This is a genomic window from Vibrio caribbeanicus ATCC BAA-2122 (assembly GCF_000165125.1).
Classification (GTDB): Bacteria; Pseudomonadota; Gammaproteobacteria; order Enterobacterales; family Vibrionaceae; genus Vibrio; species Vibrio caribbeanicus.
Window position 1 is genome coordinate 113,334 of sequence record NZ_AEIU01000083.1, and the last position, 96,150, is coordinate 209,483.

The window sequence follows — 96,150 nt, forward strand, 5'->3', positions numbered from 1 at the left end:
GTATTTTGGCTTCTCGGATTAAAGAAAAGTTTCACCGTCCCGTGATTGCTTTTGCCGATGGTGGAGGGGGAACGATAAAAGGTTCATGTCGTTCTATTCCAGGGTTACATATGCGAGATGCTCTTGATCGTATCGATAAACAAAACCCTGGCCTTATTTTAAAATTTGGTGGGCACGCTATGGCTGCAGGTCTTAGTATTGCTGAAAAGGACTTTGAGTGCTTTTCTTCGTTGTTTGATCAAGCGGTTAAACAAGATTTGGATGAGGCAGCATTAAAAGGTGTTATTTTGTCTGATGGAGAGTTAATTCCTGAAGACTTTTCACTCCATACAGCAGAGGCTCTAAGATCGGGTGGCCCTTGGGGGCAAGCTTTTCCAGAACCTATTTTTGATGGTGAATTTAAAGTACTGCATCAAAAGCTAGTCGGAGAAAAACACTTAAAATTAATGCTTGAGCCTTTGTTTCGAGGCCAACCAACCAATTTAATGCTGGACGGTATCGCATTTAATATCGATTTACGCCGTTGGCCAGATGCATCGACGAAGACGGTACGATTAGCTTATAAATTGGATATTAATGAGTTTAGAGGTAATCAATCCCTTCAACTATTGATTGATCATATTGAAGCTCATTAAGCTCTCCTAAAAGCCGCCAACGATTAGGAGCCCGTAATTTCGGGCTCCACTCCGTACCTTCTGCTGCGTTGTTTTTTATTCGTACTAAACTTACCTCCGTGTTCAGCGACAAGTTCATTACTTTGGGTATAAGGCCCATAACCATATGTAAAAAATGGAGCTTTTTTGAGTAAATAAATTGGTCTGACCAATTTGGTTGTTGTTTTAGTTAATGATGTAACTTCAATACTCGATACAAGTTCTGTTCTATACTTTGACACGATTTTTGTCTGGCACTTGTGTTTGATTTGTGTTAGTTTTCTGGTCAATCTAAAATTGGTAATACCAATTGACTGTAAGAAGAAGAATGACAATTATGGCTTATCAAAGGATTCGTCAGCCAAAACTCTCTGATGTGATTGAACAAGAATTGGAAAGGTTGATTGTGGAGGGAACATTGTCTCCTGGTCAGCAACTGCCTCCAGAGCGTGAGTTAGCAAAGCAATTTGATGTATCTCGCCCTTCGGTCAGGGAAGCGATTCAGCGTTTAGAAGCGAAAAAACTTCTCAATCGTCGTCAGGGGGGAGGAACCTTTGTTAGTGAAAATATTTGGACGAGTTTTTCTGATCCTCTCCTCAATTTGTTGTCTAGTCATTCTGAAACGCAGCTTGATTTACTTGAAACGCGTCATGCGATGGAAGGTATAGCAGCGTACTTTGCAGCAGTTCGTGGTACCAAAGAGGATTTTGCTCGCATTGAGGCTTGTTTGGCAAATATTAGTCGAGAACAAACCAAAAAAAATGTAGAGGCTGAAGCTGCATCAGTAATGCAGTTCCTCGTTGCGCTCACAGAGGCTGCGCACAATGTTGTATTACTCCATATTGTGCGAAGCCTTGCGCCATTACTTGAGCAAAATGTCTTACAGAATTTAAAGCTCTTACATCGCCGCGACGAAGTTGTGGAGAAAGTAAGTAAACACAGAGCTAATATCGTGGATGCGATTGTTTCAGGTCAACCTGAAAAAGCACGTGAGATGTCTCATTCACATTTAGCCTATATCGAAGAAACATTGTTGGATTTGACTCGTGAAGAATCTCGTCGAGAGCGTTCTTTACGCCGAATTCAACAGGGTAGTGACTCGGAATAAATGACGACGTCATTACTTTAAAATAAGTAGATCCAACCAATAGAAGGATAGATCGCCATGTCTGATATGAAGCATGACGTAGATGCACTGGAAACTCAAGAATGGTTACAAGCACTTGAGTCAGTTGTTCGTGAAGAAGGTGTAGAACGTGCTCAGTTCTTATTAGAGCAAGTTCTAGACAAAGCACGTTTAGACGGTGTTGATATGCCAACGGGTATTACAACCAACTACATCAACACGATCCCTGCAGATCAAGAACCTGCTTACCCAGGTGACACGACACTTGAGCGCCGCATCCGCTCAATCATTCGCTGGAACGCGATTATGATCGTTCTGCGCGCGTCGAAAAAAGATCTGGACTTAGGCGGTCATATGGCGTCTTATCAGTCATCAGCATCCTTTTATGAGACCTGTTTTAACCACTTCTTCCGTGCGCCAAATGAGCAGGACGGTGGTGACTTGGTTTATTATCAGGGACACATCTCTCCTGGTATTTATGCGCGTGCTTTTGTTGAAGGCCGCCTCACTGAAGACCAACTGGATAATTTCCGTCAAGAAGTCGATGGTAAAGGTCTTCCCTCATACCCTCACCCTAAATTGATGCCTGAATTCTGGCAATTCCCAACGGTATCAATGGGTCTTGGTCCAATCTCTGCGATCTATCAAGCTCGTTTCTTGAAGTATTTAGATGGACGTGGCCTGAAAGATACTTCTCAACAACGAGTATATGCGTTCCTCGGTGATGGTGAGATGGACGAACCTGAATCACGTGGTGCTATCTCTTTTGCTGCTCGAGAGAAGCTAGACAACTTGTGCTTCCTAATTAACTGTAACTTACAGCGCCTAGACGGCCCAGTTATGGGTAATGGTAAGATCATCCAAGAGTTGGAAGGTCTATTCAAAGGCGCTGGCTGGAACGTTGTTAAGGTTATCTGGGGCAACAACTGGGATTCTCTGTTGGCGAAAGATACAACAGGCAAGCTTCTTCAGCTAATGAATGAAACTATCGATGGCGATTATCAGACATTCAAAGCAAAAGACGGTGCGTATGTGCGTGAGCACTTCTTTGGTAAATACCCTGAAACAGCAGCACTTGTTGCAGATATGACAGATGCTGAGATTTTTGCACTGAAACGTGGTGGTCACGAGTCGTCGAAACTTTATGCTGCATACAAAAATGCAGAAGAGACGAAAGGCCGTCCAACCGTCATCCTAGCGAAAACCGTAAAAGGTTACGGCATGGGTGAAGCTGCTGAAGGTAAAAATATCGCGCACCAAGTGAAGAAGATGGATATGACCCACGTTCTTCAATTACGTGATCGTCTTGGCTTGCAGGAACTTCTTACTGATGATGCAGTGAAAGAACTTCGCTATCTGAAATTAGAAGAAGGTTCAGCAGAGTTTGAGTACCTTCACGCGCGTAGAAAAGCGCTTAAAGGTTACACACCACAACGCACACCTAAATTTAGCCAAGATCTCGCAGTCCCAGAGCTAGAGGAATTTACACCGCTACTGAATGAACAAAAGCGTGAAATTTCTACCACGATGGCATACGTTCGTACTTTGAATATTCTTCTTAAGAATAAAGGTATAGGTAAAAATGTAGTGCCAATTATTTGTGATGAAGCACGTACATTTGGTATGGAAGGCCTATTCCGTCAAATTGGTATCTATAACCCGCACGGCCAGGAATACACTCCTGAGGATCGCGGTGTTGTTTCGTACTACAAAGAAGATACGTCTGGACAAGTACTTCAAGAGGGTATCAATGAGCTTGGCTCAATGGCATCTTGGGTTGCAGCTGCAACATCGTACTCGACCAACGATTTGCCTATGATCCCATTCTACATTTATTACTCCATGTTTGGTTTCCAACGTGTTGGTGATATGGCTTGGATGGCGGGGGATCAACAAGCTCGTGGCTTCTTACTGGGTGCAACCGCAGGCCGTACGACACTAAACGGTGAAGGACTCCAGCATGAAGACGGTCACTCACACATCATGGCTGGTACTATTCCTAACTGTATTTCGTATGACCCAACATTTGCTTACGAAGTGGCGGTAATAATGCAAGATGGTATTCGTCGGATGTACGGTGAGAATCAAGAAAATGTATTCTACTACCTGACACTGATGAATGAAAACTATGCGATGCCATCTATGCCTGAAGGTGCAGAAGAAGGTATTCGTAAAGGTATTTATAAACTTGAGAGCCATTCTGGAAAACGTGGTAAAGGCAAAGTTCAATTGATGAGCTCTGGAACCATCATGAATGAAGTTCGTAAAGCGGCACAAATCTTAAGTGAAGAATACGGCATCGCTTCTGATGTCTACTCTGTTACTTCATTTAATGAAATCACTCGCGATGGACAGGCAGCAGAGCGCTTTAATATGCTACATCCAGAGGCTAAGGCTCAAGTTCCTTATATTACGAAGTTGATGGGTAAAGAACCCGCGATTGCAGCGACAGACTACATGAAGAATTATGCAGATCAGGTTCGTGCATTTATGCCATCTGAGTCTTATAAAGTTCTTGGTACTGACGGCTTTGGTCGTTCAGATAGTCGTGAGAATTTGCGTCGTCACTTCGAAGTTAATGCAGGCTACGTTGTTGTTGCAGCACTAACAGAACTTGAGAAGCTTGGAAAGGTTGATAAATCAGTGATTTCTGAAGCTATCAAAAAGTTCGACATTGACACTGAGAAAACTAACCCGCTGTACGCTTAATAAATAAGGTAGAAAAGAAATGGCAATCGAAATTAATGTACCAGATATTGGTGCGGATGAGGTTGAAGTTACTGAAATTCTTGTAAGCGTTGGCGACAAGGTTGAGGAAGAACAGTCTTTAATTACTGTTGAGGGCGATAAAGCTTCTATGGAAGTACCCGCATCGACAGCAGGTATCGTAAAAGAGATCAAGATTACAGAAGGGGATCAGGTTTCAACTGGGTCTCTAATCATGATTTTCGAAGCTGAGGGTGCAGCCGCTGCAGCACCTGCTCCAGCTGAAGCGACAATTGCTCCAGCTGCAACGGCATCAGAACTTAAAGAAATACATGTGCCAGACATCGGTGGCGATGAAGTTGAAGTGACTGAAATCATGGTTGCGATCGGTGATAGTATCGATGAAGAGCAATCATTGATCACCGTTGAAGGTGACAAAGCTTCAATGGAAGTACCTGCTCCTTTTGCTGGAACACTGAAAGAAATTAAAGTTGCCGCAGGCGATAAAGTTTCCACGGGTTCTCTGATTATGGTTTTTGAAACAGCAGGTTCTGGTGAAGCTGTTGCTTCAACTGCAGAGACGGTTGCTACTGCACCTGCAGCGGCTTCTCAACCTGCGGTAGCTTCTGAAAAAGAAGTTAATGTTCCAGATATCGGTGGAGACGAAGTTGAAGTCACTGAAATCATGGTTGCAGTGGGCGATACTGTTGATGAAGAGCAGTCGTTAATCACTGTCGAAGGTGACAAAGCATCGATGGAAGTACCAGCACCATTCGCTGGTACTGTTAAGGAAATTAAGATCGCTACAGGCGATAAAGTTTCAACTGGCTCTCTTATTATGGTGTTCGAAGTTGCTGGTGCTGCACCTGCACCTGTCGCGGCACCAAAACAAGCGTCTGCTGAAGCTCCTGCTCCTAAGCCAGCTCCTGTGGCTCCATCTGCGGCAGCGCCAGCAGCGACGGGTGACTTCCAAGAAAACAGTGAGTACTCCCACGCTTCACCAGTTGTACGTCGCTTGGCTCGTGAGTTCGGTGTCAATCTTGCTAAAGTCAAAGGTACTGGCCGTAAGAGTCGTATCCTAAAAGAAGATGTTCAAGCTTATGTGAAAGAAGCGCTTAAGCGTCTTGAATCTGGCACGGCAGCTTCTGGTAGCGGAGACGGCTCAGCGTTAGGGCTCTTACCTTGGCCAAAAGTAGACTTCAGTAAATTTGGTGAAACTGAGGTTCAAGCTCTATCACGCATTAAGAAAATCTCTGGCGCGAATCTACATCGAAACTGGGTGATGATTCCGCATGTGACTCAGTGGGACAATGCTGACATCACAGAGCTAGAGGCTTTCCGTAAAGAGCAAAACGCTATCGAGGCGAAGAAAGACTCTGGAATGAAGATAACACCATTGGTGTTTATTATGAAAGCCGCGGCTAAAGCACTTGAAGCCTTCCCTGCTTTCAACTCTTCTTTGTCTGATGACGGAGAGAGCCTCATCCTGAAAAAATATGTCAATATTGGTATCGCTGTTGATACACCTAATGGTTTAGTCGTACCAGTATTTAAGGATGTCAATAAGAAAGGTATTTACGAGCTTTCTGAAGAACTTATGGTTGTTTCGAAAAAAGCGCGTGCAGGAAAACTGACAGCTGCAGATATGCAAGGTGGCTGCTTTACCATTTCAAGCTTGGGTGGCATTGGTGGCACTGCATTCACTCCAATCGTGAATGCACCAGAGGTTGGTATTCTTGGCGTATCTAAGTCTGAAATGAAACCAGTATGGAACGGTAAAGAATTTGAGCCTCGTTTACAGTTGCCTCTTTCTTTATCGTACGATCACCGCGTGATTGATGGTGCAGAAGGCGCACGCTTCATTACTTATTTAAATGCGGCACTATCTGATATCCGTCGTCTAGTTCTTTAATTAATGGTTAGGGGAGGGAACCCCTCCCCTAAGTTGAATAATTGGTCGATGAGTCGCTGACAGAAAATATACTGAACAGGGTTCTGTCAATGAATTGTCGGTTAGCTCACAGGTCAAATGGATTTACTTTTCACACCATTTACATCTCTGTAAACTGGATGTGGTCTGAAAATAAATGTTTAGAAAAAACGGACTGATTTTTAAAAAATCAACCCCACTCAGCCTGTTAGGGATAATGACTACAAGAGGTCGAAATGAGCAAAGAAATTAAAGCCCAAGTAGTAGTACTTGGTTCGGGGCCTGCTGGTTACTCCGCCGCCTTCCGTTGTGCAGACTTAGGTCTAGAAACTGTTATTGTTGAACGTTATACCACATTGGGCGGTGTATGTTTAAATGTGGGTTGTATCCCATCAAAAGCTTTATTGCACGTATCTAAAGTTATCGAAGAAGCGAAGGCGCTTTCAGCACACGGTATCGAGTTTGGTACGCCGAAGATGGACCTTGATAAGGTACGTAGCTGGAAAGAGAAAGTGGTTAGTCAACTTACAGGTGGACTTGGCGGCATGTCGAAAATGCGTAAAGTCACGGTAGTTAATGGCTATGGTAAATTTACCAGCCCTAATTCGATGGAAGTTGAAGGTGATGACGGTAAAACGGTTGTTAACTTTGACAACGCGATTGTGGCTGCAGGTTCACGTCCAATTCAATTACCATTTATTCCACATGAAGACCCACGTATTTGGGATTCAACAGATGCATTGGAACTTAAAGAAGTTCCAGGAAAGCTTCTTATCATGGGTGGCGGCATTATCGGCTTGGAGATGGGAACAGTATACCATTCATTGGGTTCACAAATTGATGTTGTTGAAATGTTTGATCAGGTAATCCCTGCTGCAGATAAAGACATTGTCAAAGTTTTCACAAAGCACATTAAGAACAAGTTCAACTTAATGCTTGAAACTAAGGTGACAGCCGTTGAAGCGAAAGATGATGGCATCTATGTTTCAATGGAAGGCAAGAAAGCACCTGCGGAACCTGAACGCTATGATGCAGTTTTAGTTGCCATTGGTCGTGTACCAAACGGACTAAACTTAGACGCAGCCAAAGCGGGTTTGGAAGTTGATGAGCGTGGTTTCATCAATGTTGATAAGCAAATGCGCACCAATGTTCCTCATATTTTCGCAGTCGGTGATATTGTAGGTCAACCTATGCTTGCACACAAAGGTGTGCACGAAGCTCATGTGGCTGCTGAGGTTATTGCGGGTAAGAAGCATTACTTTGATCCTAAAGTTATTCCTTCAATCGCTTATACTGAACCTGAAGTTGCTTGGGTTGGTAAGACTGAGAAAGAAGCGAAGGCTGAAGGGATCAATTACGAGACAGCAACCTTCCCGTGGGCAGCATCGGGGCGTGCAATTGCATCTGACTGCTCTGATGGTTTGACAAAGCTCATCTTTGATAAAGACACGCATCGTATCATTGGTGGAGCGATCGTTGGTACCAATGGTGGTGAGCTGTTAGGTGAGATTGGTCTTGCTATTGAAATGGGTTGTGATGCAGAAGATGTTGCCTTAACCATTCATGCTCATCCAACATTACACGAATCAGTGGGTCTTGCTGCAGAAGTCTTTGAGGGCACGATCACAGACTTACCAAACCCGAAAGCGAAGAAAAAGAAATAATCTTTTTGATTTAAAACCGCAGATATCTGCGGTTTTTTTACATAATAAAAAAGCCTGCTCAATGAGCAGGCTTTTATTAGTTCTAATCGAGCTTAGCTATGATTATAGATACAAAGCATATTTAGGTAGCTTTCTGTAAGCTTCTTCATCTCTGCTTCGTTTTGAGTACGATTAGTTTGAATGAATAACGAGTAGAAAATACCGTGGAACAAGGTTGCTAGTTGCTCTGGATCGTGCTCTTTACAAACTTCTTCACGTTCTATTGCTTTAATAAACATGTTTTGTACCAATAACTGGTTGGTACGATTCGTTGTCACAAATAGAGGCCAAACTTCGTCACGCGTTGATGCGCTCCATTCAAACCATACTTTTAGCCAGTGACAATCTTTAATTACTAGTTCTATCATTGCAGATGTTAGATTAGTTAGATTGTCTTTAGCATGTAGATCTAAATCTATGTTGTCAGAGAGAAAGTTAGAAAATTGACGAACAACATAATTTAGAACATCGTCAACCAAGTCTTCACGAGTTGGGAAGTAGTTGAACACAGTGGCGACTGAGACCTGCGCTATTTCAGCGATATCAGCATGACCCCCACGTCCAATGCCGCGACGAGCGAACACTTCCAACGCGATTTCCATTAGCTGTTGCTTTCTTTTTTGAGGAGATAGACGCGTACGCGTTCTTTTAGTTATAGAATCCATAGTAAATTTCCTTGCCAAATGAGTTGTTTATAATTAGTAAGAGGTGTGCCATATTTTTGGCTTTTACCTCGTTTTTGGGTTTTTACCCTATTTATTTTTTTATAATTTGCTGACTCACCATGAGTGTAATGGTGCATATGAAGAAGGTCAATGCTTTCAGCTTATTTTATAATCACTTTTATTAATATCGTGCGAGGGATCAATAAGATGAAAGCTGTTATTTGGCAATTATGTTAAGCAGGTGTTTTTTCTTGAGCAAAATACAGTGCTAAACTAGCCAAACAGAAGAAAACTGACCCATCCTTTTCAGTGCTAACGCGAGAAAAAAATGAAACATAGAGTAGAAGTGATGATTTCTGAACAAGAAGTCTCAGACCGAGTGAATGAATTAGGCAAACAAATCGAAGAGTACTATCAAGGTAGTGATAACTTAGTATTGGTTGGCTTATTACGTGGTTCATTTGTTTTCATGGCGGATCTCGCTAGAAAGATCAATTTGACTCATCAAGTTGATTTTATGACAGCTTCTAGTTACGGAAACGCAATGGAAAGTTCAAGAGATGTTCGTATCCTCAAAGATCTTGATGATGATATTAAAGGTAAAGATGTGTTGCTGGTTGAAGACATCATTGACACCGGAAATACATTGAATAAAGTTAAAGAAATTCTGAGTTTACGAGAGCCAAATTCCATTCAAATTTGTACCTTACTTGATAAGCCATCTCGCAGGGAAGTGGATGTAGATGTTAAATGGATCGGATTTGAAATCCCCGATGAGTTTGTGGTTGGTGTTGGTATAGATTATGCCCAAAAATACCGCCACTTACCTTTTATTGGTAAGGTCATACCCGAGTAGTGTAGTTAAACCTCACTCTTTTTATCAAAGACGTGAGGTTTACTTTCATGTATTACTTACAAAGCAGCTTATGTTCTGAATTTAAAACAGTACTTAAGGCTTTTTGATATGAGCTTTCCACACTTTCTTTCGAACTCGACCTGACACCGAGATCTTGTAGTTTGCCATCACCTATACCATAAATAACACCGTGAATTTCAATATCTTGTCCACGTTCCCAAGCTCCCTGCATTATGGTCGAATTTGCAAGGTTGTAGACTTGTTCAACAACGTTTAACTCTCCAAGCTTATCGGCTCGTGTATTCTCTGGAAGCTTATCCAGATAATCTTTATGTTTCAAATACAGGTCGCGTATGTGAAGTAGCCAGTTATTTATGAGGCCTAGTTGCGGATTATCTATCGATGCTTTAACGCCGCCACAACCGTAGTGCCCACAAATAATGACATGTTTTACCTTGAGAACATCCACCGCATATTGGACAACAGATAGGCAATTCAAATCCGTATGTATTACTTGGTTAGCAACATTTCGATGAACAAATAGTTCTCCGGAATAGAGCCCTGTCAATCGTTCAGCAGGCACTCGGCTATCGGAGCAGCCTATCCATAAAAAGTCAGGACTTTGTCCTTCGGCAAGCTTAGCGAAGTATTCCGGGTTGTCATCTTTTATAGACTTCGACCATTGTGAGTTGTTCTCAAATAATTTCTTAATCTCTGGCATCTTAATCTAACCCTTAGAAGTGCTTTGAAACTGCTCATAATGCTACCATTATATCGACAAGATTTTGAGCCTAGTTGTACTCATCTGACGTGTCACACTGAGATATACCCAAGTAAAGGTTGTTTTCATTCACCGTCATTGAGAATGTCGCCACTCAGAGATAGACTGTGAAGCTATAAATTAATTTAGTTAGCGATGTACTCAGCATGAATGCATTAGAGATTGAACATTTGCGCAAGACTTACTCTGGAGGCTTTGAAGCTCTAAAAGGAGTGAGTTTAAAGGTTATGGAAGGCGATTTTTATGCTTTGCTTGGGCCTAATGGTGCAGGTAAATCGACCACAATCGGTGTGATTTCCTCGCTCGTCAATAAAACATCTGGAAAGGTTCGTGTTTTTGGTTTTGATATCGATACCGATCTTGAACTAGCAAAGCAAAATTTAGGTCTAGTACCCCAAGAATTTAACTTCAATCCTTTTGAGACAGTAGAACAAATTGTTATGCAGCAGGCGGGCTATTACGGAGTAAAGAGACATATTGCTCGTGAGAGAGCAAAAAAGTACCTTACCAAGCTTGAACTGTGGGATAAAAGATCAGAGCGCTCACGCCACTTGTCGGGTGGAATGAAGCGTCGGCTTATGATTGCGCGAGCTCTGATGCATGAACCTAAGCTACTTATCTTAGATGAGCCAACGGCGGGAGTTGATATTGAGCTTAGACGCTCGATGTGGCAGTTTCTTAGAGAGATAAATGAGGTAGAGGGAATAACGATTATTTTGACAACGCATTACCTCGAGGAAGCAGAGATGCTTTGCCGACATATTGGTATTATAAACAAAGGTGAATTGATCGAAGACACGACAATGAAGAATTTACTTGCTCAACTGGATGTTGAAACATTTATTTTAGATGTAGAGTGTCAGCGTCTTGATAAGCCACTTGAGGGAGTAAAACGTCAAGTATTTAACAATGGTTCTCTTGAAATTGAAATGGATAAGAGCCAAGGCTTAAATGGCGTCTTTCATCAACTCACGCAACAGGGAATCACGGTACTTTCAATGCGCAATAAAGCGAATCGATTGGAAGAACTATTTGTCAAAATTGTTCAAGATGAGGCTTTATAGAAAACAATGCATCAACTTTATTGGACAGCATTCACAAGCTTACTAACCAAGGAAATTTCTCGTTTCAGTCGAATTTGGGTTCAAACCTTGGTTCCTCCTGCAATTACAATGACTCTCTATTTTGTCATATTTGGGCACTTGATTGGCTCTCGAATCGGTGAAATGGGTGGTTTTAGCTATATGGAGTATATTGTTCCTGGTCTGATTATGATGTCCGTGATCACCAATTCATATTCAAACGTTGCTTCTTCCTTTTTTAGCTCAAAATTTCAGAAAAGTATCGAGGAAGTTTTGGTCGCTCCTATTCCCAATTACATTATTATTTTAGGGTTCGTAATGGGAGGTGTGGTGCGAGGGCTTCTGGTCGGTATTATTGTTACAGGGGTGTCGCTGTTTTTTGTTGATTTGAGTATTTATCATTGGGGAATATTGCTGATTACAGTGCTCATGACGTCGATTGTGTTTGCTCTGGGCGGTTTAATTAATGCCGTATATGCGCGAACGTTTGATGATATTTCAATTATTCCTACTTTCGTCCTCACACCTTTGACTTATTTGGGTGGGGTTTTTTATTCGGTAAGTCTGTTATCAGAGTTCTGGCAAAGTGTGTCTAAGATCAACCCGATCATCTATATGGTCAATGCTTTTCGCTATGGTTTTCTTGGTGTTTCAGATGTCAGTATTGGCGTATCGTTTACTGTTTTGGGCGGTTTCGTTGTGGTTCTCTACGCAATTGCACATTACTTGATTAAAGCAGGTATTGGTTTGCGTTCGTGATATCCCCAAATAACCTCAAGATGATAAGTGTAGGAAAATAGCTTGATTTACAGGCAAGACAACTTGCTCTTTGGGAGTATTCCACAGCATTGATCTCATCGCCAAACCACTTGGTAAGAGCCAACCATTCCGCTGCGTTATTTTCCTTTTCAAGTCGCGTGGGTTTAAAGGGGAGATGTTCCCCCCTTTATGAGTTATTCGACGTCAGAATTTTCTTCGTCTAATTTTGGTTCTGGGCTGAGATCTACGACCTGATTATCAATCAATCTCACCTTGCCAAGAAATGCAGACATTAATATGACAATTTGCGTTGTATTCTCATCAATAGCCATGAGTGTACGTGCGTCTCTGATAAATATTTCATCCGATTGCAAACCTGCTGCTCGCAATTGGTCAGTGGCGTCTTCAATGACAGAGGCATAGTCATGTCTTCCTCCTCTTACAGCACTGCTAACCCATCGCATAGTGCGTGCCAGAACAGGAGCTCTTTGACGTTCATCAATCGTTAGCAAACCATTCCGAGAGCTCATAGCCAAGCCATCCATTTCTCGAACAGTCGGTACACCAATGACTTCGATGTTCAAAGCCATATCGTGAGTCATTTTCCTAATCACAGCTAACTGTTGAAAGTCTTTTTCACCGAAAAACGCTATATCAGGCTGTACGATATTAAAGAGCTTTGATACCACAGTTGCAACACCACGAAAATGTCCAGGTCGAGAAGCGCCTTCTAATATGCTGGATAAAACCGGTACCTCAACCATAGTGTGAGAGTCGACGCCCTCAGGGTAAATGGTATCAGGGGTTGGAGTAAAGACAGCATTGACGCCCTCTGCGGCTAACTTTTCTAAGTCTTCATCCAAGGTTCTCGGGTAGCTGTTTAGATCGTCGCTACGTTCAAATTGCATAGGGTTGACGAAGATGCTTACCACAACGAAGTCTGCTTGCTCTCTGGCTTTTTTTACCAGAGTCAGGTGACCTTCGTGCAAGTTTCCCATCGTTGGGACGAATGCGATTTTTTGGCCTTCCTTTTTGCTTTTTATGATAAGGTCTCTAATTGGAGTGACTTCAGCGAAAATTTGCATTATATGTTTCCTTAAGCAATTGTATGCGCTTCATCAGGGAAGAGCTGTTTTTCAACCTCTTCCTTATAGAGGGATACGGCTTTTCTCATGTCTCCCGTTTCTGAAAGAAAGTTCTTTGAAAATTTTGGCATGTAGTTGGCCGATATACCGAACATGTCGTGCATTACAAGGATCTGGCCATCCGTCACGTTACCTGCTCCAATTCCGATGACAGGGATATCACACACTTCGGTGATCCTTGCTGCTAGTTCTTTCGGAATACACTCTAAGACAATCATTTGAGCTCCTGCTTCTTGCAAAGCCAGTGCATCTCGAACCATGCGGTCTGCTTTATCTTGCTCTTTGCCTTGGATTTTAAAACCACCAAAGATATTGACTGATTGAGGAGTTAGCCCGAGATGAGCGCAGACAGGAATCGCCCGTTCCGTGAGCATTTTTACTGTATCAATTAGCCAGTCTCCACCTTCGATTTTCACCATGTTGGCACCAGAACGCATCAATTGTGCTGCATTGTGACAAGCTTGCTCAGGTGTAGCAAAGCTCATAAAGGGCATATCTGCTAGCAGTAGGCAGTTGGGGCTTCCTGCTCGAACACAGCGAGTATGGTAAGCAACATCTTCTACGGTAACGGGCAGGGTACTTGTTGCTCCGTGTAGCACCATTCCAAGGGAGTCTCCGACCAAAAGAACGGGAATTTCTTGGCTTTCAAAAAGTTGAGCAAAACTGGCATCGTAAGCGGTTAACGTGGCAAATTTTCTGCCTTCTTGCTTCCATTTTACGAGATCATTGATAGAAATTTTAGTCATCATTGTTCCTTTAAGAAGGTTGGCTAAGCTTGCCAAATATGTAGACCATTGAGGGGGACTGCTTTAGTCAGTTCTTTTAGTTTGGTCCCACATGGGAGATATAAGTTAGGCGCTATTTCTAAAAGCGGATAGATCACAAACTCTCTCTCTTTCATTCCATAATGTGGAACCGTCAGGCGTTCTGATTCTATCACTTCTTGAGCGTAAAGTAAGATATCTAGATCTAGGGTTCTTGCTCCCCAGCGTTCCTCTTTACGAACTCGTCCTTGACCAAGCTCAATGGCTTGAGTTTGATTAAGCAATTCTATTGGAGTAAGAGAAGTTTCTATTTCAATGACAGCATTGATGTAGTCAGGTTGATCCTGTGGACCCATAGGGCTGCTTGAATACAAGGAAGAGGCTCGGATGAATTGAGATTGAGGTAAAGATTTCAAGCTCTCGATGGCGTCGAGAGCTTGTGAAATGGGATCATTAAGATTGCTGCCCACAGCAATAAAAACGGTATTCATTAACTAGCCTTGTTCTTTTTTTTGCGGTAGTTCCTTTTTCGACGATTGTTATGTCCTTCATTACTAGAATCTAAATCTGACACCATCGCTTGACGGACATTACGTCCCGAGTTTTGGAATGTTTCCCACCATTTGGCAAGTTCAAGAGTTTCACCTTGTTCGATTTCTCCCCGCATTTCGAGAAAGTCAAAACCAGCGCGGAATTTATTCAGTTCCATCAGTCGGAAAGCTCGCTTTCCGTGGCGACGGGATAAACGTATTTGTAGTTGCCAGATTTCTCGTATTGTTGCGGTGTGGCGCCTTGGTATCGCAATACTGCGAACTTGCTCATCAAGTACGTGATTACTTGCTTCCATTATTGCGTCATACATGGATATTTGTCGTTGTTCGCTGATATGTTTTGCTTTTTCTTGTAATGGATACCAAAGCATAGCGGCAAACATAAATGCTGGGTTAATTCTTTTCCCGTCCTCTAGACGCTGATCGGTCGAATCTAGGACGAGATCAAGCATTTGCTCTGTCATAGAGGAGTAGTCATCAGTGAAGTATTCGGCAATGGTAGGAAACAACTGCTGGAATAGGCCATACTCTCTCATCAAATGATAAGTTTCGAGGCCGTATCCAGATTGGAGCATTTTAAGCGACTCTTCGTAAAGACGTGCTGCAGGGATGTCTTGGAGCAGAAGTGCTAGCCGCTCGATCGGTTCTGCGGTGTCTTCTTCAATATCAAAGTCAAGTTTCACAGCGAAGCGAATGGCTCGGAGCATTCGCACAGGGTCTTCACGGTAACGTGTTTCAGGGTCGCCAATTAAGCGAACTAGTTTGTCTTCTAAGTCCTCTACACCAGACGCGTAGTCATGGATAGAGTAATCGCCAATGTTATAGTACATTGCGTTGACAGTGAAGTCTCGGCGCTCAGCGTCTTCATCGATGCTACCATAAACGTTATCACGCAGTAGCATTCCGTCTTTAGACTGCTGGGAGACGTTTTTACTTGGTTCTTGGTGATGTCCCCTAAAAGTCGCGACTTCTATAATATCACGACCGAACATAATGTGCGCGAGGCGAAATCGACGGCCAATTAAACGGCAGTTTTTAAATAACTGACGTATTTGTTCTGGCGTCGCATTGGTGGCAATATCAAAATCTTTTGGATTTTGCCCCAGCAATAAGTCCCTTACTCCGCCACCGACCAGGAAAGCATCAAAGCCTGCACCATGAAGTCGATATAGTACTTTCAATGCATTATCACTGATCTTTTTGCGCGAGATGCTGTGCTCTTGGCGAGTAATAATATTTAGGGCGATATCAGAAGCGGCTGATGACGCGCCGGACGTATATTCATTTTTATTCATGTGCTTGTGGCTATGATTGGTATTCAATCTTACTTGAGTCCAGTTTTCAAAACCCGTATCGGGGCGAATTTGCGGCTAATAATAGCCTACAGTGAGCGGTTTGAGAATAAGGGGATACTGCCCGTTGACTTTGGAAGCATAGAAATACTCCAATTTTTCACTCCCCAGGATATAATCTCATCCATTCTAGCATTGTACATGTCTGGTTCGATGTGAAAACCCAGAAATTTCATAGCATCAATCAGCAAAACTTTTTTATTATCATTTTGGATACCTTTTGCATGATTTTGCTTAGAGAGTTTTTGGCCGTCATTTCCAAGAGCTAAAGGGAGGTGGAGATAGGAAACTGGTGTCTTTTTTAACAGCTTGTATAAACTGATCTGTCTTCCTGTTGGCTCTATCAAGTCTGCTCCCCTGACTACTTCGGTTATCCCTTGCTCCAAATCATCCAAAACAACGGCTAAGTTATAGGCAAAGAGGCCATCACGTCGTTTGATAATGAAGTCTTCTTTGGCTAAAGCAGGATTAATGGTCAGCTCCCCGTGCTTAATATCGTTGAATTGATAGACAGGTTCTGGAGTATGAAGGCGTACAGCGCATCCCTGACTATTGGTCAATTTTTTATCACGACAAATTCCTTTATAAAAACCACCTTGGGCTTTAATTTGTTTTCTCGTGCACTCGCAATAGTAGGCTTGACCTGAATTAAGCCAAGAATCAATCTTTTCTTGGTAGATATCGTGGCGCTTACTTTGATAGAGAATATCACCATCCCACTCTAAGTGGTACTCTTCAAGTGTCTTTAGGATAAGTTTGGCACATCCGGGCATTTCTCTTGGAGGGTCTAAATCTTCAATTCTCACAAGCCATTGACCTAGTTGGGATTTAGCTTGGAAATAGCTTCCCAGTGCCGCAATTAAGGATCCAAAGTGCAATGGGCCAGAAGGGGATGGAGCGAAACGTCCTTTGTAGGTCATAGCATAATCATCTTAACAATCAAAAAGGGAGCAAGCGCTCCCTTAATGAATTTAGGCACAATGTGCTGGTGTTAACCTTGCATCTGTTTTTCTTTGATTTCTGCGAGTGTTTTACAATCGATACAGAGATCTGCGGTTGGTCGTGCTTCAAGGCGTCGAATACCAATTTCGATTCCGCATGATTCACAGAAGCCGAAATCGTCTTCTTCAATCTTATTCAGTGTTTTTTCGATTTTTTTTATCAGGCGTCGTTCTCTATCACGATTACGCAGCTCTAAGCTAAACTCTTCTTCTTGAGAAGCTCGGTCGACTGGGTCGGGGAAATTGGCCGCTTCATCTTGCATATGATGCACCGTACGATCGACCTCTTCTCTCAGTTGGTTACGCCAAGCTGAAAGAATTTTCGTGAAATGAGCCAGTTGTTCAGATGACATATACTCTTCACCTGCTTTCTCTTGATATGGCTCTACCCCTGCAATGGCTAGAATGCCTAGCGCTTTTTTCTTTGATTCTGGCATGCAGCATCTCCTACTAACACCTAGTCAACTGCGCTCGCAGTTAGTTTAAGGCGGGTATCTATAGCAAAAAGAACCTTTAGTGGCAACTAATGACAGTCAAACTTGTTGTCAATGTGCAGCCCATATCATCTTTATTGCGCAGCATTAAATTTGATCGGCCTAACAAGCTCTATTTCATTAGTTGAATACTCTGCTTTGTAGCACAGTACTTCCACACCATGTTCTATGGCATAATTCAATAATTGTGAATATTTGGCATCTATATGGTGTGCAGGGGCGACTTTTTCAATCCCTGAATGTAAAACAGTGAAGAAAAGTACCGCTCTGCTTCCAGATTGTGCCATTTCTGTTAATTCTCTAAGGTGCTTTTGGCCCCTTGTCGTTACTGAGTCAGGAAAGTATCCTTGACCGTCTTCGCTCAATAAGGTGACGCTTTTGACTTCTATATAGCAGTTTGGTTCATTTTCTGATTTGAGCAAGATATCAATCCGACTATTTTCAATACCATAATTGACTTCAGTCTGAATTTCTTGGTATCCAAGCAGTTCTTTGACTCTGTTGGACTTAATCGCTTCAATTACTAATTGATTGGCTCTGGCCGTATTAACACAAATTTTATGCCCCTCAGAGCTTTGAGTTATTTCCCAGCTGTTGGGATATTTGCGTTTTGGGTTGCTGGATGTGGAATACCAAATTGTGTCTCCTTTACTACCGCAGCCAGTCATAGCTCCTGTATTGGCACAGTGTATTGTTTTTTCTTTGCCACACGGCAGTTTAATGTCAGCAAGGAAGCGTTTGTAGCGCTGTATTAATGTAGCTTGTTTCAGTGGAGGTAAGAACTTCATTTGGGAGAAAATGCGCTTTTATGTACAATTACATTGTATTAAAACATAAGGTTTTTCCATTGTCACAGTTGCCCATAGAGAAAGTTATCTCACCCATAATTTCAGAGCTAAAGTCAAACCAAACATTGATTTTGAAAGCGCCACCTGGGGCAGGAAAGTCTACCTACCTTCCTCTTCAATTAATTTTACAGAATGCGATTCAAGGCAAAATTATCATGCTTGAACCTCGTCGTTTGGCTGCCAAAAGCATTGCTTACTACTTGGCTGAGCAACTTGGGGAGAAGATAGGAAAACGTATTGGCTATCGTATTCGGGGAGAGACAAATGTTGGCCAAAATACGAAGTTAGAGGTGGTCACGGAGGGAATCCTCTCACGTATGATCCATGCTGATGCAGAACTTGAAGGTATAGGGCTGATAGTATTTGATGAATTTCATGAAAGAAGTTTGCATGCAGATACTGCATTGGCTTTTTGTCTAGATATTCAAGAAGTGTTGCGTGATGATTTGAAATTGCTAGTAATGTCGGCAACGCTCGATCACGCAGCACTAAAAGAATTGTTGCCTGATGCTCGATATATTGAATCTCACGGAAGAAGTTTTCCGGTTGAATACCGTTACTCACCAATACCTAAGAATCAAAACCTAGAAGATCATGTGGCAAAGCAAGTTCGTTGGTTATTGAACAACGATCAAGGCTCTATATTGGTATTTTTGCCGGGCATATCTTCGATTAAGGTTGTAGAACAAAAGCTTCAATATTTGGATGAAAGTATTCAAGTATGTCCTTTGCACGGTGGGCTTGATTTTCATCAACAGCAGATGGCCATTACTCCAAGCAAAGAAGGGCAGCGAAAAGTGGTTCTTGCAACCAATATAGCCGAAACATCTCTGACTATTGAAGGGATTCGCTTAGTTGTTGATAGTGGCTATGAGCGTGTCGCTAAGTTTGATTTAAAGAGTGGTATAACCAAACTTGAGCAAAAAAAAATCGCTCAGTCTTCTGCTGAGCAAAGAGCTGGTCGTGCTGGAAGAATGACTGCCGGTGTGTGCGTTCGCCTTTATAGCTTAGAGCAACTTAACCAACAACCTAGCAGACCTAAGCCTGAAATTCTTACATCAGAGCTTTCAAATTTAGTTTTTGATTTGGCGAAGTGGGGTGTTACTAACCCAGAGGATTTAAGATGGTTGGATTGTCCGCCTCAATCAGCAATTGCTCAAGCTAGGTCACTCCTTGTTGCATTAGGCGTGATTGATTACAAAGGTAAACTTACCGAGCTAGGCAGCATGGTCAGTCATTCTGGTTTAGAGCCCAGAATCGGAGCAATGTTAAGTTTTGACTCTGATACTCGGGTAACGGCTTCTCTAATAGCGGCACTTCTTGAAGAACCAGAAAAAAACATCGATTTTAGTCATAGTGTGTCACGTTTTGAATCTGCTATGCATCGTAAGCAAAAGTTGGTTGCTCGTAGGGCAGAGAAAATTGCTCATGATTTGGGTTGTTCCTTTAACATGGAGCAGTTTGAACACAGAACAGTTAGCTTGCTGCTGGCGATTGCATTTCCGGATAGAATTGCTCAGGCTCGGGTGGATCAATATGGGGAGTTCTTACTCTCCAATGGCCAGGGTGTTACGATCTCAGATGAAGAAAAATTGGCGGGAAGCCGATACCTTGTTGTTCTTGACTTGATAAGAACAACCCATCAAAGAACTATTGTCAGCTCTGCTATTGAACTCGATATCGACGCTTTGCAAATATTTTGTCCTAGCCTATTTGCTGAAGATGAGGTTTTGTTCTGGAACCGAAATAAAGGAACACTTTGTGCTGAAGTTCAATTAAAATGTGGTCGCCTCATTATAGAGCGTAAGTCATTGCCTGCACCTGATCGGGCAAAAATAACTCAAGCTTTACTTGATCTTGTTCAAAGAGAAGGGTTATCGGTGCTAGGTTGGGACACAAAAAGCCAGGATATGTTGGAGAGGATAAGATGCGCTCAATCTTGGTTACCAGAGGAGCCATGGCCAGATTTTTCGCAACAAGGACTATTAGATAGTATTGAGAATTGGCTTTCACCATACCTGATTGATATTCATACTTTATCTCAGTTGCAGAGTATCGATCTTTATGATGTTTTCAACGCTTTTTTGGGATGGCCTTTGAATAAAATGATCGATGAATGGCTGCCATCACATTACCAGTTAGCAACAGGAAGCAGAATTAAAATTCAATATAAAGAGGGTTGTGCACCTACTTTGGCTGTACGTATTCAAGAAGTTTTCGGTGAAAAGTCTTCTCCCATGATTGCAAAAGGAAAGCAGGCTTTAGTGTTGGAGTTATTATCGCCGGCAGGGCGCCCCCTACAGGTGACTAAAGACTTGGCAAGTTTTTGGGCAGGCTCATACCAAGATGTACAAAAAGAGATGAAAGGACGTTACCCAAAACATATCTGGCCTGATAACCCAGCAGAGCATGTAGCAACCACTAAAACCAAACGGCATTTTAAATCATGACCCGGAAAACATCAGTGACGAAAAGAAAGCAAGCGAAAACGAGTCGAAAAAAGTCACAAAGACCTAAAGGAACAAAACAGAATAAAGGCTGGCTAGCGCTATTTTGGGGGCTGGTTTGGAAATGTTCATTAGCATTAGCTGCAGTGATGCTCGTTGTCGGTTTTTATCTCGATAGTGTGGTAAAACAGCGCTTTGAAGGGCAACTTTTTGACCTCCCAACCGTCGTATATGCGAGAATTTTGCATCTTGCCCCTGGTGATAATATTACGATTGCAGAGGTACGTAATGAACTGGATGCATTGAATTACCGTAAAGTACGACAACCGCGCTACCCTGGGGAATTTTCTTCATCGAGCACAAAAATTGAAATTATTAGACGCCCATTTGAATTTACTGATGGGCCAGAGCCTGATAGACACGTGATGTTGCATTTTGCTGCAAGTCACCTTGAGCGTATTGAGTCACTAGAAAAAAAAGCCAATCTCGGGTATCTAAGAATAGAACCTAAGCTTTTAGGAATGTTGGACAAAACACAAAGTGAACAGCGCCTGTTCTTGCGCAGAGAACAATTTCCGGAAGTGATGGTTGATGCATTACTTGCCACAGAAGACCGTTACTTCTATCAGCACGATGGTGTATCTCCTGTTGCAATTACTCGAGCCTTATTTGCCAATATACGAGCGGGAAGAACCGTTCAAGGTGGCAGTACGCTTACTCAACAACTTGCGAAGAATATATTTTTATCTAGTGATCGTACCTTGTGGCGCAAATTACGCGAGGCCTATATCGCTCTTATCTTGGATTATCGGTACAGCAAAGATCGTATTCTTGAAGCGTATCTAAATGAGGTTTATTTGGGACAAAGTCGTGGTCAAGCTATCCACGGTTTTGGTTTGGCTTCTCGTTTATACTTTGGCCAACCGATCCAAGAGTTAAGAATTGATCAATTGGCTTTACTAGTGGGAATGGTAAAAGGGCCTTCTTATTACAACCCGATACGTTACCCTGAGCGTGCTAGAGAACGCCGCGATTTAGTACTGCGTTTGATGATGCAGCAAGATATCTTGTCTGCCCATCAGTACGAGATGGCAGCGAGTCGTGATTTAGATATACAAAGTAATCCTCAAATCGCTGATCTGCAACCTGCTTACTTTCAGCAGATAAGACGAGAGCTTGAGCAAAAGTTAGGTGACAGGTTTACTCGTGACATAGGTTTGAAAGTATTTACCTCACTTGATCCGGTCTCACAACAAGAACTTGAAGATGCTATCAGCACCAAGGTGCCACAGCTTTCAAGAACAGCGGGCCAAGAATTAGAGGGAGCCGCAATCGCTGTCGACCGAAATAGCGGAGAAATTCGTGCCATGGTTGGAGGTAAACGAACCGGATATGATGGATTTAACCGAGTTCTAAATGCGAGTAGACAAATTGGATCCCTCGCTAAACCAGCAGTGTATCTTTCTGCATTGGCGCAACCTGAAAAGTACTCTTTGGCAACAACGCTGCATGACAAGCCGATTCATTTAAAAGGCAATAAGGGAAATACATGGTCACCAAGAAACTATGACAGAAAGTACAGAGGCGATATTCCTTTGTATGTTGCGCTGGCCAAGTCGCTTAATGTGCCCACCGTTGAGCTGGGAATGCAGCTTGGTATTTATCGAGTGGTAAAGACGTTTGAAAAATTAGGGATTGATAAAAACGAGATCCGTCCTGTCCCATCGATGTTTTTAGGTTCATTTACATTGACGCCTTTTCAAGTCGCTCAAATGTATCAAACTTTGACTAACTCGGGTAAGAAAGCGGAGTTATCCGCCCTTCGTTCTGTGGTTGATCTTGAGGGTAATATTCTTTTTCAGTCTATACCTAAAGCGGTCCAGGTTGTTGATCAACAAGCCGCGTGGTTGACAACTTATGCAATGAAGCGAGGAGTGATAGAGGGAACCGGGCGGTATTTGCAAGCTAATTTTAGTTGGGCTAACTTAGCTGGCAAAACAGGCACAAGTAATAATACTCGTGATAGCTGGTTTGTTGGTATCGATGGTCGTGAGGTGACCACGATTTGGTTAGGGCGCGATGATAATAAGCCTACCAAACTGACTGGTGCTAGCGGTGCGCTGCGCGTATACGCTGAATATCTATCAAAGCGTATTCCCGAAAAGCTGACGTTACCATGGCCTCAAGATATTAGAAGCCAGCACTTTTCAAAAACATCTAATGGAAACCTAGATGTTGACTGTGGGAGTGAGCTTACCTTACCTGTTTGGGATATTCACGGTAATTTAAAGAATGGTTGCCAAGATACGTCAGCGACATGGTTAAAACGTATTTTTGATTGGTAAATGATGCTTTGCATTGTGTGATACATTACTTTTTATGATGGTTAATTATCAATAAGGACTTTTTTCGTGCGCAAGCTAACAGACTTTTTTCCTTGTCTTATTGTAGCTCTTTTTCTGATTGCAAGTGGGTCAGTCGTTGCTAAATCTAAAGTAGAACAACGCCCTAAAGTCGCGCTGGTTTTGGCTGGTGGTGGAGCGAAAGGTGCCGCGCATATTGGTGTGTTGAAAGCGCTTGAGGAACTGAAAGTCCCTATTGATATAATCACAGGCACAAGTATGGGAGCTTTTATCGGTGGTTTGTATGCCACGGGGATGAGTGCCGATGAGATAGAATCATTTATCGATACGGTTGATTGGAATGGAGGCTATCGTGATAGAGTCGATCGCAGTGAACGAAGGGTACAAGATAAAGAATATGAAGATAGGTACCAACTGACCACAGATCTCGGCCTCGGGTGGGACCAAATCCGCTCTGGGGTTGGTATTGTGCGTGGGCAAGGTATGCTTACGCTGCTGCGTGAAACCGTTGGTAATCTCCCACCTTTTGCCAGTTTTGATGATCTCGTAATACCTTATCGAGCAGTTGCCACAGATATAGTTGATCTTAAGCCCGTGGTTCTAGATAGCGGTTATCTTGTTGATGTTATGATGGCGAGTATGTCGGTTCCAGGCGCACTACCACCTTACAATATTAATGGCCGTTTGTTAGTCGATGGTGGGGTCACCAATAATATGCCCGTTGATATCGCAAGAAAGCTGGGAGCTGATATTGTGATTGCTGTTGACATTAGCACCGATTACAAAAAGCAAGAAGATTTCACCAACTTTCTTACCATTGCGGATCAAGTTTCGAACTATCTGGTGCGCAACACAACGGCTCAACAAACAGAGTTACTGACTCCGAAAGATATACTTCTTAGGCCTAATGTGGCGAATATGGAGACAGGTGACTTTGACATGATGCATCAAGCATTTGACGAGGGCTATAATGCAGCAATGCAATTGCAGAACAAGCTGAATGGTCTTGCGTTGTCTACAGCTCGATTTCAAGATTATATCGATAGTAAAGAAGATATTCGGCGTCACTTGAGATATGGCGACAACATCGAAGTACAAAACATTATCGTCAATAATGACAGTCACTATTCTGATGAAGTTATTCAAGGCCGCCTCAACCTCAAAGTCGGTCGAAAATATACATTGGCTGAAATCGAAAAAACAATACAAAGTTTGTATGCTTGGGCGCGTTTTGAGCTTATCACTTATCGGTATGATGTTGTTGATGGAAAAGATACTCTCATCATTGATGTCAAAGAAAAGTCATGGGGTCCAAATTACCTTAATTTTAGATTTTTCCTTGAAGATGATTTCAGTTCTCGTAGTCAGTATTCTCTGGGATTATCGACGCAGTTTACAGATTTAAACTCATTCGGAACAGAACTTTGGACTAGCTTTGAAATGGGAACTGACAAGCGCATGGATGTGACCTTGTATTCGCCACTCTTTACTTTGCAAAAAGCATTCACAACGTTCGGTATTACGTTTGATAACGAAGAACGCATTGCTCCGGTAAAAGGCTTCGGTGATACGTCACTAGAGTCGACGAAGAATTATACCCCGTTAGAATATACCGAATGGACTACGAAGTGGGCCTTGGGATATCAAGATACTCTGTGGCGACGTTTTATGATTGGTACGAAATACGTCAGTGGCTCAACGGAATATGCAACTCAACGTTCTCTGGGCAGTGATGAATACACCCGGTATGGTGTCTTTGCTAACTTCAGGGTCGACACTTTGGATGACTATAGTCTACCTCAAAAGGGTATCTATTTTGATTTAGATTATGCGCTTACTCGAGATGAAATCGATCCTGAAGCTGGTTTTGGTGGTCTAGACGACGAAACTCATGAAATAGGGGTAAAGTTTATCGGAGCACATACCATAGAGCGTCACACGCTTGTGGCTAATGTCGACCTTGGTTTTGTGAGTAGTAAATCGGATAGTGCACCATTAAATCCAGAAGATTTGGGTGGTTTTTTGAATTTATCAGGTATACCACGTAACAGTCTGATTGGCTCCAACAAGGTATTTGGTAGCTTAGTCTATCGCTATCGTTGGTTTGATAATGACTTTGGCATGTTCAGCGCCCCTTTTTACGTCGGGACATCGATAGAGTATGGTGGGGTTTGGTCTGACCCTGATGCTCATTTGAGAGATGTGCCTATGTACGCAGCAGGTTCTGTTTTCGTTGGGATGGACTCACCAGTAGGACCTGTAATGCTTGGTTATGGGCGAACCGAACAAAACTTTGATTCCGTTTATTTGATTATAGGTACTACATTTAAGTAAACATTAATGGGATTCTTCCCTTGAATGTTTTAGCTCAAAGGTGCGGGAATGTTATTGATTTTAGCGACGATAATCGCAAAAAATTAATCTTAAGTTGCTATGTTGGTCAACATGGCGAGATTTTAATTTGAGGTTAAATTTGCTATTATACGGCACAAAGTTTGGCCTCTATGGCTCGGTTTCTCAGTCTAATTGAATGAAAAATACGGCATAGAGAGCCAAGTTTCCAAGGACGTTCACTCCCGTATTCTTTGACTAAATAACATAAAAGGGAGGAACCGCAATGAGAGGAAAAAGTCGTGCTTGAAGCCTATCGTAAACACGTCGAGGAACGTGCAAATGAAGGAGTTGTTCCTAAACCACTTGATGCTGAGCAAGTTGCTGGTCTAGTTGAACTTCTAAAAAATCCACCTCAAGGTGAAGATGCGTTTCTCCTTGACCTACTTGAAAACCGTATTCCACCTGGGGTTGATGAAGCTGCCTATGTTAAAGCAGGCTTTCTAACAGCTGTGGCAAAAGCAGAGGTGGTTTCTCCACTTGTTAATCGCGAAAAAGCAGCCGAATTACTGGGTACAATGCAAGGTGGTTACAATATTTCTCCACTCGTGGAGTTTCTCTCTGACGACTTGCTTGCACCGATTGCAGCAAAAGCACTTTCTCATACATTATTGATGTTCGATGCATTTTATGATGTTGAAGAAATGGCAAAATCAGGAAATAAATTTGCCCAACAAGTAATGCAATCTTGGGCTGATGCAGAATGGTTTCTCTCTAAGCCTGAATTGAAAGATAAGATTACACTCACTGTATTTAAAGTGACAGGCGAAACCAACACTGATGACCTTTCTCCTGCTCCTGATGCTTGGTCTCGTCCTGATATCCCTGTGCATGCGTTGGCAATGTTAAAGAATGAGCGTGAAGGAATTAACCCAGACTCTCCGGGGAGTATAGGTCCAATAAAACAAATTGAAGCACTACAAAATAAAGGGCATCAATTGGTTTATGTGGGTGACGTAGTGGGCACCGGTTCATCACGTAAATCCGCAACAAACTCTGTATTGTGGTTTATGGGAGATGATATCCCCAACGTTCCTAATAAGAAAGCAGGCGGCTACGTTTTAGGTGGCAAGATTGCACCAATTTTCTTCAACACAATGGAGGATGCTGGCGCATTACCTATTGAAGTTGATGTCACCAAACTTAACATGGGAGATGTCATCGATGTTTACCCATATGAAGGTAAAGTTAAGAACCACGAGACGGATGAGACGTTGGCAGAATTTTCTCTAAAAACCGATGTACTCATAGATGAAGTTCGTGCTGGTGGCCGTATTCCTCTAATCATTGGTCGTGGTCTGACAGAAAAAGCACGTCAATCGCTCGGCTTAGAATCGTCAATAATCTTCCGTAAGCCTGGAGAAGTTGCCGATTCAGGTAAAGGATTCTCTCTTGCACAAAAAATGGTAGGTAAGGCGTGTGGCGTCGAAGGTATTCGCCCGGGTACTTACTGTGAGCCTAAAATGACTACGGTTGGTTCTCAAGATACCACAGGTCCAATGACCAGAGATGAGCTTAAAGATCTTGCCTGTCTTGGTTTCTCGGCTGATCTTGTTATGCAGTCATTTTGTCATACCTCAGCGTATCCCAAGCCTGTTGATGTCAATACTCACCATACCTTACCCGATTTTATCATGAACCGTGGCGGTGTTTCTTTGCGTCCAGGTGATGGTGTTATTCACTCATGGTTGAACCGTATGTTGTTACCGGATACGGTAGGAACAGGTGGTGACTCTCACACTCGTTTCCCTCTAGGTATTTCATTCCCTGCAGGTTCTGGTCTTGTTGCTTTTGCCGCAGCGACTGGGGTAATGCCTCTTGATATGCCAGAATCGATTCTCGTGCGTTTTAAGGGAGAAATGCAACCCGGTATCACTTTGCGCGATCTTGTTCATGCAATTCCATACTTTGCAATCCAGCAAGGCCTCCTGACCGTAGAGAAAGCAGGAAAGATCAACGAGTTCTCTGGTCGTGTATTGGAAATTGAAGGTGTAGAGCACCTCACTGTAGAGCAAGCTTTTGAACTTTCAGATGCCTCAGCAGAGCGCTCTGCTGCAGGATGTACGGTGAAATTGTCTCAAGAGTCCATTGAAGAGTACCTTAATTCGAACATTACCATGCTGAAATGGATGATATCCGAAGGCTATGGAGATCGCCGTACTATCGAACGTCGCATCGTTGCTATGGAAGAATGGTTGGCCAATCCTGAACTAATGGAAGCCGATTCTGATGCCGAGTATGCGCATGTGATTGAGATCGATCTTGCTGACATAAAAGAGCCTATCCTATGTGCACCTAACGACCCTGATGATGCTCGAGTATTATCTGAGGTACAAGGTACACAAATAGACGAGGTATTTATTGGTTCTTGTATGACAAACATCGGTCATTTCCGAGCAGCGGGTAAGCTATTGGAGAAGTTTGGTGGCCAGTTGGATACTCGTTTATGGGTTGCTCCACCAACAAAGATGGATCGAGATCAGTTAACTGAAGAAGGTTACTATGGTATTTACGGGCGTGCAGGTGTGCGTATAGAGACCCCAGGCTGTTCACTGTGTATGGGTAACCAGGCACGTGTTGCTGATAAAGCAACTGTGATGTCTACTTCTACGAGGAACTTCCCTAATCGTCTCGGTACCGGTGCAAATGTTTACCTTGCATCAGCTGAGCTATCTGCAGTCGGAGCTATTCTAGGTCGCATACCGACCAATAAAGAATATCTTGAATATGCAGCTCAGATCGATTCGACGGCGGCTGACACATATCGTTATTTGAACTTCCATAAAATGGATCACTATACGAAAAAAGCAGAAGAAGTTATTTTCCAGACACCGGCGTAAAGCTTAGTGCTGTTAATAGAAGCGTCTCTTTATAAGAGGCGCTTTTTTTGTACTTTGATTTTGTTAGGGGTATACTCCGGCGCTTTGTCATTCTTGGTATTTTTCTTATGGAATTTGAATTTATTCGAAATACTCTCATGGGTGAGTATTACGTCAAATCCAGTATGGGACACGAGGTAGTCGGCCGTTGGTTACAAGAAGAAGTAGGAAAAAATATTGAGATACTTACTCAAGTTGAGCAGTTAATTTCAAATGCTCGCACCTGCCCCCAGCGGGAACATATTCTTGAAGGCACTGAAATATCTTTGTGTATCGAAGGTGATGAGGTTTGTATTACTGAAAATACCTTAGGTTTGGCGAGTGACCAGATACTAGATTCTGAGTTTGAACTTTATGAAAGTGAAAGCTCAGCTCGCTGCGGTATTGAGGACTTCTGTGATTTAATCGAACAGTGGAGAGCCTTTCTCACGACAAAATAACTACCTCAAAAATCTTTGCCCAGTTCCTGTGAAAAAGCGCACCATTATGGTGCGCTTTTTTTGTTTATTTTCTAAAAATTCAAGTCAACTCAATGAAAATTATGAGGTTAGTTTTTGGCATGCGTTTTGGAAGTGATAGATCAGTATTTTGCGAATGAGGGAGATAGGATGAAGCTGATTAACGCAATTATTAAACCTTTTAAATTGGACGATGTACGAGAAGCTCTCGCTGACGTTGGAATTGAGGGGATGACAGTGTCCGAAGTAAAAGGATTTGGACGACAAAAAGGTCATACGGAATTATACCGAGGTGCTGAATACCAAGTTGACTTTTTGCCCAAGGTGAAGCTAGAGATCGCCACTCATGAGGAGCAAATGGAGCGAGTAATTGAGGCGGTAACCAAAGCAGCTTTTACTGGCAAAATTGGTGATGGAAAAATTTTTGTCTACGACTTAACACAGGCCGTACGTATTCGTACTGGTGAGATGGATACAGATGCTCTGTAAAGACAAGGAAAGGGAGTAAAAATAATGGAAATAGCAACGACAATCACTGAATTGCGCTACGCGTTGGATACTTTGTTCTTCTTAATTTCCGGAGCTTTGGTTATGTGGATGGCGGCGGGTTTTGCCATGTTGGAAGCAGGCCTAGTGCGTTCAAAAAATACCACAGAGATTTTAACGAAAAACGTATGTTTATTCGCTATTGCTTGTACCATGTATCTCATTGTCGGGTATCACATCATGTACGTCAACAATACTGACGGTGGGTGGTTCCCAAGTGTAGGCGCCTTGATCGGTGAACAAGCCGCGAGTGCAGATCACTCGTTAGAGTCTGATTTCTTTTTCCAAGTTGTGTTTGTCGCAACCGCAATGTCGGTTGTGTCTGGTGCTGTTGCTGAAAGAATGAAACTGTGGGCATTTTTAATCTTTACTGTGATTCTGACCGGGTTTATATACCCAGTTGAAGGCTATTGGACTTGGGGAGGTGGTTTTCTTTCTCAAGCAGGCTTTAGCGATTTTGCTGGCTCAGGAATCGTACACATGGCTGGAGCAGCGGCTGCCTTAGCTGGGGTTCTGCTGCTTGGAGCTCGAAAAGGAAAGTATGGCAGAAACGGAGAAATATACCCGATTCCGGGTTCTAATATGCCTCTTGCAACGTTAGGTACTTTCATTCTTTGGTTCGGCTGGTTTGGTTTTAATGGCGGATCTCAACTGCTTGTGTCGGATTTTTCCAACGCGACGGCAGTTGGCCAAATATTCCTCAATACCAATGCAGCGGCAGCAGCGGGAGCGATAACCGCATTGTTAGTCTGTAAGACGACGTGGGGAAAAGCCGATTTAACTATGATTCTTAATGGTGCACTGGCTGGCTTAGTTGCGATTACCGCTGATCCCTTATCGCCTTCGCCGATTTATTCGGTTGCAATAGGAGCTGTGTCAGGTGCATTGGTTGTGTTTAGTATCGTTGGTTTTGATAAATTAAAAATTGACGACCCTGTCGGTGCTATTTCTGTTCACGGAGTCTGCGGGTTGTTTGGTTTAATGGTTGTGCCACTTAGCAATGATCAAGCTCATTTTGCCACTCAACTTCTTGGCGCCTCGGTTATATTCGCTTGGGTTTTTGCCACGAGCCTTCTTGTATGGGGTGTTCTAAAAGCAACAATCGGTATTCGTGTTTCTGAAGATGAAGAGCTTGAGGGCATGGATGTGCATGATTGTGGTATAGGAGCTTATCCTGAATTTGTCAGCATAAAATGAGATATTAATCCAGTAATTAACACTATGTTACAAATATTTTAGTTAACAGAGCCCGCTATTTTAGCGGGCTCTATCTTTCAAACATTGTGTTCTTGTTGAGGTTGATTATAATAATGCAATTGATAAACGTTATCATTTAAGATTTTTAACAAGGACTGAACCAATGAAAAAACTGCTCACACTTTCGGCACTAGCATGTTCTACAATCGCCCCTGTAGCGATGGCTGCCGAAGAGGTAAACGTATACTCATACCGCCAACCGTTTCTAGTTGAGCCTATGTTCGATGAATTTACAAAAGAAACAGGCATTAAAGTAAACGTGAAATTTGCTAAAAAAGGTCTTGCAGAAAAATTAGCGCAAGAGGGTGAGTACAGTCCTGCAGATGTTATTCTAACGGTTGATATCAGTCGTCTGGCTGAGCTAACAGATAAGAAGCTAGTTCAAAAAGTAGACAGTAAAGTTCTTGAAAAGAATATTCCAGCTCAATACCAAGACAAAGATAATGAGTGGTTTGCGCTCACTACACGTACACGAAGTGTTTACTCTTCTCGTGATCGTGTTGGTCGACTAGGCGATGATTTTACTTACTCTGATCTTGCTAAGCCTGAGTTCAAAGGTAAGATCTGTACTCGAAGCGGTAAGCACCCATACAATGTTTCTTTGGTCTCTTCGATGATTGCGCATAAGGGTGAAGCGGAAACAAAAGAGTGGCTTAAAGGTGTTAAAGCAAACCTAGCTCGTAAGCCTCAAGGTAATGACCGTGCACAAGTTAAAGCCATCAAAGAAGGTCTTTGTGATGTTTCTCTAGGTAACAGTTACTACCTTGGTAAAATGGTTAATAACCCAGAGCAGAAAGTTTGGGCAGATGCGGTTTATATTAACTTCCCTAACCAAAAAACCACGGGTACTCACGTGAATATCTCAGGGATGGCAATGGCTAAACATTCACCAAACAAAGAGCATGCGCTTAAACTTATGGAGTTCTTGGCTGGTGATAAAGCACAAAGCATGTATGCTGAAGTTAACTACGAATACCCAGTTAAACCAGGCGTTAAACGTTCAGAGCTTGTTGCATCATGGGGAGATTTCAAAGCTGACACTATCTCTCTAGATGAGATCGCTAGCCACCATGCTGCGGCAATTAAACTTCTCGACGAAGTTAAGTTTGACCTGTAGGCCTTTTAACGAAATAGTATGATTTCACATCCTCAAGCCACTTTTTATCGAGTGTCTTGAGGTTGTTCGTTTATAGAGGTATAACTACGCCCCTAATACTAAAAGATATGAGATGTATTTGCAGGCGCATTTATGGCTCGTATAGCCCGATAAAAAGCTAGGCGATGAAAGAGAATGTTTACCTTTGGAAAGCCAGTAGTAGAGTTATTGCTTTGCTGCTGGTTTTGCCGATCTTAGCAATATTTATGAAGGCTGTTGGTGAGACCGATGAACTCTTTAATCATCTGCTCGCAACGGTCATGCCGACCTATATTTTTAATACCATAATGTTAGTTTTAGGGACGATGCTTCTCTCTCTAGTCATCGGTATTCCAACAGCTTGGATAATGGCAATGTGTCGTATTCCAGGGGAAAAATATCTTCAGTGGGCGCTAGTGCTTCCCCTCGCAATGCCCGGTTACATTGTTGGGTATATTTTTACTGATTGGTTCGATTTTGCTGGCCCAGTCCAGATTTTACTCAGAGATATTACAGGATGGTCAGCTGGAGAATATTGGTTTCCTGATATTCGCACTTTAACAGGTGCAATTATTGTACTGTCACTTGTGCTATATCCTTATGTTTATTTGTTGTGCAGAGCGGCTTTTATGGAGCAGAATGTGTCATTGCTTCAATCAGCCCGTTTATTAAAATGCTCTCCGTGGGAAAGCTTTTACCGAATATCGCTTCCTTTGGTTCGTCCCTCCATCGCTGTAGGGCTCTCGCTAGTCGCAATGGAATCTATTGGAGATTTTGGTACCGTTAGTTATTTTGCGGTCAATACATTGACTACTGCTGTCTATGATACTTGGCTTGGCTACTCCAGTCTGACTGCGGCAGCCAAAATTTCGGCTTTCATGCTAGTTGCCGTTATCCTTTTATTAAGTTCTGAACGTTACAGCAGACGAAAGCAAAAATTGTTTCAAAACCAATTTAGTAGTCGAGAAGATTTTTGTTATGAACTCTCAGGCTGGAAGAAATGGTGTGCATTATGTTGGTGCTGGGGTTTAGTCAGTATTGCGTTTTTGTTCCCACTAGGACAGTTGGTTATCTATGCGTATCAATATTTTCTTCAGAGTTGGACTCCTGAATTTCACCGTTACTCACTCAACAGCCTATATGTTTCTTTGAGTGCTGCGTTGATAGGTGTGGTTGTGGCGCTGATCGTCAACTTTTGTCACCGAGTCAGTTCAAATAAAATGAGCTTAATTTCAATGCGCATGTCTTCAATGGGGTATGCAGTTCCGGGGACAGTGCTGTCTATTGGTATCATGGTAACAGTGTCTTGGATGGATCATTTCGTCAACGATATCGCTAAATTAATGAATTGGCATCAGCCAGGCTTGCTCTTCTCGGGTTCAATGTTTGCGCTTATTTTCGCTATGGTTGTGCGCTTTTCTGCGGTTGCAATAGGAAGTATTGAAAGTGGATTGAGTAAAGTGTCTCCTTCTCTTGATATGGCATCGAGAACTATGGGTTGTGGTGTTAATGGTATGCTCAAGCGCATCCACTTACCTCTGGTACGCCGAGGAGCATTGATTGCAGGGTTGTTGGTATTTATTGAGTCTATGAAAGAATTAAATGCAGCACTTTTACTTAGACCATTTAACTTTGAGACATTAGCAACCTATGTATACAATTTTGCTTCTGACGAACAACTCGAGTTGGCGGCATTGCCAGCGGTGTTGCTCGTGTTAGTGGGTTTGGTCCCTTTAGTTTTGGTTAATCGTTCACTGGAGCATTCTCACTGATGAGTTGTGCATTATCTATTCAAAATCTATCTTGTAAATACGACTTACAAACGACGGTTTTGAGAGACTTATCCCTTGAAGTTACTCAAGGAGAAATTGTCTGCTTGCTAGGTGCAAGCGGTTGCGGAAAGACAACGCTACTTAAAGCCATTGCGGGGCTACTACCATTGAGCTCAGGTACAATGAGTCTTGATTGTAAAACCATTGATGGTGAAGGGCGCTGGCTTCCGCCAGAACAAAGGAACATAGGCATGATCTTCCAAGACTATGCTTTATTTCCTCATTTGACCGTGAAAGAAAATATTGCTTTTGGCCTGAGAGGTTTGAACTCTGTTGAGCGATCTGAGCGTGTAAAAGAGATGTTAGAGTTAGTGCATCTTGCAAACTATTCTGAGCGGTACCCACACCAACTTTCTGGTGGACAGCAGCAAAGAGTTGCGATTGCACGCTCTTTAGCATACAAACCAGACCTACTATTGCTTGATGAGCCTTTTTCAAATATTGATACTCAGGTAAGGCATGAACTTATTGCAGAAATCCGAAAAATATTTAAGACTCAAGGTGTAACGGCTATATTTGTCACTCATAGCCGCGAAGAAGCTTTTGCTTTTGCCGATAAAATGGCAGTAATGAATCATGGTGTGATTGAGCAGTACGGTACAGCATCCGAGTTGTATTACAAGCCATCAAGTAAGTTCGTTGCAGACTTCCTTGGGGGAGGCAGTTATCTTGTTGCTAGGCGATCCTCTGAATCAGAATTCGAAACGGAGTTTGGTTTAGTTGAAGCTACAGCACAGCAATACATCCAGATTGGGGCGTCTTGTGAATTATTATTACGCCCTCAACATGTTCAGATTAGTGCTGCTGAGGGCAGTGGTGTTACTGTTCTTGAGCAGCAGTTTATGGGTGACCATTGCCGGTACGTTATTGATGCGAGTGGTCGTCGTTTGTTAGCGAGCTCTGCAGAGCCCTTATCCATCGGACAACAGGTATCGGTAGAAGTCAAAACTCAGGGTGTTTTAGCGTTTTAAATGACTCTATTTAGTCTGGGTCTGCTCATTACTCGAGCAACATGTTTGTTTGATGATAGTGAGCGACCTGAGCGCTAATCGCCAGTAAATACCAAGCTGCATGGGGTAGCCACTGCTCACTCCATCGCCAATTCTGAGTCATGTCATTTTGATATTCCGCAGGGTTAAAAGCGATGGCATTGTCATCCGTGATGCCTGCGGTTATTCCATTACATATGCCTCCCTTGGCGTTATGAAAGCCTTGTTGTGGCAAATAATCACAATTGTTAACACCATGGCCATCCAGCATACAGACATTGTATGGATTTAAACCAAGTACCCAACTTAAGCTGTTTTGAGCGTAAAGCAATAATTGTGGCTTCAGATCGTAAGATTGGATGTGAGGATAGACAAAAAAAGCCATCACAGCCAAAGAACTTAGACGTGCATTTTCTCCCTGCCACCAGTAGAGCGTCTCATTGTTTTGTGCCATAAAAAAGGCATCTTTTTTAATGTCATTTATGGGTTTGATGTACTGGCGAGGGTAACCAAAAATATTGGCTGTTTTGGTTGTAATGGTAAGTTCAAACTTGGCTGCATTCTCTAATATACATCTTGCTTGCTCGCAAAGCAGCTTATCGGATTCTACCTCTATATATTCACAAAGAGCGATTGCAGGCAAACCCGCTTCCACTGGGTGGTAGAATGGGCGGGCTTTTGTGTTATCAACAGACCAAAAATACGAAAAGCTGTCATCACATTGTTGTTTCTCTATGAGCAGTCGACACCATAGTCTTGCCTCTGTCAGATACTGCTCATTGTGGGTGCTTTTATACAGCTCAACGGAAGCAATCAGCGCACAGTATTGGTCAATGATATTTTCCTGCCCATCGTCAATATACAAGTGATTGTACTCTTTTAAGTGCCAGTAACCTTTTTCTGCACCTTTAAGATAGTCGGTGGAATCAAAGTCACCGTAACCTTCTAGCCTTGATGCCGCTGCTAGAGAAGCTATTGCCATGCCTCCACCTTGGCGAAAACCTGCATGATAATCGGCAGATTTTTCACCATTCTGGTGGCTAAATGCACAGACTTCTCGTTGAGATAATGTTTTTGACCATTGATCAAAAACAGTGAGATGAAAGTAGCCTTGTTTACTTTGCATTCGCAACAAAAAGTCGGCGCCATGCAAAGCTTCGTCAACAAATCGCCTTTTGGATTGAAGGGTGAGTAAATTTGTTGGCTTGAGTAGCTTTAGACTACGTATAAGGTTCCAAACAACGATTGGGGTTTGCTGAGGGTTGAGATAGTTGGAGTAAGATAAGTGACTCAGATATTTACTCATATCTCCTGATGCATCATACCATCCTCCATGGACATCGATGCATTCACCCGTTCCCATAACTTGAACTCGATGGTCATGTTTATCAAATATTCCGCTACAACGTTGAGATTTAAAATAATACAGAACATCTGAGTAAGTTTGCTCAAATAAAATATTTTTTTGAATACTAAAAGGCTCTGAGCGCGAGTGACTTGTTGAGATAAAATATTGACCTTGCGTTTCGATATGAGAAAAGTCAATACTGCAAAAATATCCCTTTGACCAGTTGGCGACTTTCGTCGGTTTACCGAGCGGCAGTTCAGCAATGGGCTTGTTATCGATGAGAGAAATTAAGTTGGCGATATTATCTTGAAGATTATCGTCTGGCATCATCAGTATGGCACGTTTTGGCCCATACGTTTCGTAACCTATATGATTGGTGAGAATTTGCATAGAGCCCTCATGTCTTATTGGTAAAAGATACATCTAGCTCTATTTCTGAGCACTTTTTTAGTTCGGTTTCTTGAAGTAGTTCTTTTTGTTTTCTCTTTTTTCTTAAGCGTTTGCTTGAACGCAATTGTGGGTTGGCTATTTCATCAACAGCAAAATTTAGCAGGGCCAAACCAGTAATTAAGATGGATAGTGCCAAACAAGGAACGAGTACTTCCCACCATGCTCCAATGAGCATAGAGGAGGTCGTTTGTACGTTGTAGAGCATAATCCCCCAACTAATAGTATTGGGGTCACCTAACCCAAGAAATGAGATAATGGACTCCATCCCGATCGCATACATCACCGAACCGATGAAGCTGGCACCGACGATAGGAATAAGGTTAGGGAAGATTTCAATAAAGATTATACGAGCAGGGTGTTCTCCTATAACTTCAGCTGCTCGAATAAATTCTTTTCTTCTGAGAGCTAGAGTTTGTGAACGTATTACTCTTGCTCCCCATGCCCAAGAAGTACAACCGATCATAATAGCAATTGTTAATGGACCTGCTTCACCGATGAATGCAGCAATAACAAAAAGAAGTGGGTATTGCGGAATAACCAGCATGATATTCATTAGTACGCTCAGGCAATCATCAACGCGGCCACCAAAATATCCAGAGGAAATACCAATAACCGTGGCTAGAATACATACTGTCATGCCAGCACCAAAACCTACGGAGAGCGATATTCTTGCTCCGTGGAGCACCTGAGCCCAAATGTCTCTTCCCATCCGACTTGTGCCAAGGACATGTTCTGCCTTTTTGGAGAGTAATAAAGTACGTCTGTCGTCGGCGAGATATTTAGTTACCCAGCTATTGGGATTGGCTTGTGCAGACTTTACGATAAAGGAAGGGTATTCATGAGGGTTACCTGTTCTTTTATCGGGAGCATATTGTGATAATAATGGGGCAAACAGAGCGGCTAAAAAAAACACACTAATAATGATTAGGCCAATACGAGCACAAAGGTTGTTCCATAAAAGAGAAGTTAAATTTATCATCAAGAGCTTTCTCCAGCACGTAAACGAGGATCAAAAGCAATGCATAGCAGATCGGCGACTAGGTTAAATGACAACATAAAGAGGGTCATAATTAGTAACTGGCCTTGAAGCACTTGATAATCACGGGCGTGTATTGCGTTGAGGAGGACCGTCCCCAAACCAGGGTAGTTAAAAATAATCTCGACAATCAGCTGCCCCCCGATGGCAATACCAATTGCCATAGAGAATGCGGTGATACTCGGAAGTAGGGCATTTCTTGCTGCATAATTAAAGATGACTCGACTGCTAGAAAGTCCTTTGCCTTTCGCCATCGTAATGTAATCTTCAGCTAATAGGTTAATCATATTGTTACGCATATTGACAAGGAAGCCGCCAATTTGTGCAATGGATGCGCAAAATAGGGGAAGAAACGCGTGATATGCGACGTCTTTGTAAAATGACCAACTGGTCCAATCAGGCGTGTGACCCGCAGTATAGGCATAGCCAGTAGGGAGCCATTTTAGGCCAATAGCAAATGTAAACAGCGCTATCATGGCGATAACAACTTGAGGAATTGCTTGAATAATCAGCATAAATGGCGTAACAAAAGTATCATATCGACTTCCTCTCTTCCAAGCTGCCCATACGCCTAATAGAGAGCCTATTGAAAAAGAGATAATTACAGCACTGCCTGCTAAAAACAAAGACCACCCAAAAGCTTTGCCGAGTAATTCATTCACAGACAGTGGATAAAACTGTATCGATGTGCCCAACTCCCAATACAATATATTTTTCATATACACCAAGTATTGAGTGACTAGACTGCCATCAACAAAGCCCAATAGTTCTTTCATTGCTGTAATGCGTTCAGGGGTGACTTGTACGGAGGCATTGGCAAACAACATAGTGACCGGATCACCGGGCATAGCTCTAGGTATAATAAAGTTCAGTGTGGCTGCAACAAAAAGTGCTGCGATATAGAACATTAGACGCTTAACAAAATAATTCAATGTACTTCCCCACTCTTTTAAAAGCGTTATTGGAACCCTAAAGTATTGATTTGATATCTGTTTATAACCATTTCAGATAATAGGGTGACATATACAATATTTGTATTTTTGCTCTTTATTTGATTGGCTTGAGATCAAGAACGTGGAGCAGCCTCTCTGGGACTTTAGCCCAAATACTGGGTCTCCCTTTGGGGTTATCCTCACTCCACCATCCACTAAATCGACGAGTGTTGTATTGATACATGTACGCCCCCGACATGACGGGAATAGTGACTTGATTCTCAGCGACAATGCTTTGAATTTGATGTGAAACTTTAAGTTGTTGTTCCTTGTCTGCTGTTTTGTAAAAACTATCCAAAAGCTTATCTAGTGTAGTATTTTTGTAGAAGTGCATGGCAAAACGTGGCATTCCCTCTCCTTTTTGTAGGGCGGAATTATAGGCACTATTCCAGTATGTATGCGGGTCTGCACCGTGAAAATACCCAGTAAAAGCGACATCATATGTTCCATCAAGCATGGCTTGATTGTAAACGGAAAAGTCAGGGGTTCTTGCCCTGGCACGGATCCCTGCTTCAGCCAATTGTTCGACCGCAAGTTGGACAGTATTGTTAAAATCTGTCCATCCATTTGGTGACAGTATTATAAGCTCGAAAGGCTGACCACTTGGTGTTTCCACATAGTTATCACCATTGACATCTAGAAAACCAGATTGCTTTAGCAGTGCCTTCGAGCCTTCAATATCGTAGGTGTTATACGCTTTATATTTTTGATGAATTTTTTCATCAGACCATGTTTTAAATGCATATCCGAGGCCTGAGGCGAAGTCATTGATCGTCCCACTACCGTAAAATGCGATGTCTATGATTGTTTGCCGATCAATGGCCATTGAAAAGGCTCGACGAAAATTGATGTTGTTGAGAGCTTCATGTTTAGCCGCATTAGGGGTATTAAAATTGACAACAAAAGCCTGTGTTCCTGAAGGGGGGTACCAGTAATGATTATTAGGATTGGCTGCAGCGTATATTCTGTCAATATCCGGGATAAAAGAAGCAGCCCAGTCAAGCTCGCCATTGATGACTTTATTTAAAAACTGATCATTATTAGCAATTTGTGGTACGCGAAGACAATCTATATTCAAACTTTGCGCGTCCCAATATACTGGGTTTCTGCACTGAATGTAGAGTTGAGGAGTAAATGTATCAATCTCTGTGAAGGGGCCACTGCCCACTGGATTTTCGTTGGCGAATGTTGTCGGTTCTTTGATTGATTTCCAAACGTGTTCAGGAACGATCGGTACTTTGACAATGTCATAAGGGGCATTTGAGTTTGCTTCAGTGAGATGGAATCTGACTTGGTATTGACTGATTTTTTCGCTGTACGTAACTAAGGTATTGATGCCGGTTTGATCAAGTTCTGGCTTTCGTTTCACTAGATTAAAGGAATAAATCACATCATCAGCATCAAAGGGCTCACCGTCTGACCATTTGACCTCTTTTCTTAAATCGAAAAGCACGCTCTTCAAATTACTCGACATTGTATAATTTTTAGCAAGTCTAAATACAGGAGTATTTCCCTGCATTTCGTTAAAAATGATTAAAGGTTCATAAATGAAATCGGATGTCGTATGCAGATGAGATGCGCCAAGAAATGGATTGAAGTTACGTACGAAAGTATTAAATTCTTTTGGGTGCACTGTTAGCTCACTCCTTTTATGCATAGCAACTGAAGACATGCTCAGTGCTGCTGACATAAAGAGAATGATGAGTGAGAAGAGTAATTTTTTACAGTTAGCGAGCATATGGATTCCTTTGCCTTATATCCTCTATTCCACTTATGAGCTGATGGAATACTGAAATTTTTAAGTGAACGGTCTGCTCTGACGGCTTAATGCTGTCACCCAGAAAAGTGGTATAGTTCTTCTTGTTTAATTTCAAGCAAACATAATTTATCAACCAACTGCAACGGTTATTCTCGTTAAAAATGTTAAAAACAAACAACAGAACGTTAAGTGCGTTTAAACTCTATCCATGAGCGAGATTTGAAGCAAGATATTTGCCTTGATCTTGACCGCAAAATCTCATTTTAATCTTTAAAGTTGTGAGTGCTTGCTATCTCTTTAAGTCTTTATTAATAACAACTATTCGTCCTTGGAATTAAAATCACACCATTAAATTGGTGACGGTAAAATTTCACATTTTGAAACTGGCGTTTTGTTGTGATTGTCTTCGCAATCTCAGAGACTTATTGGCCTTAATGAGAGTCTGTTATACCCAAGTAAACGAAAAAATTGTGGTTTGGTCAGAGTGATTGATGACATTTTGGAGCATTGAAAAAACGCTCTGGGAGCAAAAGAAAGTTTATTCTCCATTCCTCATGGTCAAAGACCTAAGTCAATGGGTCAATAGGTGGTGTAACTTGCTTCTCAATTTCTCAATATGGGTACGATCCGGGCTTTTTTCGTGGCAGTGTTCGAGAATATAGTCCAACGAGCTTAAAACAGTCCTCCAGCGAGGTGTCTTAGGTAATGTTTCTACACGTAAATATTTGTCTAAAGTTCTGGTTTGTAGAGAGCTTCTATCAAGATAAACTCTCCAAAGTCCACTTTGCTCAGCAAAATCAAATTTTGTCTTTCCTGTGACAGCTTCCCAATAATCCAGTGAACAAGTCATCGCTTCAACCAACACACTACGCATAATTTCTGATTTGGATAGGTGAGATTCATCAGCTCTATCAGCAAGATGAGTAAATTCACCACCGAGTTCTTTAAGCTCTTGAAGTTTATTTTTTTCACCTTCAAACGCAAAACTAGTTAGTGCATCAATCGCAGTTTCTAAATTACGGACTCTTGATGTGCTGATGTTGCCTGAAACATTAAAAATATACATATGCAGAGTTTTTTCTCCCTCTGATAACTTGAGGATGTCGGCAGAAACTTGCTCTGTGGCATCACTTATGTAGATTTCAATATCACCACAATAATGATCTTGCTCTATGTTAAGAAATTTAGGGACGATAATCTCTTCTACATGTGAACGTTTGAGTTGTTCAATTGAGCGTTTGAATAAACGCATAGCAGCTTGGTTTGCAAAACGTATTTTATTATCATCCCTGACACAAATAATTGCCTCGGGTGCTGTTTCCAATTGTTCAAGTAATCTCTCCTGTGTTTCTAAGAATCTAGCTTCAATGAGCACCCTTTGCTTAATTTCTTTCTCGAGTTTCTGGTTTTCCATTTTTCTTTGTTCAGCTTGACTTGCAGCAAGGTGTGCGGTGATCCTTGCCAAGAGCTCTTTTTGGTTAAATGGCTTGGAAAGAAAGTCATTCGCTCCCGAAGCAAAGCCTTTTAATCGGTCTTCAGTTTGGTTGAGTGCTGTGAGCATAATGATTGGGAGAGTTGCGTGATCATAAGTTTTTCGTAGTTTTACGCAGACATCATATCCACTCATATCGGGTATCATAATATCCAGCAGTATCAATTGCGGCGTTTCATTTCTGACCGCTTCGAGAGCACTTAATCCATCATTGACGGTTAAAACTCGGTAGCCCTCAGTTTTTAAGTAACTGTTCAAGATCCTTAAGTTTATCGGTTCGTCATCAACAACCAGAATAAGTGGGGCTTCAAGGTTGTCAACTGAATGTGTACTCTCACAAGGTTTAAGTGACATGGGAGGAGATATCTCGAAGTGTATATCTCTAGATTGATTTGATTGGCAAATTTGTTCTGCCGTTGCTCTAGGGAGGGTGAAACAGAATGTTGTTCCGACCATTGGTTGACTGCTGACGTAGATGTGACCGTTCATTAACTCTATCAATTGGCTGCTGATAGAAAGCCCCAAACCTGCACCTTGGCGGTAATTACTTGGTGCATGAGTTCCCTGGGTTAGAGGCTCAAAGATGTGTTCAAGTTGATCACTACCTATGCCTTGTCCTGTATCCATAATTTGGAATTGGACATTATCATTAACTTGTAAAGCGGAGATGACAATCTTGCCTTCATTTGTGAATTTAATTGCATTGCCCAGTAAGTTGTACAGAATTTGCTCCAGCCTTTGAACGTCGGCACAGACCCACAAGGCTTCCTTGGGGATTTGATTGACGATTTTTACAGGTTTATTACCGAGTAGATGTGCAGAGAGTTCAATCACCGATCGTGTGGCCGATGAAGCATCGACAGCCCTGGTTTTGATTTTTAGGTTACCGTAACGCATTTTATGATAGTCGAGTAAATCATCCACGAGATCATTTAGTCTTCGGCCACTACTTATTATGATATCTACCTGATATTTCTGTTCCGAAGAGATCACACCATTTGCACCAGAGGCAAGGGCTTCAGCAATACCTAATATGCCGTGTAGAGGTGTCCTCAATTCATGTGAGGTAGTCATCAGGAACTGATCTTTCAGTGTGTCTGCCAAATGTAATTCATCATTTTGTGTTTGGATAAGCTTTAGGTTTTTCTCTAATTCTTGGTTCTGAGTTTTGATGAGGTTTAACTTATCTCTTATCGAACGTTGCATTCGTCTGAAACTGGTGGCTAGTCTTCCTATTTCGTCATTACGCTGTGTGTTGACTATGTCAGTATCTAGTTGGCCTGCCGCGACTTTTTCTGCTGCCCACGTTAGTTGAAGAAGTGGAGCAGTGATAAAGTTTGAAAGGTAATGTGATGCGATAAAAATTAATATAAATAAACTAACCATAGTAAAGGCAAAAAGAGTTTCCAGTTGGTGGATACGAGCAAAGGCAATTTGCTCTGGTACTTCCACTACGATTCCCCAGTGTATGTTCCTAAAGGCGATTGGACCATAAGCAGCCAGCATCGTTTGAGCTTTCTTATTGGTATATTTTTCCACACTCTCAGAACCGGAAAGAGCCTGGTTGATTATATCCAAGCTATTGCCTATTTCTTTGTCGCCGTTGGTTAAAGTTCGGGAGTGATGGTCTTGTCCTACCAAAATAGTATTAATGGAAGATAAGCTTTTATTGGCTAATAGGTGGGTCAATCCTTCACTTGGTAGTCGAAATAAAGCATAACTATGAAGGTACCCTTGTTGAATAATAGGAGCGCCCATCCAAGCAATCATATGCCCATCACGTATGGAAAAGTCTGAGATCACGACTGGAGTGTATTCGTGATGTGTTTCTCTCTTTTTATTGACTCGCGATTGTAGCTCTGAAAATGCTTGACCCAAGTTAGTCGTAGAAAATGGGCCTTGATTTAAGTTGGTTCCATAGTAGTTTCGTTTATAAATGGAGTAGGTTACATTTCCCTCCAAATCAACGAGCAAGATGTCATTAAAGTCTGAACGCTTTAAAATCTCGAGAAACGCTCTGTGATAACGTTTATGCAAAAGGCGATAGCGCTCGGTTCCATTGTAGGTACTTGAATGGGGTAAAACTGAGGTTTTTATTTGATTACCTGAACCTTGTATGTAGCGCTTTTGGGCGTATTCTCTTGCTTGTTCCATATCTAACCCTAGGCTCTTAAATGCGTTCACTATGCCATAGAAGCGACCGCCACTTGAGTAGGCGAGTTCTGATCGCACAAATCCGAGCACTTCAGATTCCTTAGCATTGAGGTAATCTATAATTTGCTGTTTTTTGCTATCTCTCATAGAGATGAGATGAGAGGTACTTTGCTCTTGAAGATCTTGGCTATGTGCTTTTAGAAAGAGAATAGCGATAACGGTCGCAGGGACGACACTAAGAGTAAAAAAAGCCAGCATTAAGGTATTTTGCAGGCGCTTAAACTTGTTTTTGCGATTAAAACTAAGCATAACCGGGTAATTCTTTCCTCAAGAAATCAAGCTAAACAACTGTAAACTAGAAAATTATCTCTAAGCGATATTCAAACTTAATGTTTTTTTCTACTTTGACAAGTGATTCTGAAAGAAAGCGTGGAGGCTAGCCCAATTTAATCGCATTGCATTCCTTTTGACCAGCTGGAGTTATCCCTAGCCAGTCTTAAGGTTTATTTTTTCGCTTGATAAATAACGAACTTATTGGTTTTACTCAGGGTATTGCAATGACCAAAAGCCGCTTCAATAATGGGAGGATATTTTAAAAAACTATTCGCCACTATGAGGATTGTACCATTGCTTTTTAGGTGTGAAGGGGAATTACCTAATAGGCTTTCAGTGGCACTATAGCTTGTTTCGAGTCCCGCATGAAAAGGCGGGTTACTGACGATAAAGTGATAATCTGAACCTGTATCTGAGTATACATCCGAAGCAAATACATTCCCATTTAACTGGTTTCTTTCGAGTGTAGCTTGGCTTGATGCTACCGCCAGTGCACTGATATCACACATTTCGAGCTCTATATCGGGGTTCAGTTTCGCGATTACACACCCTATTACCCCGGCACCACAGCCAAAATCTAGTACTTTCCCATCAATATCAGGAAGATTATCAAGTAATAACTGACTACCAACATCGAACTCTCCGTGGCTGAAGACACCTGGTAAGCTTCTGATGATAAGGCTCATATCTCGGTATTCAACCTGATATTCTTTAAACCACTGCTCAAAAACAAATCTTGGGGGCTCTTCAATACACTGTCCCCAATAGTAGGAGCATCGCCTTGCGGAGTCGTATTTTTTGATGTGACCAAAGCGACGAAACATCTTTTCAATACTTTTTATACCCGAACGGTTTTCACCAACCACAACAACTTCGGTATTAACGCCAAGTTTTGCCAGCAGCATATTCAAGAGGTATTCGGCTTCTGCTTTTGCTTTAGGCCAATAGAGTAGTAGCAAATCAGCATTAACCTCTTCATTTAGTTCGGCAGCAAAGATGCTTTGAACCTCCGAATAGGCCGATAGTTTTCTATGGTAACCATAATTGGTCGTAAACACGCAAACAGAGTTGCACGTATGGCTCAGTTCAATTGGGAACAGGTCTTCGACTTCTCCAGCAACTAAGACATTTTTACCTGCAAAATGTACAAGCTGTCTCTGGGCAATTTGACTAGGTGCAATATAGGCGGACATGGGTTACTCAATGATAAAAAACAGCTTAGATTTTCTCATATTCTAAGCTGCTCTTGAAGAGAAAATAGCAAGGGAGCTAACTCTTATCTTGCTGATCTAAGAAGCCTTGAAATTCTTCTTCGTAGATGTGAAATAATACTACGGTGACAGCAAAGATAATTGGTCCATAGATGAGCCCAATTAAACCGAAGAGATGAAGGCCGCCCAGTAAAGAAAAGAAGATCATTAGCGTATTCATTCCACCATTGCCCTGCATTAAAAATGGCCGCAATAAGTTGTCAATTGAGCCCACAACGAAGACGCTAAAACCCGCGAGAAAAATCGCTAATCCAGTTTCACCTGTCAGCAGCAGGTAAAGTGAAGCCGGTATCCAAATTAGAGCGGTACCAATAACAGGAATAAATGAGGCAAACCCCATCATTGTTCCCCAAAATAAGGCCGGGAAGCCAGCGATAGCCATACCTATACCACCAGCAAGTCCTTGTGCAATAGCGGTAAGAAATGAACCCATGACAGCTGACTTTGCCACCTGCTCAACCTCATCAAGTAGTTTATCTTCTTGGCTACGAGAAAGTGGAAGTATATGCCGAATTGCACTTATGATCTTCTCGTGGTCCCTCAGCAGGAAAAACAGGACAAATAGCATCAGAAAAAAGTTCATTAGAAAATTGGTTGCATCACCGAGAATTTTGGCACTTAACCCGACCAATCTTGTACCAAATGAGGTTGAAAACTGAGCCACTTTTTGTGCTATTTCTTGAGGGGCAATGCTATCAAAAGGCAGATAGTTGTTAATAATCGCCAGGCTTTTGACCACCCAAGGATGTTCGAAGGCCGTTTGTATACCGCCTGTTGTGACCCATTGATAGACGCTTTGGGAAAATGTTGACCCTTGCTGAATGATGGCTGCAAAAACGAAAAGTAAGGGAAAAACTATGATAAATGTCAGAATGATACACGACAAAAGAGAGGAAATGTTCCGATGCTTGGGGAGGTATCTTTCAACACGTTCATGTATCGGAAACATGAGCAGAGAAATAATAAACGCCATTACTATTGAGTTGATGTAGGGCTCAACAAGTAAGAAACACGCAAAGCCAGCTAGTAAAAGTGCAATGATTAAGACTTTATGGCTTGATGTTATTTGGATTTTATCTGACACATTTATTGTCCGTTAGTATGTTACTGTTTCTGTATAATGGCCTCAAATCACGAGGGGTTCAACGTTAAATCATAAAGTTACGATCTAAAGGAAGTACTAATGGGATGTTGTGATAAAAAAGAGTGTGATTCTAATAAGAAGAAAGATAAGTGCTCAATGTCTGGAGTTACACTATTTTTGCTAGTGTTGCTCTTTTTGGTTGTTATAAATTGGCGATAGAAGGCTGCCAACGGCAGCCTTCTGGCTACAAGTTAGATTAAAAACCAGCGTTTTTGGATATTGATTTAAATGAGCATAACTACTAACGAGGCAAATATTATTTTCAACCTAAATTACTCAATGGCACTAATTCTACAATAAAAAACTCTATCAATAGAGAACTACGTAGGAACAATAATTTTTATTTATTTAATTCATATTAATCGAAAATTACTCTCACTTCCGTGGTTAAAAAAATACCCAACATTAATGTATATCATATCGGTGGTGATCATTTTTATATTAATGAAACTCCAATAATAGATGAATTAAGAAAATCTTTAGAATTAGCGATGAAAAGTATTAACGAAAATTTTTTATGGTATAAAATCATTGCCTTAAGGCCACTTTGGTTTTGGCTCGTATCTTAGCCTTTTTCTTTTTTAAACATCACTCAATGTAAATTAATGGAAGGATAATAATATAGATGGATGCATTACCAATTTATGCCGCACTTGGTGCGTCAACAACATGGGCAATTGCTGCAATAATCGCTTATTCTCCTACACGATCTTTGGGTGCTTTTACATTTGTTAAAATTCAAGTCTTGAGTTGTTCTATTTTAGTATTAAGTTTCTGCTTTTTAACGGATAGATTTAATACTATTGATTGGGGGTATTGGCCTGCCTATTTAGTTAGTGGAGTAGTTGGTGTGCTAATAACCAATATTTCGCTTTCGGTATGTGTTCGACGTGGAGGTCCTAGGCGAGCAGCACTACTTTCGACTTCTAAAGCTTTATTCGCCGCTGTTATAAGTTTTGTTTTTTTGGGAGAAAAAATGAGCATCGAAAGTCAACTGGGGTGCATAGTCGTAACTATTGGGATTATTGTGGCAATTGTTTTGAATAAGCCCCACAAGAATAGTCATGTGCTCGAATCTGTAGATGGCTCTATCTCTATTATTATCGGTACTGGATTACTGGCAGGGTTTTCGCAAGCGATAGGTATCTTAGCTCTAAAAAAACCAATTTTGGAGGGATTGGATCCTATTATGGCCGCAGGGATACGTCTATCAGTATGTTCAGTTGCTATTATCTGCTTTGATATTCTTAGGCAGGAACCAATATTTCCAAAGTTGGAAAATAATAAGGTGATGGCTCTAGTAGCAATTTTGCCTGGCTTTATGGGTTATGTCGTTGCTGCAGGGCTTTTGCTCTATGCTGTCGGACAAAGAAACTCTGCTGAAATGTTTATTTTGAGCTCGCTTTCACCAATCCTAATTATACCTTTTCAATGGATAATAACTCGTCAGAATATAGGTCTGGGTGTATGGCTGGGTACTTTTTTAGTAGTAGTAGGAACGTATCTACTTGTTAAAAGTTGAATAGAAAATAAGTGTGCCCGCTAACTCAGTGTGAACTTGCAACACTACCGATTGAGTTATTTAGAGATGAAGTTCTAATCGATGGATTATTTGTTCCCAATAAGGAGCTATCTAAGAAATCCCCAAGCCGTGGCTTAGGGATCTGTATAAGAAACAGTTCAATGCCTGCTTCTATAAAAGGCTTATGCTTCTTGTGCTAAAACTTCAAAGCAGTGATCTGCGGCCTCTAATGTGGCCTCAATCTCTTTGCTACCGTGAGATAGGGAAGTAAAGCTTGCCTCGAATGCAGAGGGAGCGAGGTAAACGCCGCGCTCTAACATCAGATGGAAGAATTTTTTGAAGCGTTCGATATCACATTTAGCAACATCTTCATAGCGAGTTACACTATCTTGCTCAGTAAAGAAAAAACCAAACATGCCACCAACTTGATTGATGACTAATGGGATGTTGTGCTTATCAGCAAGCGCTTTGAAACCCTCTGCAATTTGTTGGGTTGTGGAAGCCAAGCGTTTTTCATTACCTTCTTGCTTGAGTTCGTTTAGACAAGCAAGACCCGCTGCCATAGCAACAGGGTTCCCAGATAATGTTCCCGCTTGGTATACCGGCCCTGTCGGGGCGATATGTTGCATAACTTTCTTGCTGCCACCAAAGGCACCTACAGGCATTCCTCCACCGATGACTTTGCCGAGGGTAGTGAGATCAGGCTTTACGCCGTAATATTCTTGAGCTCCGCCCAGAGCTACGCGAAAGCCAGTCATAACCTCATCGAAAATGAGCAAAGCGCCGTGCTCGTCACAAAGTTTGCGTAGCCCATCATGAAATCCATCGATTGGGGGGATACAGTTCATGTTCCCAGCAACAGGTTCAACGATAATACATGCGATATCACCTTTATTTGCATTGAACAACTGTTGGACAGAGTCTAAATCATTAAAGGTCGCGGTAAGTGTATGTTTAGCAGAATCTTCTGGTACGCCAGGTGAACTCGGCTGCCCTAAGGTCAGTGCTCCGGAGCCTGCTTTGACAAGTAGACTATCAGCATGGCCATGGTAACAGCCTTCAAATTTAATGATCTTATCACGTCCTGTATAGCCTCTGGCGAGTCGGATCGCACTCATCGTTGCTTCCGTTCCCGAACTAACCATACGAACTTGTTCCATAGAAGGAACTAATTCTCTCACTAATTCGGCCATGGCAATTTCTGTTTCCGTTGGCGCACCAAAGCTTAATCCCCTTTGAGCTGCGTCAATGACTGCTTGACGAACAGTGGAATTGTTGTGTCCGAGAATCATAGGACCCCATGAACCGACATAATCGATATATGCTTTCCCATCAGCATCAAAGATTAATGGCCCATCAGCACGCTCAACAAAGATAGGTGCGCCGCCCACTCCATTAAAGGCGCGAACTGGAGAGTTCACCCCGCCAGGAATCGTATCTTGCGCTTTTTCAAATAGTTCCGATGATTTGGTCATAGAATATCCTCTTTATCATTGCTCAGACCAATGTGGGCTGCATTGTACCTTTCAAGCTGGATCGAATAAAATGTTTTACGACACATTCTGACTACTTTTACATCAATTGATATGCAATAGGGACAAAAAGTGCGTCGAAAAATGGTGAATACTTGAACGCATGGCTCAGGTATTAGATAATTAAGAAAGTAGAAAGTATACATCCGTCAACGCTGTTGTCGGAAAGGAGACTGAGAGAGGTCATCGTGAGTGAAGTAAATATCCCCCTAACGTTTTCAGATGCAGCTGCCCAACGTGTTGGTGCTCTAATTGCTGAAGAAGAAAACCCAAACCTAAAACTGCGAGTCTACATTACTGGTGGAGGATGTAGCGGTTTTCAGTACGGCTTTACATTTGATGAGTCAGTGAACGAGGGTGATACAACGATCGTTAACAGCGGTGTGACCTTAGTTGTTGATCCTATGAGCTTACAATACTTAGTCGGTGGGCAAGTCGACTATACCGAAGGTTTAGAAGGCTCTCGTTTTTTCGTCAACAATCCTAATGCTACGACCACGTGTGGCTGTGGTGCCTCATTTAGCGTTTGATGTAAAAAGTGGTCGTTTAGCGGCCATTTTTCCTTTTTTGATTCCTTTGCCAGATAACTTGAAAAAAGTTCACTATCCTACAGCGTTACTGTTCTCTAACTCGTTCTTTTAACGGCGTTCTGAATTCCCAATCTTGAAGTCACTTGGGTATAAGCCTCATAAGTTATATCCTTTAATAAGCATTTGCTGAGAGAATGACTTATCTGTATTTATGTTTTCGGGCGGGGTTATGGTTACTTCCTTCTTGCATAGACTATTGGCTTATAAACCTTATTTGGTATCAATGTCATTGTTCATTCTTCTGTGTGTATGGATTGGTGTCGGTAATACCAGCGATGATGCAGTTTTAGAGTCTTCTACCGTTCAACCTCCCCCTCTGGTCAAAGTCTTCATTACACGATTCACTGCTCAATCAACATACAAAGAAATAGAGTTATATGGGCGCTCTGAGGCGCAAAAAAAAGCAACATTGAGTGCCGAAATTGCAGGTAAAATTAATCAACTCTACGTAAAAAAAGGTGACTGGGTTGAGCTTGGTGAGTTGATAGTGAGTATCGATAAAGGAGATCTTAAATCACAACTCAATACGGCAAAAGCGTTACTGAAAGTTAAAGAGAAAGAATATCGAGCGGCTAGAGCATTGCAAAAAAAAGGACTGAGCGGTGAAATTGCATTTGCCAATGCGCAAGCACAGTTAATAGAAGCTAACTTTCAGGTCAGCAAAGCAGAACTCGCCTTAAAAAATACCGAGGTAAAAGCCCCATTTTCAGGCTTTGTGAATGATTTTAGTGTTGAAATCGGTGATTTTGTTGCGCGTGGGGATCCCATCGCTTCATTGGTTGATTTAAGCAAATTAGTCATCATGGCTGATGTTAATGAAAAGAACATTCATGAAATTGAGCTAGGACAGGTTGCCTTGGTGCGTTTACTTGATGGAAGCGAGAAACAAGGTACGCTGATTTATATTGCTCGAACATCGAATCCATCCACAAATACTTTTCCAATCGAGATTGAACTTCCGAATCCAAACCATCTTGTTTCTGCTGGTGTGAGTGCGGAAATAAATTTGCGTTTGGGTAGAGAAATGGCAATAAAGGTCACGCCTTCAGTGCTCGCACTTAACGAAGCTGGGGATATTGGTATTAAAGTCGTTGAGAGTGATTACGTAAAGTTTGTTCCCATCCGTTTGTTAAAGGCTGAAAGTGATGGCGTTTGGCTCATGGGAATGGGCGCTTACGCGGACATAATTACCCGTGGTCAGGGCTTTGTACGAGATGGCGATCAAGTTATTGCCATTTCGGAGTAGAGGTAGGGCGTATGTTTTCTCTCATTGATGCCTCTCTCAACCGAGCACGTTCAATGATGGTGATGCTGGTATTTATCATGATTATGGGCAGCATTATCTACACCATCATACCCAAAGAATCGAGTCCAGATATTACAATTCCGGTTATCTATGTATCTGTTGATCATTCTGGTATCTCTCCGATGGATGCAGAGCGTCTTATCGTACGGCCATTAGAGCAAGAATTGCGTGCGATAGAGGGAGTCAAAGAAATGACCTCTACAGCAAGGGAGGGGAACGCTTCAGTTATGCTGGAGTTTGCTGTAGGGGCAAATTTAGACACGGCTCTCATTGATGTGAGAGAAGCTGTAGATCTTGCTAAGCCCAAGTTGCCAAATGATAGTGATGAGCCTTCGGTTAATGAAGTGACCTTAGCCTCTCAGGAGCCAGTTCTTTCGGTGGTTTTTTACGGTACCGTACCTGAACGTACTTTGGTTCAAATAGCGAGGAGCTTTAGAGACAACCTCGAGAGTTATCGGCAAGTTTTATCGGTTGATATTGCCGGAGACAGACAAGATATAGTCGAGATACTTGTCGATCCACTGCTCATGGAGAGCTATCAATTAGATCAGAGTGATATATATCGTTTGATTTCACTGAATAATCGTGTTGTGGCGGCTGGATTTACTGATAATGGTTTTGGACGTTTTTCGGTCAATGTGCCGTCCGTATTCAACTCGCTTAAGGATATTTTGGAGCTGCCTATAAAAGTTGATGGTAAACAGGTGGTTACTTTTGGTGATATTGCAGAGGTCAGGCGAGCTTTCCGCGATCCAGATAGCTATGCGAGGTTTAATGGTGAGCAAGCCGTCGTTCTTGACATTAAAAAGCGTGCTGGAGAAAACATTATAGAAACCGTGGAGCTTGTCAAACAAGAGATAAACAAAGCGAAGTCTCTTTCTTCATGGCCTGAAAATTTAATGATCGAATACACTTGGGATCAATCTGAAGATGTCCAAGTCATGCTAAATGATCTGCAAAACAATATCTTATCTGCAATTATTTTGGTGGTGATTGTCATCGTTGCTGTTTTGGGTGGGCGCACTGCCTTTTTAGTTGGTGTTTCAATCCCAGGCTCATTTCTCACCGGGCTTTTGATGCTTTCCCTATTTGGTTTAACGGTCAATATCGTCGTTCTGTTTTCATTTATTATGGCTGTAGGTATGCTTGTTGATGGTGCGATTGTCGTGACTGAATTTGCTGAAAGACGAATGCAAGAAGGGGTACTGAGAAGTCACGCCTATCGCGATGCGGCGAAGAGAATGGCTTGGCCTATCATAGCCTCGACCGCAACGACATTATCTGCTTTTGCCCCTTTGCTTTTTTGGCCCGATGTGACGGGGGAGTTTATGAAGTATCTTCCTATCACGCTTATCGCTACCTTAAGTGCTTCTTTGGTTATGGCTCTTTTAGTTATTCCTGTCCTTGGGAGTTTAATTGGCCAACCACAGCAATTAACAGCGAATCAAAATAGGGCGATGAAATTACTCCATGATGGCAATATGGAGGATCTGACGGGTTGGACACGACTCTATTATCGAACTTTAAAATTAGCGATAGCTCACCCAATTAAAATTCTACTGCTAGCAATAGCGGTTACTGTTTTAGTCGGGCTTTCCTATAATAGAGCTGGTCTTGGGGCTGAATTTTTCCCCGAAGTTGATCCTCCGTTTTTTACTTTAAAAGTACGTGCATATGGGGATCTTTCTCTGGATGAAAAAGATCGAATAATGAGGGATATAGAAGCAATTATTGTCGATACCGAATATTTGAGTGGTTTTTATACCAAGACTGGAGGAAAAAATGAAATTGGGCAGATTCAAATTACTCCGGTTGATTGGCAATATCGAGTGAGTGTTCGCGATATTATTAAAGAACTTAAGAAAAAAACCGATCAATATGCTGGTGTCGAGATAGAATATAAGTTTCCCAAGGCTGGTCCTCCGAGTAAAAATGATCTGATTATCCAGCTCTCTTCGATGTCCTTTGATGACCTCAATCTCAGTGCTCGCTTAATAAGAGATTGGGCTTCGAACTATGCCTCTCTCGAACAAATAAACGACAGCGCGCCAAAGCCGGGTATTGACTGGCAAGTTGAGATTCGTCGTGATGATGCTTCTAGGTTTAATGCGGACACCACTATGGTGGGGAATACGATTCAATTTATGACCAATGGCCTAAAAATTGGCGGATATTTACCTGATGATGCTTCAGAAGAGGTAGATATTGTTGTTCGTTATCCCGGAGATAAGCGTGACATAGGACGATTGGAAAAGCTCAGAGTTAAAACAGAGGGCGGTTTAGTCCCAATCATAAACTTTGCAGATATCGTTGCTGAACCGAAACAAGGGTCAATCAAACGTGTTAACGGGCAGCGGATTATTAACGTGAGTGCCGATATTAAAGAAGGATATAATCTTGCTTTGGAGCTACCTAAAATAGAGCGTGCAATTAACCAGCTAAATTTACCTAGGTCAGTTTCGTTTACTCTTCGAGGACAAAACGAGGAACAAAACAACTCATCAGAGTTTTTAAAGCACGCGTTTATTGTTGCACTTGCTGCCATTGCACTCATTCTTGTCACTCAATTTAATAGTTTTTACCAAGCATTTTTAATTTTAAGTGCGATTGTATTTTCGACGGTTGGCGTCTTTATTGGTCTGCTTGTCTTTCAAAAGCCCTTTGGCATTATCATGTCAGGAATTGGCGTCATTGCCTTAGCGGGCATTGTTGTGAATAATAATATTGTCTTCATCGACACATATAACCATCAGATAAGTCGTGGTTTGAGAAAAAAAGAAGCCATCCTACGCACGGGTATTCAGCGCTTGAGACCAGTATTGCTGACTACTGTAACCACTATTTTAGGTTTATTACCTATGGTGCTCGAAATGAACATCGACCTTATCCATCAGAAAGTTGAATTTGGTGCGCCCAGTACTCAGTGGTGGTCTCAACTTGCCACTTCGGTCGTAGGAGGATTAGCATTTGCGACTCTACTCACTCTAATCCTCACTCCTTGTCTATTAATGATTCAACGTGAAAAGACGGTCGAAAAGGACCGATGAGCCCTGCTTGAGCAGGGCATCAATTAGGGCTTTGCGAGCAATTCACTATAGCGTGATAGCTTTGCAAGACGAAGCTTGGCGTTTGCTATGTAGGTGGTTTTGGCTTTCCCTGTTAATGACTTCGATTGCGGCAACTTCACCGTTCGCGGGTTTTTGTGCACTCCGTGAACTAAAAATTCGTAGTGCAAATGGGGACCTGTTACGCGCCCTGTTCCCCCTAACGTGCCTATAGTCTGACCTTGTTTGACACGCTGCCCCGTTTTTACCTTACGTCTTTTAAGATGTAAGTATTTGGTTATATATGTATTACTGTGTTTTATAAAAACATAATTACCGTTGAATTGGTTATAGCTTGATTTTATAACAAGACCATCACCTGCTGCCCAAATCGGTGTACCGACGGGTGCTGCGTAATCGGTACCTCGGTGAGCTCTCACTTTTCCTGTTACAGGATGGCGTCTACTGGGGTTAAAGTTTGAGGATACACGGCGAAAGTCCAAAGGCGAGCGCAGAAACGCTTTTTTCATGGCCCGTCCATTTTCGTCATAATAATTACCAGTGGCGTCATCAAGAATTGCTTTGAAGGTATCTCCCTGATTGGTAAATATGGCCGCAATGATTTGACCACGGCCAATGACTTCACCTTCAACGATTTTTTCCTGATAGAGGATTTTAAAGCTATCACCTTTACGAATATCAAGGGCAAAGTCGATGTCCCAGCCAAAAATTCCAGCCAGTTCCATTATTTGATTGGGAGTCAGACCAGCACTAACACCTGCATTCCAAAAATTGGATTGAATATTCGCCTCAGCATAATTGAACTGGTAGTTAACTTTCTTCTGTTCAACTCTAGATGTGTAGCCTGGTGATGACTTTGTTATTAAAAAGGTTTTATAAGGGCTCAGTTGGCGTTTTATCTGTACTAACTCGTGCTGCTCATCAAAACCAAGTTGAAATTTATCTCCTGGTTTCACTCTCGTTAATTGCTCTTGTATTTCTTTACTCGTTGACGTTAATTCGTAGAGTAATCTTGATGACAATCCAGCTCTTTGAAATAGAAGAGCCATACTGTCGCCGGGACCGATTTTATATTCTTCCCAGCTCAAGAAGGAATGAGTTGGTTCATTTTTTTCGATAGATAGCTGCTCACTATTTATTTCTATCGGGTAAGCCTGACCTATTTGATACACCGTTTCACTTTGACGCAAATCAATGGGGGCGGGTAGAAATAGACTCGCAATGATGATGACGCTTAATAAAGTAATAAGAGCTCGATGCATCAGTGGTAATCGAGCGAAAATAGACAGCATTTTATGTCCGTTTTTTGAAATTATAGAAAAAAGCTTAGCTGATTAGTCTAACTGGTTTCAAAAAACATCGCTATTCAAGTAAGATGTCAAACTAACAAATTTTTGCCAAATCTGTGGGAGTGAACAAGAATGGCGAGCATTGAAGCTGCACTAGCCGAGATTAAACGCGGTGTTGAAGAGCTAATTCCAGAAGAAGAGTTGATCGCGAAACTGAAAGAAGGGCGACCTTTACGGATAAAATTAGGTGCGGATCCAACAGCGCCTGATATTCATCTCGGACATACAGTGATTTTCAATAAGTTACGCTTGTTCCAAGAATTAGGGCATGAGGTGACGTTCTTAATTGGTGATTTCACTGCAATGGTTGGTGACCCGACTGGGAAAAATAGTACCCGCCCTCCGCTGAGTCGGGAAGATGTCCTTAAAAACGCAGAGACATACAAAGAGCAAGTCTTCAAGATTCTTGATCCTAATAAAACCAAGATTCAGTTTAACTCGGAGTGGCTCTCTGAATTAGGTGCAGAGGGCATGATTCGTCTTGCAGCAAATCAAACTGTAGCTCGAATGCTTGAGCGTGATGACTTCAAAAAACGCTATTCTGGTGGTCAACCTATTGCTATTCATGAGTTTATGTACCCGCTGCTTCAAGGGTGGGATTCTGTAGCAATGGAAACGGATGTCGAATTGGGTGGCACAGACCAAAAATTTAATTTGCTTATGGGAAGAGAGCTGCAAAAATCTAATGGACAGAAGCCGCAGGTTGTATTGATGATGCCGCTCTTAGTTGGCTTAGATGGTGAGAAAAAAATGTCTAAGTCAGCCAATAACTACATTGGTATCAGTGAAGCCCCAAGCGAAATGTTTGGTAAAATCATGTCAATTTCTGACGACTTAATGTGGGACTACTACGATCTCCTCTCATTTCGTCCGCTTAGCGAAATTGCTGATCTCAAAGCATCTATCGCTCAAGGTCAAAACCCGCGTGATGTGAAAGTTTTACTAGCAAAAGAAATCATTGCTCGTTTTCATTCAGAAGTTGATGCTGATGCTGCTGAACAAGAATTTGTTAATCGTTTCGCTAAAAATCAAATTCCTGAAGAAATGCCAGAGTTTAATTTTACGTTAGGAACGCCTGTCAGTAACCTTCTTAAGGATGCTGGCTTATGTAGTTCGACTTCAGAGGCTATGCGTATGGTAAAACAAGGCGCTGCTAAGATCGATGGTGAGAAAGTAGCGGATGCCAAATTTACTCCAGAGCAGGGAACGTATGTTTTTCAAGTCGGAAAGCGAAAGTTTGCTCGCCTCACAATAGGCTAGTCAGAGAGCGTCCCAGCGGGGCGCTTTTTATTGTCTATCACTTTTGACACCATTTTGACTTTGCAACTCTCTATTTTTTGCTAGTATCCTCGCGCTATCAAATTGATAGCTCATTCGGAGATTTTTATGAACAATATCGACCATCCTCCAAGTATCAGGGGGGAAAATTAGATCACTTTGGTATCGTTCATTAATCAGGCTTTACCATTGCGGTAGAGCGTATTTCTCAATTATCACATTTTCCCCACACAGTACTGAAGAGTCTGACTCGAACTCAGCCATCGCATTATATTATTGTTAAACCGAATTTGAGTTTGTTGTCGGATGGTCGTTACCTTTGCCAATCGGGAGATTCGCCATGACGGTAATGCAAGAAACAAATATCGATACAGCCACACAGTTTTCCCATCAGGAAATTTGTGCGGCCCACTGCGCTTTTTTAAAGTACTCACAAGGCCAACAAATCAGATTACTGACGGTAATGCCTCTTGAAGAAGCTGTCGCAATTCTGAAACGTTGCTCTTTAGAAAGTGTACAGAATTTAATTAACAAGCTAGATAAAGAAGGGCAAGACAAACTAGCTCGTCATTACGCTCATCAGCTCGGTCTTATTCATTCAGAAGCAGAGAGTGCCAAAAGTTATTTACAAACATCGGTTTTCAATCATGTGCGGCAGCGAATTGGATGGATTATCGCACTTGCACTGTTAGGTATCGTGTCGGGTTTGATTATTCATCAGTACGAAGATACGTTAAGTCAATTGGTGTTATTGGCTATTTATATGCCTGTGATCGCTGCTGCAGGAGGGAATACAGGTAGCCAAGCTGCAACGCTTGTTGTTCGTGCTCTTGCTACTGGTGAGTTAAAAAAACGTCAGTGGCTTGCTGTGTTCTGGAAGGAAATTCGAGTGGCGATTTTTCTTGGTATTGCCATTGCGAGCGTGATGTTGGCTAGAGTCATGTTGTTTAGTGATGGTGCTTCAACAGGCGGTTTTGAACTTCATTTGATTGCTCTTGCTATTGCGTTTGCTCTTTTTATTCAGGTGACAATGTCAACCACACTCGGTGGTTTGCTACCTATCGCAGCCAGAGCTATGAATCTCGATCCTGCAGTACTGGTGAGTCCGGTACTAGCCTCTATTGTTGATATCTCAGGGATGTGGATCTATTTCACTGTGGTCAATCATGTCTTGGGGATTGCTTGACTGAATTTAACCACTTCTTGATAAAACATCTTTTCGAATTGGATAATGGGAGCAACAGTTTTTTTCTTGTTGCTCTGTTTTATTGGATAATAATCGGTAACAAACTGGATGAAAAGTGTGGTGGGCCGACCATCTTTATCGAGACCAAAGCCTGCCATATTATGACTACCATAAAGGGAACCACTTTTGGCTATTATTTGCCCTTTTATCGGCGCTTTACGCATACTCTTACGGTACTTTAAGGTCCCGCTTTGACCTGAATATGGCATTAATTTTATTAATCCTAGCTGTTTGTCATTTTGCCAAATGTAACGCAGCACATTTGCCATATTCTGTGCACTGAAGCGATTATTACGAGACAATCCTGAGCCATCCGCTAATGGCGTTTGCTCGATATCAATGCCAGCTCTAGAGAATAAGATTTGTTTTATCGCTTCAATTCCATTATCAAAGCTTCCGGGTTGGTGATAAAAGTGTGCTCCAAGGGTCTTGGTCAAGTTATCGGCGATAAGATTGTCAGATTTTTTGAGCATGGCTTCAAGCAACTCATCCAATGAAACAGATTGGTGTACAGCGAGCGTTCTGCCTTGTGTGGAGGGAGTTCCTACTTTTACCTCACCTGAAATCGATAATTGTAATTGATTAATAAGACCACTGGTAATACGTTGTGTGTAGAGTGCAGGGTTTTGTACTGCAAACTTAAGTGGTAGTGGTTTTTTTCGTTGAGATAAACAGCCTTGGAGCTGGTAATGGTTTTCTTGTGATGATGTGAGTTCGAGTTTGCAAAGGGTCGATTCTTGTTCTGTTTTTGACACTGACTTTGCCAGCGTTGATACATAAATAGGTTGGTGTTCAGGTACATAAACTCTAGTGCTACCGTTTTTTTGGGTATAAATAGAAGCCTGAACACAGTTATTATCTAAGGTAATTGCGCTTGCTGGCGCGCTGTAGCACACGCCTAAGATATCCCAAGGCCATCCTACAGCTCTGTCATAGCCACTAAAAGCGGTATTGTCTAACCATATATTATGGATCTTTTGGTGTTTGGGTATTGATGAAAGGAGCTGCTTCAAATCTTTGTTGGTGAGAGTAGGATCACCACTAAAATGAATGACAAAATCGTTGTTATGCTGGGTAAGTCGAGTCTTAAATCGAAAGCTCTCTTTAAGTTCCAATTTTGCTGCTAATGCGGTCACCAGTTTTAAGGTACTTGCTGGGGGGAAAAGTTGATTCTGGTTTTCTGTATTTTGATAGCGTACTGAATCATTGAGAGATTCAATTAGCGTCGCAGAGCGCGTAGAATTGGGAAGCTTATCAACAAACGTTGATGCATGTATCGCATGAGCAGTCACTACTGACATTAAAATAGCAGAACATACACAGAGTGAACGCCACATAAGACAAAATACCGAAAAAATGAATCGCCTCTTAGTATAACGGTTAAAAAAAACGCCTGCTAGAGAGCAGGCGTTTGATTCGATGTTTATCTCGAAAAATTAGAAGTCGTAACGTAGACCTAGAGCAACTTCGTCGTCTGCCATTGCTTTAGTGATGTTGTTGTCCGTATCTTCATCAAGTAAGTTGAAGTTATAAGACACATATCCACGGAAGTTTGGCTTGAAGTAGTAAGTTGCATCAACAGCGATATTGTCTGCTGTATCATATTTATTACCGCCTTCGACCTTGTCACGAAGCTTGTTGTAGGTAGTAGTAAATACAGTCTTATCCATTGTGTATGCTGCAGCGAATTCGTAACCTGTTTTATCTACTTTATCAGAGCCATTTTTCAACTTGTCTTGGCCATCAACATAGTTAGCTGCGAAGTAGAAATCACTGATTTCATAAGAAGCCGCTAGCATATATTGGCTACGATCAAGCAGTGTTGATGCTACTGTTGCGTTTTTGAACTTAGTTACGTACTGGTTACCGTCTGCATAACCTGCACCCAGTTTCACACCTGAATCACCGATAGCGTAGACAGTTGATAGAGAGTAGCCATCTGCATCATTGTCATCAAGGCTATCTTTTGAGTTTGATGATTCTTTGGCATCAGCAAAGCGATAGCTAGCTTTTACGCTTAAATCGTCGAACTGGCCTTTGTATGTCAACATGTTATCCGTACGATCGGCAATCGCGATTTTGTACGCTGCTGAGTTACCGTGGTACGCCATGATATCAGTAAAATCAGTGATTACGCCTAGAGCACCTTCGTTTTTACCGTAAGTGACTTCACCAAAGTTACCGCCGATACCACCGTATAGATAACGGTTTGTTACGCTATCTTCGCTAGAGTCTGTATCACGGCCTTTTTCATTAGAGGTAAACTGACCCTCGTAAAAACCGATACCATAGAGGCTATCTGTGATTTGAGTCTTTCCTTCGATGTTGACGCGCACGCGAGAGTTATCCTCTGCTTTGCCATCTTTCATTGCCATACGAGCTTCAGCACGGCCGCCCAGTGTAAGAGATGTACCGTCTTGATTATATAGCTCGGCTGCATTTGCGCCTGATGCTACTGCAGCAGCAGAAACTGCTAGAGCGATAATTGTTTTGTTCATCTTGTAAGTCCTAATTTACTGTCCATAAATGGTTTTGAGCTAACTCGTGCTCACTCTGATAGTGTTCGGTCTAGGGCATGAGGTAATAACTTGATAGCAAACCACTTGCATATCGAACGCCACAGAATCTTTGGTGAGGAAAGTTTTACAGCGAAAGTTCCATTCCTTGTTAGTAAAACAATATAAATATCAAACGTGAACAATGTTTTATTTTTTAAAAATAAAAATCAAACATATGATAAATAAGGATTTAAATGGCATTTTTTTACATTGTTGACTTTTTTGTTATTTATTTTTTTTTATTTTTTTTGTATTCGTTGAGTTAATTTTTCTTCATGATTTATTGGTTTTTATAAGAGGTAGGATTCTTTTTACTGTTGATCTATATCACAAAAAATTATTAGAGTGATCTATACGCAAAGTTTGTTTACACTAGCCTAAATTAGAAATTAAACTCTTCTTCCTAATCGACTGATTAGGTGAAATTATTTTGTCCGAAGGTAAGCTTTGGAATGAGGTAAGTAATGGAAAAAGTCCCAATGACATTGCGCGGAGAACTTAAACTCCGCGACGAACTTGATCGGTTGCTAAAACTGCGACCTAAAATCTCTGAAGCGATTGCAGAGGCCCGAGAGTTAGGTGATTTAAAAGAAAATGCTGAATATCATGCTGCACGTGAAGAGCAAGGTATTTGTGAGGCGCAGATACGCGATATTGAATACAAGCTCTCCGTTGCTCAGGTCATTGATGTGACAAAAATGGACAACACAGGTAAAGTGATTTTTGGTGCTACCGTAACTCTAATTGATTGCGATACGGAAGATGAAAAAACTTACCAAATTGTTGGAGATGATGAGGCTGATATCAAATCTGGATTGATCTCGGTCAGTTCCCCTATTGCACGTGGGCTGATAGGTAAAATGGAAGGTGATGAAGTCGTTATTTCTACGCCGGGCGGAGACAGAGACTTTGAAATCGACAGTGTCCAGTATATCTAGAACTGAATAGATTTTGAAAAGGTCGCGTCAGCGACCTTTTTTTTATCTTCCCACGAGACTACTTTCTCGGTAGCTCAATTTTACGTTCTTGTGATTGACGGAACAGAACTAGGGTTTTGCCTATTACTTGCACTTTCTCCGCTTTTGTTTCGCGAATAATAGCTTCAATAATTAGATTCTTAGTTTCTCGATCTTCTGATGCGACTTTGACTTTAATCAGCTCGTGGTGATCGAGCGCAATCTCAATTTCTGCCAGAACAGCCTCAGTAAGTCCATTAGCGCCTAGTAGCACTACTGGCTTTAGACTATGGGCAAGGCCTTTCAGATGTTGCTTTTGTTTGGTGCTTAAGTTCATTATGCGGCCAATTTTCTTTATATTTAGGGTTGAAAACTGATATTTTAACGCCATCTTATGCTGAAGACTATTATTTATTGGGCTCGTTGCCCTGATATTTGTTAGGTAACAAATGAGCAAACAAAAACACTCTGCTAGCTCTGGCCGTTGGCTAAAGGAGCATTTTGACGATAAATATGCAAACGAAGCTCGTAAAAAAGGCTATCGCTCGCGTGCTTATTTCAAAATAGAAGAGATCCAAAATAAAGATAAGTTACTAAAACCTAATATGACAGTGGTTGATTTGGGAGCTGCTCCCGGTGGTTGGTCACAATTTGCTGCTAAGATTGTAGGTGAGAAGGGGCAAATCATCGCGTGTGATTTGTTACCGATGGATCCAATCTCCGGTGTAAGCTTTTTACAAGGTGATTTCAGAGACGAAGCTGTTCTTGATGCATTGTTAGAACGCATTAGTCCTGAAATGGTTGATGTTGTGATGTCTGATATGGCTCCAAATATTGCAGGCAATAACAGTGTTGACCAACCAAGAGCAATGTATTTGGTTGAACTTGCGCTTGATATGTGTAGACAAGTCTTAGCTCCCAACGGAAGCTTTGTTGTCAAAGTATTCCAAGGTGAAGGATTTGATAATTTCGTAAAAGAAGTCCGAGAGTTGTTCAAAGTCGTAAAAGTAAGAAAACCTGACTCTTCGAGAGCTCGCTCACGAGAAGTCTTTATTGTAGCCACTGGTTACAAAGGTTAACGGTTTCGTACGTATATGGAACTATTAACACTATAGCTACAGGGTATAATCTGTAGTACCCTACCTTCAATTACAATTAGTTATCGAGAGGCTTACACCTTGAGTGACATGGCAAAAAATTTAATTCTGTGGCTAGTGATCGCCGTCGTATTGATGTCGGTTTTCAACAGCTTTGGTCCAGGAAACAGTAACAACACAGTGGTGGACTACACCAAATTCGTAAAAGAAGTTGGTCAAGGTCAGATTCAGGAAGCAACATTTAAAGGCGATGAAATCACTTTCTTGCGCCGTAGCGGTGGCACACGTCATGTGACTTACATGCCTGTCCGAGATGAGAAGCTCCTTGATGATTTGATCAAGAAAGATGTAACCGTCAAAGGAACCCCGCCGGACGAACCGGGGCTACTGAGCACGATTTTCATCTCTTGGTTCCCAATGCTGCTTCTTATCGGGGTGTGGATCTTCTTCATGCGCCAGATGCAAGGTGGCGGTGGTAAAGGCGCTATGTCATTCGGCAAGAGCAAAGCACGTATGATGAGCGAAGAGCAAATCAAAACAACGTTTTCTGATGTCGCTGGCTGTGATGAAGCAAAAGAAGACGTTGCTGAACTCGTTGAATACTTGCGTGACCCAAGCCGATTCCAGAAACTGGGTGGCAAAATACCAACTGGTGTCTTGATGGTAGGTCCCCCTGGAACAGGTAAAACATTGCTTGCTAAAGCTATCGCAGGTGAGGCAAAAGTACCGTTTTTCACTATTTCAGGTTCAGACTTCGTCGAAATGTTCGTTGGTGTCGGTGCCTCTCGGGTCCGAGACATGTTCGAGCAAGCTAAAAAAGCAGCGCCGTGTATTATCTTCATTGATGAAATTGACGCAGTTGGTCGTCAGCGTGGAGCAGGTGTTGGTGGTGGTCATGATGAACGTGAACAAACACTTAACCAAATGCTGGTAGAAATGGATGGGTTTGAAGGCAATGAAGGCATAATTGTTATCGCAGCCACAAACCGCCCTGATGTTCTAGATCCTGCGCTCTTGCGTCCTGGGCGTTTTGACCGTCAAGTCGTTGTTGGTCTGCCTGATGTGCGCGGCCGTGAACAAATACTTGATGTGCATATGCGCAAGGTCCCTCTTGCAAACGATGTGCAGCCCTCGTTGATTGCACGTGGCACGCCAGGGTTTTCAGGTGCAGACTTAGCAAACCTTGTCAATGAAGCGGCTTTGTTCGCTGCTCGAGGAAACAAGCGTAATGTATCTATGGTCGAATTTGAACTGGCCAAAGACAAAATCATGATGGGTGCTGAGCGCCGCTCTATGGTCATGTCAGAAGATACTAAAGAGTCTACCGCTTATCATGAAGCCGGACACGCGATAGTAGGTCGTCTGGTCCCAGAACACGATCCTGTGTATAAAGTATCTATTATACCTCGTGGCCGCGCGTTGGGTGTGACCATGTATCTGCCTGAGCAAGATCGAGTAAGTATGTCACGTCAGCATCTCGAGTCTATGGTTTCAAGCTTGTATGGTGGTCGACTTGCAGAAGAGCTGATATACGGTGTAGACAAGGTCTCAACTGGTGCATCTAATGATATCGAGCGAGCTACCGATATCGCGCGTAAAATGGTTACTCAGTGGGGCTTTTCAGATAAGCTCGGTCCTCTTCTCTATGCAGAAGAGGAGGGTGAAGTATTCTTAGGGCGTAGCGTTACTCAGACCAAACATATGTCGGATGAGACTGCAAAACTGATAGACAATGAAATACGTCAAATAATCGATCGCAACTATGCTCGCGCTAAACAGATTCTTGAAGAGAATATGGACATAATGCATGCCATGAAGGATGCGTTAATGAAGTACGAAACGATTGATGCTGGTCAGATTGACGATCTTATGGATCGCAAATCCGATATCCGTGAGCCAGCGGGTTGGTCGGATAAAAATACAAAACCAAGTTCTTCTGGTGATAAAAAGTCCGAAGAAACAGTTGATACCACAAGTGAGTCATCTGTAGAAACAGCAGATAAAAACGACTCTGAGTAAGTAACCCTACTATATAAACCCCGAGGAAACTCGGGGTTTTTCTCTTTATTATGATTATACAAGCTAACAATAAAACCTTAGACTTATCCCGTCCTCATGTAATGGGAATCTTGAATGTGACTCCTGATTCTTTCTCTGATGGTGGGCGTTTCTTAGCTTTAGATAATGCGCTCGCACAAGCAAAGCGAATGATCGAAGCTGGCGTCTCTATCATTGATATTGGTGGTGAATCAACACGCCCAGGTGCTCCAGATGTAGAACTTGAAGAAGAATTACAGCGTGTGATACCTGTTATTGAAGCGATACGAAGTGAACACAATGTTTGGATTTCGATTGATACCAGTAAAGCGGAAGTCATGAAGCAAGCGGCACTTGCTGGCGCTGACATTATTAATGATGTTCGAGCGTTACAAGAACCTGGAGCATTGGAGGTTGCTGCTACACTGGGCTTGCCTATTTGTATCATGCATATGCAAGGGCAACCTCGTACAATGCAGGAAAACCCTACTTATGATAACTTGTTAGAAGATGTTGGTGTGTTTTTACAACAACGAATTGAACAATGTGAGTCAGCAGGGATTCAACGCGAGCAATTAATCTTAGACCCAGGTTTTGGATTTGGTAAAACTCTACAACACAATTATCAAATGCTCGCTAATTTGGAGTCTTTTCATCAGTTTGGTTTGCCTATCCTAGCAGGTATGTCTCGTAAATCCATGTTATTCAAACTATTGGAAAAAACACCCTCTGAATGTGTTGCAGCGAGTATTAGCTGCGCAACTATTGCAGCGTTTAAAGGTGCTCAGATCATACGAGTGCATGACTTTGAAGAGACACTCGACGCGATGAAAATTGTTTCAATGGTTTTAGACAACCATTGATTAGGTATTAGAAGGAATAATCATGTCTCAGAGAAGACGATATTTTGGCACTGATGGCGTGCGAGGTAAAGTTGGTCAATATCCAATTACACCTGATTTTGTTTTAAAGCTCGGGTGGGCAGCGGGAAGAGTCCTCGCTAAGCAAGGCACCAAAAAGGTAATAATAGGTAAAGATACCCGAATTTCCGGTTATATGCTTGAGTCTGCATTAGAGGCGGGTCTTGCTGCTGCTGGTTTAAAAGCAACATTTACCGGTCCGATGCCAACGCCAGCCGTTGCCTATTTAACTCAAACATTTCGTGCTGAGGCTGGAATTGTCATTTCGGCTTCGCATAACCCTTACTATGATAACGGTATCAAATTTTTCTCTTCTGAAGGTACGAAACTACCTGATGAGATAGAGCTCGCTATAGAAGCTGAACTCGATAAAGAAATTGAGTGTGTTGATTCATCTTTATTGGGAAAAGCCAGTCGACTTAACGATGCTGCCGGACGCTATATTGAGTTCTGTAAAAGTACTTTTCCATCAACGTTAAGCCTCCACGGAATGAAAGTTGTTGTTGATTGTGCTCACGGTGCCACTTATCAAATTGCTCCTGCTGTTTTTAAAGAGCTTGGCGCTGAAGTTATTGCTATGGGTGTTGAACCCAATGGCACGAATATCAATGATCAAGTCGGGGCGACGGATGTTAGAGCACTTCAAGCACGTGTTGTTGAGGAAGAGGCTACATTGGGTTTAGCTTTTGATGGTGATGGTGACCGCATTATTATGGTCGACCACTTGGGGAATAAGGTCGATGGTGACCAAATGGCCTACATCATAGCAAGAGATGCTCTCAGACGTGGAGAACTTAAAGGTGGAGTGATTGGCACCTTAATGACTAACTTAGGTATGGAAAACGGCCTAAAACAACTGGGTATTCCATTTGAAAGGGCAGCTGTTGGTGACCGATATGTGATGGAAAAGCTTCTTGAGAAAAACTGGACCATTGGTGCTGAAAATTCAGGTCATATTATCCTACTTGACAAAGTGACCACTGGTGACGCAATTGTCGCAGCTCTCACTGTACTCGCTTCTGTGGTTGATAGCGGTATGTCTTTATATGATCTTTCTCAAGGTATGGTGCTTTATCCTCAAGTATTAGAGAACGTTAGATTTTCTGGAGACTCTAATCCAATTGATGCTGAACTGGTGAAAGCAGAGGTGAGTGCTGCTGAAGCGTTGCTTGGCGATAAAGGTCGCGTACTCTTACGTAAATCAGGTACAGAACCTCTAATAAGAGTAATGGTTGAAGGTGAAGACAGCGATCTTGTTCAGTCTTGCGCAAGTAGGATTGCAGATAAAGTAAGAGCAAGTTTCTAATCTTTTGGTAAAAATGCCATCAGTTTGATTGGCATTTTTATCCATTAGGCGTCACTATCGGCTGGTCGGTACTTTGTGTTATTATTGCTGAGCAATTATAAGTAATGATGAGTTATGCAGAGAAGAGACCTAAATTATTTGGATGAGATGGGCTTTGAATACTATCAGCTTACTCAACCACAAAAAGTATCAAGTCATAGCCCGCATTATTTTTCTTCGCCCGAGAACTGCAAATTACTATTTGTTTCTATCAATGCGCCTAATGGATCGACATTGGTTATGTTTGATAAGGTGATGAACAGTATGGGGCTCACCACTGAAATGTCCTTACATTTACTACCATGTGATCTAAACCGAGTTGATTTGAGCCGAATAGAGTGGATATGGTTTGCCGGATGCTCTCCTAACTTCGATGTTGGATGTAAATTACTGCAAACGCCAGTTCTAGAGGATATCGAAGGCAATAATGCGCAGCGCCGTGCTTTATGGCAGCAAATTTGTTCTTACCAATCATGAATAATACCAGTATTAGACCTTTAGTTGTCAGTGACCTCGATAGAGTTTGGGCCATCGAAAGGAGAGCACATAGCCATCCATGGTCAGAAAATATGATTCGCAATATATCGAGCCGAGGTGCTTGTCATTATGTGCTATGTCACCATGACAAAATCTATGGGTATTTCTACGCTCAGCATATTATGGGTGAAGTCACTTTACTAAATCTCGCTGTGTGTCCTGATTTTCAAGGGCAAGGTTATGGAAATGTGATTATTGATTCTTTTGTTGATGTCTGTGAGGAACTCAACGCAGAGACTGCATGGCTAGAGGTAAGAGAGAGTAATACCAATGCCTTTCAGTTGTACCTGAAGAATGGCTTTAACGAAGTTGATCGTCGATTAAACTACTATCCGACGGAGTCAGGTAAAGAAGACGCTATTATAATGTGTCGTTTTTTCCTTTAGTAACTTTTTGGGTATGAGCCGATGTAAATTATTTACCATTTTTACTAGTAAAAAATGAATGACATACCGCTCGATTTGATTACTACTCGAATGTGATAAAGACTATCATACAAAATCGAGCTGAATTACCGCCACTGCTGCTTTATGTGGGGGTAAATGAAACCAAATAAGAAGAGAATTTGATGACTAACTCCCCTTTTAATGGCGAGGTTTCCAAGCGTAGGACCTTCGCGATTATCTCGCACCCTGATGCGGGTAAAACCACAATTACAGAAAAAGTTCTATTATTCGGACGCGCAATTCAAACGGCTGGAACTGTGAAAGGGCGTGGCTCTGCGCAGCATGCGAAGTCAGATTGGATGGAAATGGAGAAGGAACGTGGTATTTCTGTCACAACCTCAGTTATGCAGTTTCCTTACAATGAATGTCTGGTTAACTTGCTCGATACTCCAGGACATGAAGACTTCTCTGAAGATACTTACCGAACTTTAACTGCCGTGGACTCATGTCTGATGGTTATTGATGCTGCAAAAGGTGTCGAGGATCGCACCCGTAAACTGATGGAAGTAACACGGCTGCGTGATACTCCAATCGTGACTTTTATGAATAAACTTGATCGAGATATTCGTGACCCGATGGAACTGCTTGATGAAGTTGAAAGTGAGCTAAATATGGCTTGCGCTCCAATTTCTTGGCCCATCGGCTGCGGAAAAGAATTTAAAGGTGTCTATCATATTCATCGCGATGAAACTGTTCTCTACAGTACTGGTCAAGGTCATACCATTCAAGATTCGCGTATAATCAAAGGGCTAGATAGTCCAGAGCTGGATGATGCTGTTGGTGCAGAACTGGCGGAACAACTGCGTGAAGAGCTTGAATTAGTCATTGGTGCTTGTCCAGAGTTTGATAAAGAATTATTCCTTGCTGGAGAGTTAACCCCGGTTTATTTCGGAACAGCACTAGGTAACTTCGGTGTTGATCATATGTTAGATGGCCTAACTGAGTGGGCTCCTGCTCCTATGCCTCGTCAAGCGAATGAGCGGCAGGTTGAAGCGGATGAAGACAATTTCTCCGGCTTTGTGTTTAAGATTCAAGCCAACATGGATCCAAAGCATCGCGATAGGATTGCGTTTATGCGTATTGTGTCTGGCACATATAAGCAGGGCATGAAAATGAATCATGTTCGCCTTGGGAAGCAAGTGAACATTTCGGATGCAGTCACTTTCATGGCCGGAGATCGTGCCAGAGCCGAAAATGCTTTTGCTGGTGACATCATTGGTTTGCATAATCACGGTACAATCCAAATTGGAGATACATTTACCCAAGGAGAGCAGCTGAAGTTTTCTGGCATTCCTAATTTTGCTCCTGAGTTGTTCCGACGCATTAGACTCAAAGACCCTCTCAAGCAAAAGCAGTTGCTTAAAGGACTTGTTCAGCTTTCAGAAGAGGGGGCTGTACAGGTATTCCGACCACTGCAAAATAATGATTTAATTGTTGGTGCCGTAGGAGTTTTGCAGTTTGATGTTGTTGTTGCTCGATTAAAAGCTGAATACAATGTCGAGGCAATTTACGAGAGTGTCAATGTTGCTACTGCGCGTTGGGTAGAATGCAGCGATGGTAAGAAACTTGATGATTTTCAGAGAAAAAATCAAGTGAACCTTGCATTAGATGGTGGTGATAATTTGACTTACATCGCGCCGACAATGGTGAATTTAAACTTGGCCAAAGAGCGTTTTCCAGAGGTCGACTTCAGAGCGACCCGAGAACATTAAGATCATGGGTTACCGCTAGTTCTTATTCAAAAACCGCCTTGAAAGGCGGTTTTTAGTTTAGAACATGCCGTTTATCTAGATCTTACTTCTTTTTCTTTTTTACATTTTTCTTGGTTTTTTTGTTACTTTCGGGCTTTTTCTTTTTCTTAAAAGAAGGTTTTTTATGCTTCGGACGGAGTTCTTTGATAAAGCGTTCTTTGATTTCTTCGCTAACGTAGCGAGCGACTCTTTCAATCATGGGTTGATCATGAGCCTCGACTAAGGAGATAGCATTGCCTTTTTTTCCTGCTCTCGCAGTTCGTCCTATGCGGTGGAGATATACATCTGCACTGCGAGGCATGTCATAGTTAATGACATGAGTAACATTGGGAAGATCAATACCTCTTGCTGCAACATCGGTGGCTAGGAGTACGTTCACTGTTCCATCACTAAATCGGCTTATGGCATTATTTCTGCGATCTTGCGGCATTTCACCTTGGATCCATGCACAAGGTATTTCTGCTTTTTCGAGCTCAGAACGTAGGGCAGATAGGCGCTCGCGAGTCTTTAAAAAGACAATAGAACGCTCGGCTTGATTGTTGAGAATAGATTTAAGTAGCTCGAGTTTATGAGCCATATCATCTGCTCTGTGATACCACTGAGCAATTTTCTTACGTTCTCTGCGTGATGGCTCAGCATCAATCATTGCAGGCTCTTTTAATAAGTCAGCAGTAAAACCTTCAACTCCTCTGCCCTCAAGGGTTGCAGAGAACAATAAGGTCTGTTTGCGCCAACGACATTCTGAAGATAGGCGATCAACAGTTGGGGCAAATCCCATATCAAGCATACGGTCTGCTTCATCTAATATAAGCCACTCTATTGCTCTACAATCGAATCGCTCTGCTTCGATGTATTCCATCAGTCGCCCAGGCGTCGCGACGACGATGTCTTGGGTAGTTGCCAATATGTCGGCATGTTCTTGATATTGAACACCACCTGTAATGGTAAAAATATTGAGACGTGTATGTTTTGCAAGAGCACGAGCTTGTTCAGCAACTTGCATTGCTAACTCTCGAGTAGGAGTGAGAATTAAGATTCGAGCTGGTCCTGGCTGTTTACGAGGAAAGTCTTGTAAAAATTGCAGAGCAGGTAAAACAAACGCAGCTGTTTTACCCGTGCCAGTCGGTGCTGATGCTAGGACATCTCGTCCGTCTAGTGCTTGCGGAATAGCTTCAGCTTGAATTTGGGTCGGGCGCTGATAACCCATTTCGTCGATGGCAAGAAGTAGATCTGGGTCTAAATCTAGCTCAGCAAAATTTTTGATCACGATAATCTCTCCACAAACTATTTGTTGTGAGCAATGCAAATTGAAGGTCGCACAGTATAAATGTATTGGTAACTTTGGTCACAGTTTATTTTACATCTTCAAATAAAAGTCTTTAGTGAGAGCAGTAAAATCGTCACTATAATGGTTGTTTTCCCGGATGACTAGTGATGTTACTGATTGATGAGTTGGTTGTTTTTGGATTGATATTAAAAGGCGATTGGACGGCTTGGTATTGGTCGGCTGAACATGACAACTTTCGGATACAAACCAGTTATTTTGGTTAATGAGGTCAAGAAATTCGTGTCCCTCCGTTAATGGAAAAATAAAGTGAGCTTTACCACTAGAAGATAGCAGTGATTGGCATCTGCGTAATAACGATGAGTGATCTAGAGATGTTGTGTGCCTAGCTTTAGCTCTTGAGGGGGTGTTTGAGTGTGGGCCAGTATTAAAGTAAGGCGGGTTACAGATAATGGCATCAAACTGTTTGTTAAAGTGATGAGTTAAAATGTTGGCATGATGAAGAGTGATCCTATTTTTCCATGGTGAAGATGCAATGTTAATTTGAGCGGCTTGGAAGGCATTCTCATCAATGTCGATAGCATCAATAATTAGTTCGTGATTTCGTTGAGCGCACATCAAGCTAAGAAGGCCAGTTCCTGTTCCTATGTCGAGTATAGAGTTTATTCCTTTTACAGGAGCCCAAGCACCGAGTAGAACCCCATCTGTACTTACTGGCATTCCTGAATATCCTCCACGAACAATAAATTGCTTAAATTGGAAGTCTTTAGTTTTGATCATAAAGTATTGTGTTGTTCTATGAATTTATCAATATTGAGTTTCATGGACTAGTCTAGTGCTACTAAATAGTGGTTTATATTGTATGTTATGTTGTTTGTGTGAATTTTTTGTGGTTAATTTATCTTCATTATGATTTTATAGTAGAGATATATTCTGCAAAATAATGTATTTAATAAATTTATATGGTGTTTTTTTGCTGTTACTTGCTACCTTCAAAGGATTTCGTCATTATGCGCGCTTAATTTTGTCTTGTCTCGTTGGACTCGACAGTGAAATACAACATCAAACATCATTATAAGTAAAGGGTCGAAAGTGAACCAGACTTTAAAATTAACAGATATCGTTGCGTTAGGCTTCATGCTTTTTGCGTTCTTTTTAGGAGCAGGAAATATTATTTTCCCTCCTCTTGCTGGTCAACTTGCAGGTGAGAGTCTTCTACCCGCTATGATTGGTTTTCTGTGCACAGCTGTAGGTCTTCCTCTACTAACGATTGTTGCTATTGCCGTCGCAGGTGGCTCTTGGGAACATCTTACCCAAGATCTTCCAAAATTTGTCGCAACCACAATGGCAGTGCTGATCTTCATTATTATCGGTCCAGCTTTTGCTGCGCCACGCACAGGTCTTGTTGCCTACGAAATGGCAGTAAAACCATTTTTTATTGATGCTACGCAATCACACTTAACCATCTTCTCGATCCTCTTTTTCGCGGTTGCAATGTTCTTTTCTTGGTCTCAAGGGCGCCTAATCGATATCATTGGTAAAATCCTTACACCCGTTTTATTTATTGGTTTAATTGTTCTAGCGATAGCAGTATTTGTTGACCCTCAAGGTGAAATTATCGCAGCCCATGGAGAATATATTACCCATCCGCTTCAAAAGGGCTTCTTGGAAGGGTACAACACGATGGACACTTTTGGTTCTCTTATGTTTGGAGTGTTAGTCGTTGATGCACTGCGCCAAAAAGGAATTACAGATCACAAACCAACATCAAAGTATCTGATTAGTGCTGCGTGTATCGCTGCTTTAGGCTTAGCTTTTGTTTATATCTCATTGTTTTATCTTGGCGCGACAAGTAGTGGCGTGGCAGCGGGAGCGGATAATGGTGGAGAGGTTCTGAGTCTTTATGTTCAAGCATTATTTGGTTCATATGGACAGGTGGTTCTGTCAATTATCGTGCTTCTGGCATGTTTAACCACTGCAATCGGATTGATCTCAGCATGCTCGGATTATTTTAGTACTTTAACTCGAATTCCATATAAGTTTTGGGTGGTAATTAATGGTTTGGCGTGTGCAGTGGTAGCCAATGTAGGTTTATCTCAGTTAATTACACTCTCTGTTCCAGTTTTATTCGCCCTGTACCCGGTAGCTATTGCTCTAGTCGTGTTGACTTTTGTTCGCTCCAAATTAAGAAATCCACGTTTTGCATACCAACTCGTTATTGCGGTTTCACTATTATTTGCTTTGATCGATGCCGCGAAAGTAGCTGGCCTAGATGTGTCGAAGTTCAACGTGTTACCTTTGTTTGATATCGGTATGGGCTGGTTGATACCGACAGGCACTGCTATGCTATTAGCCATTTTTATTGGCAATGCTCCACGCCAAGTCATTACTGATTAAAAATTTCCCTCTATCGATAATTATTTCTCCCGAACAGATGTTCGGGAGAGTATTCTATAGCCACTTAAAAAGTCCTGTATATTCTCAATACTTTTAAGTACAATTCTTCGGCTAAAATCTATCCATAAATGTTGAGCAAACATGTTTGAAATCAATCCTATTAAAAATCGTCTTAAGGATGTGTCTGAGCGCACAAATACCTTAAGGGGGTATCTTTGACTACGATGCTAAGCAAGAACGCTTGGAAGAAGTTAACGCAGAGCTCGAACAACCCGATGTTTGGAATGAACCAGAGCGAGCCCAAGCCTTAGGTAAAGAGCGTTCATCCCTAGAAGCGGTAGTTGAAACAATCGACCAGCTAAACCAAGGTGTTGAGGATGTTGAAGGACTTCTAGAGCTTGCTGTCGAAGAAGAAGATCAAGAGACCTTTGACGAAATTGAACCTGAACTTATCGAATTGGAATTTAAGTTAGAGAAGCTGGAATTTCGTCGGATGTTTTCTGGTGATCATGATTCATCAGACTGTTACATTGATTTGCAATCTGGCTCAGGGGGAACTGAGGCACAAGACTGGACTTCTATGTTGCTTCGTATGTACCTACGTTGGGCTGAGGCTAAGGGATTTAAGACAGAAGTTATTGAAGTCTCAGAAGGTGAAGTAGCCGGACTTAAAGGAGCGACGATAAAAATCTCTGGTGAGTACGCTTATGGTTGGTTACGTACCGAAACGGGCGTGCATCGTTTAGTGCGTAAATCTCCGTTTGACTCCAGTGGTCGGCGCCATACATCATTTGCTTCTGCGTTTATCTACCCCGAGATTGATGACAACATACAGATTGATATTAATCCCGCAGACCTTAGAATTGATGTTTATAGAGCTTCTGGAGCGGGTGGTCAGCACGTCAACACGACAGAGTCAGCCGTTCGAATTACTCACGTTCCGACCAATACCGTGGTTCAATGCCAAAACGATCGATCGCAGCATAAAAATAAAGATCAGGCAATGAAGCAGTTACGTGCGAAGTTATTTGAGCTTGAAATTCAGAAACAAAATGCTGAAAAACAAGCAAATGAAGATGCAAAATCAGATATTGGTTGGGGGAGTCAAATACGTTCATATGTATTAGACGATTCTAGAATTAAAGATTTACGCACCGGGATTGAGAATCGTAATACTCAAGCAGTTCTCGATGGCGATCTCGATAAGTTTATCGAAGCCAGCCTGAAGTCAGGTCTTTAAACTTTTTACCAAATAGAGAGAAACAGGATACATCTAAAATGACTGATGCTGTTCAAAACCAAAATCAACAAGAAGAAAATAAGCTTATTGCAGAGCGTCGCGGTAAATTAGATCACATCCGTCAGGCTTGCAAAGCAAATGGTCATCCAAATGACTTTCGTCGCGAAAACCTAGCTGGGGATCTACAGGCTGAGTTCGGCGATAAAAGCAAAGAAGAACTCGAAGAGTTAAATCATATTGTTGCTATTGCTGGGCGTATTATGGCCAAGCGAGGCCCATTTTTAGCGATTCAAGAAACGTCTGGCCGCATTCAAGCATATGCGGCAAAAGATGTACAAAAAGAGCTGAAGGAAAAATATCAGGGTCTAGACATCGGAGATATTATCGGTGTTAAAGGTGCTTTGCATAAATCAGGCAAAGGTGATCTCTATGTCAACATGGAGTCATATGAGTTGTTGACGAAAGCGCTTCGTCCATTGCCTGAAAAGTTCCACGGGCTAACGGATCAAGAAATGCGTTATCGTCAGCGCTATGTGGATTTGATCGTTAATCAAGACTCTCGTGAAGCATTTATTGTTCGCTCTAAGCTAGTTGCAGCCATCCGTAATTTTATGAGTTCAAAAGGTTACTTGGAAGTTGAGACACCGATGATGCATGTTATCCCAGGTGGAGCGACAGCTAGGCCATTTATCACGCATCATAATGCGCTAGATATCGACATGTATCTCAGAGTTGCCCCCGAGCTTTATCTGAAACGCTTGGTTGTTGGTGGATTTGACCGTGTATTTGAAATAAACCGTAACTTCCGCAACGAGGGGTTGTCCCCAAGACATAATCCAGAATTCACTATGATGGAGTTTTATCAAGCTTATTCGGATTATAAAGATCTTATGGATTTAACTGAAGAAATGTTAAGTTCCGTTGCTCTTGAGGTTCTCGGTTCGACTTCCATGCCATATGGTGATGAAACGGTAGAGTTCGGCGGCAAGTATGCTCGAATGAGCATGTTTGAAGCAATTAAACACTACAATCCAGAGCATCGAGAAATTCAGGCGTTGACTGAGTCTGATCTGCAAGATCGAGAAAAGATGGTGTCTATAGCTAAGTCCGTTCATGTTGAGGTTGAGTCTTTTTGGACATGCGGACAGTTACTAGAGGAAATATTCGGTGAAACGGCGGAACCCCAGTTGATACAGCCCACGTTTATTACTGGTTATCCTGCAGATATATCACCATTAGCGAGACGTAGTGATGATAATCCATTCTTTACTGACCGTTTTGAATTCTTTATCGGTGGTCGAGAGGTTGCTAATGGCTTCTCTGAGTTGAATGACGCAGAGGATCAAGACGCTCGTTTCAAAGCACAAGTTCAAGCAAAAGATGCAGGGGACGATGAAGCGATGTACTACGATGCCGACTATATTACGGCCTTAGAACATGGCTTGCCACCAACAGCAGGGCAGGGAATTGGTATTGATCGCTTAGCGATGCTTTTCACAAATACACACACTATTAGGGACGTCATTCTATTTCCAGCAATGCGTCCTCAGAGCTGATATTTGCGTAATAAGTCAGACAGACCACCTTAAAGGTGGTCTTTTTTTGTCTAAAAATCACCTAATACAGTACAATGCTCTGCAAGTCCTTAAATTTAATACTAGTTTTTTCAAATCTAAGTGCACGAAAACATTAGAAATATGGCTTAATTATGGAATTAACTACTCAAAAAGTATGGAAAAATAGCCATTCAAGGCTTAATCTTACTTTTGAGACAGATTATCTTGGCGAGTCTCTATAATGTAACGACATGATGACTGTGTCTATCACAGTGAATAGAGTTATTTACATTATCAATATAAGGAACCAGCTTGATGGGTAGTCAATTCCGAATGGACTCCGTTCCCGGGTCTTTGGTTGTCGTAGGCGGCACCTATGAACCTTGGCTTTCAGTCCTTGAACAAGTTGGCTGGAAGTGTACCCAATGTGGAGATCTTCGCTTAGCAGATGATCTATTTACCGATACCGGCCCTTGCATCGGCATTGTTGATTTAAGTCATGATGAGTTTAGTCTCAATGGAATCGCCAATCTTGTTAGTAAGCACAAGCATGTACGTTGGCTTGCCTTTATACGAGAATCACAATTGAGTTCTGATACAATCTGTCAGTTCATTGTGAACTTTTGTATTGATTTTTTTACAGCCCCCATACCCGATACTCAATTGCTGAGCACCATCGGACACCAATTGGGGATGCTTAAATTAGAGAAAAAAGTGTGGCCACATTTTGGTAACCAAAGTGACATGGGAATTATCGGTGATTCAATACCGGTAAAGCGACTAAGAGATCAAATCAAACGTATTGGGCCAACAGACGTAAGTATACTTATCTTCGGTGAGAGTGGAACCGGAAAAGAGAGTGTTGCACGTGCTGTACATCGTACTTCATCAAGGGCGAATAAAGAATTCATCTCTGTAAACTGTCGGGCAATGTCTGAATTTCAGGTCGAGGCGGAGCTATTTGGACTTCATCAGTCTGATGAGGAGCATCTCTCTATATTGGAGCGCGCAGATGGGGGGACAATTCTCCTCAATGATATCCTCACACTTCCTAAAGCACAGCAGTGTAATTTACTTAAATTCCTTCAGGATGGGACGGTAAATACAGCTAATGGTCGAAAAGAGGTGGATGTAAGGGTTCTGGCTGCAAACTCTGCGGATATAGAGAAAGCCCTCATAGACGGAAACTTTAACGAAGAGCTTTATCATTATATTAACGTGTTACGGATAAGCGTTCCGTCTTTGAAAGAAAGAGCTGGCGATATTTCTATCCTTGCACGTCATTTTCTTCAGGAATACTCAAAAGAATACAATGCGCAAGCTCGGAGTTTTACCAAAGAAGCCCTGCAAACATTAACTCGGTATCATTGGCCAGGCAACGTCCGTGAACTTATGCACCAAGTTCAAAGAGTCGTTTTAATGTCAGATACTGTCATGTTGACCGAAATGGAATTAGATTTACCTAAACAAAGTGATAGTCGACGGAGTCTAAAGAGTATCCGGGAACGCAGCGAGAGAGACGCGCTTCTCCTCGTGCTAGAATCACATTCCGGACAAGTCTCTATGGCAGCAAAAGAGTTAGGGATTTCGCGGGCCACAATGTATCGTTTGCTTAATAAGCACAATATCATATCGGATATTTCGGCATAATTAAGTTCTTCTATTTTTGAGCAGGGATCGCTTTATCTTTAGAGGTTTTATAAGTAAATCATCAATTTTGGTCATATGAGTATACTCAAGTAATCTCAATATGCTAGGTTCAGCAAGACAACTAGCTCTTTAGTAACGTGCATTTTTGAAGTCAATTGAGTATATAAATATGACCTTCTATTTCTTACACGGTAATAATTTTCATTGATATTTATTGATCTTTACAATGAGAAGATTACAATAGATTGGATTTCAAAAAATCAATTCTACAACATCAGATTAATTATTATTTAGGAGGTATTTATGATTATTAAAAATAACACATCTATTCATACCTCTACTAATGAAAATACAAAGAGTTAAAATTTCATAACTCACTATTTCAAATAGTAACGTGTGTTTTCGTAAAAATAATAGTTAATCCGTTTCCTCATTTAATTGGCTGCGGAAAAGTGGCGAATTAAAAATTAATATATCTATTCGTTGTCCTTTTCCCGGCTTCCTTTGGAGAAGATCATGAAAAAATCCTTATATCTAAAACTAGCAACCTTACTTATAAAAGCTGATGTTATCCGTGAAAAAAGAAATAAAAATCGTATGGTAAATTCACTCCCATTACATAGTGACTATTTACTAAAGGATATCGGTGTAACTAAAGAGGGATATATACTAGAGACAGGAGAGCCGGATTGTGTGAAAGCTAAACGTCGTGTTCGTCATATAAAACGCGTTCTTAATGTTCGAATATCAGCATCATAGCTACAGGGGGAGCGTTGCTCCCCTTTTTATGGACAAGGGTTTGGGTAGAGTGTATGAATGCTCTCTAAATCACGGATAAAATCTTCGGAGAGGGAGATTGTTAAGCTGTTAATATTAGCCTTTAGTTGAGATAAGGTGGTTGCCCCAATAATATTAGTAGCGACAAAAGGTTGAAGGTTTACAAAAGAGAGTGCCATTTGAGCCGGATCTAGCCTGTGATCTTTTGCCAACTCTACATACGCTTGAGTCGCTTTTATACCCTGTGGCGTAAAATAACGCTGAAAGCGCTCGTAAATAGAACAACGTGTACCATCTGGTTTTGCATTATTGAGATATTTACCGCTCAAACAACCAAAAGCTAACGGTGAGTACGCGAGTAATTTAACTCCTTCATGATGGCTGATTTCTGATAATCCAATTTCAAAACTACGATTTAGTAGGTTATATGGGTTTTGAATTGAGATGATTCTTGGTAAATCATGTTTTTCCGCTAATCGAAGCAGCGTCATTACTCCCCATGGCGTCTCATTAGAAACCCCGATATATCGAACTTTGCCTGCTTTAATAATTTCGGATAATGCCTCGAGTGTTTCGATTAATGAAACATCCTCATGCTGTTCGATATAAGGGTAATTTAAGGTGCCGAATGTATTGGTCTTTCTTTGAGGCCAATGTATCTGATACAAATCAATGTAATCGGTTTTTAGTCGGCGAAGGCTATCATCAATAGCGAGTTGAATGTTTCTTCTATTAAGTGACATATTGTCACGGATATAAGGGACATTGCGAGGTCCCGCTATTTTCGTGGCAAGTATGACTTTTTCTCTCTTTTGAGATTTGGATAGCCAGTTGCCTATGTAGCTCTCGGTTAATCCTTGGGTTTGTTTTTGTGGCGGGACGGGGTACATTTCAGCAGTATCAATGAAATTGATACCGCGCTCAAATGCATAGTCTAACTGACTAGATGCGTCATTTTGATCGTTTTGCTCACCGTATGTCATTGAGCCTAAACCAATGTTACTCACTTCTAAAGTAGAGTGGGGTATCTTTACATATCGCATTAGTGATCCCTGTAGATATTTTGAAAGTGATCCTACTATATGGAATGTGAGTAACAAAAAATGTGAAACATTGCGCTTTATCTGTTTCAAAACATAAAATTGACGACGTTTGGAGGGATATATGCAAAAAAGTCAATTAGATAGGTGGATTCACGGTGAGCACGACGCTGATTTTATTCCACCAAAGGTTTTTGTCATCGGATGTTCGGACTTGTCTCAGTATCTACTAGCTGTGGAATACAAGGATCAGATTGAGCCGATAAAGAAAAACGATGAGCCACTGCATTTCGACTCACTCGAGTTAGTCAAAGAAGAACTCATCCGGTTAGGCGTCGAGCAAGCTTTCTTGCGACTTCACAATGCCTACGACGAGTTTGGTGGTGGAGATGCTCCGCTTTACTATGATGAAGAGTTACCATTAACGCCGCACTAAATAAAGTGATTGGCTAGTATCTCTGCAGTAAACTGGGTTCGCAAATAAAACCCTCTCGGTAGGGCTTGTATGGTGCGTCCGCTCGTGCCGTACGCCCTTGTTCTTGCTCTGTTATTCGCAGCTTTTGGGCGTAGTTGCATCACCTGTCCCATTCGAGCTGATATGGCGCTAACGTTACCTAGTGCAATGTGCTCCATTATCTCTTCCCAATCTGCTCTTAACATATCCTCCTCACGCTGTGACGGGGTCCAGAGAAGCGGTGCACCCACTCTTCTCTCAGCTAAAGGAATTTCTCTTTCCCCTTCTACGGGGATCCATAGTACTTTAGAGAGCTTATGTCGTACGTGGCTGTTTTCCCATGTCAGGCCATGTATGCCAACCAGTGGTGCCACCGAAACAAATGTTGTTTCAAGTGGCTTACCCGAATGACTGACTGGAATAGTCTTCAGCTCAATCCCTAATTCTGCAAAGTCTTGCTCTGGCCGGCTACCTGCTTGTGCTCCTAGATGCTTTTCTATTATTTGCCCCACCCATCCTTTATCACGACGCAGGTCTTGCGGAACCGCAATACTGAGCTCATCGGCTAACTCTCTCAAACTAATACCTGAGATGTCTAATGCGCGGTTTAAAAGCTCTGTTTCTGATTTTGGTGCTGGTTTCATATTAAATTAAGTGATTTCAGTTAGGGCAATACAATGGCTATTTATTATAACCTTAAATATGATCATAACTTGATACATGCCTCAAGGGAAGGTGTTGGCCTTTGCAGATATTAAGGTATGAGATATCGGAAAATAAAAGATAGGCGTCATTTCTTCATGGGTTATTCCAAATGACGCCTTTTTCTATGCTCAAGCTGTTTGAGGCTATTTGAGAGTGATTATGTTACGGCATAAAGTCAAAGTAATCTGACTTAATTTTTTCTGCAACGTCCTGAACTTCATTGGGCGTAAGAACACCGGGGCTTTTCCATGATTCCAACATCATTTTATTAATATAAAAATCAAAAATATCTGTTGCCTGATCTACTTCAAAATTTTCCATGGGGCGATTTTCATCAGATATCAGCCTTTTATTAGCATTGGCATGGACCATTTGTAGAATAGTTGACTGGGGACTATCTAGATGCGCTTCTTTGAAACTCTTAATTTCTTTTTTTAAGAGTTTTTTTCTCTCATCGTCTAATTTGACGTGCTTATATTCAATGGCCATGATATCACTTGTTTTTCTGCCTATGTACTGCGATATATGCTGTTGAAGCAGAGCATCTTTCATGTCGTGCTGCTTTAATTCCTTGATAGCATTTGTGACTGCATTCTGTATTGTGGGGTGCACACATTTTAGCTCGAGGCCTCTCCAGTCGTTTTGTATAAGCTCCTGCTTTGTATATTCACTAGGAGAAATAGAGTGGGCTTCACCATCATAGAACTGCTTAATTGAAGCGATATAGTCTTTTCCTTTTTCTTTTGCTAACGCTCTAAATTCATTTATTTTTTTACAGTGTTCTGGCGCGAAATTAGCTTGGTCGAATAGCATCATTTCGCGCATAAATTGAGTATCAGGAGAAAGGCTTTCCCTAACATCATGTATTCCGTCAATTTTATCGAGAGCTCTTTTTAGTGCGATTGTATCAGAGTAAGTTAAGGGTAAAGGGTAATTGGTAATAAGGTGCTTTAAGAAGTCGCTAATAGGATCTACGGAATAAGAATCTGGATCCTTAGTCGTATAATTTGCGCTTGACACTCGGTTATTATATTTAGTGATATTTATAATGGAGTCATTAATAGGCTGTGGTTGCTTATGGGGCATTTCCTTGATTTTCACCGCGCTTTTGATGACGTCATCCATTGCAAACATCTGATGTGTAACTTTATATCCGAGCCCTTCACGAGCTGCATTGTGATTGAGACCTGAATCTACGAAAACATCCCGAGTAAATAACCCTCCCAAACCCTTATCATTCGAAAAGTTCGCTTTAACGGCTATCATACGAGGACTCTCTGTAGAGAAGTTTCGTTTATTTTGGATGTCAAAGATAAAATCGAGATTGTGCTCTGAATCGGTTTTTAGCTCGTACTTTTGCGGCATGTCTTGGCTAAAGTTCATGCTATCGGTAATTTTGGGTACTTTATCTTTGTTGTTGGTCAAAGAATGTCCTTCTGTGAGATAGCTCATATTGGAATATTCTAGTTCCAAATTTTTAGCATCAATACCTGACCCTATAAGGTATTCGATAGCTTGAATCGTAGACCAATGGTTATCTTGTGGAGAGAATATATTTGCGTGATGTTTGAGTTTTTTATCAGCTTTTAAGGAACTAAAATACCACTTGTCGACTTCATAATTGAGTAGTTCTTTAATAACATCTGCTTCGTCTTGGTCTTTTGGTATTCCTGAAGCAATACTGATCGTTAAATTGATGTCATTACTTAATCCACGTAGTTCATCAATAAAACGCTGATATTTGTGACTGTCTGAGAAGGCTTCTTGGCCAAAGTCGATACTTATGTGATTAATAAATTTATATTGCTTGAGAAAAGAACTTACAGAACCAAGTAACTTTTTATCACTGATCATGGACTTTGGAATGATGATTCCTACTCTATTGCCCGAAAGTTCAGATAGAGCCTTTAAACCGCCAAGTAACGGTCTGGATGGACTAAGATTCTCTTGGTGTACTTTGTCAGCTAGCCCACTCAGGCCTCTTATTTTCCCTACTTTTTTCTCTTCTCTGTTTAGTTCTATTATCGATACAAAAATGGTGTCATATTTTGCCAGTTCATTAAACTCAAAGTCGTTTGTTTGAAAGTAGCCCCGCTGATCAGACAAATATGCACTGAGTGTAGGTTTATCAATGTCTTTCTGATAGTGATTTAAATATTTTGCCCTATCAATAGCATGTAACATTGATATTTGGCTTTTTTGAATGCTTGCCTCTTTGTCAGTGGAAGACATACTGAATGATGATGCTGACAATATGAGCCCAACTAGAGAGGTAAGAAAAATGGTTATTTTTTTCATAAACGATCGATTTTGTTATTTAAGATGAGGCTGTTAGTTTAGTTATAGATGAGTCAATATTCTTTTACTTATTGATATATATAAGTATTCTTTATAAATCTAGCTTTAATTAGTAGCTAGATTTTCTGCCATTTGAATGGAATCAAATGGAGATCTCTTAAATTGAGCCTGATCCAAAAGTGTTTAGGTAAGATCATTTGTCTTCAGTTATCCACAGAGAGTGAAAAATGGGTGTGAATTTATTTTTCTGTATGAATAAACAGTGCTTTAACTTTGCATTTTGTACTATTTCTCTGTTGAATTTACAAATTTACAGTTAATAGATGTGGATAACAAAATCATTGATGGATCTTTGACCTATGTTTTGTTATCAACTTTTTTTTACTTTTCATGAAAAGACTTAAAATAAAATGGTGATTTAAGTGTATGTTATTAATGTTGTTTTCTTATCTTTCTTTTGTTTTTGATCTGGTGTTCTCATTTTTGTTGGGAGCTAAAGATCACTTTTTCTAAGATTTTTCACAAGTTTATACACAGAAAAGGTGTATAAATGTGGTCTGTGTCTCATTGGGTTGTGGGCAACTATGTATTGGATTAAAAGTTATCCATAATAAAGCCATTTAGATTGAATAGCTCTCATCTATGTAAGACTTCGTTTGCTCCTGTTTTGGATCTGTGGAAAAATCAGTGTAATTATAGATTTGAATAGAGGTTGGCCAGTGATAGATGGCGAGGGTTACCGCTTAAATGTGGGGATTGTAATCTGTAACAGCCATGGTCAGGTCTTCTGGGCTAAAAGGTATGGGCAGCATTCTTGGCAGTTCCCTCAGGGTGGTATCGATGAGGGCGAAACTCCTGAGCAAGCCATGTTTAGAGAGTTGTATGAGGAAGTCGGCCTCACATCGAGCGATGTTAAGGTGGTCGCAACTAGCCGCCATTGGCTAAGATATAAATTACCCAAACGGCTCGTACGCTGGGATTCCAAACCCGTTTGTATTGGCCAAAAACAGAAGTGGTTTTTGTTACGTCTTGATTGTGATGAGTCAAACATCAATATGCAGCGCGGTAAATCACCTGAGTTCGATGGCTGGCGATGGGTGAGTTATTGGTATCCTGTTCGTCAGGTTGTTTCTTTTAAACGAGATGTATATCGACGGGCGATGAAAGAATTTGCTTCGGTGGCAATGCCCTTTAAACAAAGAAAAACAAAAGGTAAGCGTAAAAGAGGATAATTATGCTTTCTCAGCTAAGAGAGATTGTTGAACAAGTTTCGAAAGTTTATGAAGTACATCAGGCACTCGATATCTTGGTCAGTGAGACATGCAGTGCAATGAATGTCGATTGTTGTACTGTGTACTTAGCAAATGATGAAAAGCAGCGTTTGGAGCTGATGGCGACCAAAGGGCTCAAGTTTCATCAAGAGGAGATCCATATCAATTTTGGTGAGGGCTTGGTTGGGCTGGTTAAACGTATAGAAGAGCCGCTTAACTTGGCTGAGGCATCAAAACACCCGGACTTTAAATTTTTCTCTCAACTGGGCGAAGATATCTATCAAAGCTTTCTGGGGACACCGATTATTTACCGCAAAAAAGTCCTCGGTGTCTTAGTGGTACAGCAGAAATCTCCACGATTATTTAGTGAAATAGAGGAGTCATTTCTTGTCACTCTTTCAGCACAGATTGCGGTTATTATTGCTCATGCGCAAACTCAAGGTAATTGGTTATTAGAGAAAAACCATTCTGCTTTACATGGTATTCCTGCTTCGTCCGGTGTAGCAATTGGTGATTTATGGTGGGATGATACACATCCTAGCTTGGATGATGTTTGTCCAGCATCAACATTAGATATTGCTCAAGAGCAGGAGTGGCTGCTATTAGCGCTTGAAGATGCGTTGAATGATTTTCGCCGATTGAGAAAAAAACTCGACAGTGAAATTAACAAAGAAGCTCTGGCTATCTTTGATTTGTTTACACACTTGTTAAATGATCCCATGTTACGTAAGGATTTAAAGTCCAAAATTCAAAAAGGCAATCGTGCTGATTGGGCTTTACGACAGGTTATTGAATCATACTCCAATCGTTTTGCCAGTATGTCTGATGTGTATCTTCGCGAGCGTGCACAAGATTTAAGAGAGCTTGGTCAAAGGTTGCTGTTTTTTCTTCATAACAGTGAGCCTAGTCAACAGACATTCAACCAGCCTGTTATTTTGGTTGTCAGAGAGCTATCTGCAAGTTTACTTGCCACACTACCTAAAGATAAAATTTTAGCGGTCATTGCTTTAGAAGGGGCCGCTAACTCTCATGCTGCAATACTAGCTCGAGCGCTTGGAATCCCGACTGTTTTAGATATTAAGCTTAATTTAGATGATGTAAATGGACAAAAAGCGATAGTCGATGGGTATAGCGGTAAAGTTATTGTTTGTCCCTCGCAACAATTACTAAATGAGTACCAAGAGCTATTAAAAGAAGAAATAGAATTAGCTGATAAAGTCCAAAAGGGGTTAGGGGAACCGACGTTAACCAAAGACAAAAAACGTATTGAGGTTATGTTGAATTCTGGGCTTAGCTCTGACAATAATACCTCGATTAATCAAAGTGTTGATGGAGTCGGGCTTTATCGCACAGAAATTTCTTTTTTGTTAATTCATCGTTTCCCTTCAGAAGAAGAACAGGTACAGCAATATCAAACAGTGCTTGAGCGTTATCCCTCAAAACAAGTGGTAATGCGCACATTGGATGTGGGGGGAGATAAGCCTTTACCCTATTTACCTATCGAAGAGGATAATCCATTTTTGGGGTGGCGTGGTATTCGCTTTACTTTAGATCATCCTGATATCTTTCTGATGCAGGTTCGTGCAATGATGAGAGCAAGCTCTGGACATGAAAATTTGAGTATCTTGTTGCCTATGATTTCAGGGTCTCAAGAGCTTGATGACGCTATTGCTCTTATCAAGAGGGCATTTAGTGAAGTTTGTCAGCTTGATGGTAATATCAAAATGCCCAAAATCGGCATTATGGTTGAAGTGCCATCAATGGTGTATTTATTACCTTTCGTGGCAGATAAAATCGACTTTGTCTCCGTTGGTAGTAATGATTTAACCCAGTATCTATTAGCGGTTGATAGAAACAACTCGCGCGTTTCAGATGTATATGAGTTAATGCATCCCTCTGTAATAATGGCGCTCAATCATATTCGAGCTCTTTGTGAACAATTTAAGCTTCCAGTATGTATATGTGGTGAAATTGCAGGAGATCCTATGGGAGCACTTTTAATGGTAGGGCTTGGCTATCGAAGTTTGAGTATGAATACGTCAAATGTGGCTAAAATAAAGTATCTTTTACGCCATACTGAAACGCAAGAGTTAGAGTCACTTGCTGCAAAAGCCTTGAAAAAACCGTACGGAAAAGACATTGATAGAATGATGCGTACTTTTCTTGAACAAAAAGGTTTTGCTGGCTTTATTCGTGCTGGTAATAAATAGGTTTTGTTGTTCCGAATAATTACAGTAGAATCATAGGTAACTCACAGCATCAAAGTATCTTATCGATAGTGGCTCTAATGAGTGTTCTAAGTCGATGAAAAACATGAATAGCAACATGAATTTCGTAGCTCAAAGAGGATTCACTTCGATAACTTCCTTCGTCTTTTAATGTGTGCGTGTTGGAACTATGTCGCTATAGAGAGTTCTTACATTATAATTTTCGCGGTTTACCTCAATTTTTAAGAGTACAAATTAGTATGCCTCAAGAATACCTTACCTTTCCCAATATTGATCCTGTGCTGGTATCGATAGGTCCTTTGTCTATCCGTTGGTATGGCCTCATGTATTTGGTCGGCTTTGCGTTTGCGTTATGGTTAGCAAACCGAAGAGCAGATAAGCCCGGTAGCGGTTGGACTCGTGAGCAGGTCTCAGATCTGCTATTTGCAGGCTTCCTTGGTGTTGTCATCGGGGGACGAGTCGGATATGTGCTTTTTTATAATTTCGACCTTTTCCTTCAAGACCCTTTGTACCTTTTTAAGGTCTGGACTGGGGGAATGTCTTTTCACGGTGGCCTTCTTGGTGTTATAGCCGCTATGTTTTGGTATGCGAGGAAAAATCATCGAGCTTTCTTTGAAATTGCCGACTATGTCGCCCCTCTTGTACCCTTTGGATTAGGCGTAGGGCGTTTGGGGAATTTTATGAATGGTGAGCTTTGGGGACGCGTTACTGATGTTCCATGGGCGATGGTTTTTCCAAATGGTGGTCCATTCCCGCGCCATCCCTCGCAACTTTATGAGATGCTGTTAGAAGGCATTGTTTTGTTTATTATATTAAACATTTTTATTAAAAAATCCCGTCCTCTTGGTGCCGTATCAGGATTATTCCTCATTGGCTACGGCAGTTTTCGCTTCCTCGTAGAATACGTGCGTGAGCCTGACCAACAACTTGGTTTGTTCGGTGGGTTTATTTCAATGGGACAGATTTTATCATTGCCTATGATCATTCTTGGTATTTTGATGATGGTGTGGGCCTATAAGCGTGGGGTTTACACATCAATACAACCAGAAAAATCAAAGTAAGGGTAGTAAAGTGAGACAATACTTAGATTTATGTCAGCGTATCGTTCAGCACGGAGAGTGGATTGAAAATGAGCGCACCGGCAAACGCTGCCTGACGGTTATTAATGCAGATCTAACTTATGATGTGGCTAACCATCAATTTCCTCTTGTGACCACCCGTAAAAGTTATTGGAAAGCGGCTGTTGCTGAGTTATTGGGGTACATTCGTGGCTATGATAATGCCGAAGATTTTCGTAAATTGGGAACGAAAACTTGGGATGCGAATGCTAACCAAAACGAGGCTTGGCTCAAAAACGCCTACCGAAAAGGTTCCGATGATATGGGAAGGGTGTACGGTGTCCAAGGAAGAGCTTGGGCAAAACCTGATGGTGGTCATATCGATCAATTGCGCAAAATTATTGAAGATTTAGCGCGTGGTGTAGATGATCGAGGCGAAATTCTCAACTTTTATAATCCCGGCGAGTTTCACATGGGGTGTTTGCGTCCTTGTATGTACAGTCACCACTTTTCATTATTAGGTGATACTCTGTATTTAAATAGTACTCAACGCTCGTGTGATGTCCCACTTGGACTCAATTTTAATATGGTTCAGGTCTATGCATTTCTTGCGATAGTAGCTCAAATTACGGGTAAGAAAGCAGGTCAGGCGTATCATAAGATAGTTAATGCTCACATTTATGAAGACCAATTGGAATTAATGCGTGATGTGCAGCTTAAGCGTGAGCCATTTAAGGCACCAAGTTTTCAGATTAACCCTGATATTAAATCTCTCGAGGATTTGGAAACTTGGGTCACATTAGATGACTTTTCGGTTGAAGGGTATGAACATCACGAGCCGATCCAGTATCCATTTTCGGTGTGATTAAACCAGAGAAGAGAAAAAGCCCACACTATTGTGGGCTTTTTCTCTTTTTGTTTATGCTGTAATGGCAAGAATAGTACCCGGTAGAGCAACAAATACTGTTACTAGATAGGCTGCAACGATGGCTTTATTCTTTACCGCAGCGTCAGAGATGAAGTCGGCTCCCTTAACAGGTAATTCTCTTAAGAAGGGGATACCATAGATGACAACGGTTGCCATAATATTGAATACTAGATGGACCAGTGCAATTTGCAGAGCAAATACGGCGAACTCTCCAGAGACAGCTGTTGCGGCTAAAAGAGCAGTAATACAGGTGCCAATATTCGCGCCAAGTGTAAATGGATAAACGTCTCGCACTTTGAGTACTCCAGAGCCAACCAAAGGAACCATCAGGCTGGTGGTAGTTGAAGATGATTGAACAAGTACTGTGACAATTGAGCCAGAGAAAATACCGTGTATTGGGCCGCGGCCGATAGCATTTTTTAGTATCTCTCGCGCACGACCAACCATCAGGCTTTTCATGAGTTTACCCATTGCTGTGATAGCAAGAAACACAATTGCAATACCGATACCAATAAGAAGCACGCCACCTACCGTATCCCCAAAGGCTCCCAATGGCTCTTTTACCATATTAACCACAGGCTTGGTGATAGGCTTGATAAAATTAAGCCCTTTGATACTCATGTCCCCTGTAGCTAGAAATGGGGATACCAGCCAATGGGAGATCTTATCAAGGATACCAAACGCCATTTCAAGCGGTAAAAAGATGGCAACAGCAAGAAGATTAAAGAAGTCATGGATCGTAGCACTCGCAAAAGCACGCTTGAATTCTTCTTTACAACGCAAGTGACCGAGTGACACCAATGTATTGGTGACTGTTGTACCAATGTTTGCGCCCATGATCATAGGAATTGCTGTTTCCACAGGAAGTCCACCCGCAACCAGACCAACGATTATCGAGGTAACGGTACTGGAACTCTGAATTAATGCTGTTGCAACTAGACCTATCATTAGGCCCGCGATTGGGTGTGAAGCAAACTCAAAGAGTACCTTTGCTTGGTCGCCTGTTGCCCATTTAAATCCACTTCCTACCATAGACACTGCTAAAAGCAGTAAATACAACATGAATGCCAAGTTTGCCCAGCGCAACCATTTCATAGTATTCGATACTGGTGCAGCCGAAGTTGTTGCTTGGTTCATAATCATTTTCTCCGTTGGCCGATAGATACTTTGTTTGGCCTATTGTTGAAACTGAGGGCGATGTTAGATGGCAAATATTTCACTAATATTACACTTATATGTATTCTTGGGTTTTTTATCGATAAAGTGAATCTGTCCACTTACTTGTGTTGTTCTTTTGATTTAAGTTATTGTAATTTATGGTTTTTGTTTTTTGTGATTAAAGTTGGGAATCAAAGATAAAACTGTGATAATCGATATTTCAAGCAATGGAGTTGTCATAATTGTTTTTTTATTTTCGAAATAACTTACTAAAACCATCAATGTTTTCGTTTTTTTCGATCTATTGTTGTCACTTAGAGCTTTTGGTATAACGTGCACATTGAAGGAAAACGTAATCTAGGTTTATGTCACATTTAAATTACAATCATCTCTATTACTTTTGGATGGTCTGTAAACAAGGTTCAGTTACCAAAGCAGCCGATGCACTCTTCTTAACTCCTCAAACAGTTACCGGTCAGATAAAGTCACTTGAAGAGAGAATGGATGGGAAACTTACCAAGCGGAATGGTCGCAGTATCGAGCCAACAGAGCTTGGCCAACTCATTTATAAGTACGCAGACAGGATGTTTGGGTTAAGCTACGAAATGCTGGATATCGTTAACTATAGCCAGCGCTCTAATTTATTATTTGAGGTGGGTGTTGCGGATGCACTTTCAAAGCGGCTTGTGAGTAAAGTTTTAATGAATGCGGTTCCAGAAGATAACAGTATTCACTTACGTTGTATTGAGTCCACCCACGAACTTTTACTTGAACAACTCTCCCAACATAAACTTGATATGATTTTATCAGATTGTCCAGTGGACTCTAGTCAAAGTCCAGGGTTATTTAGTAAGAAATTGGGAGAGGTAAATATGAGCTTTTTTACCTTTACTCCCATGACGAAGCCATGTTTTCCAAATGTCCTTGAAAAAACAAAATTACTTATTCCAGGCAATCGTTCTGCTATGGGGCGTAAGGTGCTTCAGTGGTTTGATAGGCAAGGTATACAGCCAAATATTTTGGGTGAGTTTGATGATGTTGCTCTAATGAAAGCATTTGCACAGTATCATAGCGATGTTATTTTTCTCGCACCATCAGTGTATATTTCTGAAGTTAAAAATGATCGCAATCTTCAACTCATCGGTCAAGTTGATGAGTTAAAAGAAGAATACTATGTCATCTTTGCTGAAAGAATGATTCAGCATCCTGCTGTCAAAAATGTTTGTGATACTGATTTGTCTGTTTTATTGGGCTAACTTTGATGGTCAGATTAGAAAACGAGTACAGTCGCGTTGGTTTCACAGTTAAGTGATATATAATCTTTTTATGCGAACTCAACGCACACACATTTGAATTGACTTAAAGTTGCCTAATTTTAAAGGAGAAATCGCGACAATGAAGCAACATGAAATGGAAAAATACTCAACAGAGGCTGTAGTGCTTTTGAAAGCGATGGCAAATGAGAGACGTTTCCAGATATTATGCTTATTGGGCGATAAAGAGCTATCTGTGGGAGAGCTATGTCAGTTACTTGACCTCAGTCAATCTGCCTTGTCTCAACATTTAGCTTGGCTTAGGAGAGACGAGATTGTGAGCACTCGAAAGGAAGCCCAAAACGTTTTCTATACCCTAGATAATGAGAAAGCTAAAAGTGTTATTCACTTGTTGGGGGGGACTAAATAAGCTCAATCTCAAGGTTAGGTATGGTATTTGAGAAAATGGAGATATAAAAAAACCGGCTAATGCCGGTTTTTTTACATACTACAATCAGCTCTATTATAGTGCTTTGATTGCAGCTGCAAAGCGAGACTTATGACGAGCAGCTTTATTCTTATGAATAAGGCCTTTAGTTGCCATGCGGTCTAGGATTGGTGTAACTGTAGCAAAAGCTTCAGTTGCAGCAGCTTTGTCGCCTGCTTCAATAGCAGCAACAGTTTTCTTCATGTAAGTGCGCATCATAGAACGACGGCTAGCGTTGTGCTGGCGACGTTTCTCAGCTTGGATAGCGCGCTTCTTAGCAGATTTACTATTTGCCAAGGGTCTAACTCCCAAAAACGTAGTTCGGTGACAATTTAAGGCCGAGGAATATCCCTCATTTGCGCCAAAATGTCAAATGGTTTGTGCAAAAACCCATCGAGCCAAACAAATTTGGATTGAACGGTCTTCGCGGTTAAGATGGCGGTGATTCTAACAGCATTTTTTTTTCAATGCTAATACTAATCTGCCCTGCTAGTGACATTCTGAGTATAAAGTGGGGCAAATATTCTGATTCATGAGGTTAATGTGAGTAAACGTCTACTCAAGTCAGGCATTATTGTTAGTGCGATGACATTGGTTTCTAGAGTGCTGGGTTTAGTTCGAGATGTTGTTGTTGCGAATATTATGGGGGCAGGGGCGAGTGCTGATGTTTTCTTTTTTGCCAATAAGATCCCCAACTTTTTAAGACGATTGTTTGCAGAAGGTGCCTTTTCACAAGCTTTTGTCCCAGTGTTAACTGAATATCATGCTTCAGGAGATTTAGATAAAACTCGGCAATTGATTGCTAGGGCCTCAGGAACCCTCGGTGTAATTGTAACCATCGTGACCATACTCGGTGTTTTAGGTTCCGGTGTTGTGACGGCTCTATTCGGTTTTGGTTGGTTTTTAGATTGGCTAAATGGAGGACCATCTGCAGAGAAGTTTGAATTAGCAAGCTTTATGTTGAAGATTACTTTTCCATATTTATGGTTTGTTACCTTTGTTGCCTTATCCGGGGCAATACTGAATACATTAGGTAAATTTGCTGTCTCTTCATTTACTCCTGTATTTCTCAATGTGATGATTATTCTTTCGGCATGGTACATTACTCCCCATATGTCTCAGCCAGAGATTGCCCTTTCTATTGGTGTATTTCTTGGAGGGTTGGTCCAATTCCTGTTTCAAATTCCTTTTCTTATCAAAGCCGGTGTTATGGTTAAGCCAAGGTGGGGATGGCGTGATCCAGGTGTTGTCAAAATACGAACCTTAATGTTACCAGCACTTTTTGGAGTATCCGTCAGCCAGATTAACTTGTTATTTGATACCTTTATTGCGAGCTTTTTAGAAACAGGTTCAATCAGTTGGCTGTATTATTCCGATCGTTTGTTGGAATTTCCGTTGGGACTATTCGGTATTGCGATTGCCACTGTGGTATTGCCCGCTCTTTCTAAAAAACATGTCGATAAGAGTAGCGATGGGTTTGCTCATACCATGGATTGGGGAGTAAGAATGGTTTGCCTATTGGGAGTTCCAGCCATGTTGGGGTTAATTGTGCTCGCTAAACCTATGTTAATGGTTTTGTTTATGCGTGGTGAGTATACCGCTCAAGACGTAGATAATACCTCTCTATCTCTTATTGCTTACGCATGTGGTCTACTTAATTTCATGTTAATTAAGGTACTAGCTCCGGGCTATTACTCCCGTCAAGACACAAAAACTCCAGTGAAATTTGGAATCATTGCTATGGTCGTGAATATGATTTTTAATGCGATACTCGCTTGGTTTTATGGCTATATAGGTCTAGCGATAGCGACTTCCCTATCTGCCTTTGTCAACATGGCATTACTGTACCATGGCCTGCAAAAACAAAATGTGTATTCAATTACTAAAAAAACCATTGTGTTTTTCTGCAAGCTAATTATTGCAGGGGGGCTGATGAGCTTGGCTATTACTTATCTGCTCAATGACAACAGTGTCTGGCTGACTTGGCAATGGTTGGAACGGGTAAAACACCTTTTCTTGTTGATTGGTTTTGGTGCCGTTGTTTATGTAATTTCTCTTTTATTAATGGGAGTTCGACTAAACGACTTAAAATCAGCGACAGAGTGAGTCTGATTAGTATATAATCCGTCGGTTCGGTAGGTTACGTTTTCGTGCTTTGTAGATTTAATCCCACTAAACAGGTTTTTAGAAGTCTCTAATGGAATTGATTCGAGGTATCCATAACATTCAGCCACATCACAAAGGATGTGTGTTAACGATCGGAAATTTTGATGGCGTACATCTGGGGCATCAAGAAGTATTGCGTCGTGTTGATAGTCAGGCAAAAAAGCTTGGGGTACCCTCTGTTGTTATGACGTTCGAGCCCCAGCCAATGGAATTATTCCTTGGTCATAAAGCACCAGCAAGATTAACACGCCTTAGAGATAAGTATGCTCAGATACGTACGCTTGGTATCGACCGCCTGTTGTGTGTCAGTTTTAATAAAAAACTGGCTAACTTGGCGGCCGATCAGTTTATTGCCGATCTTTTGGTTAAGAAGCTTGGGGTAAAATTCCTCGTTGTTGGCGATGACTTCTGTTTTGGTCGAGACCGAGCTGGAGACTTTTCTATGCTGCAAAAGGCAGGGAAAGAGTATGGTTTCGATGTGGTAAGTACACAAAGCTTCTGTTTGAAAAGTATACGAGTGAGCAGTACTGAGGTGCGAAAAGCCTTGGTTCAAAATCAGCTTTCGCTGGTATCGCAGATGTTAGGGCGTAGGTACAGTATTAGTGGTAGGGTATCTCACGGCCGGAAAATTGGTAGAACCTTGGGGTTTCCTACTGCGAATGTTCCTCTAAAACGTAACGTTTCCCCAATATCTGGGGTTTATATTGTTGAAGTTTATGGAATTAACGACTCACCAATTGGTGGCGTTGCTAATATCGGCCACCGACCGACAGTTGATGGAAAGAAACAGCAGTTAGAAGTGCATTTATTTGACTTTAACGCAGATTTATATGGTAAACAGATTGAGATAGTTCTGTTATCTAAGCTTCGAGATGAAAAGAAGTTTGAGTCATTTGAGTTACTTAAACAACAAATCAAATTGGATGCTGAAGCAGCTAGGGTGTGGTTGCGTCAGCTTGAGCGTTGAGCGGTTTATTCCACCGTTCAGCATAATGTCTAATTTTCGCCCAATATAACGGAATTAAGAATCGATGAGTGATTATAAAGATACCCTGAACTTACCTGAAACAGGGTTCCCAATGCGTGGCAACTTGGCCAATCGTGAGCCAGAGATGCTCAAACGTTGGTATAAAGAAGATCTTTACGGTGAAATCCGTAAAGCGAAGAAAGGCAAGAAGTCATTTGTGCTTCATGATGGTCCTCCATATGCGAATGGTGACATTCACATTGGTCACGCGTTAAACAAGATTCTTAAAGACATTATTATCAAATCAAAAACTCTGTCAGGCTTTGATGCACCTTATATTCCTGGGTGGGATTGTCACGGTCTTCCAATTGAATTAATGGTAGAGAAAAAAGTTGGAAAACCTGGACAAAAAGTGACAGCAGCGGAGTTTCGCGAGAAGTGCCGTGCATATGCTTCTGGTCAGGTCGAAGGGCAGAAAGAAAGCTTCAAACGTTTGGGTATAATGGGAGAGTGGGACAAGCCTTACCAAACGATGGATTTTGCAACGGAAGCCAATATTATTCGTGCTTTAGGCAAAATTGCGAGTAACGGCCATTTATTGAAAGGCTTTAAGCCAGTCCACTGGTGTACTGACTGTGGCAGCGCTTTGGCGGAAGCAGAAGTTGAGTACAAAGATAAAGTTTCACCTTCTATTGATGTACGCTTTAAAGCGGCGGATGAAGCTGCGTTATTGTCAAAGTTTGAAATTAATGGAGATGATAAAGGTCAAGGTGATATCTCTATTGTTATTTGGACAACGACACCTTGGACTCTTCCAGCAAACCGAGCGGTTTGTCTGCGCGACGATCTTGAATACGTTCTTATTCAAACAGCAAGTGAGCGTATTATTGTTGCTGCTGAACTCGCGAAAGATGTAATGGAGCGTGCAGGTATTGAAAATTACCACACTCTTGGTTTTACTAAAGGTGCAGATCTTGAACTTCTGCAGTTCCAACATCCTTTTTA

Annotated in this window: 75 protein-coding genes (1 of these 75 cut by a window edge); 47 read left to right on the forward strand and 28 right to left on the reverse strand. The window is 41.7% G+C overall.

Translation table 11 applies throughout. The features are described from left to right. The 5 genes from recJ to lpdA form a co-directional block, all read left to right on the forward strand. Nucleotides 1-635: the 3' portion of a single-stranded-DNA-specific exonuclease RecJ gene (gene recJ / locus RH40_RS13520; protein WP_009602123.1), read on the forward strand. Its footprint begins 1,102 nt before the window's first position; 635 of the gene's 1,737 nt are visible here — the last part of the coding sequence; its start codon lies off the left edge, out of view; the stop codon is at nucleotides 633-635. Between the two features lie 355 nt (nucleotides 636-990). Next, the gene (gene pdhR / locus RH40_RS13525) at nucleotides 991-1,761 is read left to right on the forward strand and encodes a pyruvate dehydrogenase complex transcriptional repressor PdhR (RefSeq protein WP_009602124.1); all 771 of its coding nucleotides are present in this window, start codon (nucleotides 991-993) and stop codon (nucleotides 1,759-1,761) included. 57 nt (nucleotides 1,762-1,818) lie between these two features. Then, complete coding sequence (gene aceE, locus RH40_RS13530; protein WP_009602125.1) at nucleotides 1,819-4,488, forward strand: pyruvate dehydrogenase (acetyl-transferring), homodimeric type; 2,670 nt, start codon at nucleotides 1,819-1,821, stop codon at nucleotides 4,486-4,488. A 19-nt stretch (nucleotides 4,489-4,507) separates the two neighbouring features. Continuing rightward, nucleotides 4,508-6,397 carry a pyruvate dehydrogenase complex dihydrolipoyllysine-residue acetyltransferase gene (aceF, locus tag RH40_RS13535; RefSeq protein ID WP_009602126.1) on the forward strand — a complete coding sequence of 630 codons (1,890 nt, stop codon included), beginning with the start codon at nucleotides 4,508-4,510 and terminating at the stop codon, nucleotides 6,395-6,397. A gap of 254 nt (nucleotides 6,398-6,651) precedes the next feature. Beyond that, nucleotides 6,652-8,079: a dihydrolipoyl dehydrogenase gene (gene lpdA / locus RH40_RS13540; RefSeq protein WP_009602127.1), complete on the forward strand. Its 1,428-nt coding sequence runs from the start codon at nucleotides 6,652-6,654 to the stop codon at nucleotides 8,077-8,079. A 92-nt stretch (nucleotides 8,080-8,171) separates the two neighbouring features. Here lpdA and RH40_RS13545 read toward each other — a convergent pair whose 3' ends face one another. Then, nucleotides 8,172-8,783 (reverse strand): LuxR/HapR/OpaR family quorum-sensing transcriptional regulator, encoded by a 612-nt coding sequence (locus RH40_RS13545; protein WP_009602128.1) that lies wholly within the window; start codon nucleotides 8,781-8,783, stop codon nucleotides 8,172-8,174. Between the two features lie 328 nt (nucleotides 8,784-9,111). On the opposite strand from RH40_RS13545, the gene hpt reads away from it, so the two are divergent. After that, entirely contained in the window at nucleotides 9,112-9,639 is a 528-nt protein-coding gene (gene hpt / locus RH40_RS13550; protein ID WP_009602129.1) for a hypoxanthine phosphoribosyltransferase, read from the forward strand. Nucleotides 9,640-9,691: 52 nt separating this feature from the next. Here hpt and can read toward each other — a convergent pair whose 3' ends face one another. Further along, on the reverse strand, nucleotides 9,692-10,360 hold the full coding sequence (gene can / locus RH40_RS13555; protein ID WP_009602130.1) for a carbonate dehydratase: 669 nt from the start codon (nucleotides 10,358-10,360) through the stop codon (nucleotides 9,692-9,694). Nucleotides 10,361-10,566: 206 nt separating this feature from the next. On the opposite strand from can, the gene RH40_RS13560 reads away from it, so the two are divergent. Both RH40_RS13560 and RH40_RS13565 read left to right on the forward strand, forming a co-directional pair. Then, nucleotides 10,567-11,484, forward strand: a complete 918-nt coding sequence (locus RH40_RS13560) for an ABC transporter ATP-binding protein (protein WP_009602131.1) — start codon at nucleotides 10,567-10,569, stop codon at nucleotides 11,482-11,484. A 6-nt stretch (nucleotides 11,485-11,490) separates the two neighbouring features. Then, the gene (locus tag RH40_RS13565) at nucleotides 11,491-12,261 is read left to right on the forward strand and encodes an ABC transporter permease (protein ID WP_009602132.1); all 771 of its coding nucleotides are present in this window, start codon (nucleotides 11,491-11,493) and stop codon (nucleotides 12,259-12,261) included. Between the two features lie 194 nt (nucleotides 12,262-12,455). Here RH40_RS13565 and panC read toward each other — a convergent pair whose 3' ends face one another. The 7 genes from panC to sfsA all read right to left on the reverse strand — a co-directional run bounded on the left by panC (nucleotide 12,456) and on the right by sfsA (nucleotide 18,356). Continuing rightward, nucleotides 12,456-13,346 carry a pantoate--beta-alanine ligase gene (panC, locus tag RH40_RS13570; RefSeq protein WP_009602133.1) on the reverse strand — a complete coding sequence of 297 codons (891 nt, stop codon included), beginning with the start codon at nucleotides 13,344-13,346 and terminating at the stop codon, nucleotides 12,456-12,458. A gap of 11 nt (nucleotides 13,347-13,357) precedes the next feature. Continuing rightward, entirely contained in the window at nucleotides 13,358-14,152 is a 795-nt protein-coding gene (panB, locus tag RH40_RS13575) for a 3-methyl-2-oxobutanoate hydroxymethyltransferase (protein WP_009602134.1), read from the reverse strand. A gap of 23 nt (nucleotides 14,153-14,175) precedes the next feature. After that, on the reverse strand, nucleotides 14,176-14,661 hold the full coding sequence (gene folK / locus RH40_RS13580; RefSeq protein WP_009602135.1) for a 2-amino-4-hydroxy-6-hydroxymethyldihydropteridine diphosphokinase: 486 nt from the start codon (nucleotides 14,659-14,661) through the stop codon (nucleotides 14,176-14,178). Next, nucleotides 14,661-16,016 carry a polynucleotide adenylyltransferase PcnB gene (pcnB, locus tag RH40_RS13585; RefSeq protein WP_009602136.1) on the reverse strand — a complete coding sequence of 452 codons (1,356 nt, stop codon included), beginning with the start codon at nucleotides 16,014-16,016 and terminating at the stop codon, nucleotides 14,661-14,663. Before pcnB ends, folK begins: the two co-directional genes overlap by 1 nt. An 86-nt stretch (nucleotides 16,017-16,102) precedes the next feature. Further along, a complete protein-coding gene (gene gluQRS / locus RH40_RS13590; RefSeq protein WP_009602137.1) occupies nucleotides 16,103-16,993 on the reverse strand; it encodes a tRNA glutamyl-Q(34) synthetase GluQRS in 891 nt (296 codons plus the stop codon). A gap of 71 nt (nucleotides 16,994-17,064) precedes the next feature. Further along, on the reverse strand, nucleotides 17,065-17,511 hold the full coding sequence (gene dksA / locus RH40_RS13595; RefSeq protein ID WP_009602138.1) for an RNA polymerase-binding protein DksA: 447 nt from the start codon (nucleotides 17,509-17,511) through the stop codon (nucleotides 17,065-17,067). A gap of 131 nt (nucleotides 17,512-17,642) precedes the next feature. Next, complete coding sequence (gene sfsA, locus RH40_RS13600) at nucleotides 17,643-18,356, reverse strand: DNA/RNA nuclease SfsA (protein WP_009602139.1); 714 nt, start codon at nucleotides 18,354-18,356, stop codon at nucleotides 17,643-17,645. Nucleotides 18,357-18,376: 20 nt separating this feature from the next. Here sfsA and hrpB point away from each other — a divergent pair, with 20 nt between their 5' ends. The 10 genes from hrpB (at nucleotide 18,377) to RH40_RS13650 (ending at nucleotide 34,695) form a co-directional block, all read left to right on the forward strand. After that, nucleotides 18,377-20,866 (forward strand): ATP-dependent helicase HrpB, encoded by a 2,490-nt coding sequence (gene hrpB, locus RH40_RS13605; RefSeq protein ID WP_009602140.1) that lies wholly within the window; start codon nucleotides 18,377-18,379, stop codon nucleotides 20,864-20,866. Further along, entirely contained in the window at nucleotides 20,863-23,208 is a 2,346-nt protein-coding gene (mrcB, locus tag RH40_RS13610) for a penicillin-binding protein 1B (RefSeq protein ID WP_009602141.1), read from the forward strand. The genes hrpB and mrcB overlap by 4 nt, the downstream gene beginning before the upstream one ends. A 66-nt stretch (nucleotides 23,209-23,274) precedes the next feature. Continuing rightward, a complete protein-coding gene (locus RH40_RS13615; protein WP_009602142.1) occupies nucleotides 23,275-25,560 on the forward strand; it encodes a patatin-like phospholipase family protein in 2,286 nt (761 codons plus the stop codon). Nucleotides 25,561-25,859: 299 nt separating this feature from the next. After that, nucleotides 25,860-28,457, forward strand: coding sequence for a bifunctional aconitate hydratase 2/2-methylisocitrate dehydratase (acnB, locus tag RH40_RS13620; RefSeq protein WP_009602143.1), 2,598 nt, complete (start codon nucleotides 25,860-25,862; stop codon nucleotides 28,455-28,457). A gap of 107 nt (nucleotides 28,458-28,564) precedes the next feature. After that, the gene (locus RH40_RS13625; protein WP_009602144.1) at nucleotides 28,565-28,936 is read left to right on the forward strand and encodes a YacL family protein; all 372 of its coding nucleotides are present in this window, start codon (nucleotides 28,565-28,567) and stop codon (nucleotides 28,934-28,936) included. A 168-nt stretch (nucleotides 28,937-29,104) separates the two neighbouring features. Further along, the gene (gene glnK / locus RH40_RS13630; RefSeq protein ID WP_009602145.1) at nucleotides 29,105-29,443 is read left to right on the forward strand and encodes a P-II family nitrogen regulator; all 339 of its coding nucleotides are present in this window, start codon (nucleotides 29,105-29,107) and stop codon (nucleotides 29,441-29,443) included. A gap of 24 nt (nucleotides 29,444-29,467) precedes the next feature. Continuing rightward, complete coding sequence (locus RH40_RS13635) at nucleotides 29,468-30,697, forward strand: ammonium transporter (RefSeq protein ID WP_009602146.1); 1,230 nt, start codon at nucleotides 29,468-29,470, stop codon at nucleotides 30,695-30,697. 163 nt (nucleotides 30,698-30,860) lie between these two features. Further along, nucleotides 30,861-31,874: a Fe(3+) ABC transporter substrate-binding protein gene (locus tag RH40_RS13640; protein ID WP_009602147.1), complete on the forward strand. Its 1,014-nt coding sequence runs from the start codon at nucleotides 30,861-30,863 to the stop codon at nucleotides 31,872-31,874. A gap of 164 nt (nucleotides 31,875-32,038) precedes the next feature. Then, nucleotides 32,039-33,664 carry an ABC transporter permease gene (locus tag RH40_RS13645; protein ID WP_009602148.1) on the forward strand — a complete coding sequence of 542 codons (1,626 nt, stop codon included), beginning with the start codon at nucleotides 32,039-32,041 and terminating at the stop codon, nucleotides 33,662-33,664. Beyond that, on the forward strand, nucleotides 33,664-34,695 hold the full coding sequence (locus RH40_RS13650) for an ABC transporter ATP-binding protein (RefSeq protein WP_009602149.1): 1,032 nt from the start codon (nucleotides 33,664-33,666) through the stop codon (nucleotides 34,693-34,695). The genes RH40_RS13645 and RH40_RS13650 overlap by 1 nt, the downstream gene beginning before the upstream one ends. Nucleotides 34,696-34,723: 28 nt before the next feature. On the opposite strand, the gene RH40_RS13655 is transcribed toward RH40_RS13650, so the two are convergent. The 7 genes from RH40_RS13655 to RH40_RS13685 all read right to left on the reverse strand — a co-directional run bounded on the left by RH40_RS13655 (nucleotide 34,724) and on the right by RH40_RS13685 (nucleotide 46,632). After that, nucleotides 34,724-36,451 (reverse strand): glycoside hydrolase family 9 protein, encoded by a 1,728-nt coding sequence (locus tag RH40_RS13655; RefSeq protein ID WP_039954732.1) that lies wholly within the window; start codon nucleotides 36,449-36,451, stop codon nucleotides 34,724-34,726. A 7-nt stretch (nucleotides 36,452-36,458) separates the two neighbouring features. Then, on the reverse strand, nucleotides 36,459-37,490 hold the full coding sequence (locus RH40_RS13660) for an ABC transporter permease (RefSeq protein WP_009602151.1): 1,032 nt from the start codon (nucleotides 37,488-37,490) through the stop codon (nucleotides 36,459-36,461). Continuing rightward, complete coding sequence (locus RH40_RS13665) at nucleotides 37,490-38,479, reverse strand: ABC transporter permease (protein ID WP_009602152.1); 990 nt, start codon at nucleotides 38,477-38,479, stop codon at nucleotides 37,490-37,492. Before RH40_RS13665 ends, RH40_RS13660 begins: the two co-directional genes overlap by 1 nt. A 115-nt stretch (nucleotides 38,480-38,594) precedes the next feature. Continuing rightward, nucleotides 38,595-40,277 (reverse strand): ABC transporter substrate-binding protein, encoded by a 1,683-nt coding sequence (locus tag RH40_RS13670; RefSeq protein WP_009602153.1) that lies wholly within the window; start codon nucleotides 40,275-40,277, stop codon nucleotides 38,595-38,597. Between the two features lie 592 nt (nucleotides 40,278-40,869). Further along, nucleotides 40,870-44,253, reverse strand: a complete 3,384-nt coding sequence (locus tag RH40_RS13675; protein ID WP_009602154.1) for a response regulator — start codon at nucleotides 44,251-44,253, stop codon at nucleotides 40,870-40,872. A 194-nt stretch (nucleotides 44,254-44,447) separates the two neighbouring features. Further along, the gene (gene rsmC, locus RH40_RS13680; protein WP_009602155.1) at nucleotides 44,448-45,470 is read right to left on the reverse strand and encodes a 16S rRNA (guanine(1207)-N(2))-methyltransferase RsmC; all 1,023 of its coding nucleotides are present in this window, start codon (nucleotides 45,468-45,470) and stop codon (nucleotides 44,448-44,450) included. A gap of 76 nt (nucleotides 45,471-45,546) precedes the next feature. Then, nucleotides 45,547-46,632: an AI-2E family transporter gene (locus tag RH40_RS13685; RefSeq protein WP_009602156.1), complete on the reverse strand. Its 1,086-nt coding sequence runs from the start codon at nucleotides 46,630-46,632 to the stop codon at nucleotides 45,547-45,549. Nucleotides 46,633-47,317: 685 nt separating this feature from the next. Between RH40_RS13685 and RH40_RS13690 the strand changes: the two genes are divergently transcribed. Next, on the forward strand, nucleotides 47,318-48,214 hold the full coding sequence (locus tag RH40_RS13690; RefSeq protein WP_009602157.1) for a DMT family transporter: 897 nt from the start codon (nucleotides 47,318-47,320) through the stop codon (nucleotides 48,212-48,214). Between the two features lie 182 nt (nucleotides 48,215-48,396). Here RH40_RS13690 and hemL read toward each other — a convergent pair whose 3' ends face one another. Then, nucleotides 48,397-49,689: a glutamate-1-semialdehyde 2,1-aminomutase gene (gene hemL / locus RH40_RS13695; RefSeq protein WP_009602158.1), complete on the reverse strand. Its 1,293-nt coding sequence runs from the start codon at nucleotides 49,687-49,689 to the stop codon at nucleotides 48,397-48,399. 245 nt (nucleotides 49,690-49,934) lie between these two features. Between hemL and erpA the strand changes: the two genes are divergently transcribed. The 3 genes from erpA (at nucleotide 49,935) to RH40_RS13710 (ending at nucleotide 54,689) form a co-directional block, all read left to right on the forward strand. Next, nucleotides 49,935-50,276, forward strand: a complete 342-nt coding sequence (gene erpA, locus RH40_RS13700; RefSeq protein ID WP_004742653.1) for an iron-sulfur cluster insertion protein ErpA — start codon at nucleotides 49,935-49,937, stop codon at nucleotides 50,274-50,276. A gap of 229 nt (nucleotides 50,277-50,505) precedes the next feature. After that, entirely contained in the window at nucleotides 50,506-51,582 is a 1,077-nt protein-coding gene (locus tag RH40_RS13705; protein ID WP_039954734.1) for an efflux RND transporter periplasmic adaptor subunit, read from the forward strand. An 11-nt stretch (nucleotides 51,583-51,593) separates the two neighbouring features. Beyond that, nucleotides 51,594-54,689, forward strand: coding sequence for an efflux RND transporter permease subunit (locus tag RH40_RS13710; RefSeq protein ID WP_009602165.1), 3,096 nt, complete (start codon nucleotides 51,594-51,596; stop codon nucleotides 54,687-54,689). A 23-nt stretch (nucleotides 54,690-54,712) separates the two neighbouring features. Here the strand turns inward: RH40_RS13710 and shyC are convergent, their stop codons facing one another. Beyond that, entirely contained in the window at nucleotides 54,713-55,999 is a 1,287-nt protein-coding gene (shyC, locus tag RH40_RS13715; RefSeq protein WP_009602166.1) for a peptidoglycan DD-endopeptidase ShyC, read from the reverse strand. A gap of 129 nt (nucleotides 56,000-56,128) precedes the next feature. Between shyC and tyrS the strand changes: the two genes are divergently transcribed. After that, the gene (gene tyrS / locus RH40_RS13720; RefSeq protein WP_009602167.1) at nucleotides 56,129-57,316 is read left to right on the forward strand and encodes a tyrosine--tRNA ligase; all 1,188 of its coding nucleotides are present in this window, start codon (nucleotides 56,129-56,131) and stop codon (nucleotides 57,314-57,316) included. Between the two features lie 358 nt (nucleotides 57,317-57,674). Continuing rightward, entirely contained in the window at nucleotides 57,675-58,520 is an 846-nt protein-coding gene (locus RH40_RS13725) for a magnesium transporter (protein ID WP_009602169.1), read from the forward strand. Here RH40_RS13725 and dacB read toward each other — a convergent pair. Beyond that, a complete protein-coding gene (dacB, locus tag RH40_RS13730; protein ID WP_241209897.1) occupies nucleotides 58,499-59,881 on the reverse strand; it encodes a serine-type D-Ala-D-Ala carboxypeptidase in 1,383 nt (460 codons plus the stop codon). The genes RH40_RS13725 and dacB overlap by 22 nt on opposite strands. Nucleotides 59,882-60,016: 135 nt before the next feature. Beyond that, complete coding sequence (locus RH40_RS13735; protein ID WP_009602171.1) at nucleotides 60,017-61,078, reverse strand: porin; 1,062 nt, start codon at nucleotides 61,076-61,078, stop codon at nucleotides 60,017-60,019. 524 nt (nucleotides 61,079-61,602) lie between these two features. Between RH40_RS13735 and greA the strand changes: the two genes are divergently transcribed. Further along, on the forward strand, nucleotides 61,603-62,076 hold the full coding sequence (gene greA, locus RH40_RS13740; RefSeq protein WP_009602172.1) for a transcription elongation factor GreA: 474 nt from the start codon (nucleotides 61,603-61,605) through the stop codon (nucleotides 62,074-62,076). Between the two features lie 58 nt (nucleotides 62,077-62,134). On the opposite strand, the gene yhbY is transcribed toward greA, so the two are convergent. Next, nucleotides 62,135-62,431: a ribosome assembly RNA-binding protein YhbY gene (gene yhbY, locus RH40_RS13745; RefSeq protein ID WP_009602173.1), complete on the reverse strand. Its 297-nt coding sequence runs from the start codon at nucleotides 62,429-62,431 to the stop codon at nucleotides 62,135-62,137. A 112-nt stretch (nucleotides 62,432-62,543) separates the two neighbouring features. Between yhbY and rlmE the strand changes: the two genes are divergently transcribed. The 7 genes from rlmE (at nucleotide 62,544) to prfC (ending at nucleotide 70,188) form a co-directional block, all read left to right on the forward strand. Continuing rightward, a complete protein-coding gene (gene rlmE, locus RH40_RS13750) occupies nucleotides 62,544-63,173 on the forward strand; it encodes a 23S rRNA (uridine(2552)-2'-O)-methyltransferase RlmE (RefSeq protein WP_009602174.1) in 630 nt (209 codons plus the stop codon). 108 nt (nucleotides 63,174-63,281) lie between these two features. Then, complete coding sequence (gene ftsH / locus RH40_RS13755; protein WP_009602175.1) at nucleotides 63,282-65,210, forward strand: ATP-dependent zinc metalloprotease FtsH; 1,929 nt, start codon at nucleotides 63,282-63,284, stop codon at nucleotides 65,208-65,210. A 50-nt stretch (nucleotides 65,211-65,260) separates the two neighbouring features. After that, nucleotides 65,261-66,091, forward strand: a complete 831-nt coding sequence (folP, locus tag RH40_RS13760) for a dihydropteroate synthase (protein ID WP_009602176.1) — start codon at nucleotides 65,261-65,263, stop codon at nucleotides 66,089-66,091. Between the two features lie 22 nt (nucleotides 66,092-66,113). Beyond that, nucleotides 66,114-67,454 carry a phosphoglucosamine mutase gene (glmM, locus tag RH40_RS13765; protein WP_009602177.1) on the forward strand — a complete coding sequence of 447 codons (1,341 nt, stop codon included), beginning with the start codon at nucleotides 66,114-66,116 and terminating at the stop codon, nucleotides 67,452-67,454. A 114-nt stretch (nucleotides 67,455-67,568) separates the two neighbouring features. Continuing rightward, nucleotides 67,569-67,970 (forward strand): DNA polymerase III subunit psi, encoded by a 402-nt coding sequence (locus tag RH40_RS13770; RefSeq protein ID WP_009602178.1) that lies wholly within the window; start codon nucleotides 67,569-67,571, stop codon nucleotides 67,968-67,970. Next, nucleotides 67,967-68,416 (forward strand): ribosomal protein S18-alanine N-acetyltransferase, encoded by a 450-nt coding sequence (gene rimI / locus RH40_RS13775; protein ID WP_009602179.1) that lies wholly within the window; start codon nucleotides 67,967-67,969, stop codon nucleotides 68,414-68,416. Before RH40_RS13770 ends, rimI begins: the two co-directional genes overlap by 4 nt. A gap of 182 nt (nucleotides 68,417-68,598) precedes the next feature. After that, the gene (gene prfC, locus RH40_RS13780) at nucleotides 68,599-70,188 is read left to right on the forward strand and encodes a peptide chain release factor 3 (RefSeq protein WP_009602180.1); all 1,590 of its coding nucleotides are present in this window, start codon (nucleotides 68,599-68,601) and stop codon (nucleotides 70,186-70,188) included. 82 nt (nucleotides 70,189-70,270) lie between these two features. Here prfC and srmB read toward each other — a convergent pair whose 3' ends face one another. Continuing rightward, the gene (gene srmB, locus RH40_RS13785) at nucleotides 70,271-71,494 is read right to left on the reverse strand and encodes an ATP-dependent RNA helicase SrmB (RefSeq protein ID WP_009602181.1); all 1,224 of its coding nucleotides are present in this window, start codon (nucleotides 71,492-71,494) and stop codon (nucleotides 70,271-70,273) included. 90 nt (nucleotides 71,495-71,584) lie between these two features. Next, nucleotides 71,585-72,292 carry a tRNA1(Val) (adenine(37)-N6)-methyltransferase gene (locus tag RH40_RS13790; protein WP_009602182.1) on the reverse strand — a complete coding sequence of 236 codons (708 nt, stop codon included), beginning with the start codon at nucleotides 72,290-72,292 and terminating at the stop codon, nucleotides 71,585-71,587. Nucleotides 72,293-72,604: 312 nt separating this feature from the next. On the opposite strand from RH40_RS13790, the gene brnQ reads away from it, so the two are divergent. The 5 genes from brnQ (at nucleotide 72,605) to RH40_RS13815 (ending at nucleotide 79,114) form a co-directional block, all read left to right on the forward strand. After that, nucleotides 72,605-73,909, forward strand: a complete 1,305-nt coding sequence (brnQ, locus tag RH40_RS13795) for a branched-chain amino acid transport system II carrier protein (RefSeq protein ID WP_009602183.1) — start codon at nucleotides 72,605-72,607, stop codon at nucleotides 73,907-73,909. 141 nt (nucleotides 73,910-74,050) lie between these two features. Continuing rightward, a protein-coding gene (prfB, locus tag RH40_RS13800) for a peptide chain release factor 2 (protein ID WP_139056891.1) occupies nucleotides 74,051-75,149 on the forward strand; the annotation gives its coding sequence in 2 pieces (ribosomal slippage) (nucleotides 74,051-74,125 and nucleotides 74,127-75,149; 1,098 coding nt in all). A 38-nt stretch (nucleotides 75,150-75,187) separates the two neighbouring features. After that, on the forward strand, nucleotides 75,188-76,705 hold the full coding sequence (gene lysS / locus RH40_RS13805; protein ID WP_009602185.1) for a lysine--tRNA ligase: 1,518 nt from the start codon (nucleotides 75,188-75,190) through the stop codon (nucleotides 76,703-76,705). Between the two features lie 315 nt (nucleotides 76,706-77,020). Continuing rightward, on the forward strand, nucleotides 77,021-78,355 hold the full coding sequence (vpsR, locus tag RH40_RS13810; RefSeq protein ID WP_009602186.1) for a cyclic-di-GMP-binding transcriptional regulator VpsR: 1,335 nt from the start codon (nucleotides 77,021-77,023) through the stop codon (nucleotides 78,353-78,355). Between the two features lie 516 nt (nucleotides 78,356-78,871). Then, the gene (locus RH40_RS13815; protein WP_009602187.1) at nucleotides 78,872-79,114 is read left to right on the forward strand and encodes a hypothetical protein; all 243 of its coding nucleotides are present in this window, start codon (nucleotides 78,872-78,874) and stop codon (nucleotides 79,112-79,114) included. Nucleotides 79,115-79,140: 26 nt separating this feature from the next. Here the strand turns inward: RH40_RS13815 and RH40_RS13820 are convergent, their stop codons facing one another. Beyond that, entirely contained in the window at nucleotides 79,141-80,175 is a 1,035-nt protein-coding gene (locus RH40_RS13820) for an NADP(H)-dependent aldo-keto reductase (RefSeq protein ID WP_009602188.1), read from the reverse strand. Nucleotides 80,176-80,296: 121 nt separating this feature from the next. Between RH40_RS13820 and RH40_RS13825 the strand changes: the two genes are divergently transcribed. Then, nucleotides 80,297-80,608, forward strand: coding sequence for a DUF6482 family protein (locus RH40_RS13825; RefSeq protein ID WP_009602189.1), 312 nt, complete (start codon nucleotides 80,297-80,299; stop codon nucleotides 80,606-80,608). Here the strand turns inward: RH40_RS13825 and mutH are convergent. Together mutH and RH40_RS13835 are read right to left on the reverse strand one after the other, a co-directional pair. Further along, complete coding sequence (gene mutH, locus RH40_RS13830; RefSeq protein ID WP_009602190.1) at nucleotides 80,605-81,270, reverse strand: DNA mismatch repair endonuclease MutH; 666 nt, start codon at nucleotides 81,268-81,270, stop codon at nucleotides 80,605-80,607. The genes RH40_RS13825 and mutH overlap by 4 nt on opposite strands. A 223-nt stretch (nucleotides 81,271-81,493) precedes the next feature. Continuing rightward, nucleotides 81,494-83,629, reverse strand: a complete 2,136-nt coding sequence (locus RH40_RS13835) for a glycoside hydrolase family 18 protein (RefSeq protein ID WP_009602191.1) — start codon at nucleotides 83,627-83,629, stop codon at nucleotides 81,494-81,496. Between the two features lie 719 nt (nucleotides 83,630-84,348). Between RH40_RS13835 and rppH the strand changes: the two genes are divergently transcribed. The 4 genes from rppH (at nucleotide 84,349) to RH40_RS13855 (ending at nucleotide 89,051) form a co-directional block, all read left to right on the forward strand. Beyond that, nucleotides 84,349-84,861, forward strand: a complete 513-nt coding sequence (gene rppH / locus RH40_RS13840) for an RNA pyrophosphohydrolase (RefSeq protein WP_009602192.1) — start codon at nucleotides 84,349-84,351, stop codon at nucleotides 84,859-84,861. A 2-nt stretch (nucleotides 84,862-84,863) separates the two neighbouring features. Next, nucleotides 84,864-87,110, forward strand: coding sequence for a phosphoenolpyruvate--protein phosphotransferase (gene ptsP, locus RH40_RS13845; protein ID WP_009602193.1), 2,247 nt, complete (start codon nucleotides 84,864-84,866; stop codon nucleotides 87,108-87,110). Between the two features lie 257 nt (nucleotides 87,111-87,367). Further along, a complete protein-coding gene (lgt, locus tag RH40_RS13850; RefSeq protein WP_009602194.1) occupies nucleotides 87,368-88,189 on the forward strand; it encodes a prolipoprotein diacylglyceryl transferase in 822 nt (273 codons plus the stop codon). A 10-nt stretch (nucleotides 88,190-88,199) separates the two neighbouring features. Further along, a complete protein-coding gene (locus RH40_RS13855; RefSeq protein ID WP_009602195.1) occupies nucleotides 88,200-89,051 on the forward strand; it encodes a thymidylate synthase in 852 nt (283 codons plus the stop codon). 54 nt (nucleotides 89,052-89,105) lie between these two features. Here RH40_RS13855 and RH40_RS13860 read toward each other — a convergent pair whose 3' ends face one another. Continuing rightward, nucleotides 89,106-90,251: a Na/Pi symporter gene (locus RH40_RS13860; RefSeq protein WP_009602196.1), complete on the reverse strand. Its 1,146-nt coding sequence runs from the start codon at nucleotides 90,249-90,251 to the stop codon at nucleotides 89,106-89,108. Between the two features lie 386 nt (nucleotides 90,252-90,637). On the opposite strand from RH40_RS13860, the gene nhaR reads away from it, so the two are divergent. After that, the gene (nhaR, locus tag RH40_RS13865) at nucleotides 90,638-91,528 is read left to right on the forward strand and encodes a transcriptional activator NhaR (protein WP_009602198.1); all 891 of its coding nucleotides are present in this window, start codon (nucleotides 90,638-90,640) and stop codon (nucleotides 91,526-91,528) included. 139 nt (nucleotides 91,529-91,667) lie between these two features. Beyond that, nucleotides 91,668-91,955 (forward strand): ArsR/SmtB family transcription factor, encoded by a 288-nt coding sequence (locus RH40_RS13870; RefSeq protein WP_009602199.1) that lies wholly within the window; start codon nucleotides 91,668-91,670, stop codon nucleotides 91,953-91,955. 93 nt (nucleotides 91,956-92,048) lie between these two features. Here RH40_RS13870 and rpsT read toward each other — a convergent pair whose 3' ends face one another. Further along, nucleotides 92,049-92,309, reverse strand: coding sequence for a 30S ribosomal protein S20 (rpsT, locus tag RH40_RS13875; RefSeq protein WP_004410238.1), 261 nt, complete (start codon nucleotides 92,307-92,309; stop codon nucleotides 92,049-92,051). 246 nt (nucleotides 92,310-92,555) lie between these two features. Here rpsT and murJ point away from each other — a divergent pair, with 246 nt between their 5' ends. From murJ to RH40_RS13890, 3 genes are all read left to right on the forward strand, one after another. After that, nucleotides 92,556-94,118 (forward strand): murein biosynthesis integral membrane protein MurJ, encoded by a 1,563-nt coding sequence (gene murJ / locus RH40_RS13880; protein WP_009602201.1) that lies wholly within the window; start codon nucleotides 92,556-92,558, stop codon nucleotides 94,116-94,118. Nucleotides 94,119-94,209: 91 nt separating this feature from the next. Beyond that, the gene (gene ribF, locus RH40_RS13885; protein ID WP_009602202.1) at nucleotides 94,210-95,145 is read left to right on the forward strand and encodes a bifunctional riboflavin kinase/FAD synthetase; all 936 of its coding nucleotides are present in this window, start codon (nucleotides 94,210-94,212) and stop codon (nucleotides 95,143-95,145) included. A gap of 64 nt (nucleotides 95,146-95,209) precedes the next feature. Next, nucleotides 95,210-96,150 (forward strand): class I tRNA ligase family protein (locus RH40_RS13890; RefSeq protein WP_009602203.1); only part of this gene is annotated, 941 nt, incomplete at its 3' end.

What these genes read in the sequence shown, in the direction of transcription:
- pdhR (WP_009602124.1), top strand. Translation starts at nt 991, where the DNA reads ATGGCTTATCAAAGGATTCGTCAGCCAAAACTCTCTGATGTGATTGAA.
- aceE (WP_009602125.1), top strand. Translation starts at nt 1,819, where the DNA reads ATGTCTGATATGAAGCATGACGTAGATGCACTGGAAACTCAAGAATGG.
- aceF (WP_009602126.1), top strand. Translation starts at nt 4,508, where the DNA reads ATGGCAATCGAAATTAATGTACCAGATATTGGTGCGGATGAGGTTGAA.
- lpdA (WP_009602127.1), top strand. Translation starts at nt 6,652, where the DNA reads ATGAGCAAAGAAATTAAAGCCCAAGTAGTAGTACTTGGTTCGGGGCCT.
- RH40_RS13545 (WP_009602128.1), bottom strand. Translation starts at nt 8,783, where the DNA reads ATGGATTCTATAACTAAAAGAACGCGTACGCGTCTATCTCCTCAAAAA.
- hpt (WP_009602129.1), top strand. Translation starts at nt 9,112, where the DNA reads ATGAAACATAGAGTAGAAGTGATGATTTCTGAACAAGAAGTCTCAGAC.
- can (WP_009602130.1), bottom strand. Translation starts at nt 10,360, where the DNA reads ATGCCAGAGATTAAGAAATTATTTGAGAACAACTCACAATGGTCGAAG.
- RH40_RS13560 (WP_009602131.1), top strand. Translation starts at nt 10,567, where the DNA reads ATGAATGCATTAGAGATTGAACATTTGCGCAAGACTTACTCTGGAGGC.
- RH40_RS13565 (WP_009602132.1), top strand. Translation starts at nt 11,491, where the DNA reads ATGCATCAACTTTATTGGACAGCATTCACAAGCTTACTAACCAAGGAA.
- panC (WP_009602133.1), bottom strand. Translation starts at nt 13,346, where the DNA reads ATGCAAATTTTCGCTGAAGTCACTCCAATTAGAGACCTTATCATAAAA.
- panB (WP_009602134.1), bottom strand. Translation starts at nt 14,152, where the DNA reads ATGACTAAAATTTCTATCAATGATCTCGTAAAATGGAAGCAAGAAGGC.
- folK (WP_009602135.1), bottom strand. Translation starts at nt 14,661, where the DNA reads ATGAATACCGTTTTTATTGCTGTGGGCAGCAATCTTAATGATCCCATT.
- pcnB (WP_009602136.1), bottom strand. Translation starts at nt 16,016, where the DNA reads ATGAATAAAAATGAATATACGTCCGGCGCGTCATCAGCCGCTTCTGAT.
- gluQRS (WP_009602137.1), bottom strand. Translation starts at nt 16,993, where the DNA reads ATGACCTACAAAGGACGTTTCGCTCCATCCCCTTCTGGCCCATTGCAC.
- dksA (WP_009602138.1), bottom strand. Translation starts at nt 17,511, where the DNA reads ATGCCAGAATCAAAGAAAAAAGCGCTAGGCATTCTAGCCATTGCAGGG.
- sfsA (WP_009602139.1), bottom strand. Translation starts at nt 18,356, where the DNA reads ATGAAGTTCTTACCTCCACTGAAACAAGCTACATTAATACAGCGCTAC.
- hrpB (WP_009602140.1), top strand. Translation starts at nt 18,377, where the DNA reads ATGTACAATTACATTGTATTAAAACATAAGGTTTTTCCATTGTCACAG.
- mrcB (WP_009602141.1), top strand. Translation starts at nt 20,863, where the DNA reads ATGACCCGGAAAACATCAGTGACGAAAAGAAAGCAAGCGAAAACGAGT.
- RH40_RS13625 (WP_009602144.1), top strand. Translation starts at nt 28,565, where the DNA reads ATGGAATTTGAATTTATTCGAAATACTCTCATGGGTGAGTATTACGTC.
- glnK (WP_009602145.1), top strand. Translation starts at nt 29,105, where the DNA reads ATGAAGCTGATTAACGCAATTATTAAACCTTTTAAATTGGACGATGTA.
- RH40_RS13635 (WP_009602146.1), top strand. Translation starts at nt 29,468, where the DNA reads ATGGAAATAGCAACGACAATCACTGAATTGCGCTACGCGTTGGATACT.
- RH40_RS13640 (WP_009602147.1), top strand. Translation starts at nt 30,861, where the DNA reads ATGAAAAAACTGCTCACACTTTCGGCACTAGCATGTTCTACAATCGCC.
- RH40_RS13645 (WP_009602148.1), top strand. Translation starts at nt 32,039, where the DNA reads ATGAAAGAGAATGTTTACCTTTGGAAAGCCAGTAGTAGAGTTATTGCT.
- RH40_RS13650 (WP_009602149.1), top strand. Translation starts at nt 33,664, where the DNA reads ATGAGTTGTGCATTATCTATTCAAAATCTATCTTGTAAATACGACTTA.
- RH40_RS13655 (WP_039954732.1), bottom strand. Translation starts at nt 36,451, where the DNA reads ATGCAAATTCTCACCAATCATATAGGTTACGAAACGTATGGGCCAAAA.
- RH40_RS13660 (WP_009602151.1), bottom strand. Translation starts at nt 37,490, where the DNA reads ATGATAAATTTAACTTCTCTTTTATGGAACAACCTTTGTGCTCGTATT.
- RH40_RS13670 (WP_009602153.1), bottom strand. Translation starts at nt 40,277, where the DNA reads ATGCTCGCTAACTGTAAAAAATTACTCTTCTCACTCATCATTCTCTTT.
- RH40_RS13675 (WP_009602154.1), bottom strand. Translation starts at nt 44,253, where the DNA reads ATGCTTAGTTTTAATCGCAAAAACAAGTTTAAGCGCCTGCAAAATACC.
- rsmC (WP_009602155.1), bottom strand. Translation starts at nt 45,470, where the DNA reads ATGTCCGCCTATATTGCACCTAGTCAAATTGCCCAGAGACAGCTTGTA.
- RH40_RS13690 (WP_009602157.1), top strand. Translation starts at nt 47,318, where the DNA reads ATGGATGCATTACCAATTTATGCCGCACTTGGTGCGTCAACAACATGG.
- hemL (WP_009602158.1), bottom strand. Translation starts at nt 49,689, where the DNA reads ATGACCAAATCATCGGAACTATTTGAAAAAGCGCAAGATACGATTCCT.
- RH40_RS13705 (WP_039954734.1), top strand. Translation starts at nt 50,506, where the DNA reads ATGGTTACTTCCTTCTTGCATAGACTATTGGCTTATAAACCTTATTTG.
- RH40_RS13710 (WP_009602165.1), top strand. Translation starts at nt 51,594, where the DNA reads ATGTTTTCTCTCATTGATGCCTCTCTCAACCGAGCACGTTCAATGATG.
- shyC (WP_009602166.1), bottom strand. Translation starts at nt 55,999, where the DNA reads ATGCTGTCTATTTTCGCTCGATTACCACTGATGCATCGAGCTCTTATT.
- tyrS (WP_009602167.1), top strand. Translation starts at nt 56,129, where the DNA reads ATGGCGAGCATTGAAGCTGCACTAGCCGAGATTAAACGCGGTGTTGAA.
- RH40_RS13725 (WP_009602169.1), top strand. Translation starts at nt 57,675, where the DNA reads ATGACGGTAATGCAAGAAACAAATATCGATACAGCCACACAGTTTTCC.
- dacB (WP_241209897.1), bottom strand. Translation starts at nt 59,881, where the DNA reads ATGTCAGTAGTGACTGCTCATGCGATACATGCATCAACGTTTGTTGAT.
- RH40_RS13735 (WP_009602171.1), bottom strand. Translation starts at nt 61,078, where the DNA reads ATGAACAAAACAATTATCGCTCTAGCAGTTTCTGCTGCTGCAGTAGCA.
- greA (WP_009602172.1), top strand. Translation starts at nt 61,603, where the DNA reads ATGGAAAAAGTCCCAATGACATTGCGCGGAGAACTTAAACTCCGCGAC.
- yhbY (WP_009602173.1), bottom strand. Translation starts at nt 62,431, where the DNA reads ATGAACTTAAGCACCAAACAAAAGCAACATCTGAAAGGCCTTGCCCAT.
- rlmE (WP_009602174.1), top strand. Translation starts at nt 62,544, where the DNA reads ATGAGCAAACAAAAACACTCTGCTAGCTCTGGCCGTTGGCTAAAGGAG.
- ftsH (WP_009602175.1), top strand. Translation starts at nt 63,282, where the DNA reads ATGGCAAAAAATTTAATTCTGTGGCTAGTGATCGCCGTCGTATTGATG.
- folP (WP_009602176.1), top strand. Translation starts at nt 65,261, where the DNA reads ATGATTATACAAGCTAACAATAAAACCTTAGACTTATCCCGTCCTCAT.
- glmM (WP_009602177.1), top strand. Translation starts at nt 66,114, where the DNA reads ATGTCTCAGAGAAGACGATATTTTGGCACTGATGGCGTGCGAGGTAAA.
- RH40_RS13770 (WP_009602178.1), top strand. Translation starts at nt 67,569, where the DNA reads ATGCAGAGAAGAGACCTAAATTATTTGGATGAGATGGGCTTTGAATAC.
- rimI (WP_009602179.1), top strand. Translation starts at nt 67,967, where the DNA reads ATGAATAATACCAGTATTAGACCTTTAGTTGTCAGTGACCTCGATAGA.
- prfC (WP_009602180.1), top strand. Translation starts at nt 68,599, where the DNA reads ATGACTAACTCCCCTTTTAATGGCGAGGTTTCCAAGCGTAGGACCTTC.
- RH40_RS13790 (WP_009602182.1), bottom strand. Translation starts at nt 72,292, where the DNA reads ATGATCAAAACTAAAGACTTCCAATTTAAGCAATTTATTGTTCGTGGA.
- lysS (WP_009602185.1), top strand. Translation starts at nt 75,188, where the DNA reads ATGACTGATGCTGTTCAAAACCAAAATCAACAAGAAGAAAATAAGCTT.
- vpsR (WP_009602186.1), top strand. Translation starts at nt 77,021, where the DNA reads ATGGGTAGTCAATTCCGAATGGACTCCGTTCCCGGGTCTTTGGTTGTC.
- RH40_RS13815 (WP_009602187.1), top strand. Translation starts at nt 78,872, where the DNA reads ATGAAAAAATCCTTATATCTAAAACTAGCAACCTTACTTATAAAAGCT.
- RH40_RS13820 (WP_009602188.1), bottom strand. Translation starts at nt 80,175, where the DNA reads ATGCGATATGTAAAGATACCCCACTCTACTTTAGAAGTGAGTAACATT.
- RH40_RS13825 (WP_009602189.1), top strand. Translation starts at nt 80,297, where the DNA reads ATGCAAAAAAGTCAATTAGATAGGTGGATTCACGGTGAGCACGACGCT.
- mutH (WP_009602190.1), bottom strand. Translation starts at nt 81,270, where the DNA reads ATGAAACCAGCACCAAAATCAGAAACAGAGCTTTTAAACCGCGCATTA.
- RH40_RS13835 (WP_009602191.1), bottom strand. Translation starts at nt 83,629, where the DNA reads ATGAAAAAAATAACCATTTTTCTTACCTCTCTAGTTGGGCTCATATTG.
- ptsP (WP_009602193.1), top strand. Translation starts at nt 84,864, where the DNA reads ATGCTTTCTCAGCTAAGAGAGATTGTTGAACAAGTTTCGAAAGTTTAT.
- lgt (WP_009602194.1), top strand. Translation starts at nt 87,368, where the DNA reads ATGCCTCAAGAATACCTTACCTTTCCCAATATTGATCCTGTGCTGGTA.
- RH40_RS13860 (WP_009602196.1), bottom strand. Translation starts at nt 90,251, where the DNA reads ATGAACCAAGCAACAACTTCGGCTGCACCAGTATCGAATACTATGAAA.
- nhaR (WP_009602198.1), top strand. Translation starts at nt 90,638, where the DNA reads ATGTCACATTTAAATTACAATCATCTCTATTACTTTTGGATGGTCTGT.
- RH40_RS13870 (WP_009602199.1), top strand. Translation starts at nt 91,668, where the DNA reads ATGAAGCAACATGAAATGGAAAAATACTCAACAGAGGCTGTAGTGCTT.
- ribF (WP_009602202.1), top strand. Translation starts at nt 94,210, where the DNA reads ATGGAATTGATTCGAGGTATCCATAACATTCAGCCACATCACAAAGGA.